89 protein-coding genes and 1 pseudogene (1 of these 90 cut by a window edge) are annotated in these 85,656 nt (G+C 62.1%); 43 read left to right on the top strand and 47 right to left on the bottom strand.

Annotated features, from left to right (window positions below; translation table 11 throughout):
* A protein-coding gene (locus tag ASD31_RS21595; RefSeq protein WP_056338937.1) for a UbiD family decarboxylase crosses the window boundary here: on the bottom strand, positions 1-1,489 show its 5' portion. 23 nt of this gene lie to the left of the window's left edge; only the first 1,489 of its 1,512 coding nucleotides appear in the window; its start codon is at positions 1,487-1,489; its stop codon lies off the left edge, out of view.
* A gap of 110 nt (positions 1,490-1,599) precedes the next feature.
* On the opposite strand from ASD31_RS21595, the gene ubiT reads away from it, so the two are divergent.
* Genes ubiT through ubiV form a run of 3 tightly spaced genes read left to right on the top strand, consistent with a single transcriptional unit; the run spans position 1,600 to position 4,013 of the window.
* On the top strand, positions 1,600-2,103 hold the full coding sequence (ubiT, locus tag ASD31_RS21600) for a ubiquinone anaerobic biosynthesis accessory factor UbiT (protein WP_056338939.1): 504 nt from the start codon (positions 1,600-1,602) through the stop codon (positions 2,101-2,103).
* Positions 2,094-3,071, top strand: a complete 978-nt coding sequence (gene ubiU / locus ASD31_RS21605; protein ID WP_056338941.1) for a ubiquinone anaerobic biosynthesis protein UbiU — start codon at positions 2,094-2,096, stop codon at positions 3,069-3,071. Before ubiT ends, ubiU begins: the two co-directional genes overlap by 10 nt.
* 9 nt (positions 3,072-3,080) lie before the next feature.
* The gene (gene ubiV / locus ASD31_RS21610; RefSeq protein ID WP_056338943.1) at positions 3,081-4,013 is read left to right on the top strand and encodes a ubiquinone anaerobic biosynthesis protein UbiV; all 933 of its coding nucleotides are present in this window, start codon (positions 3,081-3,083) and stop codon (positions 4,011-4,013) included.
* Positions 4,014-4,053: 40 nt separating this feature from the next.
* Here the strand turns inward: ubiV and ASD31_RS21615 are convergent, their stop codons facing one another.
* The 14 genes from ASD31_RS21615 to nirK all read right to left on the bottom strand — a co-directional run bounded on the left by ASD31_RS21615 (position 4,054) and on the right by nirK (position 16,129).
* The gene (locus tag ASD31_RS21615) at positions 4,054-4,425 is read right to left on the bottom strand and encodes a YbaN family protein (protein WP_056338945.1); all 372 of its coding nucleotides are present in this window, start codon (positions 4,423-4,425) and stop codon (positions 4,054-4,056) included.
* Between the two features lie 65 nt (positions 4,426-4,490).
* Complete coding sequence (locus ASD31_RS21620) at positions 4,491-5,006, bottom strand: hypothetical protein (protein ID WP_156392756.1); 516 nt, start codon at positions 5,004-5,006, stop codon at positions 4,491-4,493.
* Between the two features lie 122 nt (positions 5,007-5,128).
* Entirely contained in the window at positions 5,129-5,275 is a 147-nt protein-coding gene (gene ccoS, locus ASD31_RS25625; RefSeq protein WP_082520660.1) for a cbb3-type cytochrome oxidase assembly protein CcoS, read from the bottom strand.
* Positions 5,272-7,548, bottom strand: coding sequence for a heavy metal translocating P-type ATPase (locus tag ASD31_RS21625; RefSeq protein ID WP_056338949.1), 2,277 nt, complete (start codon positions 7,546-7,548; stop codon positions 5,272-5,274). Before ASD31_RS21625 ends, ccoS begins: the two co-directional genes overlap by 4 nt.
* A gap of 9 nt (positions 7,549-7,557) precedes the next feature.
* Entirely contained in the window at positions 7,558-8,364 is an 807-nt protein-coding gene (locus ASD31_RS21630; RefSeq protein ID WP_056338951.1) for a DUF2189 domain-containing protein, read from the bottom strand.
* A 28-nt stretch (positions 8,365-8,392) separates the two neighbouring features.
* Positions 8,393-8,590 (bottom strand): hypothetical protein, encoded by a 198-nt coding sequence (locus tag ASD31_RS21635; RefSeq protein ID WP_056338953.1) that lies wholly within the window; start codon positions 8,588-8,590, stop codon positions 8,393-8,395.
* Positions 8,590-9,471 carry a cytochrome-c oxidase, cbb3-type subunit III gene (ccoP, locus tag ASD31_RS21640; protein ID WP_056338956.1) on the bottom strand — a complete coding sequence of 294 codons (882 nt, stop codon included), beginning with the start codon at positions 9,469-9,471 and terminating at the stop codon, positions 8,590-8,592. Before ccoP ends, ASD31_RS21635 begins: the two co-directional genes overlap by 1 nt.
* Positions 9,462-9,635, bottom strand: a complete 174-nt coding sequence (locus ASD31_RS21645; RefSeq protein ID WP_056338958.1) for a cbb3-type cytochrome c oxidase subunit 3 — start codon at positions 9,633-9,635, stop codon at positions 9,462-9,464. Before ASD31_RS21645 ends, ccoP begins: the two co-directional genes overlap by 10 nt.
* Before the next feature lie 11 nt (positions 9,636-9,646).
* On the bottom strand, positions 9,647-10,399 hold the full coding sequence (gene ccoO, locus ASD31_RS21650; RefSeq protein ID WP_056338959.1) for a cytochrome-c oxidase, cbb3-type subunit II: 753 nt from the start codon (positions 10,397-10,399) through the stop codon (positions 9,647-9,649).
* 4 nt (positions 10,400-10,403) lie between these two features.
* Positions 10,404-12,062 (bottom strand): cytochrome-c oxidase, cbb3-type subunit I, encoded by a 1,659-nt coding sequence (ccoN, locus tag ASD31_RS21655; RefSeq protein ID WP_056338961.1) that lies wholly within the window; start codon positions 12,060-12,062, stop codon positions 10,404-10,406.
* A 568-nt stretch (positions 12,063-12,630) separates the two neighbouring features.
* Positions 12,631-13,017, bottom strand: a complete 387-nt coding sequence (locus ASD31_RS21660; RefSeq protein ID WP_056339153.1) for a pseudoazurin — start codon at positions 13,015-13,017, stop codon at positions 12,631-12,633.
* A 180-nt stretch (positions 13,018-13,197) separates the two neighbouring features.
* Complete coding sequence (locus ASD31_RS21665) at positions 13,198-13,893, bottom strand: Crp/Fnr family transcriptional regulator (RefSeq protein ID WP_056338963.1); 696 nt, start codon at positions 13,891-13,893, stop codon at positions 13,198-13,200.
* 104 nt (positions 13,894-13,997) lie between these two features.
* Positions 13,998-14,906: an SUMF1/EgtB/PvdO family nonheme iron enzyme gene (locus ASD31_RS21670; RefSeq protein ID WP_056338964.1), complete on the bottom strand. Its 909-nt coding sequence runs from the start codon at positions 14,904-14,906 to the stop codon at positions 13,998-14,000.
* 92 nt (positions 14,907-14,998) lie between these two features.
* Entirely contained in the window at positions 14,999-16,129 is a 1,131-nt protein-coding gene (nirK, locus tag ASD31_RS21675) for a copper-containing nitrite reductase (protein ID WP_056338966.1), read from the bottom strand.
* Positions 16,130-16,305: 176 nt separating this feature from the next.
* Here nirK and ASD31_RS21680 point away from each other — a divergent pair, with 176 nt between their 5' ends.
* The 7 genes from ASD31_RS21680 (at position 16,306) to ASD31_RS21710 (ending at position 22,438) form a co-directional block, all read left to right on the top strand.
* On the top strand, positions 16,306-17,517 hold the full coding sequence (locus tag ASD31_RS21680) for an NnrS family protein (protein ID WP_056338968.1): 1,212 nt from the start codon (positions 16,306-16,308) through the stop codon (positions 17,515-17,517).
* A 295-nt stretch (positions 17,518-17,812) separates the two neighbouring features.
* Entirely contained in the window at positions 17,813-18,007 is a 195-nt protein-coding gene (gene napE / locus ASD31_RS21685; RefSeq protein WP_056338970.1) for a periplasmic nitrate reductase, NapE protein, read from the top strand.
* Positions 18,008-18,014: 7 nt separating this feature from the next.
* Positions 18,015-18,518: a ferredoxin-type protein NapF gene (gene napF / locus ASD31_RS21690; protein WP_056339154.1), complete on the top strand. Its 504-nt coding sequence runs from the start codon at positions 18,015-18,017 to the stop codon at positions 18,516-18,518.
* Entirely contained in the window at positions 18,511-18,780 is a 270-nt protein-coding gene (locus ASD31_RS21695) for a chaperone NapD (RefSeq protein ID WP_056338972.1), read from the top strand. The genes napF and ASD31_RS21695 overlap by 8 nt, the downstream gene beginning before the upstream one ends.
* Entirely contained in the window at positions 18,770-21,274 is a 2,505-nt protein-coding gene (gene napA / locus ASD31_RS21700) for a periplasmic nitrate reductase subunit alpha (protein ID WP_056338975.1), read from the top strand. Before ASD31_RS21695 ends, napA begins: the two co-directional genes overlap by 11 nt.
* A 26-nt stretch (positions 21,275-21,300) precedes the next feature.
* Positions 21,301-21,735 (top strand): nitrate reductase cytochrome c-type subunit, encoded by a 435-nt coding sequence (locus ASD31_RS21705; RefSeq protein ID WP_156392761.1) that lies wholly within the window; start codon positions 21,301-21,303, stop codon positions 21,733-21,735.
* A 1-nt stretch (position 21,736) separates the two neighbouring features.
* Positions 21,737-22,438, top strand: coding sequence for a NapC/NirT family cytochrome c (locus ASD31_RS21710; RefSeq protein WP_056338980.1), 702 nt, complete (start codon positions 21,737-21,739; stop codon positions 22,436-22,438).
* 15 nt (positions 22,439-22,453) lie between these two features.
* Here ASD31_RS21710 and ASD31_RS21715 read toward each other — a convergent pair whose 3' ends face one another.
* Genes ASD31_RS21715 through ASD31_RS21730 form a run of 4 tightly spaced genes read right to left on the bottom strand, consistent with a single transcriptional unit; the run spans position 22,454 to position 24,941 of the window.
* Positions 22,454-22,753 carry a metal-sulfur cluster assembly factor gene (locus tag ASD31_RS21715; RefSeq protein WP_056338982.1) on the bottom strand — a complete coding sequence of 100 codons (300 nt, stop codon included), beginning with the start codon at positions 22,751-22,753 and terminating at the stop codon, positions 22,454-22,456.
* Positions 22,740-23,264 carry a DUF2249 domain-containing protein gene (locus ASD31_RS21720; RefSeq protein WP_056338984.1) on the bottom strand — a complete coding sequence of 175 codons (525 nt, stop codon included), beginning with the start codon at positions 23,262-23,264 and terminating at the stop codon, positions 22,740-22,742. The genes ASD31_RS21715 and ASD31_RS21720 overlap by 14 nt, the downstream gene beginning before the upstream one ends.
* A gap of 3 nt (positions 23,265-23,267) precedes the next feature.
* A complete protein-coding gene (locus tag ASD31_RS21725) occupies positions 23,268-24,632 on the bottom strand; it encodes a hypothetical protein (protein WP_056338986.1) in 1,365 nt (454 codons plus the stop codon).
* 36 nt (positions 24,633-24,668) lie between these two features.
* Positions 24,669-24,941 (bottom strand): DUF2249 domain-containing protein, encoded by a 273-nt coding sequence (locus ASD31_RS21730; RefSeq protein ID WP_056338988.1) that lies wholly within the window; start codon positions 24,939-24,941, stop codon positions 24,669-24,671.
* A 203-nt stretch (positions 24,942-25,144) separates the two neighbouring features.
* Between ASD31_RS21730 and hemN the strand changes: the two genes are divergently transcribed.
* Positions 25,145-26,497 (top strand): oxygen-independent coproporphyrinogen III oxidase, encoded by a 1,353-nt coding sequence (gene hemN / locus ASD31_RS21735; RefSeq protein WP_056338990.1) that lies wholly within the window; start codon positions 25,145-25,147, stop codon positions 26,495-26,497.
* Positions 26,498-26,581: 84 nt separating this feature from the next.
* Here the strand turns inward: hemN and ASD31_RS21740 are convergent, their stop codons facing one another.
* The 6 genes from ASD31_RS21740 to ASD31_RS21765 form a co-directional block, all read right to left on the bottom strand.
* A complete protein-coding gene (locus ASD31_RS21740) occupies positions 26,582-28,480 on the bottom strand; it encodes a nitric oxide reductase activation protein NorD (RefSeq protein WP_056338993.1) in 1,899 nt (632 codons plus the stop codon).
* A gap of 9 nt (positions 28,481-28,489) precedes the next feature.
* Complete coding sequence (locus ASD31_RS21745; protein WP_056338995.1) at positions 28,490-29,302, bottom strand: CbbQ/NirQ/NorQ/GpvN family protein; 813 nt, start codon at positions 29,300-29,302, stop codon at positions 28,490-28,492.
* Positions 29,303-29,365: 63 nt separating this feature from the next.
* The gene (locus tag ASD31_RS21750; RefSeq protein WP_056338997.1) at positions 29,366-30,712 is read right to left on the bottom strand and encodes a nitric-oxide reductase large subunit; all 1,347 of its coding nucleotides are present in this window, start codon (positions 30,710-30,712) and stop codon (positions 29,366-29,368) included.
* 24 nt (positions 30,713-30,736) lie between these two features.
* Entirely contained in the window at positions 30,737-31,189 is a 453-nt protein-coding gene (locus ASD31_RS21755) for a c-type cytochrome (protein WP_056338999.1), read from the bottom strand.
* Between the two features lie 193 nt (positions 31,190-31,382).
* Complete coding sequence (locus ASD31_RS21760; protein WP_082520662.1) at positions 31,383-31,670, bottom strand: cytochrome C oxidase subunit IV family protein; 288 nt, start codon at positions 31,668-31,670, stop codon at positions 31,383-31,385.
* Between the two features lie 5 nt (positions 31,671-31,675).
* Complete coding sequence (locus ASD31_RS21765; RefSeq protein WP_056339002.1) at positions 31,676-32,227, bottom strand: cytochrome c oxidase subunit 3; 552 nt, start codon at positions 32,225-32,227, stop codon at positions 31,676-31,678.
* Between the two features lie 119 nt (positions 32,228-32,346).
* Here ASD31_RS21765 and ASD31_RS26390 point away from each other — a divergent pair, with 119 nt between their 5' ends.
* Both ASD31_RS26390 and ASD31_RS21770 read left to right on the top strand, forming a co-directional pair.
* Positions 32,347-32,502, top strand: a complete 156-nt coding sequence (locus ASD31_RS26390; RefSeq protein ID WP_200952243.1) for a hypothetical protein — start codon at positions 32,347-32,349, stop codon at positions 32,500-32,502.
* A gap of 40 nt (positions 32,503-32,542) precedes the next feature.
* Positions 32,543-33,226: an NnrU family protein gene (locus ASD31_RS21770; RefSeq protein WP_056339005.1), complete on the top strand. Its 684-nt coding sequence runs from the start codon at positions 32,543-32,545 to the stop codon at positions 33,224-33,226.
* A gap of 43 nt (positions 33,227-33,269) precedes the next feature.
* On the opposite strand, the gene ASD31_RS21775 is transcribed toward ASD31_RS21770, so the two are convergent.
* Together ASD31_RS21775 and ASD31_RS21780 are read right to left on the bottom strand one after the other, a co-directional pair.
* Positions 33,270-33,461, bottom strand: a complete 192-nt coding sequence (locus tag ASD31_RS21775; protein WP_056339007.1) for a hypothetical protein — start codon at positions 33,459-33,461, stop codon at positions 33,270-33,272.
* On the bottom strand, positions 33,458-33,838 hold the full coding sequence (locus ASD31_RS21780) for a hypothetical protein (protein WP_056339009.1): 381 nt from the start codon (positions 33,836-33,838) through the stop codon (positions 33,458-33,460). The genes ASD31_RS21775 and ASD31_RS21780 overlap by 4 nt, the downstream gene beginning before the upstream one ends.
* Before the next feature lie 217 nt (positions 33,839-34,055).
* On the opposite strand from ASD31_RS21780, the gene ASD31_RS21785 reads away from it, so the two are divergent.
* A complete protein-coding gene (locus ASD31_RS21785) occupies positions 34,056-34,529 on the top strand; it encodes a hypothetical protein (protein ID WP_056339011.1) in 474 nt (157 codons plus the stop codon).
* Positions 34,530-34,550: 21 nt separating this feature from the next.
* On the opposite strand, the gene ASD31_RS21790 is transcribed toward ASD31_RS21785, so the two are convergent.
* From ASD31_RS21790 to ASD31_RS21825, 8 genes are all read right to left on the bottom strand, one after another.
* Positions 34,551-35,216, bottom strand: a complete 666-nt coding sequence (locus ASD31_RS21790; RefSeq protein WP_244483926.1) for a Crp/Fnr family transcriptional regulator — start codon at positions 35,214-35,216, stop codon at positions 34,551-34,553.
* Between the two features lie 94 nt (positions 35,217-35,310).
* A complete protein-coding gene (locus tag ASD31_RS21795; protein ID WP_056339158.1) occupies positions 35,311-36,180 on the bottom strand; it encodes a DMT family transporter in 870 nt (289 codons plus the stop codon).
* On the bottom strand, positions 36,177-37,835 hold the full coding sequence (locus tag ASD31_RS21800) for an ABC transporter ATP-binding protein (RefSeq protein WP_056339013.1): 1,659 nt from the start codon (positions 37,833-37,835) through the stop codon (positions 36,177-36,179). Before ASD31_RS21800 ends, ASD31_RS21795 begins: the two co-directional genes overlap by 4 nt.
* Complete coding sequence (locus ASD31_RS21805; protein ID WP_056339015.1) at positions 37,832-38,779, bottom strand: ABC transporter permease; 948 nt, start codon at positions 38,777-38,779, stop codon at positions 37,832-37,834. Before ASD31_RS21805 ends, ASD31_RS21800 begins: the two co-directional genes overlap by 4 nt.
* Positions 38,776-39,699 (bottom strand): ABC transporter permease, encoded by a 924-nt coding sequence (locus ASD31_RS21810; RefSeq protein ID WP_056339016.1) that lies wholly within the window; start codon positions 39,697-39,699, stop codon positions 38,776-38,778. Before ASD31_RS21810 ends, ASD31_RS21805 begins: the two co-directional genes overlap by 4 nt.
* A 64-nt stretch (positions 39,700-39,763) precedes the next feature.
* Positions 39,764-41,272: an ABC transporter substrate-binding protein gene (locus ASD31_RS21815; protein ID WP_056339018.1), complete on the bottom strand. Its 1,509-nt coding sequence runs from the start codon at positions 41,270-41,272 to the stop codon at positions 39,764-39,766.
* A gap of 143 nt (positions 41,273-41,415) precedes the next feature.
* Positions 41,416-42,375, bottom strand: coding sequence for a dihydrodipicolinate synthase family protein (locus ASD31_RS21820; protein WP_056339021.1), 960 nt, complete (start codon positions 42,373-42,375; stop codon positions 41,416-41,418).
* A 75-nt stretch (positions 42,376-42,450) separates the two neighbouring features.
* Positions 42,451-43,188: a FadR/GntR family transcriptional regulator gene (locus tag ASD31_RS21825; RefSeq protein WP_156392758.1), complete on the bottom strand. Its 738-nt coding sequence runs from the start codon at positions 43,186-43,188 to the stop codon at positions 42,451-42,453.
* A gap of 94 nt (positions 43,189-43,282) precedes the next feature.
* Between ASD31_RS21825 and ASD31_RS21830 the strand changes: the two genes are divergently transcribed.
* From ASD31_RS21830 to ASD31_RS21845, 4 genes are all read left to right on the top strand, one after another.
* Positions 43,283-43,987 (top strand): GntR family transcriptional regulator, encoded by a 705-nt coding sequence (locus ASD31_RS21830; RefSeq protein WP_056339161.1) that lies wholly within the window; start codon positions 43,283-43,285, stop codon positions 43,985-43,987.
* A 233-nt stretch (positions 43,988-44,220) separates the two neighbouring features.
* A complete protein-coding gene (gene araD / locus ASD31_RS21835; protein ID WP_056339022.1) occupies positions 44,221-45,951 on the top strand; it encodes an L-arabinonate dehydratase in 1,731 nt (576 codons plus the stop codon).
* A gap of 40 nt (positions 45,952-45,991) precedes the next feature.
* Positions 45,992-46,717 carry a ribonuclease activity regulator RraA gene (locus ASD31_RS21840; protein WP_056339025.1) on the top strand — a complete coding sequence of 242 codons (726 nt, stop codon included), beginning with the start codon at positions 45,992-45,994 and terminating at the stop codon, positions 46,715-46,717.
* 38 nt (positions 46,718-46,755) lie between these two features.
* Positions 46,756-47,679, top strand: coding sequence for a 2-hydroxyacid dehydrogenase (locus ASD31_RS21845; protein WP_056339163.1), 924 nt, complete (start codon positions 46,756-46,758; stop codon positions 47,677-47,679).
* Between the two features lie 106 nt (positions 47,680-47,785).
* Here ASD31_RS21845 and ASD31_RS21850 read toward each other — a convergent pair whose 3' ends face one another.
* From ASD31_RS21850 to ASD31_RS26110, 4 genes are all read right to left on the bottom strand, one after another.
* Positions 47,786-49,849, bottom strand: a complete 2,064-nt coding sequence (locus ASD31_RS21850) for a TRAP transporter permease (RefSeq protein ID WP_056339027.1) — start codon at positions 49,847-49,849, stop codon at positions 47,786-47,788.
* An 86-nt stretch (positions 49,850-49,935) separates the two neighbouring features.
* Positions 49,936-50,925: a TAXI family TRAP transporter solute-binding subunit gene (locus tag ASD31_RS21855; protein ID WP_056339029.1), complete on the bottom strand. Its 990-nt coding sequence runs from the start codon at positions 50,923-50,925 to the stop codon at positions 49,936-49,938.
* Positions 50,926-51,074: 149 nt separating this feature from the next.
* A complete protein-coding gene (locus ASD31_RS21860; RefSeq protein WP_056339031.1) occupies positions 51,075-51,938 on the bottom strand; it encodes a MurR/RpiR family transcriptional regulator in 864 nt (287 codons plus the stop codon).
* 6 nt (positions 51,939-51,944) lie between these two features.
* Positions 51,945-52,379, bottom strand: coding sequence for a hypothetical protein (locus tag ASD31_RS26110; RefSeq protein WP_156392759.1), 435 nt, complete (start codon positions 52,377-52,379; stop codon positions 51,945-51,947).
* A gap of 253 nt (positions 52,380-52,632) precedes the next feature.
* On the opposite strand from ASD31_RS26110, the gene ASD31_RS21865 reads away from it, so the two are divergent.
* The 10 genes from ASD31_RS21865 (at position 52,633) to ASD31_RS21910 (ending at position 64,229) form a co-directional block, all read left to right on the top strand.
* A complete protein-coding gene (locus ASD31_RS21865) occupies positions 52,633-54,114 on the top strand; it encodes a M81 family metallopeptidase (protein ID WP_056339033.1) in 1,482 nt (493 codons plus the stop codon).
* Between the two features lie 57 nt (positions 54,115-54,171).
* Positions 54,172-55,686: an ABC transporter substrate-binding protein gene (locus tag ASD31_RS21870; RefSeq protein WP_056339035.1), complete on the top strand. Its 1,515-nt coding sequence runs from the start codon at positions 54,172-54,174 to the stop codon at positions 55,684-55,686.
* 20 nt (positions 55,687-55,706) lie between these two features.
* A complete protein-coding gene (locus tag ASD31_RS21875) occupies positions 55,707-56,648 on the top strand; it encodes an ABC transporter permease (protein WP_056339165.1) in 942 nt (313 codons plus the stop codon).
* The gene (locus ASD31_RS21880; protein ID WP_056339037.1) at positions 56,645-57,505 is read left to right on the top strand and encodes an ABC transporter permease; all 861 of its coding nucleotides are present in this window, start codon (positions 56,645-56,647) and stop codon (positions 57,503-57,505) included. Before ASD31_RS21875 ends, ASD31_RS21880 begins: the two co-directional genes overlap by 4 nt.
* 2 nt (positions 57,506-57,507) lie before the next feature.
* Positions 57,508-59,325: an ABC transporter ATP-binding protein gene (locus tag ASD31_RS21885; RefSeq protein ID WP_056339039.1), complete on the top strand. Its 1,818-nt coding sequence runs from the start codon at positions 57,508-57,510 to the stop codon at positions 59,323-59,325.
* A 254-nt stretch (positions 59,326-59,579) separates the two neighbouring features.
* The gene (locus tag ASD31_RS21890; RefSeq protein WP_056339041.1) at positions 59,580-59,972 is read left to right on the top strand and encodes a RidA family protein; all 393 of its coding nucleotides are present in this window, start codon (positions 59,580-59,582) and stop codon (positions 59,970-59,972) included.
* 135 nt (positions 59,973-60,107) lie between these two features.
* Entirely contained in the window at positions 60,108-61,106 is a 999-nt protein-coding gene (locus ASD31_RS21895) for a DctP family TRAP transporter solute-binding subunit (RefSeq protein WP_056339043.1), read from the top strand.
* Positions 61,107-61,194: 88 nt separating this feature from the next.
* Positions 61,195-61,671: a TRAP transporter small permease gene (locus tag ASD31_RS21900; RefSeq protein WP_056339045.1), complete on the top strand. Its 477-nt coding sequence runs from the start codon at positions 61,195-61,197 to the stop codon at positions 61,669-61,671.
* On the top strand, positions 61,668-62,948 hold the full coding sequence (locus tag ASD31_RS21905) for a TRAP transporter large permease (protein WP_056339047.1): 1,281 nt from the start codon (positions 61,668-61,670) through the stop codon (positions 62,946-62,948). The genes ASD31_RS21900 and ASD31_RS21905 overlap by 4 nt, the downstream gene beginning before the upstream one ends.
* Before the next feature lie 36 nt (positions 62,949-62,984).
* Complete coding sequence (locus tag ASD31_RS21910) at positions 62,985-64,229, top strand: Zn-dependent hydrolase (RefSeq protein WP_056339049.1); 1,245 nt, start codon at positions 62,985-62,987, stop codon at positions 64,227-64,229.
* A 27-nt stretch (positions 64,230-64,256) separates the two neighbouring features.
* Here the strand turns inward: ASD31_RS21910 and ASD31_RS21915 are convergent, their stop codons facing one another.
* From ASD31_RS21915 to ASD31_RS21925, 3 genes are all read right to left on the bottom strand, one after another.
* On the bottom strand, positions 64,257-65,177 hold the full coding sequence (locus ASD31_RS21915; RefSeq protein WP_056339051.1) for a LysR family transcriptional regulator: 921 nt from the start codon (positions 65,175-65,177) through the stop codon (positions 64,257-64,259).
* A gap of 64 nt (positions 65,178-65,241) precedes the next feature.
* On the bottom strand, positions 65,242-66,090 hold the full coding sequence (gene nadE / locus ASD31_RS21920) for an ammonia-dependent NAD(+) synthetase (protein WP_056339053.1): 849 nt from the start codon (positions 66,088-66,090) through the stop codon (positions 65,242-65,244).
* Between the two features lie 223 nt (positions 66,091-66,313).
* Complete coding sequence (locus ASD31_RS21925; RefSeq protein WP_056339055.1) at positions 66,314-66,859, bottom strand: cysteine hydrolase family protein; 546 nt, start codon at positions 66,857-66,859, stop codon at positions 66,314-66,316.
* A gap of 51 nt (positions 66,860-66,910) precedes the next feature.
* On the opposite strand from ASD31_RS21925, the gene ASD31_RS21930 reads away from it, so the two are divergent.
* Positions 66,911-67,942, top strand: a complete 1,032-nt coding sequence (locus ASD31_RS21930; RefSeq protein ID WP_056339057.1) for a GlxA family transcriptional regulator — start codon at positions 66,911-66,913, stop codon at positions 67,940-67,942.
* Positions 67,943-67,995: 53 nt separating this feature from the next.
* On the opposite strand, the gene ASD31_RS21935 is transcribed toward ASD31_RS21930, so the two are convergent.
* From ASD31_RS21935 to ASD31_RS21955, 5 genes are read right to left on the bottom strand one after another with little or no spacing between them, the layout of a single operon-like run.
* Positions 67,996-69,456 (bottom strand): aldo/keto reductase, encoded by a 1,461-nt coding sequence (locus ASD31_RS21935; RefSeq protein ID WP_056339059.1) that lies wholly within the window; start codon positions 69,454-69,456, stop codon positions 67,996-67,998.
* Positions 69,457-69,460: 4 nt separating this feature from the next.
* A complete protein-coding gene (locus tag ASD31_RS21940; RefSeq protein WP_056339061.1) occupies positions 69,461-70,432 on the bottom strand; it encodes a branched-chain amino acid ABC transporter permease in 972 nt (323 codons plus the stop codon).
* Positions 70,429-71,340: a branched-chain amino acid ABC transporter permease gene (locus ASD31_RS21945; RefSeq protein WP_056339062.1), complete on the bottom strand. Its 912-nt coding sequence runs from the start codon at positions 71,338-71,340 to the stop codon at positions 70,429-70,431. Before ASD31_RS21945 ends, ASD31_RS21940 begins: the two co-directional genes overlap by 4 nt.
* The gene (locus ASD31_RS21950; RefSeq protein ID WP_056339064.1) at positions 71,337-72,080 is read right to left on the bottom strand and encodes an ABC transporter ATP-binding protein; all 744 of its coding nucleotides are present in this window, start codon (positions 72,078-72,080) and stop codon (positions 71,337-71,339) included. The genes ASD31_RS21945 and ASD31_RS21950 overlap by 4 nt, the downstream gene beginning before the upstream one ends.
* Entirely contained in the window at positions 72,077-72,886 is an 810-nt protein-coding gene (locus ASD31_RS21955; protein ID WP_056339066.1) for an ABC transporter ATP-binding protein, read from the bottom strand. The genes ASD31_RS21950 and ASD31_RS21955 overlap by 4 nt, the downstream gene beginning before the upstream one ends.
* A gap of 98 nt (positions 72,887-72,984) precedes the next feature.
* On the opposite strand from ASD31_RS21955, the gene ASD31_RS21960 reads away from it, so the two are divergent.
* The 14 genes and pseudogenes from ASD31_RS21960 to ASD31_RS22025 all read left to right on the top strand — a co-directional run.
* A complete protein-coding gene (locus ASD31_RS21960; RefSeq protein WP_056339068.1) occupies positions 72,985-73,746 on the top strand; it encodes a GntR family transcriptional regulator in 762 nt (253 codons plus the stop codon).
* On the top strand, positions 73,739-74,089 hold the full coding sequence (locus ASD31_RS21965; protein WP_056339069.1) for a TIGR04076 family protein: 351 nt from the start codon (positions 73,739-73,741) through the stop codon (positions 74,087-74,089). The genes ASD31_RS21960 and ASD31_RS21965 overlap by 8 nt, the downstream gene beginning before the upstream one ends.
* A gap of 10 nt (positions 74,090-74,099) precedes the next feature.
* Positions 74,100-75,146 (top strand): aldo/keto reductase, encoded by a 1,047-nt coding sequence (locus ASD31_RS21970; protein WP_056339071.1) that lies wholly within the window; start codon positions 74,100-74,102, stop codon positions 75,144-75,146.
* A 2-nt stretch (positions 75,147-75,148) separates the two neighbouring features.
* Positions 75,149-76,408, top strand: a complete 1,260-nt coding sequence (locus tag ASD31_RS21975; protein ID WP_056339073.1) for an ABC transporter substrate-binding protein — start codon at positions 75,149-75,151, stop codon at positions 76,406-76,408.
* Between the two features lie 318 nt (positions 76,409-76,726).
* Complete coding sequence (locus ASD31_RS21980) at positions 76,727-77,836, top strand: extracellular solute-binding protein (protein ID WP_056339075.1); 1,110 nt, start codon at positions 76,727-76,729, stop codon at positions 77,834-77,836.
* A gap of 161 nt (positions 77,837-77,997) precedes the next feature.
* Positions 77,998-78,984: an ABC transporter permease gene (locus ASD31_RS21985; protein WP_056339077.1), complete on the top strand. Its 987-nt coding sequence runs from the start codon at positions 77,998-78,000 to the stop codon at positions 78,982-78,984.
* On the top strand, positions 78,984-79,778 hold the full coding sequence (locus ASD31_RS21990) for an ABC transporter permease (RefSeq protein ID WP_056339079.1): 795 nt from the start codon (positions 78,984-78,986) through the stop codon (positions 79,776-79,778). Before ASD31_RS21985 ends, ASD31_RS21990 begins: the two co-directional genes overlap by 1 nt.
* Positions 79,778-80,863, top strand: a complete 1,086-nt coding sequence (locus ASD31_RS21995; RefSeq protein WP_056339080.1) for an ABC transporter ATP-binding protein — start codon at positions 79,778-79,780, stop codon at positions 80,861-80,863. Before ASD31_RS21990 ends, ASD31_RS21995 begins: the two co-directional genes overlap by 1 nt.
* Before the next feature lie 124 nt (positions 80,864-80,987).
* The gene (locus ASD31_RS22000) at positions 80,988-82,448 is read left to right on the top strand and encodes an NAD(P)-binding domain-containing protein (protein ID WP_200952248.1); all 1,461 of its coding nucleotides are present in this window, start codon (positions 80,988-80,990) and stop codon (positions 82,446-82,448) included.
* Positions 82,449-82,457: 9 nt separating this feature from the next.
* Entirely contained in the window at positions 82,458-82,958 is a 501-nt protein-coding gene (locus tag ASD31_RS22005; RefSeq protein ID WP_056339085.1) for a CMD domain-containing protein, read from the top strand.
* On the top strand, positions 82,955-83,530 hold the full coding sequence (locus tag ASD31_RS22010) for a peroxidase-related enzyme (protein ID WP_056339087.1): 576 nt from the start codon (positions 82,955-82,957) through the stop codon (positions 83,528-83,530). The genes ASD31_RS22005 and ASD31_RS22010 overlap by 4 nt, the downstream gene beginning before the upstream one ends.
* A 41-nt stretch (positions 83,531-83,571) precedes the next feature.
* Positions 83,572-84,183, top strand: coding sequence for a helix-turn-helix domain-containing protein (locus ASD31_RS22015; protein ID WP_056339089.1), 612 nt, complete (start codon positions 83,572-83,574; stop codon positions 84,181-84,183).
* A gap of 48 nt (positions 84,184-84,231) precedes the next feature.
* The gene (locus tag ASD31_RS22020; protein ID WP_082520664.1) at positions 84,232-85,311 is read left to right on the top strand and encodes an NAD/NADP-dependent octopine/nopaline dehydrogenase family protein; all 1,080 of its coding nucleotides are present in this window, start codon (positions 84,232-84,234) and stop codon (positions 85,309-85,311) included.
* A 153-nt stretch (positions 85,312-85,464) separates the two neighbouring features.
* Positions 85,465-85,656: pseudogene (locus ASD31_RS22025) on the top strand (glycine C-acetyltransferase); the annotation flags it as partial.

Below are 85,656 nucleotides of genomic sequence, written 5' to 3' on the forward strand. Positions count from 1 at the left end.
CGAGCGACGACCAGAGCCGGTCCACGCGGGCGGTGACATCCGCCGACATGGCAAGCACCCGGCCCCACTCACGGTCGGTCTCGGTATCGATCTTGGTGGTGGCGTCCAGCCCCATCTTGCCGCCGAGGCCGGATTTCGGAGAGGCGAAGTCGAGATAGTCGATCGGCGTATTGTCGACCAGCATCAGGTCGCGGCTCGCATCGAACCGGGTGGACAGCGCCCAGATCACATCCGGCCAGCTGCGAATGTCGATATCCGGATCGACCGCGATGATCAGCTTGGTATAGTTGAACTGCGGCAGGATGGACCAGAGCCCCATCATGATCCGCCGCGCCTGGCCGGGGTAGCGCTTGTCGATCGAGACGACCATGGCGCGGTAGGAACAGCCTTCCGGCGGCAGCCAGAGGTCGCGGATTTCGGGAAACTGCCGCTTGACCAGCGGTACGAAGAGTTCGCTCATCGCCTCGCCGAGCCGCGAAGGCTCGTCCGGCGGCCGGCCGGTATAGGTGGAGAGATAGAGCGGGTCGCGGCGCATGCTGATCGCGGACAGCGTGACGACCGGGAAATCCTCGACGGAATTATAGTAGCCGGTATGATCGCCATAGGGGCCTTCCGGCGCGGTTTCGGCAACGGAGACGGTGCCTTCGAGCACGATCTCGGCCTGCGCCGGCACGGGAAGGGGAACGGTAATGCCGGTTGCCGTTTCCTGGCGCTTTCCCTTCAGCAGGCCGGCAAAGCTCAACTCGCTCATGCCGTCGGGCAGGGGCATGACGGCGGCCAGGATCGTCGCGGGGTCGGCGCCGATGACGATCGCGACCGGCATGTCATGCCCGAGCGCCTGCCACATCCGGTGATGCCGCGCCCCGCCGCGATGGGCGAGCCAGCGCATGATCAGCCTGTCGCGGCCGAATTGTTGCAAGCGGTAGACGCCGACATTGATATCGGAGGGATCGCCCGGCGCCTGGGTGATCACCAGCGGCCAGGTGATCAGCGGTGCGGGCTCGCCCGGCCAGCAGGCCTGGATCGGCAGGCGGTCAAGATCGAGATACTCACCGCGCCAGACGATCTGCTGGCAGGGCGCGCGCGTCACCGGGCGCGGGTTCATCGACAGGGCGGCGCGCAGATGCGGCAGTTTCCGCCAGGCATCCCGCATGGATTTCGGCGGGCGCGGCTCGCGCAGGTCGCAGAGTAGCGATGCCAGGCCCGGCAGGCCGCCGGTGCCGACGCCCAGGCCCCATTCTATCCGTTCGCGCGTTCCGAAGAGATTGGCAAGGAGCGGGATTCCATGTGTCTTGCCAGATGCTCCGACCGGCCGTTCGAACAGCAGCGCCGGCCCTTCCGCCGCAAGCACGCGCCGGTGGATCTCGGTGATGTCGTGCACGAGCGAAACGGGCTCCGATATGCGCCGCAGCCGCCCATAACTTTCAAGCGTCGCGACGAAATCCTGAAGATTGGAATGGGTGCGCGGGGGCAGGGCGTCGGCTTTCATGCTCCTTTTCTGTCGGACAAAAAGCGGACCGTCTTTGTGCTGGCGCAAACTTGGCGCGGGCGCCACGGCCTAGGTTCGGCTCTCTTTTCCCGCACCGGAAAGTCGCCCGCATGTCCCTTCCGCCGCTTCTGACAGCACCCCTCGATCTCGTTCCGCTTCCCGTCATCGAATATGTCGCACGAACGCTGTTCGCCAATATCCTCAAGTCGCATCCGGATCTTTTCGAGCGTCTGGGGGATTATTCCGGCAAGCGCTACTGCTTTTCCCCGACGGACCTGCCCTTGGACTTCATCGTGATTCCGGGGAACAAGTCCCTGACCGTGCTGCGCGCCGGACAACCGGTTGCCGATGCGCGGATTTCCGGGCCGCTGGTGCTGCTTCTTGCCCTGCTCGAAGGACGTTGCGATGGCGACGCCCTGTTCTTCTCGCGCGACCTTTCCGTCTCCGGCGACATGGAGGCGATGCTGGCGCTGCGCAATGCGCTCGACGATAGCGCCATCGACCTGCCGGAAAACTTGGGTGCCCTGGCAGGACCGCTGGCGCCGCTTCTCAACCGGGCCGGCTGCTATGTCCGCCAGCGAGCCTTGAGCGGAAAGGTCGCCGCATGGAACTGATCTGCCCGGCCGGCACACCTTCCGCCTTCCGCGAAGCCGTCGACGCCGGCGCCGACGCCGTCTATTGCGGCTTCCGCGACGAGACCAATGCGCGCAATTTTCCGGGGCTGAATTTCAGCCGCGATGAACTGGCGCAATCCATCCAATATGCCAGGAAACACGGCGTGCAGACTTTCGTCGCGCTCAACACTTTCATGCGGGCCGGCGACGAGGCGCTGTGGTACCGCGCCGCCGACGATGCGGTGCGGCTGGGGGCGGATGCGGTGATCCTCGCCGATTTCGGGCTGATGGCCTATGTCGCGGAAAACCACCCCGAACAGCGCCTGCATGTCTCGGTCCAGGCCTCCGCCTCCAATCGCGATGCCATCCAGTTCCTGGTCGAGGCCTTCAATGCCAAGCGGGTGGTGCTGCCGCGCATCCTGACCACTCAGGACATCGCCCGGCTGACCCGGCAGCTTTCCTGCGAGGTCGAGGTCTTTGCCTTCGGCGGTCTCTGCGTCATGGCCGAGGGGCGCTGTTCCCTGTCCTCCTATGCGACCGGCAAATCGCCCAACATGAACGGCGTCTGTTCTCCGGCAAGCCATGTGAAATACCGGGAGGACGGCGAGGAGATGGTGTCGGAGCTCGGCGGCTATACCATCAATCGCTTCGGCGCGGGCGAGGCCTCGGGCTATCCGACGCTCTGCAAGGGCCGTTTCGAGATCGACGGCGCGGAGACCTATGCCTTCGAGGATCCGGTCTCGCTCGATATCATGGACCATCTCGACCAGCTGCGCGACGCCGGCGTCAGCGCCCTCAAGATTGAGGGGCGCCAGCGCGGCAAGGCCTATGTCGCCGAAGTGGTTTCCATCCTGAAGAAGGCGCTGAGCGCCGAGCCCGCCGCACGGCCGGCACTGATCTCGCGCCTGCGGCTGATGAGCGAAGGCCAGCGCACCACCTCCGGCGCCTTCGAAAAGCGCTGGCGATAGGAGAGCGTCGTGGAGCATCAGCAAAGACCCTGCCTCAGCCTTGGCCCCGTCTACTATCTCTGGGACGGCCCGAAATGGCGGGATTTCTATTTCCGCATCGCCGACGAGGCGCCGGTCGCCCATGTGGTGATCGGCGAGACGGTCTGTTCGAAGCGCGAGCATTTCATCGAACCGCATGTAGCCGACGTGGTGGAGCGGCTGGAAGCGGCTGGCAAGCAGGTCGTTTTTTCTTCGCTTGCCATGGTGACGCTGGAGCGCGAAAGCCAGCGCGTGCGGGCGCTCGTCCGCGACAGCACTCATCCGGTCGAGGTGAACGACCTGGCAGCACTCGGCCTGATCAAGGGAAAGCCGCATTCGATCGGCCCGCTGGTCAATGTCTATAATGCGGCGACCGCCAGGCTGCTGGCGGGGCGGGGTGCCGTGAATATCTGCCTGCCGCCGGAACTGCCGATGCGTTCGGTGCGGGAAATCGCGTCCTCGATGCCGGATGTTTCCTTCGAGGTCTTTGCCTTCGGGCGCATGCCGCTGGCCATTTCGGCACGCTGCGCCCATGCCCGCTCGAAGGGGTTAGTCAAGGACAATTGCCAGTTCATCTGCGGCGAGGAGCCCGACGGCCTGCCGCTCCGGACGCTCGACCGTCAGTCTTTCCTGGTGCTGAACGGCGTCCAGACCATGTCGCACAGCTGCGTGGCGCTGGTTGGGGAACTCGATGATCTCGGTGCGGCCGGCATAGCCCGCATCCGCCTCTCGCCGCAGGACTGCGACATGGTGGCCGTCGCCAAGCTCTATCAGTCCGTGATGGAGGGACGTCTCGGAAGCGAGGAAGCAATCGACAGGCTGCAGGCCATCTACCCGGCCGCGCCCTTTTCGAACGGCTTCTATCACCAGAAAGAGGGAGCGGCCTGGATCGCGAAGGGGCGCACCGCCGGACTTGGATTGTAGCAGGCCGGATTGTCGCAAACCCGGACTGCAGCAAGGCAGGTCAGACCGGGCCCTTCGGCCGGGCGCGCGTCAGGATGAACAGCGCGCAGGTCGTAAGAACAAGCCCGACCCCGGCCAGCACCGCCAGGGGCGGCTCAAGGGTCAGCCAGAGCATGGCATAGCTCAACGCCATCATGCCGACGGCGGCCAGCTTGGCGGGCAGGGCGATCGCCCGCTCAGTCCGCCAGGATTTGAGGCCGGGACCGAAATACCGGTTTCCGAGGAGCCATTGTTCGAAGCGCGGCGAGGATTTCGAAAACAGCCAGGCAGCGAGCAGGAGAAAGGGCGTTGTCGGCAGGCCCGGCAGGATCAGGCCCACCGCGCCGAGCGCAACGCAGAGCCAGCCGGCCCCCTGCAGCAGAAGGCGGGTCATGCCAGTGCTTTCCTGCCAAGGCGAAAAGGCGCTGTTCCCCTGAAATCATTTTCCCCTGCCACTGTTCAGGCTCCGGACATATGGCGCTGCCGCCAGGTCTTCGTATCGACCATCCCGGCTTGCGTCAGCACTGCATTCGCCGCGTCGAAATGCTCGTCGCCCAGGCGAACGACCAGCAGGCAACCGCCCTGACGCAGGCATTCCTCGTAAACTTCCGCATCCTCTTCCCGCACATCGGTGCCCTTCAGGGCGTCGATCAGGCTTGCGATCGTGCCGCCGGCAACAACTCCGGCACTGGCGCCCGCGAGCGCCGAGGCCAGCCAGCCGAGCGCGACGAGGGGCCCGAGCGCCGGCGCCGTCATCAGGCCGATCCCGGCCGCAAGGCCGATCGCGCCACCGCCGGCAGCCCCCAGGCCGGCACCGACCGTCGTCGTTTCCACCGGATCGAGCGTTGTTCCCAAGTCCTTGCTGTCGGAGGAAAGAATGCTGATATCGTCCGAGGAAATGCCCATGCGCTCGAGGTCTTCCATCGCGCGTGCGGCGGCATCAGGATTGTCGAAAAGCCCGGAAATTGTCTTCATCACGCTCTCCACTCCATCGATGCCAGCAGTCCGCCAGGGCGAATATCCAGTGAAATCGAAACGTGCCGCTTCCCGATATGGTTCCTTCTTTGCCGCCATCGCCATCCCGCCGCCTGGGTGCCTCACTCGCTGTCTTCGTCCATCAGCACCCGTTCGGCGGCGCCGTTCAAATCCTCGTACTGGCCGGAGCGCAGCGACCAGAAGAAGGCGGCAAGGCCGATGGCGCCCATGAGGATGGTGATCGGAATGAGAACGACAAGATAGCTCATCGTGGCTCCCCGCTGGCAGGCGCCGGTCGCGCCGGCACGGTCCCGCGCTTGGCCGGTCGGCCAAGGCGCAGCGCATTTGCCACCACAAGCACGGAGGACATGGACATCGCGATCGCCGCGAGCAGCGGCGTGACATGCCCGGCGATCGCCACCGGTACGACGATGACATTATAACCGATGGCGAGCACGAAATTCTGCCGGATCAGGGCGCCGGCGCGCAGCGATATGTTGAGGGCGGTATCGACGGCGCGGAGATTGTCGTGCAGGAAGACGAAATCGGCGGCATTGCGGCCGATATCGACGGCGGTTGCCGGTGCCATCGAGACATGGGCCGCCGACAGCGCAGGCGCATCGTTCAGGCCATCGCCCACCATCAGCACCTTGCGACCGGAGGCCTGCAGCGCGCGGATATGATCGACCTTGCCGGCCGGCAGCATGTCCGGTGCAAAATCATCGATGCCCACCTCCGCGGCAACGCCTGAGACCGCGGCCGGCGCGTCGCCGGACAGGATCTCGATGGCAAGCCCGCGTTGCCGCAGCGCCGCCACGGTGTCGCGCGCGCCGTCGCGCAGCCGGTCGGTGATGAGGAATGTGGCAAGCACCTCGCCGTTTCGCGAAAGGACGGATGACGACATCGACGCGGCGCCCGGATCGGCCGCCTTTTCGCCCGATGCCCAGGCCGGGCGCCCCAGCCGATAGACATCGCCCTTCATGCGCGCCTCGACGCCCAGTCCGTGGATCTCCTCGACGCTGTCTAAGACGGGCAGGGCGGCCGCGTCGCCCTGATAGCCGGCCGCGATCGCGCTCGAGACCGGATGCCTGGACAGGCGGGCCATGGCGACGGCGATGGCGAGCACCTCGGCTGGAATTGTGTCGGTGTTGACGAGGCGCGGCTTTCCCGAAGTCAGGGTTCCGGTCTTGTCGAAGATCACGCTGTCGGCCTCGGCAAGGCGTTCGAGCGCCGAGCCGTCCTTGACCATGATGCCGCTTTCGAAGAGGCGACGGGCCGCCACCACCTGGACGATCGGCACGGCAAGCCCGAGCGCGCAGGGGCAGGTGACGATCAGCACCGCGATGGCGATGGTGATCGACAGATGCCAGTCGCCGGTCGCATAAAGCCAGCCGAACAGGGACAGCGCGGCCACCGCATGGACGACGGGGGAATAGAGGCTGGAGGCGCGGTCGGCGAGCCTGCGATAGCGCGCCCGTCCGCCCTCCGCCGCTTCCATCAGGCGCACCATTTCGGCGAGGAAGGAATCTTCGGCACGGGCGGTCGCCGTCAGCACCAGCGGATTGGCGAGGTTCATCACGCCCGCCTGCGCCAGCGTGCCCACAGTTGCCGGCTTCCACTGGCTTTCGCCGGAAACGAGCGCGCAGTCGAGTTCCGAGCGGCCGTCGCTGACGATACCATCCACCGGCACCCGCTCGCCGGCTGCGACGATCATCCGCATGCCAGGCCGGATGTCACTGAGTGCGATATAATCCTTTGCACCATTGTCGGCGATCACGGTCGCGCCGCTCGGCGAAAGCCTGGCCAGCGCCGAAACCGCCGAGCGCGCCCGCTGGCGCATGAGGTGATCGAGCGTCCGTCCGATCAGGAGGAAGAACAGGAGCGAGGTGCTCGCGTCGAAATAGGCATGCGGAGCGTTCTGGAATGTGTCGTAGACGCTCAAGGCGAAGGCAAGCAGCACGCCGATGCTGATCGGAACATCCATGTTGGAGCGGCCATGGCGCAGGGCCGACCAGGCGGAGGCATAGAAGATGCGTCCCGAATAGAGGATGGCCGGGAGGGCAAGGGCGGCGGAAACGAGATGGAAGGCGTAGCGGGCTTGTTCATCTGCGCCCGACCAGACCGACAACGACAGCATCATGATGTTCATGGAGCAGAAGCCGGCCACCGCCAGCGCCTTGATCAGGCCGGTCAAAGCCGGGTCGCGGCTCTCCTGTGCGGCCGCGAACAGATGCGAGGCGTGCCCCGCCCCGGCCAGTTCGGCGATCAGGTCGGGCGCCGGCCCGTCACTGTCGCGCCAGTTCACCGTCACGCGCTTGGTCGAGAGGTTGACGCGGGCGGATTCGACGCCTTCAACTTTCTTCAATGCCCGTTCGACGGAGGCGATACAGGCGCCGCAATGGATATCGGGAACGGATAGCACGGTCTGGCGCAACCCGTCCCCGAGGTCGCGGCTGGTCAGCCTTATCTCCTCGCGCAGGCCGGAGACCTCACTGGCATTTTCCAGGAAGGACCGCGCATTGGCCGGTTCGCAGCAGGACATCGGCTTTCCTCAGCGCATTGCTCCGTAGGCATGCCAGGTGGCGTGTCCCAGGAGCGGGAAGATCACGATCAGGCCGATGAAGCCCGTCGCGACGCAGATCAGGAAAAGGCCGAGCACGATCGCGCCCCAGGCCAGCATGACGGGAAGATTGTTCCAGACCAGCGCGATGCTCGATCCCATGGCCGTGAAGGCATCGACGCGCCTGTCGAGCAGCATGGGGATGGAAAAGACGCTGATGGCAAAGGCAAAGCCGGCAAACAGCGCGCCGACGAAACCGCCGACGACAAGCATTGCCCAGCCGATGGGCGTGGTGAACAGGATTTCGGCGATATGATCGATACCGGGAAAGGGGCGGATACCGAAGAACAAGGCATAGACCAGCACGGCCGCCCGCATCCAGACCAGCAGCAGCAGGCAGAGAAGAAGGCCGGTGAAGAAGATCTGCGCGCCGGCAAGCGGCCGGGCGAGCAGGATCGAGCGCGTATCGAGCGATTGTCCAGCCTCGAGTGCCCGGCTCTTGGCGTAAAGTCCGGTAGCAAGGACCGGCGCGACGATCATGAAGCCGGAAATCGCCGGAAACAGGAAATAATCCCAGCCGACCGCGACCATGATCCAGACGCAAAGGACCGAAAGGGCGAAGATCAGGACGCCATAGACGAGGCTGAGCATCGGCTGTTGCCAGAGGTCGCGCCACCCGCTGGAAAGCCAGTCGAGGGGGGCTCGCGCGGGGAGATGGCGCTGCCATGCCGGGTTCCGCGTTTCCTCGATCGTGGAGGTTTCGCTCAACAGGCCGTATGACTTTCTGAAACCGATCATTTCCGTTCTCCGAGCCTCGATATTCTGATCAACAGGACGACTTCGCCGCCCGGAACTGGCCGGGTTGGGCGCCTGGATCCTTCATGTGGGCGACGCAGCCGGGGTCGCTGGTGAAGGACACATAGACAAGATGGGCGTTGGCCACGATGAAGACCAGCACCGCGCCCAGCACCAGCGCCCAGATGGACAGGCGCGCTCCGCGAAATGCCCTGGCGCCGGCTTCCATCACGGGTTCTCCCGGCCGAGCGAATCGACATAGAGGGCGAGTATCTTGATGTCCGCCTTGGACAGGCGCTCGTCCCATGTCGGCATGTGACCCTGGCGGCCGCCATGGATCGAGGCGATGATGGTTTGCAGGTCGCCGCCATAGACCCAGTAATTGTCCGTGAGGTTCGGCGCGCCGACCTCCTGGTTGCCCTTGGCATCCTCGCCGTGGCAGGCCGCGCATGTGGTCAGGAATACCTCCTGCCCGGCCTTGACCAACTCGACATTATCGGGCGTGGAAGTCTCGGGATTGGTCAGCGAATGGACATAGGTGGCGACCTGGCGGACCTGCGTCCGGTCGAGCATCTCGTCGCGCCCGAAGGACGGCATCTGGGCGATCCGGCTTTCGCTGTGCCGCGAATTGATTCCGACCGTCAGCGTCTCGGCGATCTTTTCCGGCCCGCCGCCCCACAGCCAGTCCTGGTCGGTCAGATCGGGATAATTGCTGCGGCCCTTGCCGTCGGAACCGTGACAGGCGGCGCAATTGTCGCCAAAGAGCTGATGACCGGTCTCGCGAACGGTCTTCATGAGCTGCTCGTCGGCGCTGATCTCGTCGAAGGACTTGGTTTCGATCGCCGTCATCCAGTCGGACCGGGCGGCCGTCGCCGCGACCATCTTTTCCTCGACGGTCTTGCGCTGGTCGATGTCGAGCAGGCCCTTGGTATAGGTGGAACCGAGCGGCCATGTCGGCAGCAATATCCACCACAGAAGGGCGAACAGATGGGTGGCGACAAGAAACATCAGCACGCCGCGCGGAACCGGCGTGTCCAGTTCCTTGATGCCGTTCCATTCGTGACCGGTGGTCTTGCGGCCGGTGACGGGGTCGATTTCCTCTATTTCCATGGCTTGTCGTCCTCGTCCCGCAGAATGTTCTTCTTGGCCTTGTCGAACCGCTTTCGGTTGGACGGCCAAAAGGTGTAGATCAGCACGCCGATCGAGAAGGCGATGAGATAAAACAGCCCCCAGCTCTTCGAGACCGAAACGAGGGTATCATGGTCGACGTCCATTTCTGATCTCCTCAGTTGTTCGGATCGGGCGCCTGTTCGGGCGCGGCGGTGTTCTGATAGGGCGCCTTTGTCAGGCGCCCGAGCACCTGCAGATAGGCGACCAGGGCATCCATCTCGGTCACCCGCGTGGTGACGCCGTCAAAGGCGCTGACCTGGGTTTCCTCGCCATAGCGTTCCGTCACCCCGGCGGCGAACTCGGTATCGGGAGAAGCCTGCCCGAAGGCGTCGCGGGAAGCATTCTCGATCATCTCGTCCGTATAGGGAACGCCGACGGCGCGCTGTGCGGCAAGATGAAGGCCGAGATCGTCCATTTTCAGCGTGTTGCGCGCCAGCCAGCGATAGGCCGGCATGTTCGATTCCGGCACGACGTCGCGCGGATTGGTCAGATGCGCCACATGCCAGAAATCGGAATATTTGCCGCCGACGCGCGCAAGATCCGGACCGGTCCGTTTCGACCCCCAGAGCATAGGATGGTCGTATTTCGATTCGACCGCCAGCGAATAGGGTCCGTAGCGCTCGACTTCGTCGCGCAGCGTGCGGATCATCTGGCTGTGGCAGGCATAACAGCCCTCGCGGACATAGATATCCCGTCCGGCCAGCTCCAGCGGCGTATAGAGGCGCATGTCATCCACGGTCTCGACGGTTTCGTCGATCGTGAAGAGGGGGGCGATTTCGACGATGCCGCCGACGCTCGCCGCCGCAATGATCGCGATGGCAAAGCCGATCGAGGTTCTTTCGAGTTTCCGGTGAAACAGTTCACGCATGTCTTTACTCCGCCGGTGCCGTCACGTTTTCGGGAAGTGGACCCTGGTCCGGGCCTGCCGGAGCCCGGTCCGTCAGCGCTTCCGGGCTGTAGCGAACGGTCATCCAGATATTGTAGCTGGCCACGATCGCGCCGAGCAAGAACAGCAGCCCGCCGAAGGCACGGGCGATGTAATAGGGATACATCGCGACCAGGGAATCGAGGAAGGAATAGGCCAGCGTGTCTTCCTGGGTATAGGTCCGCCACATCAGGCCCTGGATGATCCCGGAATTCCACATCGCGAAGACGTAGATGAGGGTGCCGGCAAGGGCGAGCCAGAAATGCACCTCCACCAGCATCGCGGAATACATCCGCTCCCGCTTCCAGAGCGTGGGAACCAGTGTGTAGAGCGAACCGAAGGTGATCATCGCGACCCAGCCGAGCGCGCCGGCATGAACATGTCCGACGGTCCAGTCCGTATAATGGGACAGGGAGTTGACCGGGCGGATCGCCATGAAGGAGCCTTCGAAGGTCGACAGGCCGTAGAAGATCACTGCCACCATGATGAAGCGCAGGGTCGCATCGTCGCGCACCTTGTGCCAGGCGCCGTTGAGCGTCAGCAGCGCATTGCCGGCCGATGCCCAGGAGGGAACCAGAAGCATGATCGAAAAGGTCATGCCGAGATTCTGCACCCAGTGCGGCAGGGCCGTGTAGTGGAGGTGGTGGGAGCCTGCCCACATATAGAAGAAGGTGATGCCCCAGAAGCTGAGGATCGACAGCCGGTAGGAGAAGATCGGCCGGCCGGCACGGATCGGCAGATAGTAATAGAGCATGGCCAGGAAGCCGGCGGTGAGGAAGAAGGCCACCGCATTATGCCCGTACCACCATTGCACCATGGCATCCTGCACGCCCGCCCAGACGGTATAGCTCTTGGCATGTCCAAGCGATACCGGAACGGCGATATTGTTGACGATATGGAGCATCGCAACGACCAGGATGAACGCCAGGTAATACCAGTTGGCGACATAGATATGCGGCTCGCGGCGGCGCGCCAGCGTGCGGATATAAAGAATGAAATAAACGACCCAGACGACGACCAGCCAGAGATCGGCATACCATTCCGGCTCGGCATATTCCTTGGACTGGGTCAGCCCCATGAAATAGCCGGTCACGGCAAGGATGCAGAAGAGATTGAAGCCGAACAGCACGAACCAGGGGCTGATCTGGCCGGCGAGCCGCGCCCGCGATGTCCTCTGCACGACGTGGAAGGAGGTGGCGATGAGCGCATTGCCGCCGAAGCCGAAGATCACCCCGGTCGTATGGGCGGGACGCAGGCGGCCGAAACTGGACCAGGCGGCGTCGAAGGCGAGGTTGGGCCAGGCGAGCTGTGCCGCGACCCAGACGCCGATGAACATGCCGAAGACCGCCCAGGCCATGGTGAGCGCGATGCCCACCTTGATCGGGTCGTCGTAGTAGCGTGTCCTCAGGCTGAGATCGGGCTCCCGTTCGTAGAAGGAAGAAAGCACGACATAGAGAAGCGCGCCGCTATAGAGCAGCACGATCAATCCATGGACGCCAAGCGGATCGGCGCGGCCGGCCGCCGCCATGGCGATGCCGAGGACGGCAAGGACGACGAGAATGACGGCTGCAAATTGTCGTTCCCCGGAGGTTAGTTGCTTGACCATTTCCCGCTCTCCTGTGCTGCTTCCGTTTCACGATGCTGGCTGATCATCCGCCAAACGGCTTCATCGGCAAATTTCATTGTATCCGCCCGTCGATACACGTTCGACGCGCCTCCTCTTCCGATAGTCCGCAGTCTGTCGTCAACGCGCATTGCGTCGCACCTGGCAAAGCGCGATTTGAGCCACAGGTGCGGGCCGGTCACTCGGGAAGGAACGGGAAGTGCACCGTGCGTGCGGCGAAGGAGGGTCTTGTCCCGGTCCGTGCGGGAGTGGCGCGGATCGAGGCGCTCACATTGCCGGAATTCATGGCCCTCGGTCATTGTCCACCCTGAATTTCTGCGTCTTGCACTGCGCCGCGCATGTGATGGTTGCACCCCTTCAGAGGAATTTCAATCCCTCGGAAGGCGATGGTCGCATCGGCAATACGGCAAGCGTGACATCGCGACAGGAGCAGATGTCATTTTGGGATCGGCAGGTGCGGCTCTCTGCCGCGCCCGTGGGCAAGCGCCGCTCCGACCTGCAGTTCGGATTGCCCGGCGGGCCGGGCAATCGAGGAACGGAAGCGGTGGTCTCAGAGACCGGCGGCGGCGATCTCCGCGTCGAGACGTTCGCGGGCCTTCTTCGGCAGCTTGGCGGTCTTGACCGCGTCGAGATTGGCCGGTGCGTCTCCGACGACGACAAGGCCGACCATGCCCATGCCGACATGCGGCGCGCATTTGATCGCATAGGCGCCCGCAACGTCGAAGGTCACCTTGATGGTCTCGTTCATCTTGCCCTTGAAGGCGGTCGCGCCCTCGGGGATGAGGCCTTTGATGGTTTCGGCGTTATGGGACTTGTCCGTTGCGATGAAGGTGACGGTATCGCCCTGCGCAACCTTGACGAAGGCCGGCTCGAAGACCATGGCGCCGCTCGCGCCCTTGTTCATCATGTGAACCTCGAAGTCGGCGGCAGCGGCCATGGAACCGAAGGCCGCGGTCAGGAAGGCGGCGCCAACCAGAGTCTTAAGGAACTTGCTCAATGTCTTACTCCTGAATCAGAAGCCCGATCGGCTTCACGAGGGTTAAAATAGCCGGATCGGCGAATCGATCTTTGACATAACGCAAATTTCCAGCCGAAGACGCGCGGATCGTTGCGATCATCAGTCCTTGATGTGGTCGGCCAGGGCCGTCAGCCCCTCGACATCGCTGACGAGGAGTTTCTGGCGGCCGCCCTCCACCAGTCCCTTCGCCTCCCAGGCGCTGAGAATCCTCGAAACGGTATGAAGCGTCGTGCCGGTCATTTCGGCAATGTCCTGGCGCGATATCGGGAAATCGATCCGCACGCCGGCGCCTTCCTTCTTTCCCGCCTGGCCGGCGAGCCGCAGGACGGCGTGGGCGACGCGGCGCTCCACCTCCTGCGTCGACATTTCGCGAATGCGCGTATGGGCTTCCTCCAGCCGCTGGCCGATGGTCTGCATCGCGGTCACGGCGAGATGCGGGTTCTTGTCGACGAACTGGGGCCAGAGTTCGGTCGGCCAGCAGATCGCGATGCTTTCGGCGACCGCAAGCGCGGTCCCGGGATAATCGGTACGCTGCAGCGCCTTGGCAAAGCCGAACAGGTCGCCCGGATGGACGACGCGCACGATGATCTGCTGCCCGTCCTGGGTCACCTGCGTCACTTTCAGTCGTCCGTGCAGGAGCAGAAAGAAATGCGTTGCCGCGCCGCCCTGCTCGAACACGGCATCTCCCGGGAGCACCCGCCGCGCCGTGGAGTGGTTCAGCAGCTTGTCGAGCTCGTCGTCGCTCATCCTGTCGAACAGCGCAAAGGACCTGACCAAGCTCTTGTCTATTTTCACCGGCGTCACTCCATCTGCGTCGGCGCGGTTCTAGCATGACGGCGCGGATCAGTGGAAGTTACGATGGCGATTTGTCGCGCCCGGCCTTTGCAGGAAAGACCTTCTCAGACGGGAAAGTGCCTGTCTCGCAACCTGCTGATTAGCGGCGCGTACCACCGGGTGGATTTGACCAGCCTGAAACCGAGATTGTCGGGAGGCGTTCCCACCGCGCAGCCACCGCCCTTCGGATCACGCACGAAGGATGTCATGGGCGAGCGATGGTTTCCCACCGTCACATAAACCCCACAGGACGGCTCGTCGCGCAGCACCGTGCCCTCGCCATCGAGTTGGACGCGACGATGGCATGTATCGGTCCATTCCCAGATATTGCCGCCGAAATCGGCCAGCCCGAATTCGTTTTCGCCAAAACTGCCGCGAATGCGGGGAACGGGATCACGCTTCGAGCGCTCCGCAGCTTCGCGCTTGTAGTCGGCAAGCCAGCGGAGCGCGGGATTCCTGCTGTCCGGATCGAGACCGAAGGCATCGTCGGGAAAGCCCGTCCCGGCCGCGAAGGCCAGTTGCTCGTCCGTCGGCAGCGACCATGTTTCCCCGGTCTTGCGCGAAAGCCATGCGGCATAGGCCTGTGCGTCGTCATAACTGACGCCGGTGACGGGCATGTTTTCCCGGATTTGATGTACACCTTCCGCAGCCTTGCAGGCGCCGTCCGCTACGCAATGGTCGTAATCGCTGTGCGCGACCTGGTATTTCATGATGGTCAGCGGACGACTTTCATCCACCGTCGCCATCGGCGCGTCGATGACATGGCTGCCGCGCAGATATTCGCCATCGGCGCGATAGGAGAATTGGCGCGGCTCGATCGTCACGGTCTGCGGCGCGTAGAGCGCCGCCTCTGCGGGCGGCCCGGCGAGAAAACCCGCCTGATGGACGACCGCGCCGGACAGGCCCGCGAGAACAAGGGCTGGAATGAGGGTCTGGATGAAAGGAAGGGCAGGACGTGCTTGAAGTGTTGACATTGTCGCCCCCCAAAAGGCGATCCCCGGCATGAGTGCCGGATTATGCCGAAGACACGGGCCTGCGGTGCAGGCCCGTGTCGGTTCGGTGGCGGTCAGACGCCGCTCGGTGCGAGGATCGAGGTCATCAGGTCGTCGTTCCAGTCACCGGTGACGGTGAAGTGGGCGGCGGCGCCAAGCTCGAAGGCTTCGATCAGGTTGTGGTTCACATAGGCATAGATGCCCGGCTGCTCGAAGGTGTAGAAAGCGGCACCGGCGGTTCCGCCCGGGATGAACCAGGTCTCCTGGTCGCGGTCCGGCATGTTGTTGAACTTGCCGGTTGCCCAGACGAAGTCGCCATGGCCGCCGATGAGATGCGGCCGGGTGTCGCGGTTTGCCTGCGAGTGGACGATCAGCACCTTTTCGCCCACCGCGGCCTTGAGCGCATTCTCGCCTGTGAGCGCACCGACGGCACCGTTGAAGACGATATGGCTGGGTGTCAGCGTGCGCATGACTTCCAACGTATCCGCATAGGCGTCGCCGACGCTTTCATATTTCTTGTACGTCCCTGTCTCGTCCTTCGGCACGTAGAAATCCTGCTCGCCGACATAGTAGACGCGGTCATAGGTCAGGGCGTTCCCCTGGCCGTCGCTCAGGCCCTCGCGCGGCAGGACCATCATGGCGCCGTTCATGCCCGAAGTGACGTGCCAGGGCACCATTCCGGGAGGTGCGCAATGGTAGACGAAGACGCCGGCCTTGGTTGCCTTGAAGCGAAGGATGGTCTTCTCACCGGGGTTGACGACCGTTAGGGCACCGCCGCCGAGCGCACCCGTGGCCGAATGGAAGTCGATATTGTGCTGGAGCGTATTGGTCTCCGGATTGATCAGCGTCAGTTCGACATAGTCGCCCTGGTGGACGACCATCATCGGGCCCGGCACCGAGCCGTTGAAGGTCATGGCATGGACTTCGGTGCCTTGATCGTCGACGATGATCTTCTTTTCCTCGATGGTCATCGTGAATTCGACCACCTTGGGGCCGCCGACGGCCTTCTGCGTATGAGCATGCACGAAGGGAGGCCTGACCAGTTCGACCTTGGTGCGCGGCAAGGCCGACAGGTCGGTCGGGTTCATGACGGCAGGCGCTTCTTCGGCCTGCGCGAAGCGCGCCGTAACAAAGGGCGCCATGGCGCTGACGAAAGCCGCGCCGGCCAGCATCGAGCGACGGGTCATCTGGATATGTTCGGTCATCGGTTTTCTCCTTGGGCAAGAGCGGAGGTCTCTCCGTTCTGTTGATCTGGAATCTACTCCAGACCGCCCCGCGATCTTTGCTCCGGCACAAAGATTTCCGGAGTTTCCTTGCGTGATGTCAAAGAAGAGGACGCGATGTTTCTTTAGACATATGGGCTGGATACAGGAGTATTGACATGACGATCACATCGAACACTGGAGACAAGCCACACGGCATACCCAGAGGTCTCGCAAGAACAGGCCCTGTTCTGTTTTCCTACGGTTTCCGCCCGTTCTTTCTCGGCGGCGCTCTCTGGGCGGTGGTCGCGATGGCCCTGTGGATCGCCACCATCACCGGCGCGATGGGGTTTGCCGAGCAATATGGCGCCTATCACTGGCACGCGCATGAAATGCTGTTCGGCTATTCCTCGGCAATCCTGGCCGGTTTCCTTTTGACGGCGGTTCCGAACTGGACCGGTCGGCTTCCGGTTTCGGGCTGGCCGCTGTTCTTCCTGTTTCTGCTCTGGCTTGTCGGCCGGCTGGCCTTTCTCCTGTCGGACAGCATGGGGGTCGTTGCGGCGGTGGCCGTCGATGCGCTGTTTCTGCCGGCGCTGCTGTTCATCTGCGTGCGCGAAGTTGTCGCAGGGCGGAAATGGAAGGACCTCAAGGTCATCACCGGGCTGCTGGCGCTGTCGATCGCGAATATATTCTTTCACTACGAGGTCATTGTCGGCGAACATCCGGACATGGCCTACAGGCTGGCGATTTCAGCCTATGTCGGGCTGATCATGGTGATTGGCGGGCGGATCATCCCGAGCTTTACCCGCAACTGGATCAACGGTCGCAAGCGGACCGATTTCCCCGTGCCCTTCAACCGTTTCGATACGGTGGCGATCGCCCTTGGCGTACTGGCCCTCGGTCTGTGGGTGGTCGTGCCGGACAGCCGTTTCACCGCCGTCGGCGGGATGACGGCCGCCATGCTCCATGTCGTGCGTCTCTGGCGCTGGCGTGGATGGACGACCTTTGCCGAAATGCTGGTGGCGATCCTGCACATCGCCTATCTGTTCGTGCCGCTCGGCTTTCTTGCCATCGGCCTTTCGGCCATGGAGCTTGTCGATCCCGTCTCCGCCCTGCACGTGCTGACGATCGGCACGGTCGCCTCGATGATGATCGCGGTGATGACCCGCGCCACGCGCGGCCATACGGGCCGGGTGCTGACCGCTTCGGGAATGACGACTGCTTCCTATGTCGCCATCGTGCTGTGCGCGCTTGCGCGTCCCGCCGCCGGCTTCCTGCCGGGACTTGCCCCGACGATCTATGCGCTGTCAGGTGCATTGTGGATGGGCGCATTCGGCCTGTTCGTCTGCGAGTACGGGTTAATGCTGGGCCGGGTGCGCCGCAAGATTTAGGCATGCGAAATCCTGGCCGGATCGGCTCTGTCCGCATCCGGCCACGCCGCATAGGGATCCGGCCCTATTAATAACGCGACTGGAGTTTCTTGGGTCAGGCTTCTCTAAACAAGGAATTCCGGTATAAGTAAAATTGATGAAAATCAATTAATGCGGCTTTAGCGCCGTCCTTTACGATTTTTTCGGCTTATACTTGAATTTTATATCTGATTTGAAAATACCAGTTTTATTGTTCGCAGGTTTTGCTAGCATCGCACAGTGAGACGAAGCACCGGCGAAGAGGGGCGTGCGCGGCATGCAGAACGTGCAAACGCAAGACACACCGGAACTGCCCAGCCGCGCCAAGCTGCGTCGGCGGGAACTGATGACCTTCGCCATTCTCGCCTTCGGCATTTGGCCGATTGTCGCGGTGGGTATCGTCGGCGGCTTCGGTTTTCTCATCTGGATGTTCCAGATCATCTATGGCCCTCCCGGCCCGCCGGTTCATTGAGGGCGCCATGGCTGAAGCGTCGCTCCTGTCGAGACGGAACATACTGCGGGGTCGGATAGCTCCGGACCCGCAGCGCATTCGCCCTCCTGGCGTATCGCGGCAGGGATTGGAGGCATGCACCGGCTGCGGGGACTGTGTTCCGGCCTGTCCGACGAACATCATAACGATCCTGGATGGCACTCCGACGGTGGATTTCACGGGCGGCGAATGCCTCTTCTGCGGCAAATGCGCCGAGATCTGTCCCGAGCCGGTGTTCGACCGGCTGGTAGCGACGGCTTTTCCGCACAGGATGGCAATCTCGGAAAGCTGTCTTGCCCTGCATCGAACGGATTGCCAGTCCTGCAGGGACAATTGTCCGACCGGCGCCATTCGTTTCAGCCCCCGGCTTGGCGGCCCCTTTGTCCCGAGCCTCGATCCCGATCTTTGCAATGGCTGCGGAGCGTGCATCTCCGTCTGCCCGGCTGCCGCGATCGCCATAACCCATCCCGAAGGGGGAGCGATCCATGGCTGAAAAGCGGCCTTATCATATATCGAGCGCCATCGTCGTCGTGCGCACCGAAATGCGCGAGCAGGTGCAGGCGCGGCTCGCCCTGATGGACGGCGTCGAGGTGCATGCCGCCGAAGGCGGCAAAATCGTCGTGGTGATCGAAGGCGGGAGCACCGGCGCGCTCGGCGGCACTCTTTCGGAAATGGCCCTGCTCGACGGCGTGGTGGCGGCAAACATGGTGTTCGAGCATATCGAGCTTGAGGAGACGATCGGTAATGACAAGTGAATTGACGCGGCGTGACGTTCTGAAAGCCCATGCGGCGGGCATCGCTGCAGCCACCGCCGGCATTGCTCTGCCGGCCGCGGCTCAGCCCGTTCCGGGCGGCGTGGCATCGCTGGAGATCAAATGGTCGAAGGCGCCCTGTCGTTTCTGCGGAACCGGATGCGGCGTCATGGTCGGCGTCAAGGAAGGCCAGGTCGTCGCCACCCATGGCGACATGCAGGCCGAGGTCAATCGCGGCCTCAATTGCATCAAGGGCTATTTCCTGTCCAAGATCATGTACGGCACCGACCGCCTGACCACGCCGCTGCTGCGCAAACGCGACGGCGCCTATGCCAAGGATGGCGAGTTCGAACCGGTCAGCTGGGACGAGGCCTTCGATGTCATGGCGGCGCAGTGCAAGAAGGTCCTGAAGGAAAAGGGCCCGACCGCGGTCGGCATGTTCGGCTCGGGCCAATGGACGATCTTCGAGGGTTATGCGGCGACCAAGCTGATGCGCGCCGGCTTCCGCTCAAACAATCTCGACCCCAATGCCCGCCACTGCATGGCATCGGCGGCCTACGCCTTCATGCGGACCTTCGGCATGGACGAGCCGATGGGCTGCTACGACGATTTCGAACATGCCGATGCCTTCGTGCTATGGGGCTCGAACATGGCCGAGATGCATCCGATCCTGTGGACACGGCTTGCGGACCGCCGACTCGGTCATGAACATGTGAAGGTCGCGGTGTTGTCCACCTTCACCCATCGCAGCATGGATCTCGCCGATGTTCCGATCATCTTCAAGCCCGGCACCGATCTGGCGATCCTGAATTATATCGCCCATCACATCATCTCCACCGGTCGGGTCAACGAGGATTTCGTCAGCAAGCACACGACCTTCATGCGCGGCGTGACCGACATCGGTTATGGCCTGCGCCCCGACGATCCGATCGAGATGAAGGCGGCCAATGCCAGCGATCCGGGCAAGTCCGAGCCGATCGACTTCGAAACCTTCAAGGCCTTCGTCTCCGAGTATACGCTTGAAAAGACCGCCGAGCTGACCGGCGTGGAGGCCGGCTTCCTCGAGGAATTGGCAGAACTCTATGCCGACCCGAACCGCAAGGTCATGTCGCTCTGGACCATGGGCTTCAACCAGCATGTGCGCGGCGTCTGGGCCAACCAGATGGTCTACAACATCCATCTCCTCACCGGGAAAATCTCCGAGCCAGGCAACAGCCCCTTCTCGCTGACGGGCCAGCCATCGGCCTGCGGCACCGCCCGCGAGGTCGGCACCTTCGCCCATCGGCTGCCGGCGGACATGACCGTCACCAATCCCGAGCATCGCAAGCATGCCGAGGAAATCTGGCGCATTCCTCATGGCATCATTCCGGAAAAGCCGGGCTATCACGCCGTCCAGCAGGACCGCATGCTCAAGGACGGCAAGCTCAGCTTCTACTGGGTGCAGGTCAACAACAATGTCCAGGCGGCACCCAATACCAGCAACGAAACCTATCAGGGCTACCGCAACCCCGAGAATTTCATCGTCGTGTCGGATGCCTATCCAACGATCACCGCGATGAGTGCCGACCTCATTCTTCCAGCCGCCATGTGGGTGGAAAAGGAAGGCGCCTATGGCAATGCCGAGCGGCGCACCCATGTCTGGCACCAGCTTGTCGACGCGCCCGGCGAAGCGCGCTCGGATCTCTGGCAGCTGGTCGAGTTTTCCAAGCGCTTCACGACCGACGAGGTCTGGCCCGCGGAAATGCTCGACAGCCATCCCGAATATCGCGGTAAGACCCTGTTCGACGTCCTCTACCGGAATGGCCAAGTGGACCAGTTCCCGCTTGCCGAGGTCAAGGACGACTATGCCAACCGGGAGGCGGAGGCCTTCGGATTCTACCTGCAGAAGGGCCTGTTCGAAGAATATGCCGCCTTCGGGCGGGGTCACGGCCACGACCTTGCGCCCTATGACCGTTATCACGAGGAGCGTGGCCTGCGCTGGCCGGTGGTGGACGGCAAGGAAACCAAATGGCGCTACCGCGAAGGGCTGGACCCCTATGTGAAGCCGGGCGAGGGGGTGAAATTCTACGGAAGGCCGGATGGCAGGGCGGTGATCCTTGCCGTCCCCTACGAGCCGCCCGCCGAATCGCCGGACGATGAATATGATGTCTGGCTGGTCACGGGCCGCGTGCTCGAACACTGGCATTCCGGTTCGATGACCATGCGCGTCCCCGAACTCTACAAGGCGTTTCCGGGCGCGCGCTGTTTCATGAATGCCGACGATGCGCGCAAGCGCGGGCTCAACCAGGGCGCGGAAATCCGCATTGTCTCGCGGCGCGGCGAAATCCGTTCGCGCGTCGAGACACGTGGCCGCAACCGGATGCCGCCAGGGGTGATCTTCGTTCCCTGGTTCGATGCGAGCCAGCTGATCAACAAGGTGACCCTCGACGCCACGGATCCCATCTCCAAACAGACGGATTTCAAAAAATGCGCAGTCAAAATCCTTTCCGTCGCCTGATCGCCCGACGCCATGTCGCCCTGGTGATGATCGTCTTCTCGCTGACGGCGGGAACGGCGGCGCTCGCGCAGATGGTTCCCGAGCTGTCCGGTCCGCCGCAGCAGATGGACCAGATCGCCGCCGAGCCCATGCCGAAATGGGTCGTCGACGATGTCCGCAAGATGCGGGCCTATCCCGACCAGCCGCCCACCATCCCGCATTCGATCGAGGGCTACCAGCTCTCGGTCAACACCAATCGGTGTCTCTCCTGCCACAAGCGGGAATTCACCCAGGATTCCGGCGCGCCGATGATCAGCGTTACCCACTATATGGACCGCGAGGGCCAGATGCTCGCGGATGTGTCGCCCCGCCGTTATTTCTGTACCGCATGTCACGTCCCGCAGGCCGATGTGCGGCCGCTGGTCGGGAACAGCTTCAAGGACATGAGCGAATTGGGCGTCAAGCCGCTGGGGAGCGACTGACATGGCTTGGTTGAAACGCATTCTTGCCTGGGTCTGGCGCGTCCTCACGACGCCGGCCGCAACGCTCAGTCTCGCCTTCCTGACGCTCGGCGGTTTCGTCGGCGGCGTCCTGTTCTGGGGCGCCTTCAATACGGCGCTGGAACTGACCAATACCGAGACCTTCTGCATCTCCTGTCACGAGATGGAGACCAATGTCTATGAGGAGCTGACCCGCACCGTGCATTTCTCCAACCGGTCCGGCGTCCGGGCTTCCTGTCCCGATTGCCATGTTCCCCATGACTGGACGGACAAGATCGCGCGCAAGATGCAGGCCTCCAAGGAAGTTTGGGGCAAGATTTTCGGCACGATCAATACGCGCAAGAAATTCCTCGACCATCGGCTTGCTCTTGCCCAGCGCGAATGGGCCCGCCTGAAGGCCAATGACAGCCTGGAATGCCGCAACTGCCATTCGTCGGTCGCCATGGACCTTACCAAGCAGACGCAGCGCGCCGCGGAAATCCATACGCGCTATCTTCTTGCGGGCAAGGCGACCTGTGTCGATTGCCACAAGGGCATCGCGCACGAACTGCCGAACATGCAGGGGATCGATCCGGGCTGGAAGATGCCGAAGGAACTGGAGGGCGATGTTCTTCCCTCCGCTTCGGCAATCGGCGACCTGCAGAGGGCGATGGCAAAGGCGCATGGCACCGTGGCCATCGAATAGCCACGGCGCTTTCGCTCAGCTTGCCATCCGCTCCGGTGTCCAGGGCGGATCGTAGGTCAGGTTCACCTCGACGGTGCCGATGCTCTCTAAATCCGCCACGCAATTGCGCACGGCCTCGACCAGGAAGCTCGTTGCCGGGCAACCCGGCGCCGTCGTGGTCATGGTCACGACGACATTGCCGTCGATATCGCTGCGGATAGCGTAGATCAGCCCGATATCGACGATGCTGCGTCCAAGCTCCGGATCGATGACGATCTCGAGCGCCTTGTGGATTGCTTCGGTCTGCTGGACGGATCCGGGTTCAAGCTGTGGCATCGCCGCGCGCCTCCCCGGTCCGGATCATGATGCGGAAAGTTTCCCCGGCCTCATCGAAATTGCCGACCCATTGATGCCCGCGCTTCGTCAGTTCCGGATAGAGGAAGATCGGTTCGCGCGAAAGCAGCGCGAAGATGACGTCGCCGGCCTTGCGGTTTTCCACCGCCGCCAGGATCCGTACCATCGGTTCGGGCGGCGGCAGTTCCGTCAGGTCGAGTTCGAGCGCCGGATTGGGCCAGAGATCGGGCGTTGCGGCATTCGAGGCCTTTACTTCTTCCGTCTTTTTCGGCGTGAAGCAAACCTCGAAATCGCCACCCTCGATCTCGGTGACCGTGTGGTCGAAGCCGCGATTGGACATCACGTTGAAAAGCGGCTGCGGCCGGAACGTGGCCAGCAGCTTGAGACCCTGGCCGGGAGCAAGGCCGCTGACCGCGCTCATGATGGCCTGGAAAGGCTCGCCGCCGTCTTTCAGAATGGGCCTGACGTCGAGTACCGCGAAATCTTCGCTCATTGTTCAGCTCCTGTTGAAATCGGGTAGGAAGAGGGAGGGACGCGCGACGCCTTGCGGCAGCCGGATCTCCGGCGCGGCGCAGGACAATCTGCGCGAACGCATGAATTCCCAGACGAGCCCGAGCGTTGCCACAACCTGCAGGCCGCTGGCAAGCTGGAAGCTCAAATCGTCATGGAAAAGCAGCATCAGCGTGGCCAGCACGACGGAGAGGATATAGAGGCCGAACCACCATGACGCCCTGTGCTCGTCGACAAGGTCCTGAACCCGCGGGACCGGCGTCTTTCCCAGGACCGGTCCATAGCATTCAAGCCAAGTCATGAACGGGATGATCTTGTAGAGCTGCCCAAGGCCAAGCGTCGTCAGCCAGCCCATGGCGATCAGGTAGACGATGGCGCCGACAGGCTGTTGCGCCGTGCCGCCAACCGTGCCGCCAAGTGCGAAGACGCCATGGAGCAGGCCGGCGGCCACCAGAAAGCCGATGGCGGCGAGGCTGATCCGGATGTTCAGCTCCGCTACCTTTCGCCGGCGGCGCTGAAAGATATCGATTATGTCGCGGATATAGAGCCCGATGCCTGCTGCCGTCACCAGTGACGCGCCGGCCAGCACAAGTTCTGCCCGATAGCCGAGCGACGTCGCGACGATCGCGACCAGCAGCAGGGCGAGGGCTGTCAGCGTCAGCCACCAGAGGAGGCGGGTGGTGCGGCGGTCCGCTTCGGGCGACAGCAGGAACATCGCGAGCAGCCGGTAGCTCACCCCGACGGCCATGATCGTCATCCATCCCATCAGACCCATCGTCGCGTGCAACCCGATGCCATCGATAAGAAGATTGTCCAGATGGGTCTCCGCGACAAGGCCGGACAGGCCGAGCGTAAAGCAGAGCCCCATCAGAACGGTTGCGCCCATGGCTGCCAAACCGGCGGCGACGAAGCGCGCCGGCAGCGCCAGCGGCCGTGCCGAAAGGATCGTCGCCATCAGGCCGTAGCCCAGGGTAGAGAAGCCCAGGGTCAGCATCAGCCCGCCAAGCGGCAGGACGAACGGCTCGACCGCCACCCTGCCGCCCAGCCCCAGAAAACCTGCGATCAGTAGCGCCAGTCCGCCGATGATCAGGAGCAGCGCCGGCAGCGCGAGCGCCGGCTTGCACAGCGGCTTGGCAACCAGCACCGGCACGAACTGCAGAAGTGCGCCGGAAAACAGGAGACCGAGCCATCCGATCGCCAGCGTATGGACGATGACCAGTGTTTCCGGCGCCTCCACGGCAAGAACCGGATATCCGAAGCCGCCGGTCAAAAGGCTTTCGCCGATCAGAAGGAAAACGAGCGCGGCCGCGAAATAGGACATGGTCCAGCGTGAAAGCGTCGCTCCGGGCATTGGTCTCACCTCGCTCGCATGGAAACTGTTCGCGGTTCAGTGGCCGCAGGCGCAGTCGCAGCCCGAACTTTCGTGGCGCTGGATTTCAACGCGCCAGACAGCCGGCCCCTGTTCGAGATATTGCCACTGGAACTCGCCGGGATAGCGGGTTTCGATCTGGTAGTGCAGGGGGCGCGGATCGTGATCGCTGGCAATGTGCATCAGGCCGCCGGGCGCAAGGTTCGTCAGCACGCCGAAGATTCGGGGGTGACGTTCGGGCGGCGCGATCGTCCTGACATCGATCAGCGGAATATGTTCAGAGTTCGACATGGCGGGTTCCATCGGCCTCGGCTGCAGGGCTCGAACGGGGAGGCCTTTCTCGTTCGACCCCTCAACCATAGCGCCGGATGGACGGCGGCAATTTGCGAATGATCAAACAAATCCTCTGACATTTACTTGACGCTCGTCAAAGAGCGGCCTCCGCGCGGGGCGCAGAGTGCAGCCATCGATGAACAACACCGAGTACCGATCCGATGTCCGAGACCATCCTGCAAAAATACGGCGAGGCCCGTTTGCCGCGCTACACCAGCTATCCGACGGCGCCGCATTTTTCGGCGGTCGCCGACAAGGCGATCTATGCCGACTGGCTCCGCTCGGTTCCCGCTTCACAGAAGGCATCGCTCTATATTCATATTCCGTTCTGCCGGTCGATGTGCTGGTATTGCGGCTGCCACACGACGATCACCGAACGCGACAAGCCCATCCTCGACTATCTCGATGTCCTGCATCGCGAGATCGAACTGGTGGCGGCGACGCGGCAGGAAAGCCTGTCGGTGGGCGAAATCCATTTCGGCGGCGGCACACCCACAATCATCCAGCCGGAAGAATTCACCGAGCTGATGGCCGCGGTCCGTAACCGTCTGGGATGCACATCGGACCTCAATACCGCCGTCGAGATCGATCCCCGCAGATTGTCGGCCGAAATGGCCTGCGCCCTCGGAGCGGCGGGCGTCAGCCGCGCCAGCCTCGGCGTGCAGAGCTTCGATCCGGTCGTGCAGAAGGCCATCAACAGGATCCAGAGCGTCGAAGTGACAGCACTTTGCGTCGAGCGGCTGAGACAGGCCGGCGTGTCGCGCATCAATTTCGACCTGATCTACGGGCTTCCCCATCAGACGGTCGCCTCCTGCGTCGAGACGGTCAATGCGGCGGTGACGATGCGGCCCGATCGCTTCGCCGTTTTCGGTTACGCGCATATTCCCGCCTTCAAGAAGCACCAGCGGATGATCGACGAAGCGGCCTTGCCCGATGCCGGCGCGCGGGCGGAACAGGCCGAGGCGATCGCGCAGGCGCTCGTTGCGGCCGGATATGAGCGGATCGGCCTGGATCACTTCGCACTGCCGGACGACGCCCTTTCGCTGGCGCAGCGCACCGGGCGCCTGCACCGGAATTTCCAGGGCTACACCACGGATGATTGCCAGACGCTGATCGGCCTCGGCGCCTCGGCCATCGGGAAATTCGCCGAAGGTTACGCCCAGAACGAAGTGCCGCCCGGCATCTATGCCAACCGGGTCGCTGCCGGAGAACTGCCGACGGCGAAGAGCTACCAGTTGACTGCCGAGGACCGGTTCCGTGGCGAACTGATCGAGCGCGTCATGTGCGATTTTTCCGTCGATGTGGCAGGGCTCGCGGAGAAGCACGGCTTCGATGCCGCCGCCGTTCTTTCCGGAAATGCCAAGCTCGCGGAACTCAACGGCGACGGGTTGATCCATATGGAAAGCGGCGTCATTCGCGTAGACGAGCGCTACCGCTTCGTCGTCCGTTCCGTGGCCGCTGCCTTCGATGCCTATCTCGGCAAGGAAGGCCGCACCTTCAGCAAGGCGGCCTGACCCGGTCCGTTCCCATCTTTCTCGGTTAAGCAAAAGGCCCGGCATCCCCCCAGATGCCGGGCCTTTCGTCGCGGAGCGGCTTCCCTATGCCGTCAGCCCGCGATAGATCGCCGGCAGCGCGGCCGGGAGTTTCGAGATATCGGCAACCATGGCAAAGCCGTTCCTGCCGAAAAGGGTCGGCAGGTAGTTCTTGGCATCCCGGTCCACCGTGACGGCAAAGACGCTGGTTCCGGACCGGCGGGCTTCCTGCACGGCGCGGCGGCTGTCTTCGAGCGCGAACCGCCCTTCATAATGGTCGATGTCGTTTGGCTTGCCGTCGGTCAGGACGAGGAGAAGCTTCTTGCGGCTCGGTTGCTTGCGCAGTTCCGCCGTGGCATGCCGGATCGCAGCTCCCATCCGGGTATAATAGCCGGGCTTCAGCCCGGCGATCCGGTCTTCGACAGCGCGGTCGACCTTGTCTTCGAAGGCCTTCACCGTTTCGATCCGCACCCAGGACCGGCGCCGCGAGGTGAAGGTCAGGATCGAATGCCTGCTGCCGCAGGCGGCCAGCCCCTGGGCCAGCACCAGGAGCGCTTCCTTCTCCACGTCCAGAACGCGCCTATTGTCGATCCAGGCGTCGGTGGACAGGGAGACATCGACGAGGATCGTCGTGGCGAGATCGGGCGATTGCGGCCGGCTCATGAGATGGATGCGGTCGCTTCCCTGTCCACCGGCGGCCAGATCGGTCTTCGACCGGACGACCGCATCGAGATCCAGTTCCGTCCCGTCCAGCTGCGCCTTCAGCACCTCATGCCGGGGCCGCAGGATTTCGAACTGCCGCCGGACCTTCCGGATCAACAGTCTTGTATCGTCGCCCTGCGTGCTCGTCTCGCCCAGCGCGGCAGCCGGCGCGGCGAGCACCCGCGTGTAGTTTTCCAGATACTGCCCCTTGCGATAGTCCCATTCCGGATAGCTGATCTCGGCCTTGATGGCTGAAAGATCGACCATTTCGGGAGGCAGATCGAGGTCGAATCGGAATTTCGAGGAGGGGCGCTCCTTGCGGCGGCCCAGCGTCATGTCGTCGAGATCGTCGGCCGCCTTGCCGTCGCTTTCCTCGCTGTCATCCGTCGCCCGATCGACATTGACCATTTCGGCCATTGCCAGGATTTTCTCGAAACGGTTGAGGATGAAGGGGCTCCGCTCCGACCGCCTGTCCTCCTCGCTCTGCCGGGTCGCCGTGTAGCGGGCGTTGCTCGGCATGGTCTGGCTGTCGATGGCGCTTGTGGCGATATCCTCGCTCTTCGTCGCGGTCTCGGCGCGAAGGCGAAAGTCCGGCCACAGCGGAACGCCCATCATCGGCTGGTAGCCGGCAGGCGCGGCATGCGGGAAGATCGCCGGCGGCGCGTCGTCCGAGAGGCCGGCACCTTTTTTCAGGAGGCCGATGATCCGGTTCTCCACCAGTTTCTCGACCGCGGGCAGGGTTGCGCGCGTCCGCTCCCGCAGCGTGGCGGCGCACAGGCTCCGATAGAGCGGATGCAGGCCGGGATAGGCCGCAAGCACGCGCTCCACGGTGACCTGTGCTGCCGAAATCCTTTGCAGGTCACCGCGCAGGGGGTCGGACAGGTCGGGCTGGTCGCGGTCCATCGCCGCCATGGATGCGGCAAGCCAGATATAGAGATCCCGGTTCATCTGCCTGTCGGGGAACAGGTCGATCACCGGCGGTACCGTTACGGTCGCGAAATCGCGCGACGCCTGCGCGAGTTTCTCCTCGCCGACGCCGATCAGTTGGCGCAATCGCAGCCGGTGCGAGGATGTACGTCCTTGCGCCGGCGAGACCTGCACCGTCGCCTCGCCGCCGAAACCCCGAAAGCAGCAGGCGAGGATCGGTTTGAGCTCTTCGAAGAACACGGCGTGATCGGGATAGCGCAGCATGCTTGTCGTCGAACCGACAAGCCGATGCCAGAACTTGCCGACCGTTTCTTCCAGTTCGAGAAAATCGAGCATGTCGGCCCCTCAGGCAATGACGGCCCTGGCGACTTCGCCAAGGGCTGCCCGGACATCGGCCTCGTCGGACAGGGGTTCGATCATGGCGGCAAGGACAGCCTCGCGGGGCGGCATGCCGCTGTCGATCAGGCAGGCGCAATAGACGAGCAGCCGGGTCGAGACGCCCTCTTCGAGATCCTGGCCCTTGAGCGCCCTGAATTTCCAGGCAAGATCCACCAGCGGTGCCACGCGCGCCTCATCCAGGCCGCTTTCGGTGGAAACGACGGCAATTTCCTGCTCGCGTGGCAGGAAGCCGAATTCGATGGCGACGAAACGCTGCTTGGTCGAGGGCTTCAGCGCCTTCAGGATGTTTTGGTAGCCGGGATTGTAGGAGACGACCAGCATGAAGCCGGGCGGTGCTTCCAGGGTTTCGCCGGTGCGCTCCAGCGGCAGGATGCGCCGGTCGTCGGTCAAGGGGTGCAGCACGACGGCGACATCCTTGCGCGCCTCGACGATCTCGTCGAGATAGCAGATGCCGCCGCCCCGCACCGATTTCGTCAATGGTCCGTCCACCCAGACCGTGTCGCCGCCCTTGAGCAGGAAGCGGCCGGTCAGGTCCGCGGCGGCCAGATCGTCATGGCAGGAGACGGTGGCGAGCGGCAGGCCGAGCCGGGCGGCCATATGGCTGACGAAACGTGTCTTGCCACAGCCGGTCGGACCCTTCAGGAGCAGCGGAAGCTGTCGTACCCAGGCCGTTTCGAACAGTCTGCATTCGTTGCCCTGCGGGACATAGGCCGGGATGTTCATCTCGGGGCGCGGCGTCGCGGTGGTATGAATGGTCATGGGAAAGTTCCTTGATGAGGAGTGACATGCGGCCCCGCCAGTTGAGGGCGGGGCCGCAAACTGTCATTCAGCGGGCTGGATGATCGTCGATGGATTGGTCCGGGGCGCCTTGCCGGGTACGAACAGCGCCCAGAGGAACATCACGGCGGAGATCAGCACGAAGATGCCCGAGCCCAGCCGGATCCAGTAGAACAGCGCCAGCTGGTCCTGCACGTCCATATAGCCTTCGCCCAGCACGCGCTGGAGATGCACCTGGAGGATGCCGGCCGCCGTCAGCGCGAAGGTCATCACCGACATGGCCGTGCACATGATCCAGAAGCTGACCATCGACAGCCACTGGTTATAGGGCGCGCGGCCGCGAATTTCCGGCACGGCATAGGCCATGATGGCGAGGTTGAGCATCACATAGGCGCCGAAGAAGGCGAGGTGCCCGTGCGCGGCGGTCAGCTGGGTACCATGAGTGTAGTAGTTCACCGAGGAAAGCGTGTGCAGGAAGCCCCAGACGCCGGCGCCGAAGAAGGCCATCACCGAGCAGCCGATCGACCAGAGCAGGGCGGCGCGGTTGGGATGCTTGCGGCCGGCCTTCCAGGTCATGACGAAGGTGAACATGACCATGGTGAAGAAGGGCGCCACTTCGAGCGTCGAGAACAGTGAGCCGATCCACTGCCAGTAGCCCGGCGCGCCGATCCAGTAGAAGTGATGGCCGGTTCCCAGAATGCCGGAGAACAGGGCCAGGCCGACGATGACATAGAGCCATTTCTCGACCACTTCGCGGTCGACGCCGGTCAGCTTGATCATCAGGAAGGCGAGCACGGAAGCCATGATTAGCTCCCAGACGCCCTCGACCCAGAGATGGACGACATACCACCAGTACATCTTGTCGAGCGCCAGGTTGGCCGGATTGTAGAAGGCGAACAGGAAGAAGATCGCCACGCCCCAGAGCCCGAAGATCAGGATATTGGTGACGACGGTCTTGCGGCCCTTGAGCACGGTCAGCGTGATGTTGAAGAGGAACATCAGGCAGACTACGACGATGCCAACCTTGATCAGGAAGGGCTGTTCCAGGAATTCGCGGCCCTCATGATAGCGGAACAGATAGCCCACGACGGCCACCGCAGCGGCCACCAGGAAGATCCAGAACTGGGCGATGGCGATCTTCGGGCTGTAAAGCTCGGTTTCGGCCTCTTCCGGCAGGAGATAATAGGTGGCGCCCATGAAGCCGATCAGCAGCCAGACGATCAGCGCATTGGTGTGCACCATGCGCACGATGTTGAACGGCAGAAGCTCGGAGAGCGTATTGGGCAGCACATAGATGGTGCCGGCGAGAACGCCGAACAGCACCTGGGCAACGAACAGGCCGAGCGCGCCGTAGAAATACAGCATGGCGACCTTTTGGGTTTGATACTTCATCTGAAAATTCCTTGTCCCTTAAGGTTAGCCGGCATCGTTCGGTGGCCAGTTCTGCGTCTTGATCCTGCTGACCCATTCAAGGAAATCGGCGAGATCGTTGAGCTGCTGCTCGGTCAGATTGAATTGCGGCATCTGGCGGCGGCCTTCGATGCCAGTTGGTTGGGAGGCCATCCATCCCTTCAGCGTTTCGCGGGCACCTTCCGGATCCGTGTCGCCGCCCCAGCGCTTCCAGACATTGCCGATCTCGGGCGCGAAATAGGCGCCTTCACCGAGAAGCGTGTGACAATTGATGCAGGAGTTCTGTTCCCAGACATGCTTGCCGCGCGCGACCCCGTCCGTCAGGGTCGACTCGTCGGTGGAGGTGGTGCGCATGTAGTAGTGACTATGGGCGGTGAGCCCTATGAAGATTGCGAAGAAGAAAGCCGATCCGCCGTAAAAGACGTTGCGGGCTCCTGTTTTTGTAAGGCGTTCAGCCATCCGAAGTCCCCTTGGTTCCAACCGGCCGCCCGTTCCCCGGCTGTCACGACGCGGAGAAACCTGAACGGCCCTGCCTTCGATGGGATTTTTTCAGGCCTGCTTCTTTGCGATTAGGCAAACAAAACACGGCTCGTCGCCGGAAGCCGGGCATTCGCGTAACGGACGGCCCTGCTTGCGCGACCTTGGGGCTTCGTCAGGAGGCGAGCCAGCGCATGATCCACGCCTTGGACAGGATCAGCACGGCGAAGAACACGACCCAGGCCACGAGCGCCGTCGTCAGTGCCGGCCGCCGGCCGCGCAGGTCCATGAAATCGAGGATGATCAGCCGCGCCTTGATGATCGTGAGCGCCAGCAGCGCGGCGAGTACCGAGATCGGAAGGGCTTCCTGCTTCCATTGCGCGGCCAGAAGGCCGGTGGCGAGGCCAAGAAGCAGGATGCAGCGGGTGCTGGCAGACAATCTTGCGGAATCTGCTGTTTTCATGGTTCTCACCCTAGATAGATCAGAGGAAACATCACGAGCCAGATAAGGTCGATGACATGCCAGACCGTGGCCAGGAGGACGATATTGGAGCGTTCGGGCTTGCAGGCGACCAGCACGAAAAGAATCGCGATGAACGCCACATGCGCCAGGTGGAAGCCGGTGAGCATGAAATAGAGCTCGAAGAACGAGTGGAAGGCGTCGTCACCGGCGAACCGCCACTCGAAACTGTATTCGAGAAGTTTCAACCCGACGAACAGGAACCCCAGCCCCGCCGCAAGCAAGAGGTGGAGGCGCTGCTGCCGCCTGCCGGCATTTTCCCGCGCCGCCAGTGCCGCCTGCCAGCCGCTGGTCAGGAGTACGATGGTGTTGATGCTCGCCAGTCGCGGCGACAGATGCAGCTTCGCTACCGCGAAACTGTCGGCATTGAGGACCGACATGACGACGAAGCCGAGGAACAGGATGGCAAACGCCCCCAGTTCGCTCCATACGAGGATCCAAAGAAGCAGATCGTCGCCTTCGTCGGTGGTCTCCGACGGCGACAAGGGGGCTATTGTCATTGGCATCTCCAGCTGCAGGCCGGGCGGAAAATGCGACGATCGCCCCCGTCGCTCTTTGTCGTGTCGCAAAGACGGCGGCGATCCATGCTCTAGGATGGCTTGAAACCAGGAGCAGGATCATGACCGACGCCCAGATAGGCCTTGCCGTCGCCACCCCCATCATCGTCGTCTTTGCGATCGCGCTTCATCGCATGGGCGTGCTGCAGCGCTATAGCGCCGTTTCCGCGGTGATCGCCTCGGTGGCGATCGCCGTGGTTCTTTTCGTCCAGCAATGATATCGCGGATACGGTTCGAACGATCGAGGAGAGTGACGGCGTGAGCGAAGTTCTTCTGGCATTCGCCTTCTTCCTGGCGCTGCATTCCATTCCGGCGCTGCCGGCGGTGCGTGCGAACCTGGTCGGCCTCGTCGGGCATCGAGCCTATATCTCTCTCTATTCCATCGCCTCGGTCATCGCGCTTGCCTGGCTGTTCCACGCGGCGCTCCAACTCGACTATGTGGAAATCTGGGCGCCGGCGCCCTGGCAGGCCTGGGTGACGCTCGTCCTCGCCCCGATCGGCATTTTCCTCGTGCTCGGCGGCCTGTTCAGCGCCAATCCCTTCTCGATCTCGTTTCGAAAGACACGGGACAATGCCGATGCGATTGTCGGCGTGACGCGGCATCCGGTGTTGTGGGGTTTCCTGTTCTGGTCGCTCGCCCATCTCGCCCCGAACGGCGATCTCCGCTCCCTCATCCTGTTCGGCGGGCTTGCGCTGTTCTCGGCCCTGGGTTTCCTGATGCTGGAGCGCCGTGCGAGAAAGCGTTGGGGCGGGCGGTGGGAGGCGCTTTCGAGCCGCAATTCGGTCCTGCCCTTTGCCGCCATCCTCGGCGGTCGCGCACCTCTCAGGCTCGATGCCCCGACCGCGGCCGCGGTGCTCCTGACCGTGCTCATCACCGCATGGCTGCTTCTCGGCGGGCATGCGGTCCTTTTCGGGGCCGACCCGCTCCTGCTTGTCCGATAGAACGGATACCGGTCTTAAGGCTCTGCTTTGCATCCAGCGTCTCTCAACGCAACGGCATGCGGCTTTCGAGAAGATCGACGAAAAGCGCGGCCTCGCTGGAAAAGCCGGGTGCGCAGGAGACGAATTCCATGAGCGTGTCGCGGGCCGGGAGAGGGCGCATCGCGCTCACCGGCCTTGCCACGCCACCGGCGTCGGGACGGGAACCGGTCGTTGGGGTCGTTGAAAACTTGCTCATGACAGGACCGCTCCATCTTCGCCGCCGCCAATCGCTCTCATCAATTGCGCGCCGAAGCGGGCCTGTATGGCGAGATCGTCGAACAAGAGGGCGGCCTCCTCGATGACGCCGGCGTCGCTTTCCGCCGGTGCCTCGCCGAGATCGCGCAGAAGATCGGTCAGCTTTATGATCTTTTCCCGTTGCCGGACGGCGGCCGCGAGCAAATCTTCCGCCGCCAGCTCCGTTTCGCGCCGCTCCAGCCCGACGAGCGCCTGATCGACGGCATCGCGGCAGTTGCAATCGGCACCGTCGGTGCGGATGATCGACCGGACGAGATGGATGATGGCCTGGACATTGGCGATGGTCCGTGCCGCCGGCAAAGCGGAATTGGCGCTCATCACTGGTGTTCTCCTGTCTGCGGTGCTGCATTCGCGAAACATGGTCGGGCCTTTTTAGGAGGCGAGCGGCATCCGTTCTTTGTCCGGGCGCAAAGAGGCGAGTGGCGCCTGGCGCTATGCTTTCCTCATCGGGCGGGCAACCGGCGATCAATGCCTGCGGCTGCCGCGCTCATGGGCGGGCCGCCGGGCATGCCCCCGCCCGTCGGAGATATCTGCCATGACCATAGCGCCGAATATTGGCGGGTTTACCGCGCTCGATGAAAGCCACCGCGAATTGCTCTGGTGGTGCGATGTGCTGGAGGCGATCGCCGAATACCTCCCCTGCCGGGTTGATGAGCAGGTCTGCAGGAGGATGTCCACCCGCCTGGTTCCCCTGGTGGAGGAGACATGGACGCTGGCGGAACATCTCATATTTCCCGATATCGATCACTGCGTCGCCGTAAAGACGCCGGACGGCAATCAGCGGCAACCGCCTATGGACCATCCCTGCAACTGCGCCGCTGCCCGGGACGTGATCGCCCTGTTTCAGGACATGCGGGAGGGCAAGCCACTGTCCTCGCCGGCCGCGGCAAGCCATTGCCTGCGGTCCTTCACGCGCCGGATGCGCTGCGGGATTATTTTCGAGAGAAATTCTGTTTCCAGGTTGGGTTCGGATCAGTGCCCGCGTGACGAGCCGGTCGCAGTCTGCTGATCAGACCCCGGCCCGGGCCGTTCACACCCTGCGCAGCGCTGCAATATCGCCGATGCGGACGATCCGGCCTTGCACGGCGACACCGGCGGATTTGAGCGTGGCGAACGCACGCGAAAGCGCCTCGGGCGTCAGGCCGAGTTTCCCCGCAAGCAGGTTTTTCTGGAAGGGAAGGTGGATCGTCGCGTGCTGCTGTTCCAGCATGCAGTGGCTGAGCAGGTAATTGGTCACGCGCTGCAGCGCCGTGTCCAGGCGGTCGCTGGCTATGCATTCCATCAGGTCGAGCAGATGGCCGGCCATGAGCCGCATGAGGGCGCCGCTGATATCCCTGTCCATATGCGCCAGCGCCTTGACCTCGGCGAGATCGAACCGGGCGACCATCACGGCGCCGGCGGCATGGGCGCTGTAGGCATAGGTGGAGCCACCGGCGACCAGGCATTCGGCAAAACTGTCTCCTGGCTCGCAAATGCGGATATCGATCGCGCGGCCGTCGGCATTTGCCTTGCATAAGCGCACATAGCCCTGCAGCAGGCAGAAGATCGACGTCGCTTCGGCGCCTTCCCGAATGATGATCTCGCGCGGCCCGAACCACATCAGTTCGCCATATTCGGCCAGCCGTTCCGCGGATACGCGGTCAAGGCCTTCAAAGAGCTTCGAGCGCGCCAAAAGGGACGTCTCTATGGGCATCATCGCATCTCCGGTAACTGACAGGGTGCGAATTTAGCCCGTAAGGCGATAATCCTGTTTGACCTCGATCAAGCTTGCTGGACTGAATGCCAATATTCTAGCGATCTCGCCCATTCTCCCAATGGAGCAACATCAGGATCGCCAGGAAGATAACGGTACCACCTATGATGACCGCCAGTTGGATTGGCTCTCCGAACAGCGTAAGACCGAAGACCAGAGCCAGCGGCAGGCGGATGAAATCGACGACGACGAGAAGGGAGGCGTCCGCGAGCTTCATTGCCCGGGCAAAGGCGAGCTGCGCCATCAGGCCGCCGACGCCCTGCAGAGCCATGAGGCCCAGCGCGTAAAGCGAAGGTGTCTCCCAGACCGGCAGCGCGAACAGCAAGGCGACTGGAACGGTGATGACGAGATTGAGCCAGGCGATGCGCAGCGGATCCTCGCGTCCTGCAGAGACCTTCATCAAAAGCGCGACCGCCGCCAGCCCGATTGCTCCGGCAAGAGCCCAGGCTGCGCCGGCATTCAGCGTGGCGGCGCCCGGTTGCAGCACGATCATCACCCCGGCAAAGCCAAGCACCAGCGCCGCAATGCGGGCGGCATAGAATTTTTCGCCAAGGAAAATCACGGAGCCCAGCATCACGAAAAGGGGCATGGTGAAAGCGATGGCCGTCGCCGAGGAGAGCGGCATCTGCGTGACCGCCATGAAGCCTGCCACCAGTGCCAGAAGCTTGATGACCGCGCGGATCGCATGAACCCAGAAGAAGCTGTTGGTGTCGCTGTAAAGCTTGCTGCGCGGGAAGATCGCGTAGATGGCGATCAGGCTGAACAGATTGCGAAAGAAGACGATGCCGAGCGGATGTATTTCGCCGGCAATCAACCGGACGATGACACCGTCCATGGCTGCGACGACGGAATTTCCGGCCATGAACAATGCGCCCGCGACGATCGCGGGCATGGCGTAGGATTTCATGCCGGCAGCGGCACGATGGAAGGCGCCGCCTCCCATTTCGGGCGCGGTGTCGCGTTCATGAGCTGGCGCGTATAGGCATGCTGCGGATTGCGGAAGATCTCCTCTGTCCTTGCATGTTCGACGATCGCGCCATTCTTCATGACGATGATGCGATCCGCGAAATGACGCACGATCGGCAGGTCATGGGTAATGAAGATATAGGCAAGGCCAAGCCGGTCGCGCAGCTGCGCCAGGAGATCGATGACCTGCACCTGCACGGAAACGTCAAGCGCGGAGACGGCTTCGTCGCAGACGATCAGTTCCGGGTCGCAGGCAAGCGCCCGGGCAATCGCGATGCGTTGGCGCTGGCCGCCGGAAAACTGGTGCGGATACCGGTCCGCATGCTCGGGCTTCAGGCCGACGAGGCCAAGCAGTTCGACGACGCGGTCGCGCCAGCGCGGCTTGTCGAGAATGTCCTTGTGGATGCGCCAGGGTTCGGAGACGATATCGAAAATGGTCATACGCGGGTTCATGGAGCTGTAGGGGTCCTGGAACACCATCTGGACCTTGCGGCGGAATCCCAGCAGTTCCTTTGCGTCCATCTTGAAGATGTCGCGTCCGTGAAACAGGGCTTCGCCGTTTGAGACGTCATTGAGACGCAGGAGAACGCGTGCGACGGTGGACTTGCCCGAACCGCTTTCGCCGACAATGCCGATGGTCTCGCCCTTCGCCACCGTGAAGCTCAAATCCTTCACCGCATGCAACTGGGTGGATTTGGTAAAAATACCGGACGAAATTCCGTAATATTTGTCGAGGTTCCTGACTTCGAGGATAGGCGCGCCGATAACGGCCGTCGAACGACGATCGGAACCATCGACGCCATCCGCATGTGGCAGGGCGTTGATCAGGGTCCTGGTATAGCTGTGCTGCGGGTTTTCGAAAACCGCCCGCGCCTGACCTTCCTCCACGATGCGGCCGGAATTCATGACGATCACCCGGTCGGCCATCGACGCGGCCACCTCGAGATCATGGGTGATCATGATGATCGCCAGCCCATCCTCGGCCTGCAGTTTTTTCAGAAGATCGAGAATCTGTGCCTGTACGCTGACATCGAGCGCCGTCGTCGGCTCGTCGGCAATCAGGATTTCGGGGCGCAGCGCGATCGCCATGCCGATCATGATGCGCTGGCGCTGCCCGCCGGAGAACTGGTGCGGATATTGGTCGATGCGTTTTTCCGGTTCGGGAATGCCAACACGGCCGAGAATCTCGATTGCCTTGGCACGCGCCTCCGCCCCGGCTGCCACCCCATGCGCGGAAAAGACTTCTGCCAGTTGCCAGCCGATCGGATAGACCGGATTGAGATGCGAAAGCGGGTCCTGGAAGATCATGGCGATCTTCTTGCCGTTCAGGTCGCGTCGCTCCTCAATGCCGCAATCGTCGAGATTCTTGCCGCGATAGGTGATGGTTCCCGAACAGATGTCGCCCGGCGGCGTGTCGATCAGGCCCATGATGGCGCTGGCGCTGACGGATTTTCCGGATCCGGATTCGCCCAGGATGACCAGCGTTTCGCCGGCATCCACATGGAAGCTGACGCCGTTGGTAGCGCGGAACGCGCCGCCGAGAGACAGGAAATCGACGGTCAGGTCCTGGACTTCGAGAAGGTGGGGAGCGGTCATGAGCGTTTCTCCGGAATGCCCTTTTTCGAACGGGCAAGCTCGATGCGCCAGCGCTGCTGCGGATCGGCATAGGTGCGCCACCAGTTGGAGAGAATATTGAGCGACAAGGTCGTGAGCAGGATGGCGAGACCCGGCCAGAAGGCGATCCACCAGGCATTGGATAGATAGCCGCGGCCCGTGGCCACCATGGCTCCCCAGGTGAATTCCGGTGCCTGGATGCCGAGGCCAAGGAAGCTCAGCGAGGATTCAGCCAGAACGACAGTGGCAAAGTCGATGGCACCGATGGTGACGAGCGTCGGAAGGACGACCGGCGCGATATGGCGGAAAACGATACGCATATGGCCAGCCCCAAGTGCCATCGCAGCGCTGACGAACATGCGCTCGCGCACTTCGAGCACTTCGGCGCGGGTCGTGCGCAGATAAATCGGAATACGCGTGACGGCCAATACGATGATGAGGTTGATGACCGAGGGGCCGAGACTGAAGAGGACGATCAATGCCAGAAGCAGCGAGGGGAAACTCATGACGATATCGGCGACGCGCATGATGACATTGCTGAGCGGCCCGCGCGAATAGCCGGCGATCAGGCCGAGAAAGCCGCCGATCAGCATGGAAAAGAACACGGCGAAAAGTGCGATGCCGAGCGTGTTCTGGGCACCGACGATCAGGCGGGCCAGCAGGCTGCGGCCGAGCGTGTCGGCGCCCAGCACATAGATCCAGCCCTGGGAGAGACTGAAGGGCGCCATGTTGCGCGCGCGGAAATTCGGTTTGTCGATCAGATCGCCCATCAGCCACGGGCCGACGACCGCACAGATGACCACAAGCGCCAGGAAGATCACGGCGGCCAGCGCCAGCCTGTTGCGGGCAACCAGCCGAAGAACCTGGAAGCGTCCGGCGTTTTTCTGCTTGGTGTCTGCAGGAATGGTCATCGCTGGCATACTCATTTCGATTGAAACCTGATGCGGGGGTCGAGCCTGGCATAAAGAAGGTCGATCAGGATGTTGAGAACGAAGATCGCAATGGCGGTGATGAGAACGGTGGCCTGGATCAGGGCGAAGTCGCGCCGGACGATGGCGTCGATCATCAGCTTGCCGATGCCCGGCCATCCGAAAATGGATTCGACCACGACCGCGCCGTTGACGAGGCTGGCCGCGAGGTCGCCGGCAACCGTGATGACCGGCAGCAGCGAGTTGCGGAGCGCATGGCGGAAGATGATCTGCGAACGCTGGACCCCCTTGGCGCGCGCCGTCTTCACATAGGGCGAGGCAAGCGCGCTGATCATCGTGCCGCGCACCACCTGCACCAGAAGGCCGAAGGGGCGCAGGGTCAGTACGAAGACCGGCATGATCCAGTGGAGCGGCGTGCCCGTTCCGGAGGTGGGCAGGATGCCGAGGCCGACGGAGAAGATGAGGATCGCGACGATGGCGACCCAGAAGTCGGGAGCGCTCGCGCCGGCAAGCGATGCCGTGCTGGCGATCCTGTCGAACAGGCTGTCCGGCTTTGCCGCTGCCAGCGAACCGACGATGACGGCGAAGGCGAGCGCCAGCGACATGGCAATAACGGCCAGCTTCAGCGTTTGCGGGAAGGCTTGGAGCGCCACGTCCATTGCCGGACGGTTGCGGCTCAATGCCGTGCCGAAATCGAGATTGGCGACACCGAGCAGATAACGGCCGAACTGGACATAGATCGGATCGTTGAAGCCATTGGCTTCGGAAAAGGCCTGTCGCTGCGCTTCCGAGGAATCCAGCGGAAGATAGAGATAGGCCGGATCGCCCGTGAGGCGGGACAGGAAAAAGACGAGCACGAGCAGACCGATCACTGCGATCAGGCTCTGTACCGAGCGTCTCAGGATAAAGCTGAACACTGCCGTTTCCTTCCAAGGCAAAAAGAATAGGCACGGCGGAACGACCGCCGTGCCTTGGGCAAGGTTAGTCCTTGAGCTTGATCTGCGACAGCGCGATTTCGCTGTTCGTCTTCAGATCCGGCTTCCAGTCGAGACGCGATCCGACGCGGACATAGCCGATCATGTGATACATCGGTATATCGGCGATGATCTCGTCATGGACCTTCAGGAAGGCTTCCTGGAACAGTTTTTCACGCTCTTCGCCGGTCGCGGCCATGGCTTTCTTCAGGACGACATCGAGTTCCGGAACGGCAATGGTGGAATACTGGCCGTCGCTCAGGAACATGACCGGCGCGGTAAAGCCAGCGTCGCCCGTATTGTTGTCGTGCTGCTGCTGGAACACGGTCGGCCCGCGGCCCTGCGGATAAGGCTTGTCGAGATAACGAACCCAATCGGCGGCTTCGAGCTGGCGCAGCGAAACCTTCAAGCCGATTTCCTGCCACATCGCCATCATCGCTTCGAGCGATTCGGCGGAGTTCGGAAAGAAGCCGTTGCGGCCGATGATGACGATTTCGGTATCCACCGGCACGCCGTCCGCCTTCGCTTCCTCGATCAGCTTTCTCGCCTGGTCGGGATCGTAGGGCCAGGGCTTGATATCCGGGTTATGGCCCAGAACGCCCGGCACCACCATCTGCGAGGCGCGCAGGACATCCTTGCCGAACAGGGCCTCGCCCATGCCGTCCCAGTCGATGGCGAGATTGAGCGCCTTGCGGACGCGTACGTCGTCGAGCGGCGGAATTTCCGCGTCGATGCGCATGCGGGTCGTTTCCGAGTTCAGATAGGCAAAGTCGGTCGCGGTGTTCGTGGCATCCTGGACGGCGAGCGACGGCGTCATATCGGCTTCGCCGGATTCGACCATGGCGGCACGAATGGCGGATTCGCCGCGCCAGACATAGGTGGCTTTCGTCACCTCGGGCTTCGGTCCCCAATAGCTGTCGCTGCGAACAAGAACGATCTGCTCGTTCGTGGCGCTTTCCAGCGTGTAGGGGCCGGTGCCGACCGGGGCATTGGTTTCGCCGTCGAACGGCATGTTGGGGGAGACGACCTGCACCGTGCCGAGCAAGGTCGGCATGATCGGGAGCGGGCTATCGGTGGTTATTTCCACCGTGTTTGCATCGATTGCCTTGGGTGTCAGCTTGACGTCGCCAAACTTGGAGCGGCTGTCACAGGTCAGTTTCGGGTTCATCAGCCGGTTGATCGATTTGACGACGGCCTCGGCGTCGAACTCCGCGCCGTCCTGGAACTTGACGCCCGTTTTCAGCTTGATTCGCCATGTCAGGTCGTCGACCTGCTCCCAGCTTTCGGCCAGCCAAGGCGCGACCGTTCCTTTTTCCGGCTCGATATTGGTGAGCGTCTCGGTGATGTTGGAGTTGATCACGCGTCCGATATCGGAGCGGATGGAGCGGCAGGGCTCAAGATTGGCCGGCTGCTCAGGCAGCACGATCTTGACTTCTCCCTCGGCCGCAAGTGCGGCTCCGGACAACAGGATCGACATCAGCGCCGTCGATATTCCCCGTGAAAGCTTGATAGTCATTGTCATTTCTCCTCCTGGTCAAAAGACCTTGATGTCGATCCTGCCGGGCCGCCGCTTCAGCATCGGCCCGGCTGCAGTGCCTCCACACTGGCAAAAACACACTAGAGCACTAATGTATTAGTTCGGATAATATTAGCTGTCAACTACAGGCCAGCAGACTGCTTCCTGGGAGCCAGAGCCCTGGCACGAGCCTGTTTTTCAGCAAGCTTGAGTGCCTCTACCGCCCTTTCGACCGGTGCCAGCCGGTCCAGCGGAAGATTTGAAACCATGGGCATTAATGGCCCGGTGTCGGCGATGCCCGAAAGCCGTACGGCATCATGCAGCACCTGCAGGCCGCCGAGATCCAGGCGCACCTTCTCGAACTCCAGGAACGGTTCGCTGAGCCGGGCCGCCTCGGCCGTGCGGCCTGCCTTGTGAAGCATCAGAAGTTCGGAGGCGGCAGCCGGCGCAATGCAGACGGCGCCGGACGTATAGGTCGTCAGCTTGCGTTCGCCGAGATGATCATGGATCGGTGTCTCGCCCATTCCGCTTGCAAGATGTTCCCTGCCGATCGCCGAAAGCACGGCGTCGAGATAGGGGTCCTTGGAAGCGTCGGGTTTCTCGACGGCATATTTGACGAAGCTCACGGCTTCTTCCGAAATCAGCTTTGCCAGATCGTCGGGGTCTGCATAATTCTCACGCTTCAGATAGAGAATGAGGCCGCTGCCATAGGCGTCGGCAAGCCTGCGTACGCCATTGGCGACGCCGGCCGGGTCCGCCGGGAAATTGGTGGGCAGCACCATGACATTCCTGAAGCCGAGGTCGCGTGCAATGGGGATCTGCGCCAGAGCCTTGCCGAAGTCCGGACCGATCGAGGTGATCAGGTGCGTCGTCGGTGCCGCCGCCGATTTGATCGCTTCCATGGCGGCCCGGTAATCCTCGAGGCCGAAATGATACAGATTGGCATTGCCGCCATAGAGCAGGATATCCACTCCGCCGTCCTCGATATGCCTGATCAGTGCGCCGTTGGCGCCCGCATTCACCGAATAGTCGGCATTCAGCGCAATGGGGGGCACGGCGACGACGGACGCGGCGTAGTCGGCTTGCGTTAGTGCTTGTTGCATAGTTGACCCTCCTGAAGTCAACTATCCTTACTGAATCTCGAAAAAGTTGTAAAGAAAAATTACAGATCTATTTTTTTATGGATCGAGATCGCCGTTCATCATGCGTCGGCGCGCCTGCAGAAGATGGCTTTCCATGGCGACGCGGGCCCAGACGGGGTCCTTGTTGCGGATCGCATCGACAATGTCGGCATGCTCGCCGATCACCTTTCGGGCGCGCGCCGGAGATCCGGAGCGTGTCAAGGAAAGGGAGATGTTCATGAAGCCGCTCAGGGAGACGTCGGGACCTTCCAGGGCCATGCTGAAGAACTCGTTCCCCGTCGCTTCCGCAATCGACAGATGGAAGCGGCGATCGCTTTCCGGCAGGAACAGGCCGCGGGCAATCTGGCTGGAAAACTGCTCATGGGCCTCGAGAATGTCGCCCAGGGCCTTCTCGGTGCGCCGTTCGGCTGCGAGCGCCGCCGCATTGCCCTCGACGCAGAGCCTCAGTTCCTGATAGCGCAGGAAGCGTGAGATGTCGGTGAGGTCGGCAAGATCGGGCAGGCTCCTGGATGGCGCGCTGAGCACATAGGTGCCGCTTCCACGTCGCGCCTCGACAAGACCATCCAGCCGCAGGCGCGCCAGGGCGTCGCGAATAACCGGGCGCGAGACGCCGAAGCGATCGCAGAGATCGCTTTCCGACGGCAATTTGCTGCCGGGCGGAAAAGCGCCTTTCAGGATATCTTGCAAAACATGACCGTAGACCTGATCCGCATAGCTGGATGGCCTGATTTCGGGTATGCCTGCGATAGGGGCGGTATCTTCCGTCAAGGGCATGCTTTCTGCGCAATGTGATACAAAGGGCGAAGAGCTTCACACTAAAGCATTAATGCATTAAGACAGTCAAAGACGATTTGAAAGGAACGTGTTTTTGACCTCGGATGTGCCTTTTGCCAAACACCGCAGCGGTCTTGACCGAACCCGCCAGATCGCCCCGCAGATCGTCGAATATCTTCGCGAGAAAATCCTCGAGCTTGACCTTGCGCCCGGCACGTCCCTATCGCGCCTTCAATTGCAAAAGCAGTTCGGCCTCAGCCAGACGCCTGTTCGCGATGCCCTGATGCGGTTGGAGGAGGAGGGGCTGGTCACGGTCTATCCGCAATATGCCACCCTGGTTTCCAAGATCGACATCAACCTTGCAAGGCAATCGCATTTCCTGCGGCGTGCCGTCGAACAGGAAATCGTTTACGAGTTGGCCACGAAGCCGGATCGGCGTTTCGTCGATCGTCTGGTGAGCGCAAATGCGACGCTCAAGACGCTCGTCTCTTCCAGCGAATATGGGAATTTCCTGCGTCACGACGGCGCCTTCCATTATATTCTCTACGAGGAAGCGGGGCTGCAGGACGTCTGGCCGGTGGTGCGGCGCCATAGCGGGCATATCGACCGGCTTCGTCGTCTCAACCTGCCGAATGTCGGCAAGGCACGCGTCGTCGACAATCACGACGCCATCATCGAAGGGATCGCGGCGGGCGATCCCGCCAGGGCCGAGCAGGCGATGAAGATCCATTTGTCGGGCACGCTGTCGATGGTCGATAGTATCGTCGAGCGCTATCCGGATTTCGTCCAACTGGATTGACGCCGGCGCCGCATCAATTCTTTCGAAGCTGAAGCCGCGAGAAACCTGCACTCTATGCAGGCTGATGGGAATTTCCCCAGCCGTCCGCTGAATCCTCGATTTTGTCCTTTGACGATCAATCTCCGGCCCGAAGCGTCCGAACTCGCATAAATGCTAATGCATTAGTGTATTGCCGTCCCGATTTGCCTGTGCTAGTTCGAAAGCCAGACAGAACACCGCACAGGAAATGCCCGATGCCAAAAACAGTGACGACCCTGCGCAGCGCACGTTGGTTTGCTCCCGATGACCTCAGGTCGTCAGGTCATCGTTCGCGTCTGATGCAGATGGGGTATGATGAGAAGGATTGGGGCCAGCGGCCGATCATCGCCATTCTCAATACCTGGTCGGACCTGAATGCCTGCCATGCGCATTTTAAGCATCGCGTAGAGGATGTGAAGCGCGGCGTGCTGCAGGCGGGGGGCTTTCCCGTCGAACTGCCGGTGCAATCGCTCTCCGAAAGCGCGCTGAAGCCGACAAGCATGCTCTATCGCAACTTCCTCGCCATGGAGACCGAGGAACTGCTGCGCTCGCATCCGATCGACGGTGTGGTGCTGATGGGCGGCTGCGACAAGACCACGCCGGCTCTCGTCATGGGGGCTGTCAGCGCCGGATATCCGATGATCTTCCTGCCGGCGGGCCCGATGCTGCGCGGCAATTACAAGGGCGAATATCTGGGCTCCGGCTCGGATTCCTGGAAATACTGGGACGAGCGGCGCGCCGGGACGATTTCCGACGAGCAGTGGACCGGCGTCGAGGAGGGCATCGCCCGCTCCTACGGCCACTGCATGACCTTCGGCACCGCAAGCACAATGACGGCGATCGCCGAATCCATGGGGCTGACGCTGCCGGGGGCAAGCTCGATCCCGGCCGCCGACGCCAACCATATCCGCATGTCGACCCGTTGCGGTCGCCGCGCCGTCGAGATGGTCTTCGAGGACCTGACGCCGGACAAGATCATTACCCGCGAATCCGTCGACAACTCCGTCGCTGTTGCCATGGCAACGGGCTGTTCCACCAATGCCGTCGTGCATCTAATCGCCATGGCGCGCCGCGCCGGCGTGCCGCTGACGCTCGATGATCTGGACAGGGCCGGCCGGACGACGCCGGTCATCGCCAATATCCGACCCTCCGGCAAGCAGTACCTGATGGAGGATTTCTATTATGCGGGCGGGCTTCGCGCCCTGATGGCCGAAATGAAGGACAAGCTCAATCTCGACGCCATGACGGTCAGCGGCTTCAAGCTCGGCGACACGCTGGAGGGGGCGGAAGTCTATAACGACGATGTCATCCGGCCGCTTTCGAACCCGATCTATCACGAGGGATCTCTTGCGGTCCTGCGCGGCAATCTTGCGCCGGACGGCTGCGTCATCAAGCCCTCCGCCTGCGAGGAGCGCCTGCGCGTCCATGAGGGTCCCGCGCTCGTCTTCGACAGCTACCCGGAGATGAAGAAGGCCGTCGAGGACGAAAACCTGGACGTCACCGCCGATCACATCATGGTTCTGCGCAATGCCGGCCCCAAGGGCGGACCGGGCATGCCGGAATGGGGCATGCTGCCGATTCCGAAAAAATTGATCAAGCAGGGCGTTCGCGACATGCTGCGCATCTCCGACTCGCGTATGAGCGGCACAAGCTACGGCGCCTGTATCCTGCATGTCGCGCCGGAAGCCCATATCGGCGGGCCACTGGCGCTGGTGCGCACAGGCGATATCATCCGGGTCGATGTACCGAATCGCTCGATCGACATGCTGGTGGATGAGGAAACGCTGGCAAGACGCCGCGCCGAATGGGTGGCGCCCGCCGACAAGTTCGAGCGTGGCTATGGCTGGATGTTTTCCAGGCACATCACTCAGGCCAATGACGGCTGCGACTTCGATTTCCTGAAAACCGAATTCGGAAAGCCCGCCGGCGAGCCCGACATTTTCTGACCGCCGGACGCGCCGGCAACCAATTCTGACTGGAGGAACCATGACCGACCACATTCTCTCGGATGCGACGCGCAAGAAATATGAAGGCGTCAGCACCGCGACGCTCTGTACCGCTCTTTTCAAGCGCGGCTTGCGCAACCAGTTCATTCAGGATGTCCGGCCTTTGTCACAAAAGCCGAAGAACATGGTCGGCCAGGCCTTCACGTTACGCTACATTCCGGCGCGCGAAGATCTGAACCAGATTTCCGTGTTCCAGAATCCGGACCATCCGCAACGTGCTGCCGTCGAGCAGTGCCCACCCGGTTCCGTCCTGGTGATGGACAGCCGCAAGGATGCGCGTGCCGCCTCGGCGGGGTCCATTCTCGTCTCGCGCCTGATGGTTCGCGGCGTGGCCGGCGTCGTCACCGACGGCGGGTTCCGCGATAGCCCGGAAATCGCCGAGCTCGATATCGCCGCCTATCACAGCCGGCCCTCCGCGCCGACCAACCTGACGCTGCACCAGGCGCTCGACATCAACAAGCCGATCGGCTGCGGCGATGTGGCTGTCTGGCCCGGCGATGTCGTTGTCGGCGACCGCGAAGGCGTGATCATCGTTCCATCGGAAATTGCCGAAGAGATTGCCGATGAAGCGGTGGAAATGACGGCATTCGAGGATTTCGTCACCGAGGAGGTGCTGAAAGGCCGCTCGATCATCGGTCTTTATCCGCCGACCAGGGAGCAGACGAAGGCCGATTTCGCCGCATGGCGCGAAACAAGGGGACGGTAGTCGCCGTCCGACCTTTCCACCAAGCGATGGGCAGTTTCATGCACAAAGACATCACCATTCTCCAGGCAGCACATCTCCCGGAAAAGACCGAGCGGGAGCTGAACGACGCCTTCACCATTCTTCATTTTCCGAAGGATCATGCCGAAGGCACGCGGCTGCTTGCCGAGCATGGCGCGAAAATACGCGGCATTGCGGTGCGTCACGCCCATATCGACAGGGCCATGCTTGACGCGATGCCGGCGCTGGAGGTGATCTCAAGCTATAGCGCCGGCCTCGACGGTATCGACGTGGATGCGGCGCAGGCGAGGGGCATCGCAGTCCACAACACCTCGAAAATCCTGGCGGAGGATGTCGCCGATCTTGCGATTTCCCTCGCGATCTCGGTAACCCGCGGCACCATCCGTGGCCATGATTTCGTGCGTGATGGCGCTTGGGAACGCGGCGGAGCCTTTCCGCTCGGTCGCTCCCTGCGATCTCTGAAGACAGGGATCGTCGGGCTTGGCCATATCGGCTCCGCCATTGCCAAACGTCTGCAAGTGATGGGGGCGACGGTCGCCTATCAGGGGCCACGCAGGAAGCAGGTGGATCTCGCCTATTTCAGCACCGCCGTGGAACTGGCAGACTGGGCCGATCTCTTGATCGTGGCCTGCCCGGCAATGCCGGAAACGATCGGGTTGATCGACCAGAAGGTCCTGGACGCGCTCGGCCCGGACGGATTCCTCGTCAATATCTCGCGTGGCACCATCGTCGATGAGTCGGCGCTGATCGAGACGCTGGCGCGCGACGGCATTGCCGGGGCCGGCCTCGATGTTTTCGACAGGGAGCCGCATGTGCCGCTTGAATTGAGAAAGGACCCTCGCGTGGTGCTTTCTCCGCATATGGGTAGCGGCACGCTGGAGACACGCCAGCAGATGGGCGACAGGCTGGTCGAGGCGCTGCTCGAACATTTCGCCAACCGGTAATTCCGCGGGTTTCCGACAAGTCGGCCTGCCTCGGCGGCGCTGCAGGAATCCGTCTGCAGGCGAGCCGGTGACGATGTCATCGAGACCGTCGTCACCGGTCGCCAGATCAGGCGGGTTGCGCTTCCTCGGAATGGCGCGCCTGCCATTGGCGCAGCAGAACCGGAACGATCAGGACCAGGCCGAGCAGCGAGGAATAGATTTCGGGCGCGACGAGGAGCAGGGCGGCAAGCACCAGCAGCACGTTCTCCCAGGATCGCGTGCGCACCAGCAGGTAACGCGACAAAGCGGCACCCAGGCAGGTGATGCCCAACATGCAGCCCAGGAAGGCCGTGAAGAAGTCCGGCCAGTTGAAATCCTTCGTCACCAGCAGGAGGGATGGGGAGAAGACGAACACGAAGGGAACCAGCGCCTTGCCGAGGCCCAGCCGGAAAGCCGTATTGCCGGTCTTGAACGGGTCCGCGCCCGCCATGCCCGCCGCGGCGTAGGCCGCCAGTGCCACCGGCGGCGTAATGTCCGCCAGCAGTCCGTAGTAGAAGACGAAAAAGTGGGCGACGATCGGCTCGACGCCGAGCATCACCAGTGCCGGCGCAGCGATGGTCACCATGATGATGTAATTGGCTGTCGTCGGGATGCCGCAGCCCATCAGGATGCACACCACGCCGGTCATCAGCAGGGTGAACAGCAAGGTCAGGCCCTGGGTCGAGAAGATCATCTCGGGAATGAAGGTGCTGAAAAACAGCGAAAGATGTCCCGCCGTCGAGGTGACGATATAGGACAGCTTGAAGCCCACGCCCGTCAGGGTGACGATGCCCACGACAATGCCGACGGTGGCAGCGGCGGCCCCGACGGCAAGCGCATATTTGGCGCCGTCGCGCAGGCAGACGACGATCTCGGCGATCGACATGCGCCGGCGCGGATTGAGCAGGCCGACGGCGATGCACAGGGTGATGCCCCAGAAGGCGGCGAGGTAGGGCGTATAGCCGGAGAGCAGAACGGCGATGAGGACGACGAGCGGAATGATCGTCGGCCAGTCCCGCTTCAGGGCTTCGACGACATCGGGCATTTCGTCCGGCCGCAGGCCCCTCAGGCCGGTGCGCTTGGCTTCGAAATGCACCTGCATGAAGACGCCGAAGAAATGCATGAAGGCGGGCACGATGGCCGCCAGGATGATGGTCGTGTAGGGCAGTTCCAGAAATTCGATCATCAGGAAGGCGGCGGCGCCCATGATCGGTGGCGTTACCTGCCCGCCGGTGGAGGAAGCCGCCTCCACGGCGGCTGCGAAATGCTTTTTGTAGCCGAGCCGGATCATTGCCGGAATTGTCAGCGAACCGACGGTAACGGTGTTGGCGACCGACGAGCCGGAGATCATGCCGAACAGCGCCGAACCGAAGATCGACACCTTGGCCGGGCCACCCGCATAGCGGCCGGCGACCCATGCCGCGCAATCGAGGAAGAGCTGGCCCAGCCCGATGCGGGTGGCGAACACGCCGAACAGCACGAAGTGGAACACATAGGTGGCGACGACGCCGAGCGCGATGCCGTAGACGCCCTGCGTCGTCAGATAGAGGTGATCGACAAGCTGGGAGACGGAGGCGCCGGGATGAACGAGGATGCTCGGCATATATTGCCCGAACAGCGCATAGGCCATGAAGGCTACCGCGATGATGGGCAGGGGGATGCCGACGGAGCGCCGCGTGGCTTCGAGCAGGAGCACGATCAGAATCAGGCCGAGAACCACATCCGAGGTCGTCGGATTACCGACCCGGAAGGCGAGATCATCGAGCGGGATCATCGGCACGTGCATGACCGCCACCACGGCGGCAATCGCCAGCAGCCAGTCGAAAACAGGTATGCCCAACGGCCGCAGCAGGCTGGATTGCGCGGGCTCGTCATAGCTTCTCTTCACCAGCGGAAAGACGAGAAAAACCAGCGCCAGCACCATGGACAGGTGGATGCCCCGGTGCAGCATCTCCTGCAGCAGGCCGAAGCCGGCAGTGTAATAGTGAAACAGCGACAGCGCCACCAGGAGAAAGCCGACCAGCCATCCGGCCGTCTGTGTCAGCGGCCGGAAGCGGATTTCGGAGTCGAATTTCTCCTCCAGTTCCCGGGCCTTCTCCTCGTCGAAATCCAGGCCGGAAAGCTTGATCTTGTCGCCGCCGTTGTCACTCATGTCCGGTTCTCTCTGCTGACTTTCCAGAAAAAAGAGGCAGAAGATCTGCCTTCCGCCTCTTTGTTACCAGTCTGTTTGGGCACTGCTTATTTGAGCGCTCCGACTTCCTTGTAGAACTTCTCCGCGCCTGGATGGAACGGAATGCCGGCGCTGGTGACCGCATTCTTGAGCGTGATGAGCTTGCCCTTGGCATGGCCAGCCTGCAGCGCCTTCTGGCTCTCGTCGCTGTAAAGCGATTTGACGATGTTGTAGACAAGCTCTTCGGACTGCTTGGCGCTCGTCACCCATTGGGCGGCGACTGATATGGTCTTGGTTTCGCCGACATTCTTGTAGGTGCCATCCGGCACGGTGTCGGTGGAAAAGAATTTCTGCTCGGATAGGAGCTTGTCGGCCTCGGGGCCGGAGATCGGCACCAGCGTGATGTCGTTGGTGCTGGAAAGTTCGACGATGGCACCGGTCGGATAGCCGCCGACGAAGAAATAGGCATCGAGCGCGCCATCCCGCAGCCGCTCGCCGGCGGGGCCGGGCTTGAGGTATTCGGGCTCCACGTCCTTCTCGGTCAGCCCGTAAGCCGAAAGCACGAGACGCGCGTCGACAATGGTGCCGGAACCCGGCTCGTCTAGGGAAACACGCTTACCCTTCAGATCGGCCACAGTCTTGATGCCGGCATCGGCGCGAGCGACGAGATGGATCGTTTCGGGATAGAGCGTTGCGATCAGCCGCAGGTCCTCGACCTTGTCCTTGCCTTCATAGAGGCCGGTCCCCGTCTGGGCCCAGTAGGCGACGTCGGACTGCGTGAAGCCGGATTCGGAGGCGCCCGAGTGGATGGCGTTGATGTTGGCCACGGACCCGTTCGAGGAGACTGCGGTGGAGACCAGGCCTTCCACGCCGGCCGATCCCGTTGCCGAGATCGCGTTGGCGATCAGGCCGCCGACAGGATAATAGGTGCCCGACGTGCCGCCGGTTCCGATACGAAAAAACGCCTGCTGTGCACGGGCCGGAGAAAAGCCGGCTGCCGCAAGTCCCGCGGCAGCGGTCCCGATGGCGAATGCGCGGCGACTGATCAAAATGCTCATATTTACCTCCCAGAAAAAGACGGGCAGAATGTTGCAGTAAGCAAAGCTTTGTCAACCTGTTAAGTGCGTCTCGCTCAAATCGAACGCGTCTTCATGCTGCGCAGTTTCGGTAAAAGTGTCCGGACGGATTTTAAGTCACGGTCCAGAGTTCAGTCGCCGAGCAGTTGACGGTCGTCGCCGTCGCGGCGGCTGACGAGTTCCTCCTTGATGCCCCGCAACGTGTTCATGGCCTTGTTGCGGTCCGTATAGGCGACGAGATTGGCCAGCATGTCGATGACCGCCAGATAGGCGAACCGCGTCGAGGTCGGTCGGAAGATATTCTTGCCTTCCGGCAGATCGACGGAGATGACCACATCCGCGGCCGCGGCAACGGGCGAGCCGCCTTGAGTAATGACGATGGTGGGAATGCCTCGCCTGCGCAGGAGTTCCAGGCAATGGACGAGTGCCGGATCGCGGCCCGTGAAGGAGGAGCAGAACACCACCGTGCCCGGCTGGGCGGCGGCGGATATCATCGCGTTCATATTGTGGTCGTTCGACGAATTGATGTGGCAGCCAAGGCGGAAAAGCCGGTTGTGCAGCTCATTGACGATCATTGCGGAATTGCCGCTGGCGCCGAAGGCCTGGATGAAATCCGCGCCGCGCAGCAGCCGGGCGGCCGCGTCGAGCGCGGCCAAATCGAGCTGCCGATGCAGTTGGAACAGCGCGTTTTGCGCCTTGGCGATGATATCCTCGACGACCTCTTTCGGCGTCTGGGTCGGCACTTCCGGCTTGATATACCGCAGGCCGACATAGGTGAGCTTGGCAAGCTGCACCTTGAAATCCGGGTAGCCCTTGCAGCCGAGCCGGCGGCTGAAGCGGGTGACCGTCGGCGGCGAAACGCTGGCTCGGTCGGCAAGTTCGCCGATCGAAGAGTTGACGACGAAATCCACATCATCAAGGACAAGCTGCGCGAGCTTCCTGTCGAGGCCGGAAAGCCGGCCCTCCTCATCCGACAAGGCATGAAAAAGGTCCATCGGTCCCTACCTCCCAGGGTGTAGCGTTAAGACGCTCAAGTCTATGAAAATCAATTTCTCGCCGAGTTGGTCATAGCACGGTGTCTGCCGACGTCCATGGGCAAGCAGTCTTCGCGTGGAACTCATCCAGCCCGTGTTGCGCGTCCGGCATTTCACCAGGCCCGCAGCGACGGGCATGTACGCGCAGGCCGTTTCGATGCCGTCCCGCTCGCTTCGGGAGGTAGAAAATTTTGCGTCTTCTCCGTTTGAGGAGGACAGGCGAAGGCGGGCCTGGTGAAAATAATGTCGCCGGAAGACTGTATCAATTTCACGGCTTCCTTTGATTTCCCGCAAATTTTCAGCGCGCCAGCACCGCTGTGCGATATCGGAATGGTTTGAAATCAATGAGCGATTCAAAGCCAGGCGGTGTATCGCGAGCGTTTCCGCCGTGAGCGTGGGCATGAAAATTACCTCACTTTTTGCTGCCAAGAAAACAGATTACAGAACGGGAAGGCTTTATCGCAACGCATGTTGACTTTCCTCAAAATCGCAGCATTATCAAGAAAATAAATTACATAATTTGGTGATAACCCGCCAGGGAAGGCTTGTTCCGGCAAGCTGAAAGCCCTTCGGATCGGCCGGAGCCATGCCATGGGCAACGCGGCCGGCTGTAGCCGGGAAAGTAACGGCCTACCCACATTCGGAACAGACGGACATGCGCATTTTCACGGCCTCTCTTGCCACTGAAACCAACACTTTCTCGCCCGTTCCCACGGATATGAACGCCTTCAAGGCGGCCTTTTATGCAGGTCCCGGCGATCATCCCGACACGCCGACGCTCTGCTCCTCCGTCGTGCCGATCCTGCGCCGGCGCGGCCGCGCCGAGGGTCTCACCGTCATCGAGGGAACATCCTGTTGGGCCGAGCCCGCCGGCCTCATCCAGCGCAGGACCTTCGAGACGCTGCGCGACCGGATTCTCGACGAACTGAGGGCCGCGCTGCCGGTCGATGCGGTCGTGCTGGGCCTGCATGGCGCCATGGTGGCGCAGGGCTATGACGATCCGGAAGGCGACCTGCTCCAGCGGGTTCGCGCCATCGTCGGACCAGATGTGCTTATCGCCGCCGAGTTCGACCCGCACAGCCACCTCACCGACCGGCGCCTGGACAATCTCGACCTGATGGCGACCTTCCTCGAATTTCCCCATACGGATTTCGAGGAGCGCGGCGAGCATGTCGTCGATCTCGCCCTGCGCACGCTGAGAGGCGAGATCAAGCCGGTGATCTCCACCTTCGACTGCCGCATGATCACCATCTATCCGACGAGCCGCGAGCCGATGCGCTCCTTTATCGATCGGCTGAAGGCCATGGAAGGCCGGGACGGCATTCTCTCCATCTCCGTCATCCATGGCTTTATGGCCGGTGACGTGCCGGATATGGGAACGCGCATCGTCGTCGTCACCGACGATGACAAGACAAGCGGCGATAGATTGGCCGAAAAACTCGGCCATGAACTTTACGGTCTGCGCCGGCAGGCAGCGATGCCGATGTCCGACACCGAGGCCGGGCTCGACCGGGCGGTGGCGTTGCGGGCCGAAAGGCCGGACGTGCCGGTCGTCATCGCCGATGTCTGGGACAATCCGGGCGGTGGCGTTGCGGGAGACGCAACGCATATCCTGCGCCGGATGATCGAGCGCGGCTTCGAAAATGTCGCGGTCGCAACGATCTGGGATCCGATCGCCGTCTCCTTCTGCCATGCGGCGGGTGAAGGCGCCGAGCTTGCCCTACGCCTCGGCGGCAAATCCGGGCCGCAGGGCGGCGAGCCGCTCGACTTGCGCGTGACGGTCGAGGCGGTGTTCGACGCGGGCTGGCAGAGTTTCCGCAACAGCCAGGTGACGCTAGGTGCAGCCGCCGTGGTGCGTCCGCTCGGCACGACGCTCGATATCGTGCTGATCACCAGCCGCACCCAGACCTATGAGCCGGACATCTTCGCAAACCAGGGCATCGATTTCACCCAGAAGGCCTTCCTGCTTGTGAAATCCACCAACCATTTCCATGCTGGCTTCCAGCCGGTCTCTTCCGAGATCGTCTATATTGCCGCACCGACCTCCTACCCGACCGATCCGGCGACGACGCCCTACCAGAAGGCCAGCCTTGGCCTCTGGCCGCGCGTCGCTGATCCGCTCGGGCTCGAAACCTGAACCCGGCGCCGGACGGGAGCCGGCACCGGTATAACCTGACAAGAAGAGGGGAATAACATGAAAACTGCACTCATTCTCACGACGCTGGCGGCGCTCGCCGGCACCAGCGGTCTTGCCATCGCCCAGACGACGGACGGCATACTGACGGTTGCGACCATCGGCGAGCCGCCGACGCTCGACGCCATGCAGACGCCGACCGATATCGTGCTGACCATCGACCAGCACATTTTCGAGACGCTTTATACCTACGACAATGAATGGCGTTCCGTGCCGCTACTGGCGGCCGCCATGCCGGAGATTTCGGAGGATGGCCTCACCTACCGTATCGCGTTGCGCGAGGGCGTGAAATTCCATGATGGCAGCGATTTCGATTCCAAGGACGTGACCGCCTCGCTCAAGCGCTGGATGGAAATCAACTCCAAGGGCAAGCAGGTCGCAGAGGTCGTCGAGAGCCTGTCGGAAGACGGCGCCAACGCCATCGTCGTCAAGCTGAAGTCGCGCTATGCGCCGCTGCTTGCGACCTTCTCCCAGGCTTCTATCATCCTGCCTTCGGAAAAGATCGCCGAGACGCTGACCGAGTTCGTCGGCACCGGTCCCTATGTGCTGAAGGAGCGCAAGCCCGACCAGTACACCCAGTTGGTCCGCTTCGAGGATTACAAGTCGCCGGAGGGCGAGCCGAGCAACTACGCCGGCAAGCGCGTGGCGATTGCCAAGGAAATCCGCTTCGTGCCGGTGCCCGATGCCAATACCCGCGTCGAGGGCCTGATCGCCGGCCAGTTCGATTTCGCCGATGCGCTGCCCGTCAGCGCCTATGAGCGCGTCGAGGAGAGCGGCAAGGCCAAGCCCGTCATCTACGAAAACACCGGTTGGGCTTCGCTCAACATGAACATGAAGGAAGGTCTGCTCACCAGGAAGGAATTGCGCCAGGCCGTACAGGTGGCGCTCAATCCGAATGACATGATGCTTGCCGCCTTCTCCGACGAACGCTTCTTCAGCGTCGATGGCTCATTCTTCCCGAAGGGCTCGCTCTGGCACACCGAGGCAGGCGTCACCCGCTACGGCGAGGGCGATCCGGAAGCGGCCGCCAAGCTCCTGGAAGCCGCCGGCTACGACGGCACGCCGATCCGCCTGATGACCAGCCGGCAGTACGAATTCCACTACAAGATCGGCGAGGTCGCCAAGGCCTATCTCGAAGCCGCCGGCTTCAAGGTCGATCTGCAGGTGGTGGATTGGGCGACCTTGACGACGCGCCGTGCCGATCCGAAGGAATGGGACATCTTCATCACCCATTCCAACTTCCCCGGCGACCCGACGACGATCAACACCATCACCGACGCCTATCCCGGCTGGTATGTTTCCGACGCAAAGACCAAGGCCGTCTCGGTCTACATGGATGCCGTCACGGACGCGGAGAAGCAGAAGGCCTGGGAAGGCATCCAGACGGTCATCTACGATGAGGCGCCGCTCTTCAAGGTTGGTAATTTCAATGCGGTCACGGGTGTCGCTACCGGCATTTCCGACTATACGCCGACCTATTGGCCGCATTTCTGGAACGTCACCCCGAAGAAGTGAGGCGATAGACCATGGCAAGGATCGCCCGGGCACTCCTGAACCGGCTTTGGGGCATGGTTATCGTGCTTGCCCTCGTCGTGACGGTTGTTTTCGTCATCGTCCGGGTCACCCCGGGCGATCCCGCCGCCGTCATGCTGGGGTCGGATGCGACCCCGCAGGACATCGCGCAGCTGCGCACGAAGATGGGGCTCGATGCACCGCTGATCACCCAATATGGCCAGTTCGTGCTGGGTATCCTGAAAGGCGATCTCGGCCAGTCGATCTTCCTCAATCAGCCGGTGACCACGGCCCTTGCGGCGCGTGCGGAGCCGACCTTCTTCCTCACCCTGTTTTCCATCTTCATCGCGGTGGCGATCGCCCTTCCGGTCGGGATTCTTTCCGCCGTGAAACGGGGAACGCTCTTCGACCAGATCGTCGTGACCCTCACCATGGTGGCGGCGAGCGTGCCGAGCTTCTGGCTCGGCCTCCTGCTCATCCAGGCCTTCGCCGTTGGCCAGGGCTGGTTCCCGGCGTCCGGCTATGGCGGCCCGGACACGTCGCTTATCGAGCGGTTGCATCACCTCGTCCTGCCTGCGATGGCGCTCGGGATCGTCAATTCCGCGCTGATCACCCGTTTTACCCGCGCCGCCATGCTGGATGTTCTCGGTGATGATTATGTGCGAACCGCCCGCGCCAAGGGGGCCAGCGAAAAGCGCGTGATCCTCAAGCATGCGCTGAAAAATGCGATGATCCCGATCATCACGGTCATCGGCCTTTCCATCGCCATGCTGGTGGCGGGCGCGGTAGTGACCGAAACCGTGTTCGGCCTGCCGGGCGTCGGCAATCTCGTTGTTTCGGCAGTGCTGCGCCGCGATTATCCCGTCATTCAGGGCGCGCTGCTGGTCGTCGCGGCGATATACGTGCTGATCAATTTCGTCGTCGATATCCTCTACATCCTCGTCGATCCCAGGGTGCGCCTATGATGGCCGCTTCTCTCTCCCTGCCGTTCACCAGGGGCCTGCGCAGGCTTTTCGGCAACCGCGCCATCCTGTTCGGCGCGATCATCCTCGCCGTCGTGTTGCTTGCGGCGCTGCTTGCCCCCTGGATCGCCCCCTATGCACCGAACAAGCTGTCGATCGCCAACAAGCTGAAGCCGCCGTCGTTTGCGCATGTTTTCGGCACCGACGAATTCGGCCGCGACATCTTCTCACGCGCTATCTTCGCGGGGCGGATTTCGCTGCTGGTCAGCCTCGGCGTCGTTTGCATCTCGACGGTCATCGGCGTCCTCCTCGGCGTTACAGCCGGGTTCTTCCGTAGGCTCGACGCGCCGATCTCGCGACTGCTGGACGCCATGATGTCCTTCCCGGACATTCTGCTTGCCATCGCACTCGTTGCGGCTCTCGGCCCCTCGCTGTCTACCGTCATCCTAGCGCTCGGTATCACCTATGCGCCGCGCCTTGCCCGCATCGTGCGCGGCTCCACGCTGGTGCTGCGCGAACTGCCCTATATCGAAGCGGCCGTCGCCATGGGGCTGCCGACCTGGCAGATCCTCACGCGCCACATTCTCCTCAACCTCGCCTCGCCCATCCTCGTCCAGGCAAGCTTCGTCTTCGCCTCGGCGATGCTGGCCGAAGCGAGCCTTTCCTTCCTCGGCGTCGGCGTCTCCACGGATATGCCGACCTGGGGAACGATGCTCGCGTCGGGTCGCGAATATATGAACAATGCGCCGTGGCTGATGGTGTTTCCGGGCCTCGCTATCGTCTTCTCGGTGCTGGCGTTGCAATTGCTGGGCGACGGGTTGCGCGATCTGGTCGATCCGCGCCTTGCGAAGGAAACGTGACCATGATCGCAACGGATGCCGCAACCCGACCGGTGCTTTCGGTCGAGAAACTGACGACCTCTTTCAAGATGGCTGAAGGATGGCGCGCCGTCATCCGCGATATCGATCTCACGGTGAATGCCGGCGAGACCGTGGCCATCGTCGGCGAATCAGGGTCGGGCAAGAGCGTGACGGCGCTGTCCGCCATGCGCCTTCTGCCACCCGGCCAGGCACGCTGCGAAGGGCGCATCCTGCTCGAGGGCCGCGATCTGCTTCAGGCGAGCGATGCCGAAATGCGCACGGTGCGGGGCGGCGTGATCGGCATGATCTTCCAGGAGCCGATGACGTCGCTCAATCCGGTCTTCACCATCGGCAACCAGGTGGCGGAGGCGCTGGTGCTGCACCGCGACCTCTCGTGGAAGGCGGCCGAGGCGGAAGCGCTGAGACTGATGGAGCGCGTGCGCATCCCCGCCGCGAAATCGCGCCTCAACGAATATCCGCACAAATTCTCCGGCGGCATGCGCCAGCGGGTGATGATCGCCATGGCGCTCGCCTGCCGCCCGAAGCTCCTGATCGCCGACGAGCCGACGACCGCGCTCGACGTGACCGTCCAGGCGGAAATTCTCCATCTGCTGCGCGAATTGCAGCGCGAGGAGAATATGGGCGTGCTGTTCATCACCCATGATATGGGGGTGGTGGCGGAAGTGGCCGATCGCACCGTGGTCATGTTCCGTGGCGACGTGGTCGAGACCGGCCCGACGCCGGAGATTTTCGCAGCGCCGAAGGCGATCTACACGAAGTCGCTGCTCGCCTCGATTCCGCGGCTTGGAACGATGGGTGATACGGCAGCGCCGCGGCGATTTCCGGAGGTCGATCCGACAACCGGCGAGGCGGTCGAGGGCCGTGCAATGCAGCCTGTGCCGGCGGGTTCCGCGCCGATCCTGACGGTCGAAAATCTCTCCGTCCGCTTTGCCCTGCCGCAGGGGCAGATCCACGCGGTCGAGGACGTCTCCTTCGATCTCCGGCCGGGCGAGACGCTGTCGCTGGTCGGCGAGTCCGGCTGCGGCAAATCCACCACCGGCCGCGCCATCCTGCGTCTTGTCAATCCCAGCGCCGGCTCGGTGGTCATCGACGGGCAGGATGTTGCGAAGGCAGGCTCGCATGCCATGCGCGCCATGCGCCGTACCTCGCAGATGATCTTCCAGGATCCCTTCGCCTCGCTCAATCCGCGCATCACCATCGGCGCAGCCATCGCCGAACCGATGCTCGCCCACGGGCTGGTGGGGCGCGGGCAGGCGAAGGACCGCGTGGCGCATCTCCTCGAACAGGTCGGCCTGTCGTCGGCAATCGCCGGGCGCTACCCGCATGAGTTTTCCGGTGGCCAGCGGCAGCGCATCTCGATTGCCCGGGCGCTGGCGCTCGAGCCGAAATTCATCGTCGCCGACGAGGCGGTGTCGGCGCTCGACGTCTCGGTGAAGGCGCAGGTTTCCAACCTTTTGCTCGATCTCCAGGAGAAACACCGGCTCGCCTATCTGTTCATTTCGCACGACATGGCGGTGGTCGAGCGCGTCAGCCACCGCGTCGCGGTGATGTTCCTGGGCGAAATCGTCGAGATCGGGCCGCGCGGGGCGATCTTCGACAATCCGCAGCATCCCTATACGCGCCGCCTCATTTCGGCCGTGCCGGTCCCCGATCCCGCGCGTCTCGGGCAATCCAATCCGCCGCTCGGCGAGGAAATAAGAAGCCCGCTGCGGCCGCATGGCTATGTGCCTCCCAAACGCTCCTATCGCGAGATTTCACCGGGGCATTTCGTTCAGGAAGCGATAGGCACGCAAGCCTGAGGCTCTGCTGCTGCAGGAACTCCGTTTCCGCCGCCAAGGCGAGAATGGCGGCTCAAGACACGAACACCATGGTGGCTTCGGCATGCTTGACCATGCACCAGGCCGGCCGCTTGGCGCGTCAAGCAGCGCATTGAAACGGTCGAGCTTGCTTCCGATCCGGGATTTCCATCTCTTGCCGTGACTGCCACGGCGTGATTATCAGGCAAGTCCACAGACTGACCGCTTGCTGCCCTGAAATCCCGGAGACGAAGACAATGAGACACGAAATCATCGAAATTCCTGTTATTTCCGAGGCAATTCGCAGGCTCGGCGCGCCGACCTCTGCTCTGACGCGGGTGGATGGGCTTCTCTATACCTGCGGAATGCCGCCCCTCGACCTGACGACCGGCGAGATCGTCAAGGGCGACATCGTCATGCAGACCCGCGCCTGCATGGAGGCGCTGTCCTTCACGCTTCGCCATGCCGGCTCGTCCTTCGATAACGTCTTCAAGTCACTTGTCTTTATCTCCGATAATGATTTCGCGTCCGGCATGAATGCGGTCTACCGGGAATACTTCCCCGGTGGCTTTCCGGCGCGAAGCTGCGTGACGATCAAGCCATGGACGCATTTCGATATCGAGATCGAGTGCATCGCGACCGTCGGATGATGCGCTCGTTGCGCACAGGAAATCGCGGCCCTTCCCATAAGCGGACGCAATGTTTGCCATTGGGTCCGGCTATTTGCGTTGAGCGCCATCCTGATTGCCTAATATGCTCAGAATAACACAACAAACGAGGGTGATATGAAACTGGGCATTTCGAAAATTTCACGCGGCCTCGCCGCAACGATGATCGCCGGCATCGTCGGCCTTTCCGCTCACTCGGCCGCTCTGGCCGAAACAACGATCCGCATCGGCCACGTCCTTGCCGACACGCACAGCTGGCATAAGGCGTCCACGGATTTCGCCAAGGATGTTGCGGAGAAGACGGAAGGCCGCGTCAAGATCGAGGTTTTCCCTTCCGGCCAGCTCGGCACCGAAAAGGACGTCATCGAAGGCATGCAGATCGGCACCATTCAGGGTGGCCTGGTCGGCAGCGGTTCCTTCCAGTTCGTCGAGCCGAAGTTCGGCATCATCGAGATGCCCTATGCCTGGACCAGCCGCGAACAGGCCTTCGCCGCACTCGACGGCAAGCTCGGCACCACGCTTGCTGATCTCCTGCGCCCGAAGGGCATCGAGGTTCTCGCCTGGTGGGAAAATGGCTTCCGCCACATCACCAACAATAAGCATCCGATCGTCAAGCCGGACGATCTCGCCGGAATCAAGATCCGAGTCACGCCGGACAAGGTGCGGCTTGCGACCTTCGAGCGTCTCGGCGCGCAGCCGGCGCCGCTGGCCTTCGGCGAACTCTACTCGGCCCTGCAGCAGGGCGTGTTCGACGCTCAGGAGAACCCGCTCTCGATCATCGATGCCTCGTCGTTCTACGAAGTGCAGAAATACGTCTCGATGACCGGCCATATCTGGGGTGCCGCGTGCCTGACGGTCTCCAGCATGACCTGGGCGCAGGTTTCCCCCGAAGACCAGGCCATCGTCAAGGAAGCCGCCGTCAAGTGGGGCAACGCCCAGCGCCAGATGGTCGCCGATAACGAGGTCGCGCTGATCGAGAAGCTGAAGTCGAAGGGCATGGAGTTCAACGAGGTGGACAAGGCCGCCTTCGTCGAGGCTCTGAAGCCAGTCTGGGACAGTGAGAAGGGCGTCTTCGGCCCCGAACTGCTCGGTGTCATGGACAGCTATCGCAAGTGATGTCTCGTCCCGTCCGCCAAGCGCGGGCGGGACGTTTTCGCCCGTTTTGGCGGGCAGGTCACATCTTTCAGATACCAGCGAGGCTCCGATGCAAGACGCCCCGATATCGCGTTCGCGGATTTCCATTGCCATAGACAGCGTAGCTGGCGCCGTGGGCGGATTGTTCATCGCCGTCTTTACCGCCATCATCGTCTATGTCGTCTTCTGCCGTTATGTCCTGTCCTTCACGCCGCGCTGGTCGGAGGAAATTCCGCGCCTGCTGCTCGTCTGGGTAACATTCATCGGCGCCGTCTCCGCCTTTGTCCGCAACACGCATCTTTGCGCCGGCCTGACGGACCTCATGGTCGCGCCCGGGCGGTTTCGCAGATTCCTGGCCTTGCTTGCGCGCCTTGCGACCTACCTATTCCTGATCGTCGTCTTCTGGTCCGGTTGGAAGATAACCGTGCTGACATGGCCGCATGAGACGACCGTTCTGAGCTGGCCCTCCGGCCTTGCCTATCTTGCGCTGCCCGTCACCGCCGCTGCCGCCTTCGTTGCCCTTCTTGCCGCGGAGCTGCGCAAATGAGCCTTGCCCTGATCGTCCTCTTTGCGGCATTCGTGGTCCTCCTCCTGATCGATACGCCGATCGTGATCGCGCTTGCCCTGTCGTCTGTCGCCTATCTGCTGGTCGGCGACGCCCTGCCGGTGATGGTCGTCGCCCAGCGCATGGTCGCCGGCATCGACAGCTTCACGCTGCTTGCCATCCCGCTTTTCCTGCTTGCCGGCCTGCTGATGGTTCACGGCGGGCTCGCGCCAAGGATCGTCAATCTCTGCGCGGCCGTTGTTGGCCAGCGCACCGGCGGCCTGGCGATCGTGATGATCGCCGCCTGCATGATGTTCGGTTCGCTTTCCGGCTCCGGTGTGGCGGATGTGGTGGCGATCGGCTCCATGCTGCTGCCGGCCATGAAGGAGCGCGGCTACGATCCGGGCTTCTCCGCCGCCGGACTGGGCTGCGCGGGTTCGCTCGGTACGGTCATTCCGCCCTCCATCGTGCTCATCGTCTACGGCACGGCGACCGGCACGTCGATCGGACAGCTGTTCATCCATTCCATCGGCCCCGGCATCCTGCTCGGCCTCGGGCTGATGATCGTCGCCTGGTGGATTTCCCGCAAGAAGGGCTGGAAGGGCGGCGAGCCCTTCAGCTGGGGCCGCCTCGGCACGGCCCTGCGCGAATCCGTGCTTGCGCTGCTCGCTCCCGTCATCATCGTCGGCGGCATCCGCTTCGGCATCTTCACGCCGACGGAAGCCGCGGGCATCGGCGTTGCCTATGCGTTGCTGGTCGGTCTCTTCATCTATCGCAAGCTGACATTCTCCAAGATCTTCAGCCTCCTGCGTGACACGACGGAAATGACCGGCTCCATCCTCATCGTCATCGCGGCCGCCTCCGTGTTCGGCTGGATCCTGACGGTCGAGCAGGTTCCGCAACTCGTGGTCAATGCCATCACCGGCGCGACCGAGAGCGCCACGATCGCGCTCATGCTGATGATGGTCGCCGTCCTGGTGCTCGGCACCTTCATGGAATCGATCGCCATCATTCTCATCCTGGCGCCGGTCTTCCTGCCCGTCCTCAGGGTCTATGAGATCGATCCGGTCTATTTCGGCGTGCTTCTCACCATCAACCTGGCGATCGGCGCCAATACGCCGCCGCTCGGCATCGACCTGATGGCGGCGTGCCGGACCGGCGGCATACCGATGTCGGCGTCCTTCCGCTACCTGCTGCCGTTCATCGGCGTCATGACGCTCGTCATGTTCCTGCTCGTTCTCTTCCCCGGGCTGATGACGCTGATGTCGTTCGGCATGTGAGACGCATCGTCCGCAATCGCATTTGAAAGGTGAACCATGTCGTTCGCACAGACTATCCGCGTCAACATCGATCGCTTCTGGTCGACGATCGAGAGTTCCGCCGAGATCGGCAAGGGGCGCCCCGGTGGCCTCGCCCGTCTCACGCTGACCGATGACGACCGCCGGATGCGCGACATGTTCGTCAGCTGGTGCCGGGATGCCGGCCTCAGCGTCGAGATCGACGAACTCGGCAATATTTTCGGCCGGCGCGAAGGCCTCGATCCCTCGCTCCCGCCCATCCTGATCGGCAGCCATCTCGATACGCAGATCAACGGCGGCCGTTTCGACGGCATTGCCGGCGTGCTTGCCGGGCTCGAAGTGGTTCGCACCCTGAACGACGCCGGCCATGTCACCCGCCGGCCGATCGTCGTCGTCGACTGGACGAACGAGGAGGGCGCGCGCTTCTCGCCGCCGATGGTCGCGTCCGGCTGTTTTGTCGGGGCCTATGACGTGGATTGGGTGAAGGATCTCATCGCCGACGACGGTGCGCGTTTCGGCGACGAGCTTGCGCGCATCGGCTACGATGGCAACAAGCCCTGCCGCGCCGGCGAAATCGACGCCTACTACGAACTCCATATCGAGCAAGGCCCGATCCTCGATCTCGAAAAGCGCGATGTCGGCGTGGTGACGGGCGGCTATCCGAGCTATGGCATGCGGGTGCGCTTCACCGGCAAGACGGCCCATACCGGCCCGACGCCGATGGACCTTCGCCGCAACGCGCTTGTTGCCGGCGCGCGCTGGCTGACGGCCGTCGACGATATCGGCTGGGATTTCGCCATCGGGGACGGCAAGGCGACAGGGGCACGGCTGGCCGCCTGGCCGAACAAGCCCGGCATTCTTTCCGACACCGCCCAGGCGATCTGCGACGTTCGTCATCCCGATCCCGCGACTGCCCGGGTCATGGGCGAAAAGATGCGCCGCGCCGTATTCGAAAGTGCCGCCCGCGCCGGCTGCGATGCGGTCATCGAGGACGAGTGGTTCTGGGGCGGCGACATTTTCGATCAGACGATGGTGGACGGTATTCGCGCGGAAGCGGTGCGGATGGACTACGACTGGCGTGATATCCAGTCCCAAGCCGGGCACGATGCCTATTTCCTCGCCCGGCATTGCCCGACCGCGATGATCTTCACGCCCTGCAAGGGCGGCATCACCCACAACAACGAGGAAGATTGCGACCCTGACGATCTCGCACCCAGCCTCAACGTCCTCTTGCACGCCGTCGTGGCACGTGCCGACCGTTGATGGAGCGAGGGTGCCCGACAGGCACTCTCAATGCATGTCGGGATAGAGGGCGCGCAGTTCCTGTACCAGGTCGATGAAATGTCGCTCGGCGCGGGAATAGGGATATTCCGGATGTGTCACCAGGAAGACATCGGCGCCGAGCGGATAGCCCTTGATCTCCAGCGGCCAGAGAAGACCGTTCGCCACCTCGTCATGCACCGCCGTGAGCGGCAGGATGCCGATGCCGAGCCCGGCCACGATCATCCGGCGCACTTCCTCGAGATTGGGGCTCTGCCCGCTGATCCGTTCGCCAAGCCCCAGGCTCTGGCTGAGCACAGACATGGGTTCCAGACCCATTGCCCCGGTGGCGCAGGTGAAGGACACGAAGGATTCCTGGCGCAGCTCCCGCTTCTCCACCTCTTTCCGGCCGAAGAACGGGTGTTCGGCGCCGCAATAGACGCTGAATTCCTCGCGAAACAGCAGTTCGCAATTCAGGCTGAACACGGGGCGTGACAGGAGGCAAAGGCCGATGCCGCATTTTTCCGTCTGAATCCGCTTGATCGTATCCTGGCTGTTCTGGACTTCCATCACCCAGGTGACGGACGGATAGCGCTGATGGTAGAGCCGGAGCGTCTCGTTGACGAGCAGGGATTCCAGGTTCGAGATGATCTGGATGCGCACCTCGCCGAACTCTTCGACCGTCCGCTCCTGCGTGAGGTGGCCGATGCGCTCCACGGCGTGGAAAATCTCGCTGCATTCCTCGTAGACCTTCTGCCCACGGGCCGTCAGCTCGAATTTCCGGCTGCCGCGCAGCACGAGCTGGCAGGCCAGCTGTTCTTCCAGCCGTTGCAGCGCCTGGCTGACCGATGGCTGGCTCATGTTCAGCCGCGCCGCCGCTCGCGTGAGGCTGCGCTCTTCGGCAATCATGAAAAAGGAACGAAGAAGATTGAGATTAAGGTCTGACAACATTGAGTAAGTTTAACCGCGAAATCCCGGCTCTACAATTGTTCGGTCGCGACAGGACAGCGATCGGCTATCGCGCTTTGGGTTCGCCTGCTTTCCAATCCTGCGGCGCAACGGGGAGGGCCCGCTTGTGCGCGCTCGCGCGGTAGGCGGCGAAGATGCGATTGCGTGACGACTCGGCGATGGTCTTGCCCTCCAGAAAGTCGTCGATTTCGTCATAGGTCACGCCGTAGGCGTCCTCGTCGGGCCGCAGGGGCGCATTGGATTCGAGGTCTGCCGTCGGCACCTTGAAAACAAGTTCCTGCGGCGCGCCGAGATGGCTGGCCACGGCGCGCACCCGCCGCTTGTTGAGCCCCGAGAGCGGCAGGATATCCGCCGCGCCGTCACCGAATTTCGTGAAGAAACCCATGAGGGCCTCCGCTGCCTGGTCGGTACCGATGACGAGACCGCCCACTGCGCCCGCCAGGGCATATTGAGCGATCATCCGCGAGCGCGCCTTGATGTTGCCGTGGTGGAAATCCGTCCGCCCATCCTTGAACAGGTCGCCCGCCTCCCGCCGCACCTCTTCCAGCATGGCATCGGCGGCGGGCTTGATATCGATGGTGACGATGCGGTCAGGGTTGATGACTGCGAGCGCCTTTTGCGCATCGGCTTCATCCGCCTGCACGCCATAAGGCAGGCGCACGGCGATGAACTCCGCCCCATGGCCATTGTCGCGCAGGCGTTCCACGGCGCGCTGTGCCAGCATGGCAGCTGCAAGCGAGTCCACCCCGCCGCTGATGCCCAGAACATAGGCGCGCATCGAGGAGGCGCTGAGATAGTCCATGAGGAAGCCGATGCGGCGTTCGGCCTCCTGACCCGCGTTGAAATCAGGCGTTACGCCGAGTGTGTGGGCAATATCCGTCTGATCGTCCAACATGGGTACTCCTTCGTTCGGTCCTGACGTGCGACGCGGTTTGCGAGATAACTGAGGCTTATAGGAAAACCTGCGCCGGTTGAAAGGTTCCTTAACGCAATGACGCGACCCGGAAACGCTTAAAAAACCAACCTCGCGCTTATGAACTGACCCCATGGAGTTGGGCAGTTCACTTGGGCGGGGCCGGTGGAATGGGCGGGTGTGCGTGCCGTCAACCGAGCGCCGATTACTTCGCCAGATAGTCTTCGGTCGATACGACCTGGCCGTAACCGAATGCCAGCGCGGACATATAGGCGGCGTGGACCTTGTCGGCGGACACGATCTCGCCCTTGAACTCCAGGTCGCGCGTAGAGCAGGCGTCTTCCACGATTGTCGTCTTGTAACCGAGATCGGAAGCCGCCCGGGCGGTGGCGTCGATGCACATATGGCTCATCGCGCCAACGACCGTGACGTCCTCGACACCGGCGGAAGACAGTATGTCGGCCAGGCCGGTTTCACGGAACGAGTTGGGGTATCGCTTGGTAACAATCGCTTCCCCGTCCTGCGGAGCCATTTTGGAAATGATCTCCGCTCCCTCCGTACCCGCAGCGAAGAACGGTCCATCGGCCGGGCTCTCGTGACGGACATTGATGATGAGGTCACCGGAACGACGCGCCGCATCGACGACGCGTGCTGCGTTTTCGAGTGCTGCATCTATTCCCACCAGGGGGAACCTTCCTGTCGTCAGATAGTCGTTCTGTAGATCGACGACGATAATGGCGCGTTTGCTCATGGGATATCCTTTCAAGTTGATGCCTTGATTTATCAGCCGCCTCTCCAACATATGAGTGGCAGTAGTGACAAAGACAGGGGCGATATGGACAAACCGGCGAAATTCACGGAAATCGGAATCCTCGCCTACGAAGGCGCTCAAGCCGCGGCTGTGCTGGGCATGACCGATCTGTTGACCGCCGCCGCAGGCATTGCCAGCCGGCGACATGATGTCGGCGAACCTCTTCTTGGCGTGAGCCACTGGAGCCGGGCAAGTAGGGATGAGGCGCCGACAAGAATATTCTCTTCCGAACCGGCCGGACGAGCCGATCATCCGACCGTCATCGTCATTCCTCCGGGCCTCGGCGATCCGTTGCCGGAGCTCGAGGCGCGGTACTATGCCGACTGGCTTCGCTCTGAACATTCGCGCGGCGCAGGCCTGTGCTCGATCTGCAAGGGCGCTTTCCTGTTGGGAGAGACAGGCCTTCTTGCCGGCCGAACGGTGACCACCCACTGGACCTACGAGGAGCACCTGACCTCGCGGTTTCCCGACGTCAACGTGAACACCGACCGCCTGATCATTGACGATGGCGACATCCTGACAGCCGGTGGCGTGATGGCCTGGATCGACCTCAGCCTGATCCTGATCGAGCGGTTCCTCGGACCTGCGATCATGGCCGAAACCGCGAGAGCTTTCCTTGTTGATCCGCCCGGCAGAGAACAAAGCTACTACGGCGCCTTTTCTCCTCGCCTCAATCATGGCGACGACGCGATCCTGAAGGTCCAGCACTGGCTTCAGGCCAGCGGCGGGAAGGATATGAGTCTCGCTGCTCTGGCGGGTCACGCGGGGCTCGAGCCGCGAACCTTCATGCGACGATTCCAGAAAGCAACCGGCCATAGAGCCGGCGAATATGTTCAGCGCCTGCGCATCGACAAGGCGCGTGACCTCTTGCAGTTTACGCGCGAGCCGGTGGATGCGATCGCTTGGAAGGTTCACTACGGCGATCCCGGCTCCTTTCGGAAAATCTTCACCCGCATTATTGGACTTACGCCTGCGGAGTATCGGCAGCGTTTTCGTATGCGTTCGCCTCGCAACCCCGCCTGAGCAGCTTTACCGTGAGTTCTGCAGGTCAACGACCGAGTTTCAGTTGTCCGCGCTTAGTCGCAGAGCGCTTCCGCCTCGATCTCGACCTCATACTCCCCAATCAGGTTTCCGGCCTCGATCAGGGTATTGGCAGGCAGCGTAGATGAGAAGGCGCGGCCGTGGGCGCGGGAGACGGGCTCCCAGTGGCTGGCATCGCGTAGATAGATGCGGGTGCGGATAACGTCTTCCATGCGGCCGCCGAGTGCCAAGATGGATGCGGCAATCTTGTCCAGGATGTAAGTGGCCTGGGCACCGGCATCACCGGGTGCGATACAGCGGTCGATGCCATGGGTCGCGGTGGTGCCGGAGACGAGGATGCGATTGCCGACCCTGATCGCGCGACTGTAGCCGGCGATCGGCTCCCAGATGCTGCCGGAAGAAACGCGTAAACGGCCTGCCCGGCCAGGCACGGCTTCTGCAGTGTAGATCGAGGGGATGGCGTCGAGATGATGGCTGAGATCGCCCGATGCCGTCAGGAAAGGCGGCTTGCGGTATTCGTCGCCGCAATCTCCGGGAATGGGCCGCGTCGCTGCAAAGGCGGCGTCGAGAGCGGCGTGGTCCTCGCCATCCAGCGTAAAGGAAAACACTTTCAGATTGTCGCCGCGATGCTCGTTCTCCCCGAGACGCGCGCCGACGATCGTCGCAGCAACGGCCTGGTGTTCGAGAACCCAGCGGCTGGCGACATTCGAGATCGAGACTCCGTGCTTTGCCGCAATGCCGGCGGCCGCGCGCAGAATGCCCTGAAACGCTTCCCACCCGCCGGCGGTATCGATGAAGCGCTTGTATTTCGAGCGGCTCCAGTCGGCGATGGTCGCGGGTTCCGGCTGGCCAAGCCATTTCTCGGAGAGAAAACCACCGCACAGCGTGCCATAGGCAAGCAGCTTCACGTCGCTTTTGGCGCAGAGATCCGACAGTGCCCCGGCCGCCCGGCGATCAATAAGAGAGAAGGAGACCTGGTTGGTCGCGATATCGATGCCATCGGCCAGCGCCAGCGCCAGGTGTCCGGCGTCGAAATTGGTCAGCCCGAGTGCCCCGATCAAGCCTTCTTCACGCAGTCGCTGCATTTCGTGCAGGGCATCGAGCCAGGCGGGGTGCTCGAAGCTCCACCAATGGAATTGCAGCAGATCGACCCTGTCGACACCAAGCCGGGCGAGGCGCTCCTCGACACCGCGGCGTACCACATCCGCCGTCATCGGACCGGGTTCGGGACACCACTTGGTGAAGGCGACGGGTCGGCTGCTACCTTCATAGCGTGCCAACAGCTTCCCGGTGATCAGTTCGGCCGAGCCGTAGTGATCGGCCATGTCGAAGGTATCGAAGCCGTCGCGGGCATAAGCCTGCAGCGCATCGGCACCCCTGTCGGGATCGACGGTCGTGCCGTTCTTTTCGATGTCTGCTACCTGCCAGAGGCCGCAGACAATTCGGCTGATGGAGAGGTCCTTGGTGAGCGCGATGCGATCGGGCAACTGGGACATGGCTCTATTCCTTGAATTTACGTGTGCGCCTGCCTGTCAGCGATGCCAGCGCATTGGAGGCGCCGAGAATGCCGCGGGGGCGCAAGAGGAGGATCAGGCAAAGGCCGACCCCGATCATGACGATCTGCAACGATGCGGCACGTGCCTGCTGCTCCGGTGGGACAAAGGCTGAGACGGCCGCGGCCGACAGCGCCCAGAGGCCCCAGACGAGAACGGCGCCGAGGATCGCGCCACGATTGTTGCCGGAGCCGCCGACGATCAGCATTGCCCAGACCTGGAAGGTCAGGATCGGCAGGTAATTGTCAGGCGCGATGAAGCCGATGAAATGCCCCTGTGCGGCACCGGCGAGCCCCATGATGGCGCCGCCGATGGTGAAGGCCTGAAGACGAAAGCGGATCGGCCGCTTGCCGAGCGCCTGGGCGGCCGTCTCGTCCTCGCGGATCGCGCGAAGCACGCGCCCCCACGGGCTTTTCGCCAGGTGCTGAAGCGCCAGATAAAGCGCCAGCACGACGGCCGCCATCAAGGCCAGATTGGAGAGGCCGAAGGCGAGGGGATCGCTGGCCAGATTACCGAAGGGCCGCGGAATGAATCCGATGCCGAAGGCGCCGCCGGTAAGCGGCTGCAGGTTGAGAACGCAGAGCTGTACGGTGACGGCGACGCCAAAGGTTGCGATGGCGAGATAATCGGAGCGCAACCGGATGGTGAGAGCGCCGACGAGCCAGGCGGCAAGGCCCGCAACCAGCGCGCCTCCGATCCAGCCGACGGCGATCGGCAGATCGTAGCCGCCGACGCGACCAGCTGCATCCGGCGTCGTCAGAAGCGCCGACACATAAGCGCCAATCGCCACGAAGGCGGCGATGCCGACATTGAACAGGCCCGTTTGGCCCCATTGCACATTCAGCCCGAGGCACATGATGGCATAGGTCAGCGCCATGGTCAGAAAGAAGGCCGCGTAGGCGATGAGGTCGAGGCTCATGCGGCCCTCCCGAACAGGCCGCGGGGGCGCAAGAGCAGAACCGCAACGAGAATGACGAAGGAAACGGCCGCCCGCCATTCGGCGCCGACCAGTTGCACCGCTGCGGCTTCCGACAATCCGACGATGAGCCCGGCGATCATCGCCCCCGGCACGCTGCCGATGCCGCCCAGAATCGCGGCGGCAAACAGCGGCAGCAGCAGGTCATGGCCGAGATAGGGGCGAATCTGAACCAGAAGCCCGGTCATGATACCGGCGATGCAGGCCAGTGCTGCGCCTATGAACCACACGACCCGGATCACCCTCCGCACATCGACGCCGGCGATGCCCGCCAGCGCCGGGTTTTCGCTGACGGCCCGCATCGAGCGGCCGATGTCGGTGCGTGTCATCAGCAAATGAATCGCGACGACCGCGACAAGCGCTACGCCGAGCGACAGCAACTGATCCGGAGTCGCGCGCAGGCCCCCCCCGATCTTGACGGCGATCTGCAACGCCTTTGTGTAGTAGGCCGGCTTGGAGGTGAAGATGAATTCGAGCAGGCTGCGCAGTGCCAGCGAAACGCCGAAGCTTGCCATCACCAGGATGATCACGGCACTGCCGCGCGACCGCAGGCGGCCAAACAGCACGGCGTCCACGGCGAGCGCCAATAGTCCGGTGAGAATGATCGCGAGAATGGTTGCTAAGGGCAGGGACCAGCCGAAGGAGAACGGACCGATCGGCATCGATAGCGTTGTGGAAAGCAGGCCAAGGCCGCCACTCAAGGCCAGCGCCAGATAAGCACCCCAGGACAGCAGTTCTCCATGTGCGAAATTGGCAAAGCGCAGGATCGAATAGGTCAGGGTCACGCCGATGGCACCCAGGCCGATCATCGCGCCGGCGATCAGGCCGTCCATCAGGAATTGCGGATTCATGGCTGTTGCGCCTCTTGCGGCTGGCTGGTGCCAAGATAGAGTTTGGCGATGATCGGATCACCGAGCAAGGTCGATGCTGCGCCCTCATGGCGGATCTTGCCCTCGACCAGGATAACGGCGCGGCTGGCAATCGCCAGCGCGGCCTTGACGTTCTGCTCGACGAGAATGATCGTGACGCCGTCGGCATTGATCTCCTTCAGCATGGAAAAGACCTCCGCCACGATTTTCGGCGACAACCCTGCCGACGGCTCATCGAGAATGAGGACGCGCGGATCGATGATCAACGCGCGGGCGACCGCCAGCATCTGGCGCTGCCCACCGGAGAGCGTGCCGGCGGGCCGCGACGACTTCGTCGCAAGATCGGGGAAGCGCTGGTAGAGCGATGCAATCTTTTCCCCGCGCCGGGATCTGGGTAGCACGGCAGCGGCAAGCTGCAGATTCTCGTGAATGCTCAGTGTCGCGAAGATATTTTCGGTCTGCGGCACGAAGGCGAGGCCCTCGCCGATCTTGCCGTGGGCAGCAATATGCGTGATATCGCGCGTGCCGAGCAGAACATTGCCGGAGTGCACAGGCACGACACCGGCGATTGCCTTGACCAGGGTCGACTTGCCGGCGCCGTTAGGCCCCAGAAGCACGAGGAGTTCGCCGGGTGCGACGGAGAGATCGACACCGCGCACAATCGGCAGGTCGGGCTCGTATCCGGCAGCCAGCGCCAGGGTCTGAAGAGCCGGGACCGTCATGCCGCCGCCCCGAGATAAGCCTCGATCACCTTCGCATTGGAGGCAACATCGGCGGGCGTGCCCTCGGCCAGCGGCTTGCCGAGCGCCATCGCGACGACGCGAGAGCAGAGCCGTGAAACCATGTCCATATTATGCTCGATCAGCAGGATCGAGGTGCCCTGCATGTTAAGGTCCATGACGCGCTTCATGATCGTCTCGAGCAGGGCGGGGTTGACGCCTGCCGCCGGCTCATCCAGCAGGATCGCTCGAGGATCGGCCATGAGGATGCGCGCCAGTTCCAAAAGTTTGCGCTGGCCGCCGGAGAGCACCTTGGCCGGTTCGGATTCGAGGCCCGACAAGGTCACGAATTCCAGCAGCGTCCGCGCCTTTTCGATCGCCAGCTTCTCCTGTTGCCGGACATGGCCGAAGCGCAGGAAGTTTGCAAACAGCCGCTCGCCATCCTGCGCCTGCGCGCCGGCGAGCACATTTTCGAGCACCGTCATTTCGAGGAAAGGCCTAGGAGTCTGAAAGGTGCGCCCGACGCCGCGACCGATGCGCTGCTCGGGGCTTTCCTGCGAGACGTCCAGGCCGCCGATCCAGATCTCGCCCGATGTCGGTCTGAGGCTGCCCGCGATCAGGTTGAACAGTGTCGTTTTGCCCGCACCATTCGGCCCGATAAGCCCCAACATCTCCCCGGCTGCAAGCCGCAGCGACATTCCGGCAACGGCGGTATTTCCTCCGAACTGCTTCACCAGTTCACGCGCATCGATCACCGCTCCGTCCGGGGGCGTAGGGTTCGATGATGCTTGTAGAGCGGGAGAGGGCATAATTGAAAAAGCCTCTTGCTTTGATTGGTGATGTTTGATCAAACTTTACTGCCTGGAAAATTGCAACCGAAAAAAGCAACGCGCGCGGAGCAGATGGGATGGCGGTCCAAGTGAGGAAAACGTCGGAGGTCTTTGCGGGCGGCATGGATCGCGACGTCCTGTCGCCGGTCGGTCGCGAGACCCTGCACCACCGGGTCTATGCGCAGCTGCGCAATTCGCTGATAAACGGCATGTTCGATGCCGGCGACGTTCTGCGCATCACCGATCTCGCCGATCGGCTGCAGACCAGTACCATGCCGGTGCGCGAGGCGCTTGGGCGTCTTGTCTCCGAACAGGCGCTGGAATCCTTGCCGAACCGGTCGGTGCGTGTGCCGCTGATTACCCGCGAGCGTCTCGACGATCTCGCCCGCGCCCGCATCCTGATCGAGGGGCAGATCGTGGCACTGGCTCTGCCCAATCTCGTCGCCAGCGATTTTGCGGCGCTGAAGCAGATCAATGTCGATTGCGACACGGCCTTCGAGCGGCACCGCAAGGACATAGGCCACGCCACCTCGGTGTTGAACCAGCGTTTCCATTTCCACATTTATCACGCCGCGCGCTCGCAGGTTCTGATCCCGATCGTCGAGAGCCTTTGGCTGCAATCGGGGGCGATCATCCGCAAGGCGGCGCACATCCATGACGAACAGGGAGGATTGATGGCGACAAATCACCACTGGGCCCTGATCGATGCGCTGGAGAGGCGCGATATCGAAGGAGCGATGCAGTCGTTGTCCGACGATATCAGTCGGTCTTTCGACCTGATCCGCAACCGATTGGATGCGGAACCGGATGCTGCTGCGGAGGAAGCGAGCCATGGCTGAACCAGTTGACGATGGTTTCGACCTTTTCGATCTACGTGTGGATGTTGTCATTCCGGAAGGCGGCGCCGTCTTTTGCGGAGCAAAGCCGGGCGATCATTTCGAACTTCATGGAGAAATGCTGCATTTGCCGCCCGGGCAGGGCATCTCGATCTATTCTCTGTCAACCGTCCTGCCGCTACTCGCTGCCAAGCAGCGGCCGACCGATCGCAACGACTGGATGACGACGGATGCCGAGATCGCTTGCCCGGACCCGAATTGCTCCACGCGTTTGAGGATCACCCGCACGGGTCTTCGCCGTTTCAGCCATGCCGCGACCACGGCGGTTCCCTTGATCGATAAATAGGCCAGAAGACATGCAGCGCATCTCCATCACCCCCGACTACGAGATTTCCCGCGTTATCCGCGGCGGCTGGCAACTGGCGGGCGGGCATGGCGCGATCGATGCCGACAGCGCTATCGAGGACATGATAGCCTTTGCCGATGCCGGGATTACCACGTTCGACTGCGCCGATATCTATACGGGTGTGGAGGAGCTGATCGGCCGCTTCCGTCTGGCCTACAACAACCGGCGCGGAGCCGAGGCTCTGTCGAAAATCCGCGTGCACACGAAGTTCGTTCCGGACCTTGCGGTGCTGCCGACGATCAGCAAGGCCTATGTCGAACGCGTCATCGACACTTCGCGCCAGCGGCTCAACCTCGATTGCCTCGATCTCGTGCAGTTTCACTGGTGGGCCTATGATATTCCCGGTTGGCTGGAAACGGCTGGCTGGCTGAAGGAGCTGCATCAGGCCGGCAAGATCGGCAAGATCAGCGGTACCAATTTCGATACCGATCACATTGAGGCAATCGTCGGCGCAGGTGTACCGTTCACCTCGCTGCAGCTGCAATATTCGCTGCTCGACCGGCGTCCGGAAAAGCGCATGGTACAGCTTGCGGCCGCGAAAAATTTCGCCCTTTTTTGCTATGGCACGGTGGCGGGCGGTTTTCTGGGCGATCGCTGGCTGGGCCAGCCGGAGCCGGAGCATCCACTCGAAAACCGCTCGCTCACCAAATACAAGCTGATCATCGACGATTTCGGTGGCTGGGACCTCTTCCAGGCACTGCTTTCGGCGCTCAGAAAGATCGCCGACCGGCATCGGGTGGATATCGCGACCGTCGCAAGTGCGGCGATGCTGACCAGGCCGGGGGTCGCCGCCGTGATTGTCGGCGCCCGCAACCGGGACCATTTGCCGTCCAATCTCGCCATCGCGAATATCAAGCTGTCGGACGCGGATCACGCGGAGATCGAGGCGGTCCTGTCGCAGGCAAATCCGCTGGATGGCGACGTCTATACGCTGGAACGGGACCGGGAGGGTCCTCATGGCAGCATCATGAAATACAATCTCAACAAAGGGGAATAAAAATGAGAACGACATTTCTACTTTCCGCCCTGGTCGCTGCCCTCGCGGCATCCACGACGCCAAGTGTCGCAGCCGATTGCGATATCACCGTCGGCCTCGTCATGGAGCTGACAGGTCCTGCCGGTGAATACGGCCAGGCGGGCGCAAAATCCGTCGAAATGGCTTTCCGTGATTTCAACGATGCCGGCGGCGTCGATGGCTGCAAGATCGTCGCCGACACGCGCGACAGCCAGAGCCAGGGCAACGTAGCCGTCGATCAGGCAACGCAGCTCGTCAACATCAAGAAGGTACCCGTCATCATCGGCGGCATCATCTCGTCCGTTTCGATCCCGATCCTGACCTCGGTGACGGCACCGGCCGGCGTGGTGCAGGTCTCGCCGGCCTCATCCTCGCCGACGCTGACCGAGCTTGGTCGTGAGGGCAAAACCAATGGCGTGTTCTTCCGCACCATCACATCCGATGCGCTGCAGGGGACTGCCGCAGCCAAATACGCGATCGACCAGGGCTTGAAGAAGATCGCCATCATCAATGTCAACAATGATTTCGGCGTCAACATGGTGCGCGAATTCACCACCGCCTACACGAAGCTTGGCGGCACGATCACCTCGACCACGCCCTATAACGAGAAGCAGTCGAGCTATTCTTCCGAGGCAAGCGCCGCCATGACAGGCGAGCCCGACGCGCTCTATCTCGTCAGTACGCCGGTGGACGGTGCCACGATCGCTCGCGCCTGGATCTCCGGGGGCGGCAAGCAGACCTTCCTGCTGAATGACGGCATGAATTCCAAGGACTTCATCGAAAGCGTCGGCGCGCAATATCTTGAAAACGCCTACGGAACGTCGTCCGGCACCAGCCCGACGGCATCGACCGAGTATTTCAACAGCAATTACGAGGCCTTCTCGGGCGGCATTTCTCCGTCCGCGCCGGCCGCCGATCGCTCCTATGATGCCGGTGCGATCGTCGCACTCGCGATTGCAAAGGCCGGCAAACCGGATGCTGCTTCCATCAAGGCCGCCATGCCCGAGGTCGTGGCCGAAGGCGGTACCCCGATCCATGCGGGCAAGGAAGAGTTCGCCAAGGCGCTGCAACTGATCAAGGACGGCAAGCCTGTGAAATACGAAGGTGTCATCGGTCCTGTGAGTTTCGACCAATTCGGCGATATCACCGGCCCGTTCCGCCTCTGGAAGATTACCAATGGTGAGGTGACCACGGTCGGCGAATTGAGCGCAGGCGAGGTCGCTGAGATCAAGGCTTCGAAATAAGCAAACCAGGTCTTGGGGCAAAGCCCCAAGACCTCTCGGCGGAACCTTTGCCTGACGAGGAAGGGCCGATGAAGGTTCCAGAACAGCCTCAATAACTTTTAAAAAAGGCGCTTGACTTCCGTCCGGTATAGAAGTCAACTCCTGTTTACCGGAAATATAGTACGATATACCGGACGGAGGCAGGGAGGCCTTTTATTTTTGACGAATACCGGCGGTCTCAGCACATTTGCGGCCGACGTGAACCTGTATTTCGGCATTGGCTAACCGATGCCCGCTGCGTATCCCAGTTGAAGTTAAACCAAAAAAGGGAACTCGAAAATGAGTGAAAAGTTAGTGACGAACCGCAGAACCGCATTGAAATTGCTCGGGACGGGAGCGGCAATTCTGACTGCGCCTTATATCATTCGGCCGCGTCCGGCGTGGGCTGACAACGGTATTCTTAACGTTACCACTTATGACAAGTTCCTTCCGCAGGAGTTCATCGACAAATTCCAGAAGGATACGGGCATCGAAGTTCGTGTCCGCCTTACGGATGACCAGGGCAAGCAGTACAATCTTCTGACGGCCGAGGGCGCGAACCCGTCCACCGATATCGTCACGGTTGCCGGGCATCGTTACTCGCAGTTCATCGATTCCAAGCTGCTTCAGCCGCTTGACACTGGGCGTATATCGAACTGGAAGAACCTTAACAGCGCCTATCAGGACGCGCCCTGGGCGCGTATTAACGGCAATCTCTGGGGCTTGCCGATACTGGCCGGTTACGAAGGTCTCGCCCGTAATGTCGACTACGTGAAGGATGCGCCGAGCTGGGAGATCATGTTCGACGAACAGTACAAGGGCCAGACTTCGTATATCGTCAGCGATTTCATGACGATCACGATGCAGTATCTCGGCCATGACGGCGACTTCGTGACCTATACTGATAAGCCGGAAGAGGCACAGAAGGCCACCAATGAAGCGCGTGATTTCCTGATCAAGCACAAGGACATGGTGCGCAAATACTACGACGCCGGCTCTGAAGTGCAGCAGATGTTCATCAATGAAGATATCTATCTCGCCCATTCGTGGTCGGGCCCTGCGGCCAAGCTCATCATCGACGGCCACCCGATCAAGCTCTCGGTTCCGAAAGAAGGAACCTTCGGATTCTGTTACACGCTCAATGTCGTCAACAACGCACCGAATGCGGAGAATGCCTACAAGCTGCTCGACGCCATCCTGGCAAACCCGGAAGTCGGCGCGGCGATGACCCGTCAGTCGGGCTACAGTTCGACCATCAACGGTGTCGGCGATCTGCTCAACGAGCGCGAGCGGCTTGCTTCGACATTGCCGCAGGAAGAGGTTGATCGCATCATATTCTTCTCGTCGGTCAATCGCGATATGAAGAACGAGATGATCGACCGCGCGACCGCAGAGGTCAAGGCGGCCTAAAGAAGGCGAGGCTTCGGATAATCTACCTGGTTGGGGCGCATCCGCGATCGTCAGCCAGGTAGACGACCATTCCGCCCGTCGGGACCCCAGCAGTGCACGACACCTGTCCGCCGGCTCCGGCCGGTGGCATCGGTCGATCTGCGTCAATCGAGATCCGTTTAATGGTAAGTAGCAATACGACAGCCCAGGACCGGGCGAGAAGCGATGCGTCTGTGCCGCGATATTCGACCCGCATAGCCACGGTCATCAATTCCGCGCTTTACCGGCATACGCTGGGAGCGGCGGTGGAATCGCGGATCGGCCGCGTCATCCTTCTTGCCGGCGTACCGCTGATCTGGCTGATCATGCTGCATGTCGGGCCGATCTATCAAATGCTGAAGATCAGCCTCCTGTCGCACTATCCAGTCCAGCCGGGCATGGAATCGCACTTTACCCTGGATAACTATGCGATCTTTTTCCGGGAATCACTCTATTTTACGCCGCTGATCAAGAGCTTCATTTTCGCGACTGCCGCGACCGCGGTCACGCTGATAGTGGTCTACCCTGTTGCATATTATGTTGCGAAGGTTGTTAAGCCTCAGGGCCGCTCAAGGGCGCTGCTGCTGCTGCTCGTGCCGTTCTGGGCCGGTGAGCTGATCCGCACCTTTTCGGTCATCATGCTTTTGGCCAATCGTGGCGCGGTCAACGTGCTGCTGCGTGAGGTCGGGTTGATCGATCGGCCGATCCCGATGCTCTATACCTCGTTCTCGCTCGGCTTCGGTCTCGTCTACCTGATCTGCTTGTATATGCTGCTGCCTCTGTATTCGGCGATCGAGAAGATTCCGTCGCCGCTGCTCGACGCGGCGGCCGATCTGGGGGCTGGCCCGTTCACCCGCTTCCGCCGGATCATCCTGCCGCTGTCACGCGACGGCATCGTTTCGGGCTGCTGCCTGGTGTTCCTGACGTGCATCGGCGTCTTCGCGACGCCAATGCTGCTCGGCGGTCCGACCACCGTGCTGTTTCCCGAAACGATCAGCGGCTTCTTCCACGGCGCCAGCGACAAATGGCCGGTTGGCGCCGCCTTCGCCCTGATCATGCTAGTGACCGCCCTTGCCGCCGCCGCGATCTTCATGCGGCTGGTTGGCGGACGTAAAAAGAGAGCAATCTGATGCGCGCCATGTTTTCAGACGCCCCACGGGTCACGCTTGCCGCGTTCTACTGGGCCTTTATCCTCTATCTCCTGTTGCCGCTCACGCTGATGATGGCGATGAGTTTCAAGGACGCCAATTTTGTCGCCTTTCCGATCGGAGATTGGACGTTCGACTGGTACGGCGAGGTAATGCAGGACAAGCAGTTTCTCGAAGCCTGCCTCTATTCGATCATGATCGCCGCCGCCACGACGCTTGCCGCCACCATTCTCGGCGTGTGGATATCCATGCTGATCGTGGCGGAAGGCATCCGCGGCCAAGTCATCATCTTCGCGCTTGCATGCTTGCCGGCAGTTGTGCCGGGCATGATCTCGGCGATCTCGCTGCGCATCTTCATCTCGACCATCGACATGCCGACGGGAACAGCTGCGATCATTCTGGGCCACACGGTGCATGCCGTACCCTTCGTGGTGGTGATGGCGCTTACCCGATTGCGGTCAATGCCGGGAAATCTTGTCGATGCGGCACGTGATCTCGGTGCCGACAGCGTCGTCGCCTTTTTCCGCGTGACACTGCCCTATCTTGGCCCGGCGCTCTTTGGCGGGATGATCTTCTGCGTACTTTTGTCCATCGACGACTTCGTGCGCACCTTTTTCCTCGGCGGTTATCGCCTGACGCTTCCCATGCTGATCTTCGCGAAGGTGCAAGGCGGTATGTCTCCTGAAATCAATGCAATGGCGACACTCGTTCTCGTGGTTACGGCCGCTGTCGGACTGTACGCCGAACATCTCACCCGCCGCGCGAGGACCCGCTGATGGAACCCGTCGTCCAATTCGACAATGTCAACAAAAGCTACGGTGGCTATGTCGCCGTCGAGAACTTGAACCTCAGCATCGAGGCCGGCAAGTTCGTCACCCTGCTGGGGCCTTCCGGATGCGGAAAATCCACATCGCTTCGCATGCTTGGCGGCTTTGAGAGGCCGACCTCGGGGCGCATTCTGTTGAATGGAAAGGATGTGACGCGGGTTCCGCCCAACAAACGGAACGTAAATATCGTATTCCAGGACTATGCGCTCTTTCCGCATATGACCGTCGCCAAGAACATTGCCTTCGGCCTCGAGCTCAAGGGCTTCGACAACCAGAAAATCCATCGTCGGGTATCGGAGCTTCTCGAGCTTGTGCAGCTTGAGGAGTATGCCAGGCGCCTGCCGTCGGAACTGTCGGGCGGCCAGCGCCAGCGCGTTGCGCTCATGCGTGCACTTGCTCCGGATCCGGACGTGCTGTTGCTCGATGAGCCGCTATCCGCGCTGGATGCGAAGCTGCGCCAGCAAATGCAGATAGAACTGAAGTCAATCCAGGAGAAGACCGGCAAGACCTTCATGTTCGTGACCCATGACCAGGAAGAAGCGCTGACGATGTCGGACACGATCGTGGTCATGAATAAGGGACGGATCGAGCAGATGGGGGATCCCGACACCTTGTATGGTCGTCCCGGATCGGTTTTTGTCGCCAATTTCATCGGCGAGACCAATCTGCTGCGCAGTACCGTTCTCGGGATGGACGGAGATATGACGACGCTGAGCTGGAACGGCATCACCATTACGGCAAGCCAGGGCGGGCTGGCGCCCAAGCTAGGCGAACATCTTTATGTGGTCCTTCGTCCCGAGGCGATCCATTGCTCGGTGGCCGAGCCGGCAAGCGGCAACCGGATCAAGGGCAAGATTCGCCAGCGTGTGTTCAAGGGCAATCACACTTCGCTGATGGTTGACGTGGGCGATGGCACGCTTTTGAACACCCTCGTCCATCCGAGTGAGATCGCGCATCTCAGTGGCGAAAATATCTGGGTCGGTTGGAAGCCCGAGACGGCTACGGTCATTCCTGACCGGCACGCCCACAACTAACATCAGGGACCCGCGTCGTGACGGAGCGGGTCTTCAATAGGCAAGGCGTTCGATGCGAAACATGCGTTCCATCGGACGACGGAGGTGAGCCATGGCCTACAACGTAGAAACTCCGATCCGGTCGATGGCGACAAGTCTGCCCGACCTGGAACAGCGTGTTCGCGACGATCTCGCCTGCCTGTGCTATCCGCCGGCGAATTGGGTCGTGCCGACGTCTCACGCGGAACAGGTCCATGATGTCGTCGTCATCGGGGGCGGAATGTGCGGGCTGGTGACCGGTTTTGCATTGATCGGCGCCGGTATTCGCAACATCCGTATCTTTGACCGCAGCGAAGCGGGCTTGGAGGGACCATGGCTGACATATGCGCGCATGGAAACATTGCGCTCGCCCAAGCAGTTGACCGGACCCGCCTACGGGATGGCATCGCTCACGTTCCGGGCCTGGTACCTTGCCCAGTACGGTAACGAAGCCTGGACCGCGCTCGACAAGATTCCGCGTCCGATGTGGATGGATTATTTGCGTTGGTACCGCAAGGTGCTCGATCTGCCGGTAGAGAACGGCATCGAGGTCACCTCCATCCTCCCCGAGGGCGAATTGCTGCGTCTGACGCTGGCCGGCACGGGCGCACGAGAAACGTCGGTGCTTGCCCGCAAGGTGGTCATGGCCACGGGGCGTGACGGGCTGGGTCATCCCAGCATTCCGGAGTTCGTCAGTGGCCTGCCGGAGGAATATTGGGCGCATTCCTCGCACGAGATCGATTTTGCTGCGCTTCGAGGCAAGCGGGTCGTGGTCGTGGGGGTTGGGGCATCGGCCGTTGACAATGCTGCGGAAGCATTGGAGGCCGGCGCCGCCGAGGTCCGCCACCTCATCCGGCGCAAGGAAATGCCCTGCATCAACAAGCTGATGGGCATCGGCTCGTTCGGCTTCACGGCTGCCTATCCGCAACTCGGTGACGCCCGACGTTGGCAGATCATGGACTATGCGCTGCGCACCCAGACGCCGGCGCCGCGTGGCTCGACGATGCGCGTCAGCCGACATTCGAACGCCTATTTCCACTTTGATGCAGCGGTCGAAAAGGCTGAACTCGACGGTGACGAAATCCTCGTCAAGATATCGCGGGGCAGGTCGCTGCGCGCGGACTTCCTGATTCTGGGCACCGGCTTCGGGGTCGATCCGCTGGCGCGCAAGGAACTCGACGGTTACGCCGACAAAATCCTGCTGTGGCAGGACCGGTTCACGCCGCCGGCCGGCCAGGAGAATGCCCAGCTCGGGAGCTTCCCCTATCTCGCCGACGATTTCAGCTTTCTCGAGCGGGAGCCCGGCCAAGCACCATGGCTTGCCAACATCCACAACTTCAATTCCGGCGCGGCCGCGAGCCTGGGCAAGGTGAGCGGCGATATTCCGGGCATCAGCGAAGGGGCGTCATGGCTGGTTCGGGAAATTGCCGCTAAACTCTACACGGAAAATTTCGATCAATATTGGCAGCGGCTGCTTGACTATGAAACACCCGAATTGCGCGGTGATGAATGGACTGCATCGCCCTTGCCGGACGGCATGACGCTCAACGATCGCAAGCAGGCATAGGAGGACGAGATGGCCGAAAACGAGGACGTGCTTGCAGCGATTGTCGGTATCGAGCCAGGCAGTTCGCTGTCTCAAGCGGTGGCAGGGCGCGCTGACATCATGATGTTGACCCAGCAGACGCATGATGGTGCATTGACGCCGGACGTTCCCGGGGGCCTGTCGCATGCGGAGCGCGCGGCACTCGCCTTGCGCATCGCAAAGATCAATGATCACAAGGCATTCGAGGACCATTTCGAGACCATGCTGGAGAAGGCCGGGATGCCGGATAGCGCGGTGCGGATGGCCGACATGTGGTTCGACGGGGGCAGCGACTTGCGCGCCAGGGCGTTGATCCGCCACGTCGATCTCGTAGCGCATGCACCCAAGGATGCGACACGCCGCGACATCGAACTGCTTCAGGAAGCCGGCATTGCCGATGCCGACATCGTGCGGCTGTCGGAACTTGTCGCATTTGTCAGCTATCAGATCAGGGTCGCGGTCGGCCTGCAGTTGATGCGGGGGCTGGCATGAGCAAGACACTTCACGACTTCACCACCGAGATTCCGCAATGGAAGCCTTATGTGGCTCCACTCAACCTCGCCGAGGCGTCGAGCGAGCAGCTTGATGCATTGAAGGTGACGCCATCCAACACCAAGGTTTCGGACTATGTACTGGTGCTGGCGCATGATGTTGAAACGCTCAAGCATCGTTCGCCGCTGTTCAATGGCGTCATGTACAATCGCGGCGGCCTGTCGCGTGCGGACCGCGAACTTGGCGCCGTCGGCGCTTCGATGGTCAATCGCTGCATCTATTGCGCCGCCGTTCATGCAAGCCGCTACAATCAGCTGACCAAGGATACCGAGGTAATCGCGGCAGTCTTCGCCGATGGCGTCGATGCCGAGATCGAGCCGAGGCTCAAGGCGATCCTGAATTTTGCCGTCAAGCTTTCGAAATGCCCGTCGGAAGCCACTGCCGACGACATGGCGGCGCTCGTCGGGGCTGGTTTAAGCAAGGAAGAAATTGTCGATCTCATTCTGTCGACGTCTTTGTTCGGCTGGGCCAACCGGCTCATGCACACGCTCGGCGAGCCTGTAGGGGAATGATCGGTCAGGAAGCTCACGAGGCAGCCATAGGGGGACAGAGCATGCTTTCGACGAATCCGCCCGAAATTGGGCCGCGTTTACAAGCCCATAGAAAAGAGCTCGGTCTGACGCTGACGGAACTCGCGGCGATATCGGGCGTCTCGCGCTCGATGTTGTCGGAAATAGAGCGTGGCAATGCCAACCCCACCTACGGCACGCTGTGGCATCTGACTCGGGCGCTCAAGATCGACCTCAATAGGCTGGTCAGCGGCGCAAGCGAAGAGCGCGGCGGCCCCATCATCGATCTGCAGCCGGGCAATTTAACGCCGACGATCCGAAGCGCGGACGGAAGTTGTACGCTGCAGATTCTGTCACCAGCCAGCATGGTGTCGTTGATCGAATGGTACCTGCTGAGCTTCGAGGCTGAGGGGGAACTGGTGAGCGACCCGCACGGAGCCGGTACCGTCGAGCACCTGCACTGCACCAGGGGCGAGATCGTTGTACGCAGCGCTGGAAACAACATGATCGTGCGCGCCGGCGAGACGGCGCGCTATGCCGCCGACGTACCCCATTCTCTCACCAGTGTCGGCACTGTAGGCGCCGGCGCGTTCCTCGTGGTTGCATCCGGCGATGTCGGGCCGAATACGCCGAGAACCTCGATGCGTTCGAGATAACGATCGGCCCCCGGCCGAATTCATGAATGAGCAGGAAAGGAATTGATGATGAAGGTAGGGATTGTCGGAGCGGGTTCGATCGCTTTTGGAACCGCCGCGCTTGTGGAACAGCAGGGGCACAAGGTGACATTGTGGTCACCGTCGGGCGAACGCACGCGTGCCCTGGCCCGCGGTGAGGCGCTGGTTGCCCAAGGAGCGATACAGGGAACTTTCCATCCAGCCGTTGCGACAAGCGCCGCCGACCTCGTTGCCGGCGCAGAGGCTCTCGTCATCGCGCTGCCGGCCTATGGCCACAAGACCGTCCTGGATGCCGTTGCACCCCATATCGCGCCGTCGCAGATCGTCATTTTCAGCTCGCATGCTTCGTTTGGTGCGCTGTATCTGTCTCGCCTGCTCGCCGCTCGTGGTATCAGCATCCCCATCGTCGCATGGGGCACGACCGCGGTCACCGGCAGGCAGTCGAGCCAGACATCTGTCAATGTGAACACGGTCCGCAAGCAGGTCGATCTCGCCACCGTGCCGGCCCCGTCCAGTGATCTGGGGCTCTCGGTCTGCCAGTCGTTGTTTGGTGACCGCTTCCGTGACCGGGGCAGCCTTCTGGCAATTGCCCTCTCCAACCTCAATCCGCAAAACCATATGGGTATCGCACTTGGCAACATGACCCGCATGGAGCGTGGTGAAAGCTGGAGCCAGGGTCAGAACGTCACGCCGAATGTCGGCCGGCTTCTGGAGGATCTCGACAAGGAGCGGATCGCCATCGCCACCAAGCTTGGCCTCGAAGTGCGCGATATCTTCCAGCATTTCCATCTGTCGTTTCATGTGCCGATAAGCTCCATCTCGCAGATGAATCAGGAAATGCACGACGCCGGCAATGGCGGCAGCGGCCCTACCACCGCCGATAGTCGCTATGTAACGGAAGACGTTCCTTTCGGTCTGGTCATGACGGCAAAAATCGGGCGTCTTGCAGGCCATCCTGCCGAACTGCACGAAGCCGGGGTCCGGCTTTTCTCCGCCATGTATGGCCGCGACTTCACCGAGGAGAACGACCTCCTCAACGCGCTCGATCTTGACGCGATGTCGCTGGATGAACTGAAGGGGCTCTGCCGCGATGGGTTCGCCACGGCCTGACCGCGTCTTCCGCTCTTCTTCTGCTCGCTTGACGGACCTGCCCTGGGCGAGCAGCGGATGGCGATCGCGGCTGTTCTCCGTTTTCTTTTTCCAGCGTATCTTCCAACGCGGCGCTGAGAACAGCAGTGCCGCTGGAACGAGGTTTTACGTGTCATGACCAACGCGTTCATCAACCACCTGTCATCGGAACTCGAAGGCCTGAAGTCGGCGGGGCTTTACAAGAGCGAGCGTGTCATTACCTCGAAACAGGCCGGCGAGATCGAGGTCGCCTCGGGCGAACGGGTGCTGAACTTCTGCGCCAACAATTATCTCGGCCTTGCCGATAGCGAGGAACTGGCCGAGGCC

Origin of the sequence: Rhizobium sp. Root482, assembly GCF_001426565.1 — a bacterium.
Lineage (GTDB): Bacteria > Pseudomonadota > Alphaproteobacteria > Rhizobiales > Rhizobiaceae > Pararhizobium.

Excerpts from the sequence above, each read along its gene's own strand:
- ASD31_RS22010 (WP_056339087.1), top strand. The coding sequence starts at position 82,955 with ATGAGCAAGACACTTCACGACTTCACCACCGAGATTCCGCAATGGAAG.
- ASD31_RS21780 (WP_056339009.1), bottom strand. The coding sequence starts at position 33,838 with ATGAGCGCCAATTCCGCTTTGCCGGCGGCACGGACCATCGCCAATGTC.
- ASD31_RS22015 (WP_056339089.1), top strand. The coding sequence starts at position 83,572 with ATGCTTTCGACGAATCCGCCCGAAATTGGGCCGCGTTTACAAGCCCAT.
- ASD31_RS21615 (WP_056338945.1), bottom strand. The coding sequence starts at position 4,425 with ATGACCCGCCTTCTGCTGCAGGGGGCCGGCTGGCTCTGCGTTGCGCTC.
- ASD31_RS21990 (WP_056339079.1), top strand. The coding sequence starts at position 78,984 with ATGCGCGCCATGTTTTCAGACGCCCCACGGGTCACGCTTGCCGCGTTC.
- ASD31_RS21740 (WP_056338993.1), bottom strand. The coding sequence starts at position 28,480 with ATGCTCGATTTTCTCGAACTGGAAGAAACGGTCGGCAAGTTCTGGCAT.
- ASD31_RS21995 (WP_056339080.1), top strand. The coding sequence starts at position 79,778 with ATGGAACCCGTCGTCCAATTCGACAATGTCAACAAAAGCTACGGTGGC.
- ASD31_RS21880 (WP_056339037.1), top strand. The coding sequence starts at position 56,645 with ATGATGGCCGCTTCTCTCTCCCTGCCGTTCACCAGGGGCCTGCGCAGG.
- ASD31_RS21960 (WP_056339068.1), top strand. The coding sequence starts at position 72,985 with ATGGCGGTCCAAGTGAGGAAAACGTCGGAGGTCTTTGCGGGCGGCATG.
- ASD31_RS21765 (WP_056339002.1), bottom strand. The coding sequence starts at position 32,227 with ATGACAATAGCCCCCTTGTCGCCGTCGGAGACCACCGACGAAGGCGAC.
- ASD31_RS21645 (WP_056338958.1), bottom strand. The coding sequence starts at position 9,635 with ATGGACGTCGACCATGATACCCTCGTTTCGGTCTCGAAGAGCTGGGGG.
- ccoP (WP_056338956.1), bottom strand. The coding sequence starts at position 9,471 with ATGGAAATAGAGGAAATCGACCCCGTCACCGGCCGCAAGACCACCGGT.
- napE (WP_056338970.1), top strand. The coding sequence starts at position 17,813 with ATGCAGAACGTGCAAACGCAAGACACACCGGAACTGCCCAGCCGCGCC.
- ASD31_RS21965 (WP_056339069.1), top strand. The coding sequence starts at position 73,739 with ATGGCTGAACCAGTTGACGATGGTTTCGACCTTTTCGATCTACGTGTG.
- ccoS (WP_082520660.1), bottom strand. The coding sequence starts at position 5,275 with ATGAGCTATCTTGTCGTTCTCATTCCGATCACCATCCTCATGGGCGCC.
- ASD31_RS21750 (WP_056338997.1), bottom strand. The coding sequence starts at position 30,712 with ATGAAGTATCAAACCCAAAAGGTCGCCATGCTGTATTTCTACGGCGCG.
- ASD31_RS21855 (WP_056339029.1), bottom strand. The coding sequence starts at position 50,925 with ATGAGCATTTTGATCAGTCGCCGCGCATTCGCCATCGGGACCGCTGCC.
- ASD31_RS26390 (WP_200952243.1), top strand. The coding sequence starts at position 32,347 with ATGACCGACGCCCAGATAGGCCTTGCCGTCGCCACCCCCATCATCGTC.
- nirK (WP_056338966.1), bottom strand. The coding sequence starts at position 16,129 with ATGACCGAACATATCCAGATGACCCGTCGCTCGATGCTGGCCGGCGCG.
- araD (WP_056339022.1), top strand. The coding sequence starts at position 44,221 with ATGCCAAAAACAGTGACGACCCTGCGCAGCGCACGTTGGTTTGCTCCC.
- ASD31_RS21670 (WP_056338964.1), bottom strand. The coding sequence starts at position 14,906 with ATGTCAACACTTCAAGCACGTCCTGCCCTTCCTTTCATCCAGACCCTC.
- ASD31_RS21715 (WP_056338982.1), bottom strand. The coding sequence starts at position 22,753 with ATGCCACAGCTTGAACCCGGATCCGTCCAGCAGACCGAAGCAATCCAC.
- napF (WP_056339154.1), top strand. The coding sequence starts at position 18,015 with ATGGCTGAAGCGTCGCTCCTGTCGAGACGGAACATACTGCGGGGTCGG.
- ASD31_RS21850 (WP_056339027.1), bottom strand. The coding sequence starts at position 49,849 with ATGAGTGACAACGGCGGCGACAAGATCAAGCTTTCCGGCCTGGATTTC.
- ubiT (WP_056338939.1), top strand. The coding sequence starts at position 1,600 with ATGTCCCTTCCGCCGCTTCTGACAGCACCCCTCGATCTCGTTCCGCTT.
- ASD31_RS21940 (WP_056339061.1), bottom strand. The coding sequence starts at position 70,432 with ATGAGCCTCGACCTCATCGCCTACGCGGCCTTCTTTCTGACCATGGCG.
- ASD31_RS21950 (WP_056339064.1), bottom strand. The coding sequence starts at position 72,080 with ATGACGGTCCCGGCTCTTCAGACCCTGGCGCTGGCTGCCGGATACGAG.
- ASD31_RS22005 (WP_056339085.1), top strand. The coding sequence starts at position 82,458 with ATGGCCGAAAACGAGGACGTGCTTGCAGCGATTGTCGGTATCGAGCCA.
- ASD31_RS22000 (WP_200952248.1), top strand. The coding sequence starts at position 80,988 with ATGGCGACAAGTCTGCCCGACCTGGAACAGCGTGTTCGCGACGATCTC.
- ASD31_RS21815 (WP_056339018.1), bottom strand. The coding sequence starts at position 41,272 with ATGACTATCAAGCTTTCACGGGGAATATCGACGGCGCTGATGTCGATC.
- ASD31_RS21710 (WP_056338980.1), top strand. The coding sequence starts at position 21,737 with ATGGCTTGGTTGAAACGCATTCTTGCCTGGGTCTGGCGCGTCCTCACG.
- ASD31_RS21885 (WP_056339039.1), top strand. The coding sequence starts at position 57,508 with ATGATCGCAACGGATGCCGCAACCCGACCGGTGCTTTCGGTCGAGAAA.
- ASD31_RS21705 (WP_156392761.1), top strand. The coding sequence starts at position 21,301 with ATGATCGTCTTCTCGCTGACGGCGGGAACGGCGGCGCTCGCGCAGATG.
- ubiU (WP_056338941.1), top strand. The coding sequence starts at position 2,094 with ATGGAACTGATCTGCCCGGCCGGCACACCTTCCGCCTTCCGCGAAGCC.
- ASD31_RS21970 (WP_056339071.1), top strand. The coding sequence starts at position 74,100 with ATGCAGCGCATCTCCATCACCCCCGACTACGAGATTTCCCGCGTTATC.
- ASD31_RS21625 (WP_056338949.1), bottom strand. The coding sequence starts at position 7,548 with ATGTCCTGCTGCGAACCGGCCAATGCGCGGTCCTTCCTGGAAAATGCC.
- ASD31_RS21915 (WP_056339051.1), bottom strand. The coding sequence starts at position 65,177 with ATGTTGTCAGACCTTAATCTCAATCTTCTTCGTTCCTTTTTCATGATT.
- ASD31_RS26110 (WP_156392759.1), bottom strand. The coding sequence starts at position 52,379 with ATGCCCACGCTCACGGCGGAAACGCTCGCGATACACCGCCTGGCTTTG.
- ASD31_RS21795 (WP_056339158.1), bottom strand. The coding sequence starts at position 36,180 with ATGAAATCCTACGCCATGCCCGCGATCGTCGCGGGCGCATTGTTCATG.
- ccoN (WP_056338961.1), bottom strand. The coding sequence starts at position 12,062 with ATGGTCAAGCAACTAACCTCCGGGGAACGACAATTTGCAGCCGTCATT.
- hemN (WP_056338990.1), top strand. The coding sequence starts at position 25,145 with ATGTCCGAGACCATCCTGCAAAAATACGGCGAGGCCCGTTTGCCGCGC.
- ASD31_RS21680 (WP_056338968.1), top strand. The coding sequence starts at position 16,306 with ATGACGATCACATCGAACACTGGAGACAAGCCACACGGCATACCCAGA.
- ASD31_RS21720 (WP_056338984.1), bottom strand. The coding sequence starts at position 23,264 with ATGAGCGAAGATTTCGCGGTACTCGACGTCAGGCCCATTCTGAAAGAC.
- ASD31_RS21785 (WP_056339011.1), top strand. The coding sequence starts at position 34,056 with ATGACCATAGCGCCGAATATTGGCGGGTTTACCGCGCTCGATGAAAGC.
- ASD31_RS21930 (WP_056339057.1), top strand. The coding sequence starts at position 66,911 with ATGAGTGGCAGTAGTGACAAAGACAGGGGCGATATGGACAAACCGGCG.
- ASD31_RS21760 (WP_082520662.1), bottom strand. The coding sequence starts at position 31,670 with ATGAAAACAGCAGATTCCGCAAGATTGTCTGCCAGCACCCGCTGCATC.
- ASD31_RS21900 (WP_056339045.1), top strand. The coding sequence starts at position 61,195 with ATGCAAGACGCCCCGATATCGCGTTCGCGGATTTCCATTGCCATAGAC.
- ASD31_RS21980 (WP_056339075.1), top strand. The coding sequence starts at position 76,727 with ATGAGTGAAAAGTTAGTGACGAACCGCAGAACCGCATTGAAATTGCTC.
- ASD31_RS21635 (WP_056338953.1), bottom strand. The coding sequence starts at position 8,590 with ATGGAAGCCGGCGCCAGGGCATTTCGCGGAGCGCGCCTGTCCATCTGG.
- ASD31_RS21805 (WP_056339015.1), bottom strand. The coding sequence starts at position 38,779 with ATGAGTATGCCAGCGATGACCATTCCTGCAGACACCAAGCAGAAAAAC.
- ASD31_RS21800 (WP_056339013.1), bottom strand. The coding sequence starts at position 37,835 with ATGACCGCTCCCCACCTTCTCGAAGTCCAGGACCTGACCGTCGATTTC.
- ASD31_RS21905 (WP_056339047.1), top strand. The coding sequence starts at position 61,668 with ATGAGCCTTGCCCTGATCGTCCTCTTTGCGGCATTCGTGGTCCTCCTC.
- ASD31_RS21910 (WP_056339049.1), top strand. The coding sequence starts at position 62,985 with ATGTCGTTCGCACAGACTATCCGCGTCAACATCGATCGCTTCTGGTCG.
- nadE (WP_056339053.1), bottom strand. The coding sequence starts at position 66,090 with ATGTTGGACGATCAGACGGATATTGCCCACACACTCGGCGTAACGCCT.
- ASD31_RS21840 (WP_056339025.1), top strand. The coding sequence starts at position 45,992 with ATGACCGACCACATTCTCTCGGATGCGACGCGCAAGAAATATGAAGGC.
- ASD31_RS21955 (WP_056339066.1), bottom strand. The coding sequence starts at position 72,886 with ATGCCCTCTCCCGCTCTACAAGCATCATCGAACCCTACGCCCCCGGAC.
- ASD31_RS21925 (WP_056339055.1), bottom strand. The coding sequence starts at position 66,859 with ATGAGCAAACGCGCCATTATCGTCGTCGATCTACAGAACGACTATCTG.
- ASD31_RS21985 (WP_056339077.1), top strand. The coding sequence starts at position 77,998 with ATGGTAAGTAGCAATACGACAGCCCAGGACCGGGCGAGAAGCGATGCG.
- ASD31_RS21755 (WP_056338999.1), bottom strand. The coding sequence starts at position 31,189 with ATGGCTGAACGCCTTACAAAAACAGGAGCCCGCAACGTCTTTTACGGC.
- ASD31_RS21975 (WP_056339073.1), top strand. The coding sequence starts at position 75,149 with ATGAGAACGACATTTCTACTTTCCGCCCTGGTCGCTGCCCTCGCGGCA.
- ASD31_RS21660 (WP_056339153.1), bottom strand. The coding sequence starts at position 13,017 with ATGGCCGCTGCCGCCGACTTCGAGGTTCACATGATGAACAAGGGCGCG.
- ASD31_RS21845 (WP_056339163.1), top strand. The coding sequence starts at position 46,756 with ATGCACAAAGACATCACCATTCTCCAGGCAGCACATCTCCCGGAAAAG.
- ASD31_RS21890 (WP_056339041.1), top strand. The coding sequence starts at position 59,580 with ATGAGACACGAAATCATCGAAATTCCTGTTATTTCCGAGGCAATTCGC.
- ASD31_RS21825 (WP_156392758.1), bottom strand. The coding sequence starts at position 43,188 with ATGCCCTTGACGGAAGATACCGCCCCTATCGCAGGCATACCCGAAATC.
- ASD31_RS21790 (WP_244483926.1), bottom strand. The coding sequence starts at position 35,216 with ATGATGCCCATAGAGACGTCCCTTTTGGCGCGCTCGAAGCTCTTTGAA.
- ASD31_RS21775 (WP_056339007.1), bottom strand. The coding sequence starts at position 33,461 with ATGAGCAAGTTTTCAACGACCCCAACGACCGGTTCCCGTCCCGACGCC.
- ASD31_RS21695 (WP_056338972.1), top strand. The coding sequence starts at position 18,511 with ATGGCTGAAAAGCGGCCTTATCATATATCGAGCGCCATCGTCGTCGTG.
- ASD31_RS21895 (WP_056339043.1), top strand. The coding sequence starts at position 60,108 with ATGAAACTGGGCATTTCGAAAATTTCACGCGGCCTCGCCGCAACGATG.
- ASD31_RS22020 (WP_082520664.1), top strand. The coding sequence starts at position 84,232 with ATGAAGGTAGGGATTGTCGGAGCGGGTTCGATCGCTTTTGGAACCGCC.
- napA (WP_056338975.1), top strand. The coding sequence starts at position 18,770 with ATGACAAGTGAATTGACGCGGCGTGACGTTCTGAAAGCCCATGCGGCG.
- ASD31_RS21935 (WP_056339059.1), bottom strand. The coding sequence starts at position 69,456 with ATGTCCCAGTTGCCCGATCGCATCGCGCTCACCAAGGACCTCTCCATC.
- ASD31_RS21945 (WP_056339062.1), bottom strand. The coding sequence starts at position 71,340 with ATGAATCCGCAATTCCTGATGGACGGCCTGATCGCCGGCGCGATGATC.
- ASD31_RS21865 (WP_056339033.1), top strand. The coding sequence starts at position 52,633 with ATGCGCATTTTCACGGCCTCTCTTGCCACTGAAACCAACACTTTCTCG.
- ASD31_RS21730 (WP_056338988.1), bottom strand. The coding sequence starts at position 24,941 with ATGTCGAACTCTGAACATATTCCGCTGATCGATGTCAGGACGATCGCG.
- ASD31_RS21630 (WP_056338951.1), bottom strand. The coding sequence starts at position 8,364 with ATGATCGGTTTCAGAAAGTCATACGGCCTGTTGAGCGAAACCTCCACG.
- ccoO (WP_056338959.1), bottom strand. The coding sequence starts at position 10,399 with ATGCGTGAACTGTTTCACCGGAAACTCGAAAGAACCTCGATCGGCTTT.
- ASD31_RS21870 (WP_056339035.1), top strand. The coding sequence starts at position 54,172 with ATGAAAACTGCACTCATTCTCACGACGCTGGCGGCGCTCGCCGGCACC.
- ASD31_RS21725 (WP_056338986.1), bottom strand. The coding sequence starts at position 24,632 with ATGCCCGGAGCGACGCTTTCACGCTGGACCATGTCCTATTTCGCGGCC.
- ASD31_RS21620 (WP_156392756.1), bottom strand. The coding sequence starts at position 5,006 with ATGAAGACAATTTCCGGGCTTTTCGACAATCCTGATGCCGCCGCACGC.
- ASD31_RS21745 (WP_056338995.1), bottom strand. The coding sequence starts at position 29,302 with ATGACCATTCATACCACCGCGACGCCGCGCCCCGAGATGAACATCCCG.
- ASD31_RS21820 (WP_056339021.1), bottom strand. The coding sequence starts at position 42,375 with ATGCAACAAGCACTAACGCAAGCCGACTACGCCGCGTCCGTCGTCGCC.
- ASD31_RS21860 (WP_056339031.1), bottom strand. The coding sequence starts at position 51,938 with ATGGACCTTTTTCATGCCTTGTCGGATGAGGAGGGCCGGCTTTCCGGC.